114 protein-coding genes (2 of these 114 cut by a window edge) are annotated in these 115,343 nt (G+C 40.4%); 98 read left to right on the top strand and 16 right to left on the bottom strand.

From position 1 onward, the window contains the following. From N521_RS15250 to N521_RS19700, 51 genes are all read left to right on the top strand, one after another. Window positions 1–619, top strand: the 3' portion of a protein-coding gene (locus tag N521_RS15250; protein WP_035392044.1) for a glycoside hydrolase 5 family protein. It extends 512 nt beyond the left edge of the window; only the last 619 of its 1,131 coding nucleotides appear in the window; its start codon lies beyond the left edge, outside the window; its stop codon occupies window positions 617–619. A 241-nt stretch (window positions 620–860) separates the two neighbouring features. Continuing rightward, window positions 861–1,334 (top strand): ribosome maturation factor RimP, encoded by a 474-nt coding sequence (gene rimP / locus N521_RS15245; protein ID WP_008344744.1) that lies wholly within the window; start codon window positions 861–863, stop codon window positions 1,332–1,334. 32 nt (window positions 1,335–1,366) lie between these two features. Then, window positions 1,367–2,482, top strand: a complete 1,116-nt coding sequence (nusA, locus tag N521_RS15240) for a transcription termination factor NusA (protein ID WP_007499530.1) — start codon at window positions 1,367–1,369, stop codon at window positions 2,480–2,482. A 15-nt stretch (window positions 2,483–2,497) separates the two neighbouring features. Further along, on the top strand, window positions 2,498–2,782 hold the full coding sequence (rnpM, locus tag N521_RS15235; protein ID WP_008344742.1) for an RNase P modulator RnpM: 285 nt from the start codon (window positions 2,498–2,500) through the stop codon (window positions 2,780–2,782). Next, window positions 2,775–3,077, top strand: coding sequence for a YlxQ family RNA-binding protein (locus tag N521_RS15230; RefSeq protein ID WP_007499528.1), 303 nt, complete (start codon window positions 2,775–2,777; stop codon window positions 3,075–3,077). The genes rnpM and N521_RS15230 overlap by 8 nt, the downstream gene beginning before the upstream one ends. A gap of 19 nt (window positions 3,078–3,096) precedes the next feature. Next, entirely contained in the window at window positions 3,097–5,217 is a 2,121-nt protein-coding gene (gene infB, locus N521_RS15225; protein WP_007499526.1) for a translation initiation factor IF-2, read from the top strand. Next, window positions 5,214–5,492, top strand: a complete 279-nt coding sequence (locus N521_RS15220) for a DUF503 domain-containing protein (protein ID WP_017359071.1) — start codon at window positions 5,214–5,216, stop codon at window positions 5,490–5,492. The genes infB and N521_RS15220 overlap by 4 nt, the downstream gene beginning before the upstream one ends. Window positions 5,493–5,509: 17 nt before the next feature. Next, window positions 5,510–5,860 (top strand): 30S ribosome-binding factor RbfA, encoded by a 351-nt coding sequence (gene rbfA, locus N521_RS15215; protein ID WP_007499525.1) that lies wholly within the window; start codon window positions 5,510–5,512, stop codon window positions 5,858–5,860. A gap of 68 nt (window positions 5,861–5,928) precedes the next feature. Then, window positions 5,929–6,858 (top strand): tRNA pseudouridine(55) synthase TruB, encoded by a 930-nt coding sequence (truB, locus tag N521_RS15210; RefSeq protein WP_008344736.1) that lies wholly within the window; start codon window positions 5,929–5,931, stop codon window positions 6,856–6,858. An 18-nt stretch (window positions 6,859–6,876) separates the two neighbouring features. Next, window positions 6,877–7,827 (top strand): bifunctional riboflavin kinase/FAD synthetase, encoded by a 951-nt coding sequence (gene ribF / locus N521_RS15205; protein ID WP_035392042.1) that lies wholly within the window; start codon window positions 6,877–6,879, stop codon window positions 7,825–7,827. Window positions 7,828–7,982: 155 nt separating this feature from the next. Next, entirely contained in the window at window positions 7,983–8,252 is a 270-nt protein-coding gene (rpsO, locus tag N521_RS15200) for a 30S ribosomal protein S15 (protein ID WP_008354438.1), read from the top strand. Between the two features lie 183 nt (window positions 8,253–8,435). Then, window positions 8,436–10,553: a polyribonucleotide nucleotidyltransferase gene (gene pnp / locus N521_RS15195; RefSeq protein WP_007499522.1), complete on the top strand. Its 2,118-nt coding sequence runs from the start codon at window positions 8,436–8,438 to the stop codon at window positions 10,551–10,553. A gap of 125 nt (window positions 10,554–10,678) precedes the next feature. Further along, entirely contained in the window at window positions 10,679–11,632 is a 954-nt protein-coding gene (locus N521_RS15190; RefSeq protein WP_035392036.1) for a polysaccharide deacetylase family protein, read from the top strand. 33 nt (window positions 11,633–11,665) lie between these two features. Next, window positions 11,666–12,895, top strand: coding sequence for a M16 family metallopeptidase (locus tag N521_RS15185; RefSeq protein ID WP_017359067.1), 1,230 nt, complete (start codon window positions 11,666–11,668; stop codon window positions 12,893–12,895). Window positions 12,896–12,968: 73 nt separating this feature from the next. Continuing rightward, window positions 12,969–13,895: an aminoglycoside phosphotransferase family protein gene (locus tag N521_RS15180; protein ID WP_025207347.1), complete on the top strand. Its 927-nt coding sequence runs from the start codon at window positions 12,969–12,971 to the stop codon at window positions 13,893–13,895. Between the two features lie 62 nt (window positions 13,896–13,957). Next, complete coding sequence (locus N521_RS15175; RefSeq protein WP_008344726.1) at window positions 13,958–14,230, top strand: YlmC/YmxH family sporulation protein; 273 nt, start codon at window positions 13,958–13,960, stop codon at window positions 14,228–14,230. A gap of 123 nt (window positions 14,231–14,353) precedes the next feature. Beyond that, window positions 14,354–15,256 carry a dipicolinic acid synthetase subunit A gene (gene dpaA / locus N521_RS15170; protein ID WP_017359065.1) on the top strand — a complete coding sequence of 301 codons (903 nt, stop codon included), beginning with the start codon at window positions 14,354–14,356 and terminating at the stop codon, window positions 15,254–15,256. Further along, complete coding sequence (dpaB, locus tag N521_RS15165) at window positions 15,253–15,846, top strand: dipicolinate synthase subunit B (protein WP_008344723.1); 594 nt, start codon at window positions 15,253–15,255, stop codon at window positions 15,844–15,846. The genes dpaA and dpaB overlap by 4 nt, the downstream gene beginning before the upstream one ends. Before the next feature lie 139 nt (window positions 15,847–15,985). After that, window positions 15,986–17,005, top strand: coding sequence for an aspartate-semialdehyde dehydrogenase (gene asd, locus N521_RS15160; protein ID WP_008344721.1), 1,020 nt, complete (start codon window positions 15,986–15,988; stop codon window positions 17,003–17,005). A gap of 92 nt (window positions 17,006–17,097) precedes the next feature. Then, a complete protein-coding gene (gene dapG / locus N521_RS15155) occupies window positions 17,098–18,312 on the top strand; it encodes an aspartate kinase (RefSeq protein ID WP_025207348.1) in 1,215 nt (404 codons plus the stop codon). Between the two features lie 30 nt (window positions 18,313–18,342). Then, a complete protein-coding gene (gene dapA / locus N521_RS15150) occupies window positions 18,343–19,209 on the top strand; it encodes a 4-hydroxy-tetrahydrodipicolinate synthase (RefSeq protein ID WP_025207349.1) in 867 nt (288 codons plus the stop codon). Window positions 19,210–19,380: 171 nt separating this feature from the next. Continuing rightward, window positions 19,381–21,048: a ribonuclease J2 gene (rnjB, locus tag N521_RS15145; RefSeq protein WP_008344715.1), complete on the top strand. Its 1,668-nt coding sequence runs from the start codon at window positions 19,381–19,383 to the stop codon at window positions 21,046–21,048. 121 nt (window positions 21,049–21,169) lie between these two features. Next, window positions 21,170–21,898 (top strand): ClpP family protease, encoded by a 729-nt coding sequence (locus tag N521_RS15140; protein WP_008344713.1) that lies wholly within the window; start codon window positions 21,170–21,172, stop codon window positions 21,896–21,898. Continuing rightward, window positions 21,895–22,131: a YlzJ-like family protein gene (locus N521_RS15135; RefSeq protein WP_035392033.1), complete on the top strand. Its 237-nt coding sequence runs from the start codon at window positions 21,895–21,897 to the stop codon at window positions 22,129–22,131. The genes N521_RS15140 and N521_RS15135 overlap by 4 nt, the downstream gene beginning before the upstream one ends. Window positions 22,132–22,241: 110 nt before the next feature. Continuing rightward, entirely contained in the window at window positions 22,242–24,617 is a 2,376-nt protein-coding gene (locus N521_RS15130; protein ID WP_035392030.1) for an FtsK/SpoIIIE family DNA translocase, read from the top strand. A gap of 164 nt (window positions 24,618–24,781) precedes the next feature. After that, window positions 24,782–25,507, top strand: a complete 726-nt coding sequence (locus tag N521_RS15125) for a GntR family transcriptional regulator (RefSeq protein WP_035392028.1) — start codon at window positions 24,782–24,784, stop codon at window positions 25,505–25,507. A gap of 103 nt (window positions 25,508–25,610) precedes the next feature. After that, window positions 25,611–26,840 (top strand): bacillibactin exporter BcbE, encoded by a 1,230-nt coding sequence (locus N521_RS15120; RefSeq protein WP_227820623.1) that lies wholly within the window; start codon window positions 25,611–25,613, stop codon window positions 26,838–26,840. A 319-nt stretch (window positions 26,841–27,159) separates the two neighbouring features. After that, a complete protein-coding gene (locus N521_RS15115; RefSeq protein WP_035392025.1) occupies window positions 27,160–30,276 on the top strand; it encodes an MMPL family transporter in 3,117 nt (1,038 codons plus the stop codon). Window positions 30,277–30,421: 145 nt separating this feature from the next. Next, window positions 30,422–31,702 carry an EF-P 5-aminopentanol modification-associated protein YfmF gene (gene yfmF / locus N521_RS15110; protein ID WP_035392023.1) on the top strand — a complete coding sequence of 427 codons (1,281 nt, stop codon included), beginning with the start codon at window positions 30,422–30,424 and terminating at the stop codon, window positions 31,700–31,702. Continuing rightward, a complete protein-coding gene (yfmH, locus tag N521_RS15105; protein WP_035392021.1) occupies window positions 31,699–32,991 on the top strand; it encodes an EF-P 5-aminopentanol modification-associated protein YfmH in 1,293 nt (430 codons plus the stop codon). The genes yfmF and yfmH overlap by 4 nt, the downstream gene beginning before the upstream one ends. Window positions 32,992–33,142: 151 nt before the next feature. Further along, on the top strand, window positions 33,143–33,619 hold the full coding sequence (locus N521_RS15100) for a MarR family winged helix-turn-helix transcriptional regulator (protein ID WP_025207356.1): 477 nt from the start codon (window positions 33,143–33,145) through the stop codon (window positions 33,617–33,619). Continuing rightward, complete coding sequence (locus N521_RS15095; protein WP_035392018.1) at window positions 33,597–36,716, top strand: MMPL family transporter; 3,120 nt, start codon at window positions 33,597–33,599, stop codon at window positions 36,714–36,716. Before N521_RS15100 ends, N521_RS15095 begins: the two co-directional genes overlap by 23 nt. Before the next feature lie 29 nt (window positions 36,717–36,745). Beyond that, a complete protein-coding gene (ymfI, locus tag N521_RS15090; protein WP_035392015.1) occupies window positions 36,746–37,474 on the top strand; it encodes an elongation factor P 5-aminopentanone reductase in 729 nt (242 codons plus the stop codon). Between the two features lie 73 nt (window positions 37,475–37,547). Next, entirely contained in the window at window positions 37,548–37,805 is a 258-nt protein-coding gene (locus tag N521_RS15085) for a DUF3243 domain-containing protein (RefSeq protein ID WP_008344693.1), read from the top strand. A gap of 131 nt (window positions 37,806–37,936) precedes the next feature. Beyond that, window positions 37,937–38,728 (top strand): DUF3388 domain-containing protein, encoded by a 792-nt coding sequence (locus N521_RS15080; protein WP_003211480.1) that lies wholly within the window; start codon window positions 37,937–37,939, stop codon window positions 38,726–38,728. A 23-nt stretch (window positions 38,729–38,751) separates the two neighbouring features. Next, window positions 38,752–39,663: a helix-turn-helix domain-containing protein gene (locus N521_RS15075; protein ID WP_008344690.1), complete on the top strand. Its 912-nt coding sequence runs from the start codon at window positions 38,752–38,754 to the stop codon at window positions 39,661–39,663. A gap of 73 nt (window positions 39,664–39,736) precedes the next feature. Further along, complete coding sequence (pgsA, locus tag N521_RS15070) at window positions 39,737–40,318, top strand: CDP-diacylglycerol--glycerol-3-phosphate 3-phosphatidyltransferase (protein WP_008344688.1); 582 nt, start codon at window positions 39,737–39,739, stop codon at window positions 40,316–40,318. A 16-nt stretch (window positions 40,319–40,334) separates the two neighbouring features. Beyond that, on the top strand, window positions 40,335–41,585 hold the full coding sequence (locus N521_RS15065; RefSeq protein ID WP_007499480.1) for a competence/damage-inducible protein A: 1,251 nt from the start codon (window positions 40,335–40,337) through the stop codon (window positions 41,583–41,585). 177 nt (window positions 41,586–41,762) lie between these two features. Next, the gene (recA, locus tag N521_RS15060; RefSeq protein WP_007499478.1) at window positions 41,763–42,806 is read left to right on the top strand and encodes a recombinase RecA; all 1,044 of its coding nucleotides are present in this window, start codon (window positions 41,763–41,765) and stop codon (window positions 42,804–42,806) included. Between the two features lie 300 nt (window positions 42,807–43,106). After that, complete coding sequence (gene rny / locus N521_RS15055) at window positions 43,107–44,669, top strand: ribonuclease Y (RefSeq protein ID WP_003211958.1); 1,563 nt, start codon at window positions 43,107–43,109, stop codon at window positions 44,667–44,669. 89 nt (window positions 44,670–44,758) lie between these two features. Continuing rightward, window positions 44,759–45,553, top strand: a complete 795-nt coding sequence (locus tag N521_RS15050; RefSeq protein WP_008344680.1) for a TIGR00282 family metallophosphoesterase — start codon at window positions 44,759–44,761, stop codon at window positions 45,551–45,553. 202 nt (window positions 45,554–45,755) lie between these two features. Next, window positions 45,756–46,016: a stage V sporulation protein SpoVS gene (spoVS, locus tag N521_RS15045; protein ID WP_003211281.1), complete on the top strand. Its 261-nt coding sequence runs from the start codon at window positions 45,756–45,758 to the stop codon at window positions 46,014–46,016. 203 nt (window positions 46,017–46,219) lie between these two features. Beyond that, a complete protein-coding gene (locus N521_RS15040) occupies window positions 46,220–49,264 on the top strand; it encodes an efflux RND transporter permease subunit (RefSeq protein WP_035392011.1) in 3,045 nt (1,014 codons plus the stop codon). Window positions 49,265–49,440: 176 nt separating this feature from the next. After that, window positions 49,441–50,505: an L-threonine 3-dehydrogenase gene (tdh, locus tag N521_RS15035; RefSeq protein WP_017367275.1), complete on the top strand. Its 1,065-nt coding sequence runs from the start codon at window positions 49,441–49,443 to the stop codon at window positions 50,503–50,505. Next, a complete protein-coding gene (locus N521_RS15030; RefSeq protein ID WP_098680356.1) occupies window positions 50,502–51,683 on the top strand; it encodes a glycine C-acetyltransferase in 1,182 nt (393 codons plus the stop codon). The genes tdh and N521_RS15030 overlap by 4 nt, the downstream gene beginning before the upstream one ends. A gap of 157 nt (window positions 51,684–51,840) precedes the next feature. Continuing rightward, window positions 51,841–53,367, top strand: coding sequence for a tRNA (N6-isopentenyl adenosine(37)-C2)-methylthiotransferase MiaB (miaB, locus tag N521_RS15025; RefSeq protein ID WP_007499471.1), 1,527 nt, complete (start codon window positions 51,841–51,843; stop codon window positions 53,365–53,367). A gap of 1 nt (window position 53,368) precedes the next feature. After that, the gene (locus N521_RS15020) at window positions 53,369–53,803 is read left to right on the top strand and encodes a regulatory iron-sulfur-containing complex subunit RicA (RefSeq protein ID WP_008344661.1); all 435 of its coding nucleotides are present in this window, start codon (window positions 53,369–53,371) and stop codon (window positions 53,801–53,803) included. A gap of 248 nt (window positions 53,804–54,051) precedes the next feature. Beyond that, window positions 54,052–54,597: an outer spore coat protein CotE gene (gene cotE, locus N521_RS15015; protein ID WP_007499466.1), complete on the top strand. Its 546-nt coding sequence runs from the start codon at window positions 54,052–54,054 to the stop codon at window positions 54,595–54,597. Window positions 54,598–54,721: 124 nt separating this feature from the next. After that, on the top strand, window positions 54,722–57,298 hold the full coding sequence (gene mutS, locus N521_RS15010; RefSeq protein WP_035392008.1) for a DNA mismatch repair protein MutS: 2,577 nt from the start codon (window positions 54,722–54,724) through the stop codon (window positions 57,296–57,298). 22 nt (window positions 57,299–57,320) lie between these two features. After that, window positions 57,321–59,222: a DNA mismatch repair endonuclease MutL gene (gene mutL / locus N521_RS15005; protein WP_035392004.1), complete on the top strand. Its 1,902-nt coding sequence runs from the start codon at window positions 57,321–57,323 to the stop codon at window positions 59,220–59,222. 204 nt (window positions 59,223–59,426) lie between these two features. Beyond that, window positions 59,427–59,597 carry a hypothetical protein gene (locus tag N521_RS19700; protein ID WP_017359046.1) on the top strand — a complete coding sequence of 57 codons (171 nt, stop codon included), beginning with the start codon at window positions 59,427–59,429 and terminating at the stop codon, window positions 59,595–59,597. Between the two features lie 144 nt (window positions 59,598–59,741). Here the strand turns inward: N521_RS19700 and bslA are convergent, their stop codons facing one another. Beyond that, on the bottom strand, window positions 59,742–60,278 hold the full coding sequence (gene bslA / locus N521_RS15000; RefSeq protein ID WP_017359045.1) for a biofilm surface layer hydrophobin BslA: 537 nt from the start codon (window positions 60,276–60,278) through the stop codon (window positions 59,742–59,744). A gap of 125 nt (window positions 60,279–60,403) precedes the next feature. Then, window positions 60,404–60,805, bottom strand: a complete 402-nt coding sequence (locus tag N521_RS14995; protein WP_169476032.1) for a hypothetical protein — start codon at window positions 60,803–60,805, stop codon at window positions 60,404–60,406. 590 nt (window positions 60,806–61,395) lie between these two features. On the opposite strand from N521_RS14995, the gene N521_RS14985 reads away from it, so the two are divergent. The 3 genes from N521_RS14985 to N521_RS14975 all read left to right on the top strand — a co-directional run bounded on the left by N521_RS14985 (window position 61,396) and on the right by N521_RS14975 (window position 64,247). Then, window positions 61,396–61,869: a CarD family transcriptional regulator gene (locus N521_RS14985; RefSeq protein WP_007499456.1), complete on the top strand. Its 474-nt coding sequence runs from the start codon at window positions 61,396–61,398 to the stop codon at window positions 61,867–61,869. Between the two features lie 314 nt (window positions 61,870–62,183). Next, window positions 62,184–62,933, top strand: a complete 750-nt coding sequence (locus N521_RS14980) for a poly-gamma-glutamate hydrolase family protein (RefSeq protein WP_035391999.1) — start codon at window positions 62,184–62,186, stop codon at window positions 62,931–62,933. A 165-nt stretch (window positions 62,934–63,098) separates the two neighbouring features. Then, window positions 63,099–64,247, top strand: coding sequence for a Rap family tetratricopeptide repeat protein (locus tag N521_RS14975; protein ID WP_025207365.1), 1,149 nt, complete (start codon window positions 63,099–63,101; stop codon window positions 64,245–64,247). A gap of 89 nt (window positions 64,248–64,336) precedes the next feature. On the opposite strand, the gene N521_RS14970 is transcribed toward N521_RS14975, so the two are convergent. Continuing rightward, complete coding sequence (locus N521_RS14970; protein WP_017367283.1) at window positions 64,337–65,662, bottom strand: S8 family peptidase; 1,326 nt, start codon at window positions 65,660–65,662, stop codon at window positions 64,337–64,339. A gap of 584 nt (window positions 65,663–66,246) precedes the next feature. On the opposite strand from N521_RS14970, the gene N521_RS14965 reads away from it, so the two are divergent. Together N521_RS14965 and N521_RS14960 are read left to right on the top strand one after the other, a co-directional pair. Then, complete coding sequence (locus tag N521_RS14965; RefSeq protein ID WP_017359039.1) at window positions 66,247–66,981, top strand: poly-gamma-glutamate hydrolase family protein; 735 nt, start codon at window positions 66,247–66,249, stop codon at window positions 66,979–66,981. A 76-nt stretch (window positions 66,982–67,057) separates the two neighbouring features. Then, window positions 67,058–67,507: an OsmC family protein gene (locus tag N521_RS14960; protein WP_017359038.1), complete on the top strand. Its 450-nt coding sequence runs from the start codon at window positions 67,058–67,060 to the stop codon at window positions 67,505–67,507. A 46-nt stretch (window positions 67,508–67,553) separates the two neighbouring features. Here the strand turns inward: N521_RS14960 and erbB are convergent, their stop codons facing one another. The 4 genes from erbB to N521_RS14940 form a co-directional block, all read right to left on the bottom strand. Then, window positions 67,554–67,913, bottom strand: a complete 360-nt coding sequence (erbB, locus tag N521_RS14955; protein ID WP_035391995.1) for an SMR family multidrug efflux transporter EbrB — start codon at window positions 67,911–67,913, stop codon at window positions 67,554–67,556. Window positions 67,914–67,928: 15 nt separating this feature from the next. Next, on the bottom strand, window positions 67,929–68,246 hold the full coding sequence (gene erbA, locus N521_RS14950) for an SMR family multidrug efflux transporter EbrA (RefSeq protein ID WP_017367286.1): 318 nt from the start codon (window positions 68,244–68,246) through the stop codon (window positions 67,929–67,931). 2 nt (window positions 68,247–68,248) lie between these two features. Further along, entirely contained in the window at window positions 68,249–68,791 is a 543-nt protein-coding gene (locus N521_RS14945; protein WP_008344015.1) for a TetR/AcrR family transcriptional regulator, read from the bottom strand. A 112-nt stretch (window positions 68,792–68,903) separates the two neighbouring features. Then, window positions 68,904–69,167: a hypothetical protein gene (locus N521_RS14940; protein ID WP_017359036.1), complete on the bottom strand. Its 264-nt coding sequence runs from the start codon at window positions 69,165–69,167 to the stop codon at window positions 68,904–68,906. A 104-nt stretch (window positions 69,168–69,271) separates the two neighbouring features. On the opposite strand from N521_RS14940, the gene N521_RS14935 reads away from it, so the two are divergent. The 9 genes from N521_RS14935 (at window position 69,272) to N521_RS14895 (ending at window position 76,146) form a co-directional block, all read left to right on the top strand. After that, complete coding sequence (locus N521_RS14935) at window positions 69,272–69,673, top strand: YmaF family protein (protein WP_007499437.1); 402 nt, start codon at window positions 69,272–69,274, stop codon at window positions 69,671–69,673. 68 nt (window positions 69,674–69,741) lie between these two features. Continuing rightward, window positions 69,742–70,692, top strand: a complete 951-nt coding sequence (gene miaA, locus N521_RS14930) for a tRNA (adenosine(37)-N6)-dimethylallyltransferase MiaA (protein WP_035391992.1) — start codon at window positions 69,742–69,744, stop codon at window positions 70,690–70,692. 25 nt (window positions 70,693–70,717) lie between these two features. Then, window positions 70,718–70,939, top strand: a complete 222-nt coding sequence (hfq, locus tag N521_RS14925; protein ID WP_003211269.1) for an RNA chaperone Hfq — start codon at window positions 70,718–70,720, stop codon at window positions 70,937–70,939. A 162-nt stretch (window positions 70,940–71,101) separates the two neighbouring features. Further along, on the top strand, window positions 71,102–71,434 hold the full coding sequence (locus N521_RS14920; protein ID WP_035391989.1) for a YmzC family protein: 333 nt from the start codon (window positions 71,102–71,104) through the stop codon (window positions 71,432–71,434). 79 nt (window positions 71,435–71,513) lie between these two features. After that, the gene (locus N521_RS14915; protein WP_003212415.1) at window positions 71,514–71,726 is read left to right on the top strand and encodes a hypothetical protein; all 213 of its coding nucleotides are present in this window, start codon (window positions 71,514–71,516) and stop codon (window positions 71,724–71,726) included. A gap of 265 nt (window positions 71,727–71,991) precedes the next feature. Continuing rightward, window positions 71,992–72,384, top strand: coding sequence for a class Ib ribonucleoside-diphosphate reductase assembly flavoprotein NrdI (gene nrdI, locus N521_RS14910; protein WP_017359034.1), 393 nt, complete (start codon window positions 71,992–71,994; stop codon window positions 72,382–72,384). Further along, window positions 72,344–74,446 (top strand): class 1b ribonucleoside-diphosphate reductase subunit alpha, encoded by a 2,103-nt coding sequence (nrdE, locus tag N521_RS14905; protein WP_017359033.1) that lies wholly within the window; start codon window positions 72,344–72,346, stop codon window positions 74,444–74,446. The genes nrdI and nrdE overlap by 41 nt, the downstream gene beginning before the upstream one ends. 17 nt (window positions 74,447–74,463) lie before the next feature. Then, window positions 74,464–75,444 carry a class 1b ribonucleoside-diphosphate reductase subunit beta gene (gene nrdF / locus N521_RS14900; RefSeq protein WP_034324190.1) on the top strand — a complete coding sequence of 327 codons (981 nt, stop codon included), beginning with the start codon at window positions 74,464–74,466 and terminating at the stop codon, window positions 75,442–75,444. Between the two features lie 84 nt (window positions 75,445–75,528). Further along, the gene (locus N521_RS14895; RefSeq protein WP_007499431.1) at window positions 75,529–76,146 is read left to right on the top strand and encodes a hypothetical protein; all 618 of its coding nucleotides are present in this window, start codon (window positions 75,529–75,531) and stop codon (window positions 76,144–76,146) included. 55 nt (window positions 76,147–76,201) lie between these two features. Here the strand turns inward: N521_RS14895 and N521_RS14890 are convergent, their stop codons facing one another. Then, window positions 76,202–76,960 carry an N-acetylmuramoyl-L-alanine amidase gene (locus N521_RS14890; RefSeq protein ID WP_035391984.1) on the bottom strand — a complete coding sequence of 253 codons (759 nt, stop codon included), beginning with the start codon at window positions 76,958–76,960 and terminating at the stop codon, window positions 76,202–76,204. 320 nt (window positions 76,961–77,280) lie between these two features. Here N521_RS14890 and spoVK point away from each other — a divergent pair, with 320 nt between their 5' ends. The 5 genes from spoVK (at window position 77,281) to glnA (ending at window position 82,819) form a co-directional block, all read left to right on the top strand. Further along, a complete protein-coding gene (gene spoVK, locus N521_RS14885) occupies window positions 77,281–78,240 on the top strand; it encodes a stage V sporulation protein K (RefSeq protein ID WP_008344008.1) in 960 nt (319 codons plus the stop codon). A gap of 120 nt (window positions 78,241–78,360) precedes the next feature. Then, complete coding sequence (hflX, locus tag N521_RS14880; RefSeq protein WP_035391981.1) at window positions 78,361–79,623, top strand: GTPase HflX; 1,263 nt, start codon at window positions 78,361–78,363, stop codon at window positions 79,621–79,623. An 18-nt stretch (window positions 79,624–79,641) separates the two neighbouring features. After that, entirely contained in the window at window positions 79,642–80,922 is a 1,281-nt protein-coding gene (locus N521_RS14875; RefSeq protein ID WP_035391978.1) for a methionine gamma-lyase family protein, read from the top strand. Between the two features lie 91 nt (window positions 80,923–81,013). Continuing rightward, entirely contained in the window at window positions 81,014–81,424 is a 411-nt protein-coding gene (locus tag N521_RS14870; protein ID WP_007499423.1) for a MerR family transcriptional regulator, read from the top strand. Between the two features lie 60 nt (window positions 81,425–81,484). After that, a complete protein-coding gene (gene glnA, locus N521_RS14865; protein WP_007499421.1) occupies window positions 81,485–82,819 on the top strand; it encodes a type I glutamate--ammonia ligase in 1,335 nt (444 codons plus the stop codon). 101 nt (window positions 82,820–82,920) lie between these two features. Here glnA and N521_RS19395 read toward each other — a convergent pair whose 3' ends face one another. After that, window positions 82,921–83,181 (bottom strand): YesK family protein, encoded by a 261-nt coding sequence (locus N521_RS19395; protein WP_076821685.1) that lies wholly within the window; start codon window positions 83,179–83,181, stop codon window positions 82,921–82,923. 34 nt (window positions 83,182–83,215) lie between these two features. After that, window positions 83,216–83,635 carry a hypothetical protein gene (locus N521_RS14855; protein ID WP_008343966.1) on the bottom strand — a complete coding sequence of 140 codons (420 nt, stop codon included), beginning with the start codon at window positions 83,633–83,635 and terminating at the stop codon, window positions 83,216–83,218. A 191-nt stretch (window positions 83,636–83,826) separates the two neighbouring features. Between N521_RS14855 and N521_RS14850 the strand changes: the two genes are divergently transcribed. The 9 genes from N521_RS14850 (at window position 83,827) to N521_RS14815 (ending at window position 91,971) form a co-directional block, all read left to right on the top strand. Then, a complete protein-coding gene (locus N521_RS14850; protein ID WP_017359024.1) occupies window positions 83,827–84,666 on the top strand; it encodes an SMI1/KNR4 family protein in 840 nt (279 codons plus the stop codon). Between the two features lie 29 nt (window positions 84,667–84,695). Continuing rightward, window positions 84,696–85,133, top strand: a complete 438-nt coding sequence (locus N521_RS14845; protein ID WP_017359023.1) for an NUDIX hydrolase — start codon at window positions 84,696–84,698, stop codon at window positions 85,131–85,133. A 419-nt stretch (window positions 85,134–85,552) separates the two neighbouring features. Next, window positions 85,553–86,644 (top strand): Rap family tetratricopeptide repeat protein, encoded by a 1,092-nt coding sequence (locus tag N521_RS14840; protein WP_017359022.1) that lies wholly within the window; start codon window positions 85,553–85,555, stop codon window positions 86,642–86,644. Between the two features lie 2 nt (window positions 86,645–86,646). Beyond that, window positions 86,647–86,781: a hypothetical protein gene (locus N521_RS19920; protein ID WP_255201816.1), complete on the top strand. Its 135-nt coding sequence runs from the start codon at window positions 86,647–86,649 to the stop codon at window positions 86,779–86,781. A 524-nt stretch (window positions 86,782–87,305) separates the two neighbouring features. Beyond that, a complete protein-coding gene (locus N521_RS14835; protein ID WP_017357918.1) occupies window positions 87,306–87,494 on the top strand; it encodes a hypothetical protein in 189 nt (62 codons plus the stop codon). 104 nt (window positions 87,495–87,598) lie between these two features. After that, entirely contained in the window at window positions 87,599–87,934 is a 336-nt protein-coding gene (locus N521_RS14830; protein ID WP_008343962.1) for a hypothetical protein, read from the top strand. Between the two features lie 561 nt (window positions 87,935–88,495). After that, a complete protein-coding gene (locus N521_RS14825; RefSeq protein ID WP_008343961.1) occupies window positions 88,496–89,374 on the top strand; it encodes a hypothetical protein in 879 nt (292 codons plus the stop codon). A gap of 183 nt (window positions 89,375–89,557) precedes the next feature. Beyond that, window positions 89,558–91,483 carry a T7SS effector LXG polymorphic toxin gene (locus N521_RS14820; protein WP_035391974.1) on the top strand — a complete coding sequence of 642 codons (1,926 nt, stop codon included), beginning with the start codon at window positions 89,558–89,560 and terminating at the stop codon, window positions 91,481–91,483. A gap of 5 nt (window positions 91,484–91,488) precedes the next feature. Then, on the top strand, window positions 91,489–91,971 hold the full coding sequence (locus tag N521_RS14815; protein ID WP_008343959.1) for a TIGR01741 family protein: 483 nt from the start codon (window positions 91,489–91,491) through the stop codon (window positions 91,969–91,971). Between the two features lie 69 nt (window positions 91,972–92,040). Here the strand turns inward: N521_RS14815 and N521_RS14810 are convergent, their stop codons facing one another. Next, entirely contained in the window at window positions 92,041–92,502 is a 462-nt protein-coding gene (locus tag N521_RS14810; protein ID WP_035391971.1) for a macro domain-containing protein, read from the bottom strand. A gap of 165 nt (window positions 92,503–92,667) precedes the next feature. On the opposite strand from N521_RS14810, the gene N521_RS14805 reads away from it, so the two are divergent. After that, window positions 92,668–93,210: a GNAT family N-acetyltransferase gene (locus tag N521_RS14805; protein ID WP_035391969.1), complete on the top strand. Its 543-nt coding sequence runs from the start codon at window positions 92,668–92,670 to the stop codon at window positions 93,208–93,210. A gap of 140 nt (window positions 93,211–93,350) precedes the next feature. After that, window positions 93,351–93,932: an undecaprenyl-diphosphatase gene (locus N521_RS14800; RefSeq protein ID WP_035391967.1), complete on the top strand. Its 582-nt coding sequence runs from the start codon at window positions 93,351–93,353 to the stop codon at window positions 93,930–93,932. Between the two features lie 58 nt (window positions 93,933–93,990). Here the strand turns inward: N521_RS14800 and N521_RS14795 are convergent, their stop codons facing one another. Next, the gene (locus N521_RS14795; RefSeq protein ID WP_035391963.1) at window positions 93,991–94,362 is read right to left on the bottom strand and encodes an iron chaperone; all 372 of its coding nucleotides are present in this window, start codon (window positions 94,360–94,362) and stop codon (window positions 93,991–93,993) included. Window positions 94,363–94,746: 384 nt separating this feature from the next. Here N521_RS14795 and N521_RS14790 point away from each other — a divergent pair, with 384 nt between their 5' ends. The 5 genes from N521_RS14790 (at window position 94,747) to N521_RS14765 (ending at window position 99,122) form a co-directional block, all read left to right on the top strand. After that, a complete protein-coding gene (locus N521_RS14790) occupies window positions 94,747–95,400 on the top strand; it encodes a CotZ-related putative spore coat protein (protein WP_035392640.1) in 654 nt (217 codons plus the stop codon). 74 nt (window positions 95,401–95,474) lie between these two features. Next, window positions 95,475–95,819 (top strand): DUF3992 domain-containing protein, encoded by a 345-nt coding sequence (locus tag N521_RS14785; protein ID WP_008343952.1) that lies wholly within the window; start codon window positions 95,475–95,477, stop codon window positions 95,817–95,819. 44 nt (window positions 95,820–95,863) lie between these two features. Continuing rightward, entirely contained in the window at window positions 95,864–97,081 is a 1,218-nt protein-coding gene (locus tag N521_RS19390; RefSeq protein WP_197025617.1) for a BclA C-terminal domain-containing protein, read from the top strand. Window positions 97,082–97,325: 244 nt separating this feature from the next. Next, complete coding sequence (locus N521_RS14770) at window positions 97,326–98,438, top strand: response regulator aspartate phosphatase (protein ID WP_035391960.1); 1,113 nt, start codon at window positions 97,326–97,328, stop codon at window positions 98,436–98,438. A 462-nt stretch (window positions 98,439–98,900) separates the two neighbouring features. Further along, window positions 98,901–99,122 (top strand): hypothetical protein, encoded by a 222-nt coding sequence (locus N521_RS14765; protein ID WP_008343948.1) that lies wholly within the window; start codon window positions 98,901–98,903, stop codon window positions 99,120–99,122. 39 nt (window positions 99,123–99,161) lie between these two features. On the opposite strand, the gene N521_RS14760 is transcribed toward N521_RS14765, so the two are convergent. Together N521_RS14760 and N521_RS14755 are read right to left on the bottom strand one after the other, a co-directional pair. After that, the gene (locus tag N521_RS14760; RefSeq protein WP_008343947.1) at window positions 99,162–99,857 is read right to left on the bottom strand and encodes a YoaK family protein; all 696 of its coding nucleotides are present in this window, start codon (window positions 99,855–99,857) and stop codon (window positions 99,162–99,164) included. Window positions 99,858–99,891: 34 nt separating this feature from the next. Further along, complete coding sequence (locus tag N521_RS14755; RefSeq protein ID WP_035391957.1) at window positions 99,892–101,757, bottom strand: DNA ligase D; 1,866 nt, start codon at window positions 101,755–101,757, stop codon at window positions 99,892–99,894. Between the two features lie 115 nt (window positions 101,758–101,872). Here N521_RS14755 and ku point away from each other — a divergent pair, with 115 nt between their 5' ends. Further along, window positions 101,873–102,721: a non-homologous end joining protein Ku gene (ku, locus tag N521_RS14750; protein ID WP_035391954.1), complete on the top strand. Its 849-nt coding sequence runs from the start codon at window positions 101,873–101,875 to the stop codon at window positions 102,719–102,721. A 28-nt stretch (window positions 102,722–102,749) separates the two neighbouring features. Here the strand turns inward: ku and N521_RS14745 are convergent, their stop codons facing one another. Then, window positions 102,750–103,193, bottom strand: coding sequence for a DUF2188 domain-containing protein (locus N521_RS14745; protein WP_035391952.1), 444 nt, complete (start codon window positions 103,191–103,193; stop codon window positions 102,750–102,752). 159 nt (window positions 103,194–103,352) lie between these two features. Between N521_RS14745 and N521_RS14740 the strand changes: the two genes are divergently transcribed. The 8 genes from N521_RS14740 (at window position 103,353) to N521_RS14705 (ending at window position 111,463) form a co-directional block, all read left to right on the top strand. After that, window positions 103,353–103,826, top strand: a complete 474-nt coding sequence (locus tag N521_RS14740) for a VOC family protein (protein WP_008343944.1) — start codon at window positions 103,353–103,355, stop codon at window positions 103,824–103,826. 48 nt (window positions 103,827–103,874) lie between these two features. Next, complete coding sequence (locus N521_RS14735; RefSeq protein ID WP_008343943.1) at window positions 103,875–104,288, top strand: Rrf2 family transcriptional regulator; 414 nt, start codon at window positions 103,875–103,877, stop codon at window positions 104,286–104,288. 135 nt (window positions 104,289–104,423) lie between these two features. After that, entirely contained in the window at window positions 104,424–105,275 is an 852-nt protein-coding gene (locus tag N521_RS14730; protein WP_008343941.1) for an SDR family oxidoreductase, read from the top strand. Window positions 105,276–105,558: 283 nt separating this feature from the next. Then, entirely contained in the window at window positions 105,559–107,097 is a 1,539-nt protein-coding gene (locus tag N521_RS14725) for a M48 family metallopeptidase (RefSeq protein WP_223255620.1), read from the top strand. A gap of 245 nt (window positions 107,098–107,342) precedes the next feature. Then, on the top strand, window positions 107,343–108,059 hold the full coding sequence (locus N521_RS14720) for a (Fe-S)-binding protein (protein WP_035391950.1): 717 nt from the start codon (window positions 107,343–107,345) through the stop codon (window positions 108,057–108,059). A 21-nt stretch (window positions 108,060–108,080) separates the two neighbouring features. Further along, window positions 108,081–109,505, top strand: coding sequence for a LutB/LldF family L-lactate oxidation iron-sulfur protein (locus N521_RS14715; protein ID WP_008343938.1), 1,425 nt, complete (start codon window positions 108,081–108,083; stop codon window positions 109,503–109,505). Beyond that, window positions 109,502–110,224, top strand: a complete 723-nt coding sequence (locus N521_RS14710; protein WP_035391949.1) for a LutC/YkgG family protein — start codon at window positions 109,502–109,504, stop codon at window positions 110,222–110,224. The genes N521_RS14715 and N521_RS14710 overlap by 4 nt, the downstream gene beginning before the upstream one ends. 330 nt (window positions 110,225–110,554) lie before the next feature. Next, entirely contained in the window at window positions 110,555–111,463 is a 909-nt protein-coding gene (locus N521_RS14705; protein ID WP_035391948.1) for a DMT family transporter, read from the top strand. A 13-nt stretch (window positions 111,464–111,476) separates the two neighbouring features. Here N521_RS14705 and N521_RS14700 read toward each other — a convergent pair whose 3' ends face one another. Then, window positions 111,477–111,668, bottom strand: a complete 192-nt coding sequence (locus tag N521_RS14700) for a hypothetical protein (RefSeq protein WP_035391946.1) — start codon at window positions 111,666–111,668, stop codon at window positions 111,477–111,479. A 107-nt stretch (window positions 111,669–111,775) separates the two neighbouring features. Between N521_RS14700 and N521_RS14695 the strand changes: the two genes are divergently transcribed. From N521_RS14695 to N521_RS14685, 3 genes are all read left to right on the top strand, one after another. After that, the gene (locus N521_RS14695) at window positions 111,776–113,992 is read left to right on the top strand and encodes an RNA ligase (RefSeq protein ID WP_035391944.1); all 2,217 of its coding nucleotides are present in this window, start codon (window positions 111,776–111,778) and stop codon (window positions 113,990–113,992) included. A 64-nt stretch (window positions 113,993–114,056) separates the two neighbouring features. After that, a complete protein-coding gene (locus tag N521_RS14690; RefSeq protein ID WP_017359590.1) occupies window positions 114,057–114,767 on the top strand; it encodes a DUF421 domain-containing protein in 711 nt (236 codons plus the stop codon). 228 nt (window positions 114,768–114,995) lie between these two features. Then, window positions 114,996–115,343: the 5' portion of a TetR/AcrR family transcriptional regulator gene (locus N521_RS14685; RefSeq protein WP_017359589.1), read on the top strand. The gene runs 234 nt beyond the window's last position; the window shows 348 of its 582 coding nt (coding positions 1–348); it begins with the start codon at window positions 114,996–114,998; its stop codon lies off the right edge, out of view.

Raw genomic sequence — 115,343 nt, 5'->3', positions numbered from 1 at the left:
AGAGAGAACCAATACGTACTCAGGTGTTCAATATAAAGATGATCCTGCTATTATGACATGGGAGCTCGCCAATGAGCCGCGCGCTCAGTCAGACCCTTCGGGAAATATACTAGTAAACTGGGCAGATGAAATGAGTGCATGGATCAAATCAATTGACTCGAATCACCTTGTTGCAGTAGGAGACGAAGGGTTCTTTCGCATGACAGGTCATGACGATTGGTTTTACAATGGGGGAGAAGGTGTTGATTGGGATCGTTTGACTGCTCTCCCTCATATTGATTATGGAACCTATCATTTATACCCGGATCACTGGAATCAGTCTGCTGCATGGGGAGTGAAATGGATAAAAGATCATATCACCCGAGGAAACGCAATTGGCAAACCTGTTGTATTAGAAGAGTTTGGCTATCAAAATCAAGTAGCCCGTCCTGATGTATATAATAGCTGGCTGAAGACAATTGAACAGCTCGGAGGCGCAGGTAGCCAATTTTGGATTTTAACAAGCATTCAAGACGATGATTCCCTCTACCCGGATTATGACGGTTTTCGAGTTTTAAAGGAGAGCCGGGAGGCAGGAATCATTCGTGAACACGCCAAAAGAATGAATGAAAAGAACTGATGAAGAATGCCTGTTTATAAGGAACTTCATTTGCATAAAAAAATTGGATATGGTATAGTTTTTATGGAAATGCTAACGATTACCGAGACAAGAGTGGGGAAACCCGCTCTTTTGTATTGAACAGGCAATTTTTGTCTCGACATTATTCATCCGTTTTCTGCTCCCCCTGCTCACAATAAAGCAGGGTTTTTATGCAGAATGATTGATAAGAGCGTTTATCGAAAGCACAAGGAGGAAGAGAATGAGCAAAAAAGTAGTGGACATCGTAAGCGACATGGTACAGCCAATTTTAGATGGCTTACAGCTTGAACTCGTTGATGTTGAATTTGTCAAAGAGGGTCAAAACTGGTTCCTTCGCGTATTTATTGACTCTGACAAAGGCGTCGATATCGAGGAGTGTGCCAAAGTGAGCGAAGCCTTGAGCGAAAAGCTTGATGAGGCAGATCCAATTAGCCAAAACTACTTTCTTGAAGTGTCCTCTCCTGGAGCGGAGCGCCCATTAAAGAAAAAAGCTGATTTTGAAAAAGCACTTGGAAAAAATGTTTTCATGAAAACATACGAACCAATTGATGGTGAAAAGGCATTTGAAGGTGAGCTTACAAGCTTTGATGGTGAGATTGCAACAGTGACAGTGAAGATCAAGACAAGAAAGAAAGAGATCAATATTCCATACGAAAAAATTGCTAACGCAAGATTAGCAGTTTCGTTCAATTAACCTTTTCATTGATATAAGGGGGAACCATAAAAATGAGTAGTGAGTTGTTAGATGCCCTGACTGTTCTTGAGAAAGAGAAGGGCATTAGTAAAGAAATTATTATTGAAGCGATAGAAGCTGCACTCATTTCTGCATACAAGCGTAATTTTAATCAAGCACAAAATGTGCGTGTTGATTTAAACCGTGAAACGGGAACGATTCGCGTATTCGCAAGAAAAGATGTTGTAGATGAAGTGTATGATTCTCGCCTTGAAATCTCTGTAGATGATGCAGCAAATATCAACCCGAATTACATGGTTGGTGACGTGGTTGAAATTGAAGTCACACCAAAAGATTTCGGACGCATTGCAGCTCAGACAGCGAAACAAGTCGTGACGCAGCGAGTGAGAGAAGCAGAGCGAGGTGTGATTTACACTGAGTTTATCGATCGTGAGGAAGACATCATGACGGGAATCGTTCAGCGAATTGACAGTAAATTCATTTACGTGTCACTTGGCAAAATCGAAGCCCTTCTTCCGGTCAACGAACAAATGCCAAATGAGGACTACAAACCACATGACCGCATTAAAGTGTTCATTACGAAAGTAGAAAAAACAACAAAAGGACCACAAATTTATGTATCAAGAACACACCCAGGTCTTTTAAAGCGTTTATTTGAAATCGAAGTGCCAGAAATTTATGATGGTACTGTAGAGCTTAAATCTGTCGCTAGAGAAGCAGGGGACCGTTCTAAAATATCTGTTCGTACAGATGATCCTGATGTTGATCCAGTTGGTTCTTGTGTTGGACCTAAAGGTCAGCGTGTACAAGCAATTGTCAATGAGCTGAAAGGCGAAAAAATTGACATTGTTCATTGGTCGAATGACCCGGTTGAATTTGTTGCCAATGCGTTAAGTCCATCAAAAGTTCTTGATGTCATTGTAAATGAAGAAGATAAGGCGACAACTGTCATTGTCCCTGATTATCAGCTGTCATTAGCCATTGGTAAAAGAGGTCAAAATGCGCGTCTTGCAGCGAAATTAACGAGCTGGAAGATTGACATTAAAAGCGAAACAGATGCAAGAGAACTCGGTATTTTCCCAAGAACTGAAGACTCTGAATCTCTTTTCTTAGAGGCTGAACCAGTAGCTGAGGAATCTGACGAATAAGAGGTGATATAAAAGGTGAAAAGCCGAAAAAAAATCCCGCTTAGAAAATGCGTCGTGACGGGAGAAATGAAACCAAAGAAAGAACTGATTCGCGTTGTTCGTTCAAAAGAAGGTGAAGTGTCTGTTGACGCAACCGGAAAAATGAACGGGCGCGGCGCTTACCTTTCTCTCGATAAAGAAACCATTCTTGCGGCGAAGAACAAACGTAGTTTACAGCAGCAATTTCAGACACAGATTGACGAACACATTTTTGAAGAATTACTAGAACTAGCTGAAAAGGTGAAAAAACCTAATGACTGAATCTGAATGGTATCCTTTGCTTGGTCTAGCAAATCGAGCTCGTAAAGTCGTGTCAGGAGAAGATCTGGTGATCAAAGAAATTAGACATGCGCGTGCTAAGCTGGTTCTTCTTGCAGCAGATGCCTCATCCAACACAGAGAAAAAGGTATCTGACAAATGCAAATTTTACAATGTTCCGGTTAGAAAAGTTGAAGACCGTTCCGTTCTCGGACGTTCTATAGGGAAGGAAGCTCGCGTAGTTGTCGCTGTCACTGACCAAGGCTTCGCTAAGAAGCTCATAAGCTTGCTCGATTAATTTATTTGGGGGTGAACGAATGGCTAAAGTGAGAGTATATGAATACGCAAAAGCCATAGATGTTTCAAGTAAAGATATTATAGCAGCGCTTAAGGATATGAACGTGGAAGTGAACAACCACATGGCGACGCTTGAAGACGACACTGTGAAAAAGCTAGACGCTATCTATAAAAAAGCCAAAGCAAAAGAGACAGCTAACGAGAAACCCGCAGAACAAAAAAAACAATCATCTAACAAAAACAATGATAGAAAGAAGAATGACGTGCAGAATAATCAATTTAATAAAAACAAAAAAAACAACAACCAAAACAAAAACAAAAATAAACGCGGCGGCAACAACAAGGCGCAGCATCAGCAAGCAAGACCTGTGAAGCCGAAAAAAGAGCTTCCTGAAAAAATTGAATTTACAAATTCAATGACAGTCGGCCAGCTTGCTGACGAGCTTGGCAAAGAAACTGCTGAAATCATCAAAAAACTGATGATGCTTGGTGTCATGGCTACGATCAACCAAGAGCTCGATAAAGATACAGTCGAATTAATTGCTTCTGAATATGGTGTTCCAGTAGAAGAAGTCATCATTTTAGAAGAAACTGAACTTGAAAAGTATGAAGTTGAAGATAAAGAAGAAGATATGCAAGTACGCCCTCCAGTCGTAACGATCATGGGACACGTTGACCACGGGAAAACAACGCTTCTTGACAGCATTCGTAAAACGAAAGTTGTTGAAGGCGAAGCGGGTGGAATTACGCAGCATATTGGTGCATACCAAATTGAAGAAAACGGTAAGAAAATCACGTTCCTTGATACACCAGGACACGCAGCTTTCACTACGATGCGAGCACGCGGTGCTGAAGTAACAGATACGACGATCTTGGTCGTTGCAGCAGATGATGGTGTCATGCCGCAAACGATTGAAGCGATCAACCACGCAAAAGCGGCAGAGGTGCCAATCATTGTGGCTGTCAATAAAATTGACAAACCAACAGCGAACCCTGACCGCGTGATGCAGGAATTAACTGAGCATGGTCTTGTACCTGAGGCTTGGGGCGGCGAAACCATTTTCGTTCCTTTATCTGCAAAAACAGGCGAAGGCATTGACGAATTGATCGAAATGATCCTTCTTGTCAGCGAAGTAGCAGAACTAAAAGCCAACCCAAATCGTGCGGCAAAAGGAACTGTGATCGAGGCTGAGCTTGATAAAGGAAGAGGTTCTGTTGCAACCCTTCTCGTTCAAACTGGTACACTTCAAGTAGGTGACCCAATCGTTGTCGGAAATACATTTGGCCGTGTACGTGCAATGGTCAATGACATCGGACGCCGCGTGAAAACAGCAGGACCATCTACACCTGTTGAAATCACTGGTTTAAATGATGTACCGCATGCAGGGGATCAGTTCCTCGTATTCAAAGATGAAAAAACAGCTCGTCAAGTCGGTGAGGCGCGTGCATCTAAACAACTTGATGAACAACGTTCAGACAAAGCGAAATTATCTCTCGATGACCTATTTGAGCAAATCAAACAAGGTGATGTGAAAGATATCAACTTAATCGTAAAAGCAGACGTACAAGGTTCTGCTGAAGCACTGACGGCAGCTCTTCAAAAAATTGAAGTAGAAGGCGTAAAAGTGAAAATCATCCATACGGGTGTTGGAGCGATTACAGAATCTGATATCATTTTAGCAAGTGCTTCTAATGCGATTGTGATCGGATTTAACGTACGTCCTGATGGCAATGCGAAGAGCACAGCTGAAACAGAAAACGTAGATATCCGCTTACACCGCATCATCTACAAAGTCATCGATGAAATTGAAGCTGCGATGAAAGGGATGCTTGACCCTGAATATGAAGAAAAAGTCATCGGTCAAGTTGAAGTTCGTCAAACGTTTAAAGTATCAAAAATCGGTACAATTGCTGGTGGCTATGTCACTGAAGGTACCATTACTAGAGACAGTGGTATCCGCTTAATTCGTGATGGCGTCGTCATCTTTGAAGGTGAAGTCGACGTATTAAAACGATTCAAAGACGATGTGAAAGAAGTTTCACAAGGCTATGAATGTGGTATTACCATTAAGAAATACAATGATATCCGTGAAGGTGATGTCATGGAATCATTCGTTATGCAAGAAATCGAAAGAAAATGATCGGTTATACCGAGTGTGAGTGTATGATCTATGATGCATCCTCACTGAAGGAAAAACGTGCGGTTCTGCAGCGTATCATGACAAGAACGCGCCATAAATTCAATGTGACCATTGCTGAAATGGACTATCAGGATACATGGCAGCGTACTTCGATCGGAATCGCCGTCATTTCCTCCTCCCGGGTTCAAGTGGAAAAGGAACTTCAGCGTGTGTTAAGCTTTATTGATTCTTTTCCGGAAATTGAACGAACGATCACGAAAACTGAGTGGTTTTAATTAGAGGTGATAAGATCATGAGTATGAGAGCAACCCGTGTGGGTGAGCAAATGAAAAAAGAATTAGGCGACATCCTTGGCAGAAAGCTAAAAGATCCAAGAATCGGCTTTTTGACTGTAACGGATGTTGAAGTATCCGGTGATTTGCAAATTGCTAAAGTCTATATTTCTGTTCTTGGCGACGAGAAGAAAAGAGAGGAAACCTTAAAAGGCCTTGCAAAGGCGAAAGGGTATATCCGCTCTGAAATTGGCAATCGAATCAGACTTCGCAAAACACCAGAGCTTCACTTTGAATTCGATGAGTCTGTAGACTACGGTAACCGAATTGAAAGCCTGATTGCTGAACTAAACACAAAAGATCACGAATAAGACGTTGAAATAAGGATAGGCGATGATCGTCTGTCCTTTTTCATCGTTTATGAAAGGAGAGAACGCAGGTGCAAAACGGTGTTCTTTTATTACATAAAGAAAGAGGCATGACCTCTCACGACTGTGTGTTTAAAGTGAGAAAGATTTTACACACAAAAAAAGTGGGACATACAGGGACACTCGATCCAGAGGTTTCAGGTGTTCTGCCTATTTGTATTGGACGAGCGACAAAAATTGTGGAGTACTTAACAGATAAATCGAAAACGTATGATGCGGAAATCACCATTGGATTTTCTACAACGACAGAAGACCAAACAGGTGAAGTAGTAGAAGAAAAAAAGGTGCCGGTACCGATGTCAGAAGATGACATTGATGCTGCGTTGAAACAATTTGAAGGAACCATTGAACAGATCCCTCCGATGTTTTCTGCTGTGAAAATTGGCGGAAAAAAGCTCTATGAATATGCGAGGCAAGGCATTGAAATTGAACGTCCAAGCCGTGAAATTACCATTCATCGCATCGAGCGGACAACACCTGTCACATTTGAAAATGGTAAAGTATCATTTAGATTCACCGTACTGTGTTCAAAAGGCACATATGTGAGAACGTTAGCCGTCGATATCGGAAAAAAACTTGGGTTTCCAGCCCACATGTCTCACCTCATTCGCATAGGATCTGGTGACTTTACGTTAGATGAATGTATCACTCTTGATGAGTTGCGGGAGATCAGCGAGAAAGGAACGGTTGAGGAACATCTTGTGCCGATCGAGCGTGCGCTCAATCATTTGCCGAAATGGGAGATAAATGATACATTAGCAAGTAAAGTGGAAAACGGTGCAGTCCTACCTATGCCTGATGAATTTGCTCATTTTGCAGAGGAAGATCGTGTCGCTGTCTTTGCTCCTTCAGGCCGTTGTATGGCGATTTATATGAAACACCCGACCAAACAGAACCTGATGAAGCCGGCGAAGATTTTATCACAGGACAAGCAATCTTAAAGAAAAGGTGACCATCTCGTGAAGACTATACATATTTCACACCCACATACATTGAATCAAAAGGATCAAGTCCCGTCTGTGATGGCTTTAGGGTATTTTGACGGTGTTCACCTCGGACACCAAAAAGTGATTGATGCAGCGAAAAACATTGCGGAAAAAGAGGGTTTAGCTCTAGCTGTCATGACTTTTCATCCGCATCCATCACATGTTCTGCAAAAAGCACGTGAACCAAAAGACTTAATCACACCGCTTGAGGATAAGATTGATTTTATCGAACAATTAGGTGCTGACTACTTATACATTGTGCAATTCAGCGAAAGCTTTGCAGCACTGTCTCCTCAAGACTTTGTCGATCAATATTTGGACGAACTGAATGTGAAGCATGCAGTCGCTGGTTTCGATTTTACATTCGGCCGGTTTGGCGCAGGCACAATGGAAACGTTTGACGAATACGGGAAAGGGCGGATTGCTGCGACCATTGTACCTAAGCTTTCCAACCAAGACCGGAAAGTCAGCTCAACCCTTATACGTTCCGCATTGAAAAATGGAGACGTTGAATATGTGAGTGAGCTTTTAGGCAAACCGTATCAGCTGCGAGGCATTGTGATTCATGGAGATAAACGAGGACGCACGATTGGCTTCCCAACCGCCAATGTTGGTTTATCTGCTGAATACATCATCCCGCCAACAGGCGTATATGCAGTGAGAGCGGAAGTGAAAGGCAAGGTGTATGACGGTGTTTGTAACGTTGGCTACAAACCAACATTTTATGAAAAACGTCCTGATCAGCCTGCGATTGAAGTGAACCTTTTTGATTTTAACGAAGAAATTTATGGTGAACCGATTAAATTACAGTGGTACAAACGGATTCGCAGTGAACAAAAATTTAACGGTATTCAAGAATTAACGGCTCAAATTAGTCAAGATAAAGAAGAAGCGATTCAGTTTTTTCAAAATTATCTTCATTAAACAAAAAAATCGCAGAAAAACCGCTCTATCATTTGCAAAATCGGCATATTTTTAGTATGATAATTCCTGTAGCTTTAAAACCACTTACTTGGCAGGCCGACTTCACCGACGGTTGCGAGGTAGATGGGGCTAACATGATTTGGAGGTGAAACAGGATGGCTATTACTCAAGAGCGTAAAACTCAATTAATTAATGAGTTCAAAACACACGAATCTGATACTGGATCTCCAGAAGTTCAGATCGCTGTCCTAACAGAATCAATTAACAACTTGAACGAGCATTTACGTACTCATAAGAAAGATCACCACTCACGTCGCGGTCTTTTGAAAATGGTAGGTAGACGTCGTAATCTTCTTACGTATCTACGTAATAAAGACGTAACTCGTTACCGTGAGTTAATTAACAAACTAGGCTTACGTCGATAATCGTAAAAAGCGGGAGGATTCCCGCTTTTTTATCGTATAATCACTAATATTTTATGGTTAAAATGTTGAAAGAATGGCAAAAACCCTTCTACATACAGCTTTCACATTGATATGTGAAAATCATTTTGTTCATAATAAGAAATAACCTAAAAACTTTACGACAAGAGAGGAGTTTATCACAGAATGGGACAAGAGAAACAAGTCTTCACCATAGACTGGGCTGGACGTCAACTGACAGTTGAAACTGGCCAGCTTGCAAAGCAAGCAAACGGAGCGGTTCTCGTACGCTACGGAGATACGGCTGTGCTTAGCTCAGCAACAGCTTCTAAAGAACCAAAACCACTTGATTTTTTCCCGCTCACTGTAAACTACGAAGAAAGATTATATGCAGTTGGTAAAATTCCTGGTGGTTTCATTAAAAGAGAAGGCCGCCCAAGTGAAAAAGCAATCCTTGCGAGCCGCTTAATTGACAGACCGATCCGTCCACTATTTGCAGACGGATTTAGAAATGAAGTACAAGTCATTAGTATTGTCATGAGTGTGGATCAAGATTGTTCATCTGAAATGGCTGCAATGTTTGGCTCATCTTTAGCTTTATGTGTGTCTGACATTCCATTTGAGGGACCAATCGCTGGCGTGACAGTAGGACGAGTAGATGGAAAGCTCATCATCAACCCAAATGTTGAGCAGCTTGAACAAAGCGATATCAACCTTGTTGTAGCTGGAACAAAAGATGCAATCAACATGGTAGAAGCTGGTGCTGATGAAGTACCAGAAGAAACAATGCTTGAAGCCATCATGTACGGCCATCAAGAGATCAAACGCTTAATCGAATTCCAAGAAGAAATTGTAAAAGCTGTCGGTAAAGAAAAAATCGATATTCCTTTATATGAAGTCGATCAAGCATTAGCAGAGGAAGTAAAACAACTTGCTGAAGCGGATCTACTGAAAGCGATTCAAGTACATGAGAAGCATGCTCGTGAAGATGCCATCAGTGCTGTGAAAAAAGCTGTCGTTCAAAAATTTGAAGAAGAAGAGCGTGACGAAGCAACGATTAAACAAGCGAAGGATGTCTTAAACAAGCTTGTGAAAAACGAAGTTCGCCGCCTTATTACTGAAGAGAAGGTACGTCCAGATGGACGCGGCGTTGATCAAATCCGTCCACTTTCTTCAGAAGTAGGACTTCTTCCAAGAACGCACGGTTCAGGATTGTTTACAAGAGGCCAAACACAGGCACTCAGTATTTGTACATTAGGTGCACTTGGTGATGTACAGATTCTTGATGGTCTTGGTGTTGAAGAGTCTAAGCGATTCATGCACCATTATAACTTCCCACAATTCAGTGTTGGTGAGACCGGCCCAATGCGTGGTCCAGGCCGTCGTGAGATTGGACATGGTGCGCTAGGCGAACGTGCATTAGAGCCAGTCATTCCATCTGAAAAAGATTTCCCTTATACGGTTCGCCTTGTGTCTGAGGTGTTAGAATCAAACGGTTCTACTTCACAAGCAAGTATTTGTGCGAGCACACTTGCGATGATGGATGCAGGTGTTCCAATTAAAGCACCAGTTGCAGGGATTGCAATGGGACTTGTTAAATCTGGTGAATACTACACAGTGCTGACAGACATTCAAGGAATGGAAGATGCACTTGGAGATATGGACTTTAAAGTAGCAGGTACATCTAAAGGTGTAACAGCGCTTCAAATGGACATTAAAATCGATGGTCTATCAAAAGACATTTTAGAAGAAGCACTTCAACAAGCGAAAAAAGGAAGAATGGAAATTTTAGATAGCATGCTGTCAACGATTCCAGCTTCTAGAGGAGAATTGTCACGTTATGCACCAAAAATCTTAACGATGACAATCAATCCAGATAAAATTCGCGATGTCATTGGACCAAGCGGTAAACAAATCAATAAAATCATTGAAGATACCGGTGTGAAAATTGATATTGAACAAGACGGTACAATCTTTATCTCTTCTACTGAAGAAGACATGAACCAAAAAGCGAAGAAAATCATTGAAGATCTTGTCAGAGAAGTTGAAGTTGGCCAACTTTACTTAGGTAAAGTGAAACGAATTGAAAAATTCGGTGCCTTCCTTGAAATCTTCAGCGGCAAAGATGGACTTGTTCATATTTCTGAGCTTGCACTTGAACGTGTTGGCAAAGTAGAAGATGTCGTGAAGATTGGTGACGAACTACTCGTCAAAGTCACTGAGATCGATAAACAAGGCCGTGTAAACCTTTCTCGTAAAGCTGTTTTACGTGAAGAAAAGGAAAAAGAAGAAAAGCAGTCTTAATGAGAACAAATAAAATGTGTTAGAAGCCAGGTATCCGTGCCAGGCTTCTTTCTTTTCTTGCGCGTAACAATAGTTCTAGCTTGTTTCTCCCCATCATAATTTGTGGTAAAGGGGAGGGACAACCATTGAAAAAAACGATACCATTCTTTGTGTTTGTATTTTTACTGCTCGTGTCATATCAAACGATGAAGCAGCCGGCTGCTGTTACATATATGAATTCAATGAAAGAGCACGCCGAGGTAGCATCTGTTTCAAAAGATATTCTATATCAAGAGATCGAATCGAAGTCTTCTGACTATGAAGAGAAGCCGCAAAATGCTAAGATTGATAAAGTGTGGAAAAAGATGCCTGGTTTAAATGGACAGACAGTCGATATCGATGCTTCTTACGAAAAAATGAAAAAACAGGGCTCTTTCGATGAAAAGCTGCTTGTTTTTAAAGAAACAAAACCATCTGTCCATTTGCATGAACTTGGTGCTGAACCTATCTATAAGGGACATCCAGACAAAAAGATGAATGCATTCCTGATCAATGTAGCTTGGGGCGACGAGCATTTAACAAAGATGTTGAATACACTAGAAAAGCATCAAGTGAAGGCAACCTTTTTCTTAGAAGGCAAATGGGTGAAAAACAGTCCAGACCTTGCTAAAAAAATCGTGGCAGATGGTCATGAAATTGGAAATCATTCATACAATCACCCGGATATGCGCACACTGACAAGAGAACGAGCATTAGAGCAGATGATTAAAACAAATCGCCAAATTGAAGAATCCCTTGGGAAAAAACCGATATGGTTTGCGCCTCCAAGCGGCAGCTTTAAAGAAGAAACAGTAAAGCTTGCGAAAAAAGAAGGAATGGAAACCATTATGTGGACAGTAGACACGATCGACTGGCAAAAACCATCACCAGCTGTATTACAAAAACGAGTGCTTGGGAAAATTCACAATGGGGCGATGATATTAATGCATCCAACAGACGCAACAGCGAGAAGTCTTGACGCACTTATCACTCAAATCAAAGAAAGAGGATATGAATTAGGAACGGTTTCTGACCTTCTAAGTGAAAAAAGACATCCGTGATGCGATCTGTTTGTTGAATAGGAGGAGCAAAACTTGGTCAAAACGTATACATGCCAAAACGGAGTAAGAATTGTACTTGAAAACAATCCCACTGTAAGGTCTGTCGCAATTGGCGTCTGGATTGGAACAGGTTCTAGACATGAGACACCAGAAGTAAATGGGATCTCACACTTTTTAGAGCATATGTTCTTTAAAGGAACAAGGACGAGATCTGCACGTGATATCGCAGAATCCTTTGACCGCATTGGTGGTCAAGTGAATGCCTTTACGTCAAAAGAATATACTTGCTATTATGCAAAGGTACTTGATTCACATGCTGGGTATGCCCTCGATGTATTGAGTGACATGTTTTTCAACTCTGCTTTTGACGAAGAAGAACTGAAGAAAGAAAAAAATGTGGTCTATGAAGAAATTAAAATGTATGAAGATACTCCTGATGACATCGTTCATGATTTGTTAAGCAAAGCCATTTACGGTGATCATTCATTAGGTTATCCGATTTTAGGGACAGAGGAAACACTCTCTACTTTTAACGGTGATTCCCTTCGAAAATATATGGATGAATTCTATACGCCGGATCGCGTCGTCATCTCTGTTGCAGGGAACGTCGATGACACTTTCATTCGTGAGGTAGAAACATTATTTGGCTCGTATGAAGGAAAGGGGAAAAAGCAGCCTGTCGAAGCCCCGCAATTCCACTATGACAAACTGACACGCAAAAAGGAAACAGAACAGGCGCACCTTTGCATGGGCTTTAACGGACTTCCTGCTGGAGATCAGGGCATCTATGACTTAATCGTCTTAAATAATGTTCTAGGCGGTAGCATGAGCAGCCGGTTGTTCCAAGACGTAAGAGAAGATAAAGGACTTGCGTATTCTGTATTCAGCTATCATAGTTCATTTGCAGATAACGGAATGCTGACGATCTATGGTGGAACTGGAGCGAAGCAGCTGAACCTGCTATCTGAAACCATCTTACAAACATTAGACGTCTTAAAACGTGAGGGAATTACGCAGAAAGAACTTGAAAACTCTAAGGAGCAAATGAAAGGCAACCTCATGCTCAGTCTTGAAAGCACAAACAGCAAGATGAGCCGAAATGGTAAAAATGAATTACTCCTTGGCAAACATCGTACGCTTGATGAAATTATTGATGAAATCAATCGCGTCTCATTAGACGGCGTGAACAATTTATCGAAAAGAATCTTTACAGAAGATTATGCGCTCTCGCTTATTAGTCCGACGGGTGATCAGCCATCATAATGTAAACAACACGGCAGACTTCTCAAGAGGTCTGCCGTTTATTGTATACCAAGAAGAAAGGGGCCCTGCGTTCATGAAACACGAAAAACTGAAACAGCTATCTCCGCTTCTTAAACAAGCCATCTCTTTCCAGCCGATGACATCTGGATTTTCGGGAGACCGCACCTTTTTGGTCATAACGCCTAGTGAAAAGCTAGTACTCAAGCTATCAGACATTCAGAAATATTCCAGTTTGAAAAAGAAAGCGTCCATTCAGCAGAAGTTAAAAAATCGAGGCGTTATTTGTTCTGAAGTGATGGAGGTCGGAGTGAGTGCTGAACAAAACTGTACCTTTCGTATTTTTCCATTTATCGAAGGAGAGATTGCTAGAGCATCCATTCATCTGCTCACAGAAGAAGAGCAGTATGAAATCGGAAGGCGGGCAGGCAGAGACTTGAGTATCATGCATACATGCGATGCCCCTTTTTATGCAGCCCCTTGGGATAAGAAGGTATTAGCGAAACATGAACGGTATGTATATGCCTATCAATCAAGTGGAGTTGCCTTTTCCCATGATCAATTCGTATTAGATTTTATTCAGTCACATGCTGATGTAGTTAAAGAGAGACCAAACCAGTTCCAGCACGATGATTTTCATGTAGGGAATATCATCATACAACGTCATCAATATGCGGGTGTGATCGACTTTGATCAATCCGACTGGGGTGATCCGATTCATGACTTTTATAAACTGTCTTTATTCAGTCGAGAAAGCAGCATTCCATTTTCAGCCGGGCAATTGGATGCCTATTTAAGTACGCAGACAACACATGATTTTTGGCTTCTTTTTTCCATCTATACAGCCATGAGCTGTTTTTCTTCTATTGTTTGGACGTTATCCTATGACCCGGGGCATGTAAAAGACATGGTGAATCGAGTGGAGAGAATGCTGACAGACCATAAGCGTTTTACTCAACTGACGCCAGTTTGGTATACAGATTGGCTTGATTCGTGCGTGTAGAACGGGACGGTCTATTCACCCTCCGTGCTGCATATATGATATGGAAGGGGAGTGATGCGATTTTGAGGCTGAGTGAGCTGTCAGGAAAAGAGATCGTCGATATTAAAAGAGCGGAGCGGCTTGGCGTGCTTGGACAAACCGACCTTGAAATAAATGAACAGGACGGTCAAATTACAGCACTCATCATACCTTCCGTCAAATGGTTTGGCTTTCGAAAACAAGGAAATGACATCCGCGTTCCGTGGAATCACATTCAAAAAATAGGATCAGATATGATCATTCTCGATGTGCCTGAAGAACTTCAGCCGCACGGAGAAAAAGAGCACCCATCATAAAAGGGTGCTCTTTTTCTTTTCTCTCCCCGATTTGTTCACAGGCTGAATCCTCTCCTCATATGCTGAAAGGGAGATTCGGAAAATATTACAGACTTTTTTAAATAAAGAAGGTGAACGGTCAGTATGTTGAGCGGTTTAACGGTTGCGGTGATCGGGGGAGATGCTAGGCAGCTTGAAATCATTCGCAAGCTGTCACAGCAGCATGCCAAAGTGTTTTTGGTCGGATTTGATCAGCTGGATCATGGATTTATTGGTGCTGAAAAGCTGAAAATGTCAGAGCTTCCATTTGAGCAGGTAGACAGTATGATCCTTCCGGTATCAGGTGCTACAGACGAAGGGGTCGTTGCCACCGTTTTTTCAAATGAGAAGGTCGTGCTAGAAGCTAAATATTTAGAAAGAACCCCTGCACATTGTACCTTGTACTCAGGTATTTCTAATATGTACTTAGACAATATGGCAAAGCAGGTGAACCGGAAGCTTGTGAAGCTGTTTGAGCGAGATGATATTGCCATATATAATTCTATTCCAACAGTTGAAGGGATTATCATGATGGCTATTCAGCAAACGGACTATACGATTCATGGGTCACATGTCGCTGTTCTCGGGCTTGGTCGAACAGGGCTCACCATTGCCCGCACATTTCGGGCGCTAGGTGCGGAAGTGAAAGTTGGTGCTGCAGATACAGCCCATTTAGCGCGAGCCTTTGAGATGGGACTTGATCCATTTTCAATGGACCGTTTAAAAGATGAAGTAACGGATGTCGACATCATCATCAATACGATTCCAAGCTTAGTATTAGATTCATCTGTCATCGTTAGCATGACACCAAAGACACTCATTTTGGATATCGCCTCCCGCCCAGGTGGAACAGACTTTGACTTTGCACAAAAGCATGGAGTGAAGGCACTTCTTGCACCAGGACTTCCAGGGATTGTGGCACCAAAGACAGCCGGACAGATCATTGCAAAAGTGCTTTCTGGGCTCTTATGTGAACTTGCGGAGGAAAAAAGGGGGATGGAATCATGACAACACTAAAAGGGAAAAGAATCGGCTTTGGTTTAACAGGTTCTCACTGCACGTACGAAGCTGTTTTTCCGCAAATCGAATCACTCGTGAAAGAAGGGGCAGAAGTGCGTCCTGTCGTGTCGTATACGGTGCAAAATACGAATACGAGATTCGGAGAAGGAGCGGACTGGATTGAGCGGATTGAGAAGCTGACAGGATTTCAAGCGATTGACTCAATCGTCAAAGCAGAGCCACTCGGACCAAAACTTCCACTTGATTGTATGGTCATTGCGCCTTTAACAGGCAATTCAATGGCGAAATTTGCAAATGCACTGACAGACAGTCCAGTCTTAATGGCTGCTAAGGCGACCATTCGTAATCACCGCCCTGTCGTTTTAGGCATTTCCACCAATGATGCATTAGGTTTAAATGGTACAAATCTCATGAGACTCATGTCGACAAAGAACATTTTCTTTATTCCATTCGGCCAAGATGATCCATTCAAAAAACCGACTTCCATGGTAGCGCATATGGATCTACTGACGAAAACGGTAGAAGAGGCGCTCGAGCATAGACAAATTCAGCCCATTTTAATTGGAGCAAACGAATAATAGATTCACTAGAAAATCATGAAAGATTCAAAAAAGGTACTTCAAGCCTTGCTTTTCTATGGTAAAATAAAATGTAAAAAGTCATAGGATGGCCATCCGAAAGAAAAGAATCATGGATGGGTCGGAAGGAGTTTTACTGATGGGAAGAGGATTGCATGTAGCTGTAGTTGGAGCGACTGGAGCTGTCGGTCAACAAATGTTAAAAACACTAGCTGACAGAGATTTTGAAATGGATACACTTACCCTACTATCCTCAAAACGTTCTGCTGGAACAAAAGTGACATTCAGAGGTCAAGAGTATACCGTTCAAGAAGCAACACCTGAAAGCTTTGAAGGGGTCAATATTGCACTATTCAGTGCGGGAGGAAATGTTTCCAAAGCGCTAGCTCCTGAAGCAGTCAAACGAGGTGCAATTGTTGTCGATAATACAAGTGCTTTTCGTATGGACGAAAATACCCCTCTTGTCGTACCAGAGGTAAACGAAAAAGATTTGCATGACCATCAAGGGATCATTGCAAACCCTAACTGTTCAACGATTCAAATGGTGGCGGCGCTAGAACCGCTTCGTCAAGCGTATGGCATGAAAAAAGTCATTGTGTCTACTTACCAAGCAGTATCAGGTGCAGGACATGAAGCCATAGACGAACTGTACAGCCAGTCGCAAGCCATTTTAAATAAAGAAGATGTGAAACCAGAAGTCATGCCTTATCAAATTGCCTTTAATGCGATTCCGCAAATTGATAAATTCCAAGATAATGGCTATACATTTGAAGAAATGAAAATGATCAATGAAACGAAAAAAATCATGCATTTGCCAGAGCTAGAAGTAGCGGCAACATGTGTGAGACTGCCAATTGAAACGGGTCATTCAGAATCGGTTTACGTTGAACTTAAATCAAATGACGCAACGGTTGATGACATCAAGTCTATCCTAAAAGATGCACCAGGCATCACATTACAAGATGATCCGTCTCAGCAAATTTATCCAATGCCTGCAGATGCTGTTGGTAAAAACGACGTATTTGTCGGCCGCATTCGGAAGGATTTGGATCGTCCAAATGGCTTCCATATGTGGATTGTATCTGATAACCTGCTAAAAGGCGCTGCATGGAACTCCGTTCAAATTGCAGAAAGCTTACGAGCATTAAAATTAGTTTAACATTCAATGGATGATGAGGACGAATAGAAGAGAGTTAGGCATCTTTCGCCTGCTCTCTTCTGTTACGTCAGAATGAACTTGGAGTGAAAACAGTGAAAATAATTGTCCAAAAATTTGGCGGTACATCTGTCAAAGATGATCAAGGGAGAAAAAGGGCACTTGCACATATCTTATCTGCAAAAGAGAAAGGCTATAAATCGGTCGTTGTCGTGTCTGCGATGGGACGAAAAGGCGATCCTTATGCGACAGATACACTGCTAGGTCTGCTTTACGGCAGTGCGCAGCATATGACAAACCGAGAAAAAGATTTACTCGTGTCTTGCGGAGAAAATATTTCAGCTGTTGTTTTTTCAAGTATGCTGAATGAAAACGGGCTAAAGGCTGTTGCGATGACTGGATCACAGGCAGGCTTTGTGACGGATAAAGAACATACAAATGCGAAAATTATTGACATGAAGTGTGAACGTCTTGAGGCGGCACTTTCAGAGCATGATGTGGTTGTCGTAGCTGGATTCCAAGGCGCTGCAAAAAATGGAGACGTGACAACAATCGGACGAGGCGGCAGTGATACGTCAGCTGCTGCGTTAGGCGCTGCATTGCAGGCAGATTTCATCGATATTTTTACAGATGTAGAAGGGGTCATGACAGCAGATCCCCGTATCGTAGAAAATGCAAAACCACTGAGAGTCGTGACATACACAGAAATTTGTAACCTCGCATACCAAGGGGCAAAAGTCATTCACCCGAGAGCTGTTGAAATTGCCATGCAAGCAAAAGTACCAATGAGGGTCCGTTCAACATACTCTGATGATGAGGGCACACTCGTGACATCACACTACTCAGATAAAATGAGTCATGATGTGTACGACCGCCTGATTACGGGTATTGCACATGTCAATGATGTCACACAAATCAAAGTCCCAGCTAAAGAGGGACAGTACAGCGTACAAACAGAAGTCTTTAAAGCAATGGCAAATGCCCAAATCAGTGTCGATTTCTTCAACATTACACCGAGCGAAATCGTCTATACGGTGACAGGTGCAATGACTGAAAAAGCAACGGCGATCCTAAAAGATCTGGGCTATACGCCGATTGTCACGACAAACTGTGCAAAGGTATCAGCTGTTGGAGCAGGCATTATGGGTGTACCAGGTGTCACATCTAAAATTGTATCTGCACTATCTGAGCAAAATATTCCGATCTTACAGTCCGCTGACAGTCATACGACGATTTGGGTGTTAGTGAACGAAGAAAACATGAGAGCGGCTGTCAATGCCCTTCATGAAGTGTTTGAACTTTCAAGATAAATGTGATTGAATCATGATGAGGTGAAAAAAATGAATTTCGGAAATATCGCAACAGCTATGATTACACCTTTTGATAAAAAGGGCAACATTGATTTCCAAAAGCTATCAATTCTCATTGATTACTTGTTAAAAAACGGCAGTGACTCTTTAGTCGTTGCAGGGACAACAGGCGAATCGCCAACTTTATCGACTGAAGAAAAAGTCGCTCTTTTTCAGCAATCGGTGAAATTAGCAAATGGTCGTTGTAAAATCATTGCAGGAACAGGCAGTAATAACACAAATGCGTCTATTAAACTAACGAAAAAAGCAGAAGAAGCGGGCGTTGATGCAGTGATGCTTGTCGTACCTTACTACAACAAGCCATCACAGGAAGGCATGTATGCACACTTTAAAGCAATTGCCGAGTCTACATCTCTTCCTGTCATGCTTTACAATGTACCAGGAAGAACGGTTGCTTCATTAGCACCAGAAACAACGATTAAGCTTGCGCAAATACCGAACATTGTCGCAATCAAAGAAGCAAGCGGTGATCTAGATGCCATGACAAAAATCATTGCAGAGACACCAGAAGATTTTGACGTTTACTCTGGTGACGATAGCCTAACGCTTCCTGCGGTTGCGGTTGGTGCAAGAGGAGTCGTCTCTGTTGCTTCTCATATTGTAGGTCTTGATATGCAGCAAATGCTAAAAAGCTACGCTTCAGGACAAACAGCGAATGCGGCATTGATTCATCAAAAGCTGGTGCCGATCATGAACCAGCTGTTCTCAGCGCCAAATCCAACGCCTGTCAAAACAGCTCTTCAGCTGAAAGGATTAGATGTCGGATCTGTTCGACTCCCGCTTTTACCTTTATCAGAAGAAGAGAGACTGAATTTAAGCAGCGTATTAAACAGCTGATCAAAACAAAAAAATTCGTAAGCGGTCATTCTCAGATGTCCCTGAGTATGACCGTTTTTTATACATAAACACTTTCTTAAAATGTGACTTCATCTTGTTTTCTAAAATTAGATTCAGTTATAATAGCATTAAGCGATGATGGACGGGCTTGAGACTAGGAGGATAAGAATTTTGAAAAAGAAAAATACAGAGAACGTAAGAATTATTGCACTGGGAGGCGTTGGAGAAATCGGGAAAAACTTATATGTCATTGAGATTGATTCCGACATATATGTTGTAGATGCAGGACTCATGCATCCAGAAAACGAAATGCTAGGCATTGACGTGGTCATTCCTGATATCTCTTATTTAACAGAACGAGCTGATCGGGTGAAAGCAATTTTTCTTACCCACGGACATGATGAAGCAATCGGAGGCGTATTCCATTGCTTAAGCAAATTGTCTGTACCAGTTTACGGCACGAAGCTGACCCTTGCGTTACTTCGAGAAAAGTTAAAGCAATACGGCTTCAATCAAAAAGCTGATTTGCGAGAGGTTCATGCAAAGTCAGTCATTACATTTGAAACAACAAAGGTATCATTCTTTAGAACGAATCACAGTATTCCTGATTCAGTCGGAATCAGCTTCAAAACATCTCTTGGTTCAATCGTATGCACAGGTGATTTTAAATTTGATCAAACCCCAGCGCTTAACCAAGCCTGTGACATCGGAGAGATTGCGAAAATTGGAAACAATGGCGTTTTAGCACTTCTTTCAGACAGTGCAAATGCTGAAAAACCAGGCTATACACCTTCTGAGGCGCTCGTCCAAGACGAAATCTCAAATGCGATGTACAATGCTGAAAATCGTGTGATTGTGGCTGTATCTTCATCAAATATTAACCGTGTACAGCAGATCATTAATGCCACAAACCAAAATGGCCGTAAGCTTGCAGTAGCAGGAAAAAATATGATGACAACGCTTCAGCTTGCGATCAAACTTGGTTATGTGACAGCAGACGAAGAATTATTTGTTCCAGTCCAAGAAGTGAAAAAAATGGCGAAAAACAGTGTGGTCATTCTCACAGCAGGAAGCCACGGTGAGCCTCTCGCTGCTTTAACAAAAATGGCGAAACAAAATCACAAACAGCTTCATATTGAAAAAGATGACACGGTTGTGATTGCGTCTACACCTCTTCCGGGACAAGAACTCACCTATTCAAAAACGGTGGATTTCCTTACAAGAAGCGGAGCACAAGTGATTTTTGCTCAAAAACGAGTGCATGTATCTGGACATGGCTGTCAAGAAGAGTTAAAGCTCATGCTGAACTTACTGAAGCCAAAGTATTTAATTCCAGTAAACGGCGAATATCGCATGCAAAAAGCACATTCTCGTATTGCTGAAGAAGTGGGCATGAAACGAAGCGACATTTTCTTAATTGATAAAGGGGATGTTGTGGAATTTAGAGGTCAAAACGTCAAAATCGGTGAAAAAGTACATCAAGGGAACATTTTGATCGATGGTCTTGGTGTTGGTGATATTGGGAATATTGTCTTACGTGATAGACGCCTATTGTCTCAAGATGGCATCTTAATTGTGGTCATTACGCTCGATAAACAAAAGAAACAATTAATTTCTGGACCTGAGATCATCACAAGAGGATTTGTTTATGTAAGAGAATCCGAAGAGCTGATTGTGAAAGCAACAGAAATGGTCAAAGGGATTGTGAAAGAGCAAACGGAAAACTCAATTGTTGAATGGTCAACACTGAAACAATCCATGCGCGATGTACTAAATCAATTCCTATATGAAAAAACAAAACGCAAGCCAATGATCATTCCAATTATTATGGAAGTGTGATGAGAAAAGTCCAAAGAGCATAAGCTCTTTGGGCTTTTTTGATGTGACATGATGAATGCGGATGGAATGTGACGATCTTGTTCATAATAGGAGGAGAGTTTTTAGGAAAGGATGGAGACAAATGGACGAACAGAATGAACAGCAGCCTGAGCGAAAACCAGAAGAAAAAGATAGCATTATGAGCAAAATACAACAGCTTGGTGAAACAGCCGTCCCGCAGTTGTCACAAGATACAAACATACATTGCCTCACCATTATTGGACAAATTGAAGGGCACATGCAGCTGCCGCCACAAAATAAAACAACCAAATACGAACATGTCATTCCACAAATCGTAGCAGTTGAACAAAACCCAAAAATTGAAGGACTTCTAATCATTTTAAATACAGTCGGCGGCGATGTAGAAGCAGGACTAGCCATTGCGGAAATGCTCGCTTCTTTATCCAAACCGACTGTATCCATTGTGCTTGGCGGCGGCCACTCTATTGGGGTCCCAATCGCCGTATCGTGTGATTATTCATACATTGCCGAAACAGCAACAATGACCATTCACCCTGTACGCTTAACCGGTCTAGTCATCGGTGTTCCGCAAACCTTTGAATACTTAGATAAAATGCAGGAAAGAGTCATTAATTTTGTCACGAGTCACTCAAACATTACAGAAGAGAAATTTAAAGAGCTTATGTTCTCTAAAGGCAATCTAACAAGAGACATCGGGACAAATGTCGTTGGCCATGAGGCGGCTGAATACGGACTGATGCATGAAGTCGGCGGCGTTGGACAAGCGATTAAAAAGCTGAACGAGCTTATTGGAGAACGGGCTGCACAAAACGAGGGGCTGATCCAATGATTTTATATACACCTATGCCTTATGAAGCCATTTACGCTGAGGAACAAGGAGAACGCAAACTCCAGCAGGTATACATTCAGGGCGTGCCAGTGATGGTTGAAATGAAAGAAGATGAAGCGGAAATCGTTCAAGTAATGAGTACGAATCCAATGGACTTTTTGAATCAGGAGCTTGCACCAGGTAAGCGATTGAAGTTACATTTAGGCACCAATCAAACCGACTCATATGAATGATTCTATGCTATAATAAAGGGAAAACTTACAACAAGATGCAGCCAAAACCAGGCTGCTTTCTTTCTGATCTTTTCGTAGGTTATATTTTCTTTTGTAGTAAGGTGATGAGTATGGCGAAAAAGAGAAAACGTAAAACAAGAAAAAAACAAAATAAACAGCTAAAACTGAAATATGAACTAAATGGGTTAGTCTGTATTGCCATAGCGATCATTGCCATTTTACAGCTAGGTGTAGTTGGACAAACCTTTGTACATCTATTCCGATTCTTTGCAGGTGAATGGTTTATTCTCTGCCTTATCGGATTATTTCTTTTTGGTGTGACGATCTTTTGGAAAAAACAAATTCCTGATTTACTGACAAGAAGAAAAGCAGGTTTATACTGCATCATTGCGAGTATCTTGCTTTTGTCCCATGTGAAGCTTTTTCAGCATCTTTCAGCTGCAGGCGTGATAGGTTCTCAAAGTGTAATCAGAAATACGTTTGAGTTATTCTTAATGGATATGAAAGGTGAGACAGGCTCGCCCGATTTAGGAGGCGGTATGATCGGTGCTGTATTATTTGCGGCCTCCTATTTCTTGTTTGCACAAGCAGGGTCGCAAATCATGGCCATTGTGCTAATGCTGATCGGCATTGTGCTGATCACAAACCGCTCACTGCAAGAAATGGTCAAAAAAGTGACGCTGCCTGTATCACAATTTTTGGTGAAGCAGTGGAAAGCATTTATTGAAGATATGAAAGGCATAAGGCAGGCGAAAAAGAATGCACCTGCGCAAAAAACAAGTGAAAAGAAAAAACGTTCACGCTTGCAAGAAGAGGCCGAAGAAGATCATGATCATATCTTGATCGAGGAAGAAGAGCAGGCTTCTGACAATCGTCAGCCGATTATCTCAAGTTTTGCTGATCGAGATGACATGCTCACACCGCCGGTTCAAAAAGATCAGCCGGTCAATGAGCCAAATCCTCTTCAAGAAACTGTACAAGGCACTCCGTCTCATGATACAGGGGACGAACCGAAAGAAGCTCCGCCTATGACGTTTACGGAGCTTGAAAATAAGGATTATGAGCTGCCATCTCTTGATATTTTAGCTGAGCCGCAGCATTCAGGTCAGCAAACAGATAAGAAGAATATTTATGAAAATGCAAGAAAGCTTGAAAAGACCTTCCAAAGCTTTGGTGTAAAAGCAAAAGTGACACAAGTTCATTTAGGGCCGGCCGTCACAAAATATGAAGTATACCCTGATGTCGGCGTGAAGGTAAGTAAGATCGTCAACTTGAGTGATGATCTAGCCCTTGCATTAGCAGCAAAAGACATTCGAATTGAAGCGCCGATTCCTGGCAAATCCGCCATCGGAATTGAAGTTCCCAACGCAGAAATTGCGATGGTTTCTTTAAAAGAGGTTTTAGAATCGAAACAAAATGACCGCCCAAATGCCAAGCTACTCATCGGACTCGGCCGAAATATTTCTGGTGAAGCTGTGCTGGCTGAAATGAACAAAATGCCGCATTTACTTGTGGCTGGTTCGACAGGAAGCGGAAAGAGTGTATGTATCAATGGTATTATCACAAGCATTCTCATGAGAGCAAAACCTCATGAAGTAAAAATGATGATGATTGACCCGAAAATGGTTGAATTAAATGTTTATAACGGCATCCCGCATCTGTTGGCTCCAGTTGTGACCGATCCTAAAAAAGCCTCACAGGCACTTAAAAAAGTGGTTAGTGAAATGGAGCGCCGTTACGAATTGTTTTCTCATACGGGCACAAGAAATATTGAAGGGTACAATGATTACATTAAACGAATGAATCAATCAGAAGAGGCGAAGCAGCCAGAACTCCCTTATATTGTCGTCATTGTAGACGAGCTTGCTGATTTAATGATGGTTGCTTCCTCTGATGTAGAAGATTCCATTACAAGGCTTTCTCAAATGGCACGTGCTGCGGGGATTCATTTAATTATTGCTACACAAAGACCTTCTGTTGATGTCATTACAGGTGTCATTAAAGCCAATATTCCATCCCGCATTGCATTTAGCGTATCGTCACAAACCGATTCAAGGACCATTCTTGATATGGGAGGCGCAGAAAAATTGCTGGGCAGAGGGGATATGTTGTTCTTACCTGTCGGTGCGAACAAACCAGTTCGTGTACAAGGCGCCTTTTTATCAGATGAAGAAGTGGAACATGTCGTTGATCATGTCATCACGCAGCAAAAAGCACAATATCAAGAAGAAATGATCCCGAGTGAAGAAACGCAAGATCAGCTTGGGGCTGTGGACGACGACTTATATGATGAAGCAGTTGAACTGATCATTGGCATGCAGACGGCCTCTGTTTCTATGCTGCAAAGGAGGTTCCGCATCGGTTATACCCGTGCCGCACGTCTTATTGACGCAATGGAAGAGCGCGGGGTTGTCGGACCATATGAAGGCAGTAAACCGAGAGAAGTCCTCCTCTCAAAAGAACAACATGACGAGCTCTCTTCATAATTCGAAGAGAGCTTTCCTAACATGAAGTTAACGATATATTGATTATGTTAACTGGATGTCAGACTATTTATTTATTTGCAAAAACGTGATATAGTTATGTTCATCTTATCTCGGAATAGAGATTTCTCATCTTATCATTTGCATTGATTAGACGGAGGGAAAACATGTCGACCAAAACAGACAATCGCCATTTATATTTGAAAGTGATTGACCGTATTAAAGAAGATATTCAAACAGGTGTATATGCCGAAAAAGAAAAGCTCCCTTCTGAGTTTGAGCTCTCAAAGCTTTTAGGCGTGAGCAGAGCGACCCTTCGTGAAGCCCTTCGTATATTAGAAGAAGAGAAGTATTTAATTAGAAGGCATGGTGTGGGGACTTTCGTCAACTCAAGACCGCTTTTTTCTACTGGCATTGAACAGCTGACAAGTGTCACAAAAATGATTGAACAGGTCAATATGACGCCAGGTACGATCTTTTTGTCCTCACAAAAAGGGGAGCCGACAGAGAATGATGTCATTCGTTTTCAGTGTGATGAATCCGAGAAGGTTTTTTCAATGGAACGCGTTCGAACAGCAGATGGACAGCCAGTCGTCTATTGTTTAGATAAAATTCCGGTTAAACATCTTCCCGCTTCTTTTACTCATGAGGAAGAATCGCTTTTTGAGCTGTTTGGCAGAGAACCGCACACCGGAATTAAATATGCAGTGGCAGACATCGAACCGATTGGTTATCACGATCAGGCTTCACCGATACTAGAATGTGACCCAGAAACAGCGTTACTATTACTGAAACAAATGCACTATGATCAAGATGATCAGCCGGTCTTATACTCGCTCAATTATTTTCGAGCGGATAAATTCAGCTTCCATGTCATACGTAAACGATTTTAACAAAGCAGTCGCTTCCATAGGCGGTTGCTTTTTGTTTGCCCATACATAAAACCCGTGAAACATGCCACACTAATACGTAACAGTATATAGAATTGGGTGAATGATGTTGGGCGAGAAAACAGTCAGTAAAAAGAATATTATTGCATTATCATCAGTGCCTCTAATCATGACACTTGGGAACTCGATGCTAATCCCCGTATTACCAGAGATCGAAAAGAAACTCTCAATCACTTCCTTTCAAGTGTCACTCATTATTACGGTATACTCCGTTGTGGCGATTTTGTGTATTCCGATTGCCGGTTATTTATCTGACCGAATTGGGCGAAAAAAGGTGCTTTTGCCGTGCCTTTTAATCGCAGGACTTGGAGGAGCTGTGGCAGCTGTTGCCTCAACCATCATGAAAGAACCCTACATGTGGATTTTATTTGGCAGGGTCCTTCAAGGTGTTGGTTCAGCTGGGGCGGCACCTGTCGTTATGCCATTTATTGGCGATTTGTTTCATGATGATGAAGAGGTAAGTGCGGGACTTGGAGCCATTGAAACTTCTAATACAGCTGGAAAGGTACTAAGTCCTATTATTGGGGCACTTCTCGCTTCTTGGTTTTGGTTTGTACCGTTTTGGTTCATTCCATTCTTTTCAATCATCAGCTTTGTGATGGTACTGTTTATGGTTGAATCCGCAAAGAAAGAGGAAGATCCGCCTACATTTAAAGAGTTTTTAAAATCAACAAAGACGATTTTTAAGCATGAAGGACGCTGGCTTTATGCCATTTTTGCTATTGGCGGTTTTATTATGTTTCTTCTTTTTGGCGTGCTCTTTTATTTATCAGATAACCTAGAAGCAGCGTATCAAATAACGGGTGTCAAAAAAGGCTTGCTGCTAAGCATCCCGCTCCTTTTCTTATCAATCAGCTCGTACATTGCGGGGAAAACAATCGGAAAAGAAAAGGGGAAAATGAGGATATTTCTCATCGTTGGTATGGCTCTTTTATCACTTTCGTATATATTTTTATGGTGGAATCACAGTTTTTACGTGTTGTTTGTCTGCTTAAGTATTGGCGGCGTAGGGATTGGCATTGTGCTTCCAGCACTGGATGCGTTGATAACAGAAGGGATTGAAAAAGAGCAGTGCGGAACCATTACGTCATTTTATAGCAGCATGCGGTTTATCGGTGTTGCTTTAGGGCCTCCAATTTACGCATTTCTGATGGATAAAGGAGACGCCATCGTTTTTATTCTATCGACCATATGTAGTCTCATTTCATTATTTTTGGTCCTCTTTTTTATCCAGCCAGATGAAAAGGATGAAAGTGAACAATTGAAAACGGTTTAAACATAGAAAAAAGACGGTATTTTGCCATCTTTTTTCTTTTTTATAAATTGACATGTAAAATTTTGATAGTTAAACTAATGTATAGTAATATCTTTTAAATTATCCCAAATAGGAGGTGTTCAAAAACATTCATTTTCTGTCTTTGTTTTAAGGCAGAAATTGAGCTCGTGGCTGATGATGGATATGCGTTTCTTCAACACGAAAGGACAATTGAATAGGTCATCCTGCCATTAGCACGTTGAAGGAGACGAAGTCAGCACTTCAGACACGCTCAAAAACAGCAAATTGATTGATGAACTAGAAGGAGCTTGAAGCAGCTATGTTGCAAATAATTAAAGCAAGATGGATTGTATTAATGGTGTGGATGATAACAGCTGTGATTCTGTTTATTACTGCGCCCAATTTAGAGGAATTAACAAGAGAAAAAGGGCAGTTAAAGGTTCCAGAGGGGACACCAACAGCTGAGGCACTTCACTTATTGGATAAGCTTTCAGATCATAATGGGAAAAAAGATACTGGTGTGATTGTATTCTCCGAACAACATTTGTTCCCTGCAAAAGAGCAGGAATTAAAAAAGGCTTTAGCTGCACTCATGACACATGCCCCAGAACTCCACATTGACGGAATTACTTCGTATTTTCATGTAGAACGTGACATTCAAAAACAACTTTTATCAAAGGATAAAAGTACACTTCTTGTTCCATTCAAATTCGACCACTACGAAACAAAAGCTGTGAAGGTTAAAGAACGAATTGAGGAAGTTTTAAAGCCCTACAACGTCTCATATGAAATGACAGGTCAAAAATTTGTGGACTCAGATGTCATTAAAAGCTCTCAACAAGGTCTGAAGAAAACTGAACTTATTACGATGATTTTTATTTTCTTTATTTTAATAATTGTATTCAGATCGATACTGGCACCTGTTGTTCCGCTTATTACGATTGGCATTTCTTATGCTGTCAGCCGGTGTATTGTGGCTTTTCTCGTAGAATATACACCATTTCCTCTGTCTAATTTCACTCAGATTTTTATGGTAGCTATTATGTTCGGTATAGGAACGGATTATTGTATATTACTTTTAAGCCGTTTTAAAGAGGAGATTGGTCAGGGGCGTGATGTCAAAGAATCGATTATCATCACGTATCAATGTGCAGGGAAAACAGTCTTTTTCAGCGGCTTAGCTGTGTTAGTCGGCTTCTCAAGTATTGGTTTCGCAAAATTCCAATTGTACCAATCAGCCGTCAGCGTTGCCGTAGGCGTTGGCATTCTGCTCATTGCACTTGTCACAATCGTTCCCTTTTTTATGTCGGTTTTCGGAAAATCCCTTTTTTGGCCGTCTAAAAGAGAAAACATTCGTCATCCACAAAGTAAGATTTGGGAATGGGCTGGGCGCTTTTCATTTAAAAGACCGCTCATCAGCTTAGGGGTAGTTGCACTCATCACTGTTCCTCCAATTCTGATGTATGACGGCACTCTTTCTTATAATAGTTTAAATGAGATTGGGACAAAGTATGAGTCAGTGTCTGCATTTAATACGATATCTGAGCAATTTGGCTTTGGTGAAGCGCTGCCGCTGAATGTGCTTGTCGAAAGTGACAATGAGCTCGATAATCAAGAAAAGATTGTCATGATTGAAAAACTGACCCGTAAGTTAAGTGACATTGAGGAAGTAAAAGCGGTTCGCAGTGTCACTCGCCCAGTTGGAGACGGGTTAAGTCAGCTCTACGTTACCTCTCAAGCGAAAGAGCTGGGAGGAGAGCTTGGGAAAGGTCATGAGGGCATCGGGAAAATTACAGATGGCTTGACCGAAACAAACTTAGCACTTCTCAAACAAAAACCAAAAATTGAAGAATCCGCTAAAGGGATTGATCAATTGATTGATGGGACAAAAGCCATCAAAGGCGGGATCGGAGAAGTGAGGAAATCACTCATTTCTTTAGAGGATGGTGTGAGGCGCAGTAAAGAGGGCGTAGGAACCATTCGCACTGAAATCAAACAAGCGAAAAAAGAATTAGAGCAAGAATACCGCAGAAGTGAAACCATGATCCAAGATCTTGAACGAGTCGTAAGCACACTCGAAGGTCACGCAACATCAAATGAGCAACTGATGACAACGATTAAGAAAGTGAAACAATCCTATGAAAACGTATCATTTGAAGGACTTGAAAACCGGCTTCCAGAAATCAAAGATATGAATGAATATAAAGAAATCAAAAAAGTATTCAAAGACACAAAAGGAATGCTCGATCAAGCTGGAGAGCAAATGAGCGTCTATGAAGAGGAAGCGTCTGCCTTTAAACAAAAGATCAAGAAAGCAGATCAAGTCATTCAAACGTTCTCAAGCAAGCAAAAAGAAATCAAACAACAAGTAAAGGCGCTGATGACAGGTCTAGATCAAATTTATGATGGTCTTGATGAAACGAATAAAGGACAAAAACAGCTCATCAAAGAAATGCCTAAAATTGAAGATGGCGCAGATCAGCTGACTGATGGCCAAAAAGCCGTGAAAAAAGGGTTTAACCAGCTATCATCTAAACTCTCACTATTAACAGATGGATTAGATGAAAGTATTTCCGGACTTGAGCAAGTAAAAAGCGGCTTTACCGAGGCGGACAGCTATTTAAAACAACTTCAGGAAGCACCAGATGAAGAAGTAACGGGCTGGTTTATACCAGAAGAAGTACTGAAACGCCATGAATTTAAGAAAATATTTAATACGTATATGTCCCCAGATCGTAAATTAACAACCTTTGAAGTGATTTTAAATGTAAATCCATACAGCAATGAAGCAATGAAAGGTGTAGCAAAAATTGAAGAAACCCTTGATCAATATTTACCTGTAAGTGGTTTGAAAAACGCCAACTACGGTGTATCTGGTATCTCCAGTTTAAATGTTGACTTAAAAGAAACGTCAGACGGTGACTTTATCAGAACGGTTATTTTCATGTTAATTGGTATCTTTATTATTTTAGTTATATTATTAAGGTCAATCGTCATGCCGATATACTTAACACTGTCACTCATATTAACGTATTTTACATCCATTGGCTTAACAGAATGGATTTTCAAAACATTCTTTGGCTACGATGGTGTCAGCTGGGCTGTTCCATTTTTCAGCTTTGTGATCCTTGTGACCCTCGGCATTGATTATTCGATCTTCCTCATGGATCGTTTTAATGAATGGAAGGGAGAGCATGTTCAAGCATCCATGATATCAGCGATGAGAAATATGGGGTCGGTCATTATTTCAGCAGTTGCTATTTTAGCGGGTACTTTTGCTGCGATGCTGCCCTCGGGTGTATTATCATTAGTTGAAATTGCAACGGTCGTACTCATTGGACTTTTATTATATGCTTTTGTTGTTCTACCACTCTTTATCCCGGTCATGGTTCGCATCTTTGGAAAATGGAATTGGTGGCCGTTTAGAATGAAATAACAACTTGCGTCTCTGCTTTTAGCAGAGGCGTTTTTATTTCCTATCCTTTCCTCTGATTGATATAATGACTATTAAATGGCTGTTTCACGTATATATCAGCTATGTTCTAATACATAATAAATAGGATGAACAAAGGAGGTTTCTCATGACGTACTTACAAGAGAAGACATTTGATACACCTGGTCTTCATACTCATATTGTCAAAACAGAAAAATTTAAAACCGTGACGATCCTTTTTAAAATGCTTGCGCCTTTATCCAAAGATGACGTCACCATGCGTTCTCTTTTCCCGCATGTGCTTTTAAGAGGAACAGAAAAAATGCCGAAAACGGGAGAGCTTCGTGCTTATTTCGACGAGCTCTATGGGGCGACCGTTTCCGCAGACATGGCGAAAAAAGGTGAAAATCACATCATTACGTTCCGTCTAGAAATGGCGAATGAAAAATATTTAAAGGAACAAACCCCTTTACTAGAAAAAGGGATTGCCTTACTTTCTGAACTATTATTCCACCCGTACGTGGAAAACGGGGTATTTCATGAATTGTACGTTGAGCAAGAAAAACGAACATTGAAACAGCGCATTCAAGCCGTTTATGATGACAAAATGCGCTATTCAAACTTAAGACTTGTGCAGGAAATGTGTAAAGGTGAGCCATATGCACTGCACGTCAATGGTGAAATGGAAGACGTCGAAGCGATTACGTCAGAAGCGCTCTTTAAAGCATACGAGCATGCACTTCAGTCCAACCAGCTGGATCTCTATGTTGTGGGAGACGTTGATGAACAAGACATTAATCGAATGGTCTCGCAATACTTTAAAGCAAGTGAAAGAGAGCCGGTCAAACAAAATACCGAATCATCAAGATCACAAATAGAGACAAAAGAAGTCATTGATGAAGAGGACGTAAAACAAGGAAAGCTGAACATTGGCTTTCGCACACATACAACGATAGCGGATGAAGATTATCCGGCGCTGCATTTGTTTAATGGCATATTCGGCGGCTTCTCTCATTCAAAGCTATTTATCAATGTGCGGGAAAAAGCAAGTCTTGCGTACTATGCTGTTTCTAGACTTGAGAGCTTTAAAGGTTTGATGATGGTCATGTCAGGAATTGAAGTCGGCAACTATCAGCAGGCAGTAGACATCATCAAAGAACAATTTGATGCCATGCAAAAAGGCGATTTTTCTGATGAAGCAATTGAACAGACAAAGGCTGTCGTCAAAAACCAGTTGCTCGAAACAATTGATACGTCTTATGGAACAGCGGAATACTTATATCAGCATGCCGTCGTGCCAACAGGGGAGAGCCTCGATTCCTTTTTAGATGCGTTAGACAGAGTGACAAAAGAGGACATCATCAAAGTGGGTCAAAAAATCGAATGGGATACGACCTATTTTCTTAAAGGAACGGAGGGTGCTTCATGACAGTGAAAACAATTCAATTCGATCAGCTGCAAGAGACGGTGTATCACGAAAAAATGGACAGCGGACTAGACGTCTATGTGCTGCCAAAGCAAGGGTTTAACAAAACATATGCAACCTTCACAACAAAATATGGCTCTGTCGACAATGAATTTGTTCCGCTTGGCAAAGAAGACATGATCCGAGTGCCTGATGGAATTGCCCATTTCTTAGAGCATAAGCTGTTTGAAAAAGAAGATGGTGATGTGTTTCATACATTTAGTAAACAGGGAGCAGCCGCAAACGCATTTACGACGTTTACGAGAACGGCATACTTATTTTCAAGCACGGCCAATGTCGAACAGAATCTTGAAACACTCATTGATTTTGTGCAAGAGCCTTATTTTACTGAAAAAACGGTCGAAAAAGAAAAAGGCATCATTGGTCAAGAAATCAACATGTATGATGACAATCCAGATTGGCGTTTATTCTTTGGTCTGATCGAAAACCTCTATCAAGAGCACCCAGTGAGAATTGATATTGCTGGAACCGTTGAAAGCATTGCGCCAATTACGAAAGACCATTTATATGAATGCTACGAAACGTTCTATCACCCAAGTAATATGCTTCTTTTTGTAGTGGGTCCTGTTGATCCGGCGCAAATTTTAGACCAAGTAAGAGCGAATCAGGCAAAAAAACCATTTACCGATCAGCCGGATATTCAGCGGAAAGAGATCAATGAACCTGATCGTGTATACCGAAAAGAATACGAACTGAAAATGAATGTACAAGGCTCTAAATGTATGTTTGGATTGAAAACGAAAAACCCGCATAAAAAAGGAAAACAGCTCCTCAAACATGAGCTTGGCATGAATCTTATTTTAGAGACATTGTTTGGTAAAAGTTCTCTGCAATATGAGCGTATGTATGAAAAAGGCTTGATTGATGAGACATTCAGTTACGATTATACGGAAGAAGGCGGTTTTGGCTTCACTTCAGTTGGCGGAGACACAAATGACCCTGATCAACTCGCAGATGAATTAAAAGAAACGCTTCTTCAAGCAAAAAGCCTGATCACAGAAGAAAAGATTGAACTTGCTCGTAAGAAAAAAATTGGCAGCTTTTTAAAAGCGATGAACTCCCCGGAGTACATTGCCAATCAATTCACTCGATACGCATTCTTAGAAATGAGCTTATTTGATGTCGTGCCAGTACTGGAGCAAATCCAATTAACAGATATTCAGCAAATCTTAGACGAAGAAATTGATGAAGAACGAATGTCAGTTTTTAAAGTCGTACCGAAAACAAAATAAAACGAAAAAAGACAAACTCAACATATAAGAGTTTGTCTTTTTTGTGTCCAGCTAAAGAAAGCGCTTTATATGCGAAGATATTGATTGACAATTGTTTTGGGTATTAGTTAAACTCTTTAATAGTTAAACAGTTAAACTAAAGGAGCAGCATATGGTACAAAATAAAATTGCCCAGCTCATTCAGAGATATGCGGACGTCTATCTCATGATGGAGAAAAAAGTATCGAGTATGATCACTGAAAAGCTCGATAAAGAACTGACACTTGATCAGTATTACTCGCTTCGATACATCAATTTACACCCAGGATGTACATCAACAGACCTTGCCAGCGCATGTAATGTCAACAAAAGTGCTGTGACATCCATGACCAATCGTCTTTTTAATAAAGATTATATTTATCGTGAGCATGATCAAGCTGACCGAAGAAACGTTCATCTCTATGTGACGCCCGAAGGAAAAGACGTGGTCAGCCGAATGGAAAAGCAGCTTCAGGATCTTGTTCGGTCATATTTAGAAAAATTTGATGAAAAAGAAATCGAATCATTTATTCAAACATATGAAAAGATTTATCAAATTATCATCGAAGAGGAGGCACAACATAGTAATGAGAGCAATCATAAAGGGTAGATGGCTGATCACGATCCTTTGGGTCGTACTAGCGGCTGTATTATTAATCACCGCTCCTAATATGGCGCAATTAACAAAAGAAAAAGGGCAGATTTCTGTTCCTGATGGTTATCCTTCTTCCTATGCCGATCAATTATTAAAGAACATGTCTGAAAATGGGGATACGGAAAAATCGATCGTCATTGTCTTTCAAGGAAAGGATATCGTCAAAGAAAGAGAAGCCTCTTTAAAGAAAGCGATGGAGATTTTAGAAAAGGATCAAGATCTCCATGTTGAAGACATCACTTCTTATTTTGATGCAAACAAAGATATTAAAAAACAGATGCTCTCTAAAGATCAAACAACACTTCTTGTTCCAGTTACATACGACTCGAACAAAATCAAAGCATCCGATTTTAAAGAAAGAGTCAATGAAAAGCTTAAGAGCCTGAACCTGAAATTTGAAATGACAGGGCAGCCGCTAATCGACGATGATGTCATCACAAGCTCACAAGAAGGTCTGAAAAAAACGGAATTCATTACAATAGGATTTATTTTAATTGTTCTTGTGCTTGTCTTTAGATCCGCAGTGGCACCATTCGTTCCTTTAGTGGCCGTGGCGCTTTCCTATTTGGTCAGCCAATCCATTGTGGCTTACCTAGTAAAGTATGTTGATTTTCCGCTCTCGACCTTTACCCAAATTTTTATGGTCGCCATCATGTTTGGGATTGGAACCGACTACTGCATCTTATTGCTAAGCCGGTTTAAAGAAGAACTATCTCACGGAAAAGATAAGATTGAGGCGATTATTACAACATATAAGACGGCAGGTAAAACCGTTTTATTCAGCGGAATTGCTGTCCTCATTGGTTTTACGTGTATCGGTTTAGCCGAATTCCAACTGTATAAATCAGCTGTAGCCGTGGCGGTTGGTGTCGCCGTGTTAATTGTGGCACTGCTCACTGTCGTTCCATTCTTTATGGCGGTTTTAGGAAAAGTGTTATTTTGGCCGATCAAAGGCGATATTGCCCACCCGCAATCGAAAATGTGGGAAACAGCTGGTCGTTTTTCATTTAAGAAACCACTTCTCAGCTTGCTAATCGTTGCAATTATTACCCTTCCAGCGATTCTCATGTATAAAGGAACACTTTCATATAACAACCTAGACGAAATCGGCAATAAATACGAATCCGTCAATGCATTTAATACGATCTCTGACAAATTTGGACCAGGTGAAGCCCTTCCAGCAACAGTTGTCGTGAAATCATCCGATCTTTTAGACAATAACGAAGGTCTGATTGCTATTGAAAAACTTAGTCGTGCGATTGAACAAACAGATGGCGTGAGTAAAGTAAGAAGTGCGACACGCCCTGTTGGAAAAGGACTGAATGATCTGTACGTGAAATCTCAAGCCAAAGAGCTAAATAGCGGGCTTGATAAAAGTAACGAAGGGTTGAAAAAGATCCAAGATGCTCTTACAACCATGAGTAAATCCATCGAGGATCAAACACCACAAATTAAATCATCTGGAAAAGGCATTAACAAATTGATTACTGGAACCGAATCCGTAAAATCAGGTATTCAAAACGTCGAAAAAACGATGAGAGATCTGCAAAACGGAATTGATCAAAACAAAAAAGGCGTTTCTGAAATTAAAGAAAGAATAAAGGGTGCGAAAAAGGAATTAACAGATCAAGTCGCACAAGTGAATCAGCAAGTGGCACTGTATAAAAGCATTTCCAAAGAATTAAAAGCCGCATTGGCACAAGTCGATACGTCATCCTCTGCCGCAGCGGATGTGAAAGCTTTGATCAGTCAAGCGAATAAACAATTCAGTACACTTGAGCAGCAAATTCCGCAAGTGAAAGAAAATCAATCATATCAAGCCATCAAAGCTTCATATAAGGAACTTTCTACTACCTTGCAAGAAGGAGCCAAACAGGCTGACAGCTATGCAAAACAAGCAAAAGAAGCAAAAAAACAGCTTGAAGCAGCAGATGCTTTTATCGCAAAAGCTTCAGAGCAGCAAAAAGTGTTTACAAATCAAATTGATGAGCTGATTGCTGGCTTAGAAGCCATTGAAAACGGGCTAGATCAAACGTCTAAAGGCCAAGGGCAGTTAGCTGATGGTATGCCTAAACTTGCAAATGGAGCCGGCGACATCATTAATGGTCAAAAACAAATGAAAGAAAAAATTGGCGGCTTTGGTGACGATCTGACCAAGCTGACGGATGGTCTAAACAAAAGTGTCGACGGCCTTGAGAAAATTTCAAACGGCTTAATGGGTGCAGGAGACTACTTAGATGAACTGAAAAACGCGCCAGATCAAGACATGGCCGGTTGGTTTATTCCAAAAGATGTCCTGAAAAACAAAGCATTCAAGCAAGTGTTCGATTCCTATATGTCTGATGACCGCAAAATGACAAAGATTGACGTCATTTTAGAAGACAATCCTTATGGAAACGACGCCATGAAAACAATTAAACAAGTAGAAGCTTCGGTCAAACGTGCACTTCCTGAAACAAACCTAAAAGATGTTTCATTTGGCGTATCTGGTGTTTCAAGTATGAACGCTGATTTAAAACAGCTGTCAGACCAAGACTTCAATAAGACGGTTCTTTACATGATGATCGGTATTTTCTTAATACTAGTGATTCTCTTCCGTTCTCTCGTGATGCCGCTTTACTTAGTTGGATCGCTGATTTTAACGTACTTTACCGCCATTGGTGTAACAGAATTTATTTTCACCCATTTCTTCGGATATCCGGGCATCAACTGGGCTGTTCCATTCTTTGGCTTTGTCATCTTAATGGCGCTTGGAGTCGATTATTCGATTTTCTTAATGGAACGGTTCAATGAATACAAAACAAAAGACATCCAGTTTGCCATGACTGAATCAATGAAAAATATGGGATCTGTTATTATGTCTGCTGCCGTCATTTTGGCAGGAACATTTGCAGCGATGCTACCTTCAGGTGTATTGTCACTCTTACAAATTGCAACACTTGTTCTAACTGGACTTTTATTGTATGCACTCGTTGTGCTACCATTGTTCGTACCTGTGATGGTCAAATTGTTCGGATCAGCGAATTGGTTCCCATTTAAACGAAAAGAATAAGGATTCCATAAAGAAAGTAGGAACAAAGTATGAGTCGTTGGGCACTGATTACTGGTGCCAGTGGCGGAATTGGGCAGGCGACAGCCAAAAAGCTTGCCCAAGAAGGCTGCCATCTGATGCTCCATTATCATCAAAATGAACAAGCGGCTAATCGTCTTTCCGCCGATCTCAAAGAAACATATCAAGTAGAAACGTACGTCGTTCAAGCTGATTTAGCGAAAACAGGCGGAGCAGCAGAGCTTGTCAGCCGCCTGCCGCTTGATCCAGATATTCTTGTTTTAAATAGCGGAAAGAGTCATGTTGGTTTAGTGACAGATACTGGAAAAGAAGTTCTAGCCAGCATGGTGCAGCTTCATGTGACAAGTCCATATGAGCTTACCCAATCCATTTTGCCTGCCATGATTCAAAAAAAGTCAGGACATATTATTGCGGTTAGCTCAATATGGGGGGAAACGGGTGCCTCGTGTGAAGTACTGTACAGTATGGTCAAGGGTGCTCAAAATGCCTTCATTAAGGGGCTTGCCAAAGAGCTTGCCCCAAGTGGAATTAGAGCAAATGCAGTCTCACCAGGTGCGGTTCAGACTGATATGATGAAAAGCTTCACACAAGAAGACCTTGCGATGATGGAAGAGGAGATTCCACTAGGCCGTCTTGCCGCACCTGAAGAGATAGCCGATGCCATTTGGTTTCTTGCCTCCAAGCAGTCAAGTTATATCACAGGTCAAATTTTATCTGTCAATGGCGGCTGGTACTGTTAAAAAACGTGTATAATTCGTCTCTCCATGACAAAAGCTATGGCTGTAATTCATCTTTTCGAATGGAGGAATCGACATGTCTGTACTTGAGAGCTGGGACCATTGGAAAAACTTTTTAGGTGACCGTTTAAATCATGCACAGGATAAAGGTTTATCAGATGATACCATCAATAACCTTGCGTATGAAATTGGCGGATACCTGGCTAATGAAGTTGAAGCAAAGAATGAGCAAGAAAGAGTACTTTCTGACCTTTGGAGCGTTGCATCAGAAGATGAGCAGCGTGCCATTGCAAACATGATGGTCAAGCTAGTTGAAAATAATAGCTCGCACTAAACAAAAAGAGAGGTCGTTTGTGCCTCTCTTTTTATTTTAACCGTTTAGCAACATTGTGCTTTCTAAAAATGTGAAAATGCTTTATGATAAAGGAAGGTAAAAATTTGCCACAATGAAGGGGGTAATATCATTTGGCAAAGCTCGAATGGTATTTTGAATATGAGATACAGGTGAACCGTCCCGGACTTTTAGGAGACATTTCTTCTTTAATGGGGATGCTTTCAATTAATATTGTGACAATTAATGGTGTTGATGTATCAAGACGCGGCATGCTTCTTCGATGTGACCACACAGACCAAATTAAGCGGCTTGAATCAATTTTAAATACAATGGAAACGATAAAAGTAACGAAACTAAGACAGCCAAAACTTCGTGACCGTTTAGCTGTTCGTCATGGAAGATACATTCAGCGTGATGCGGATGACAAAAAGACGTTCCGTTTTGAAAGGGACGAGCTTGGTCTACTTGTCGATTTTATGGCTGAATTATTTAAAAAAGAAGGACATAAATTGATTGGAATTCGCGGAATGCCGCGGGTTGGAAAAACAGAATCAATTGTTGCTTCAAGTGTATGTGCAAGTAAGAGGTGGCTGTTTGTATCGTCGACTCTTTTGAAACAGACCATTCGCAGTCAGCTGATTGCAGATGAATACAGCCCAGATAACGTCTTTATTATTGATGGGATTGTGTCGACAAGAAGAGGTTCTGAAAAGCACTTGCAGCTTTTAAGAGAAATTATGAGACTGCCTGCTACAAAGGTGGTAGAGCATCCAGATATCTTTATTCAAAATTCAGAATATACAATGGATGATTTCGACTACATCATTGAATTGCGTAATAGTGCAGACGAAGAAATTACATACGAGCACGCAGAAGAACCACAAGTATTTGATCATTCTGGTTTTTCTGGCTTCGATTTTTAATATGGTAATGGTAGGTGTTTGTTTTGACTGAATTGGGAAAACGGCTCGTTGAGGCCAGAGAGGAAAAAGGGATGTCGCTGGAGGATTTGATGGCGGCTACCAAAATCCAAAAGCGCTATTTGCTAGCAATAGAACAAGGAAACTATGATATCATTCCAGGTAAATTTTACGTCAGAGCGTTTATTAAACAATATGCCGAAGCCGTTGGACTGAATCCTGAACAATTGTTCGAAGAGTTTCGTAAAGATGTACCAAGCACGTATAACGATGAAGTGTCTGATAAATTATCAAATATTAAACCGCAACGAGAGCTGCCAAAGCCTGCCTCAAAGGTACTGGAGCTGCTTCCGACGATTTTAATCATTGGAGGGATCCTTGTGGTGATCGCTATCATTTATGTGATCGTTCAAGCGGTTAATCATGATAGCGGACAAAAAAATAATCAGGCGGCTCCTCAGCAATCAGAATCAAAATACGAAGTGTCTAAGGATTCATCGCTTGCAAAGGATCAAAAGAAAAAGGAAAAAGCTTCGTCAGATGATCAAGAAAAATCATCTGAAAAAGACGATTCCTCAAAGGATTCATCTAAAGACGATGAAGATGTTTCTTTGAAGGCGACGAATACAGAGGGTTCTACGACAACGTATGAAGTATCAGGTGCAGAAGAGATGGAGCTAACCATTTCTGCCTCACAAGCTTCATGGCTTCGTGTGAGAGACGAATCTGGAAAAGTGCTGAAGATGGGTGAATTGAAAGATGGCGAATCGTTTAAAACAGACTTGACTGATCTTTCCCAAGTCGATATTCGCTTAGGAAATGCATCGGGAATCGATATTAAAGTCAATGACGAAACGCTGAAGTACGAATTAGACCCTAAAAACACCATGACACAAAACATTGTGATTGTGAATAAAGGAAAGGAAAAGTCATCTTAAGCAAGTAGATGACTTTTCTTTTGTTCCTACTATTATATACATAAAAAAATGCCTTATTGGAGGATTGGAATTCATGTTTAACTTACCGAATAAAATTACTCTTTCTAGGATCGCCTTGATTCCTGTGTTTATGTTGATTATGCTTGCTCCATTAGATTGGGGTGTTGCGCGCTTTGGTGACGTCAGCATCGAAGTCACTCACCTTGTTGGAGCGATCTTGTTTATTGTCGCTTCGACAACCGACTGGATTGATGGTTACTATGCACGTAAGCTCAATTTAGTCACAAACTTTGGTAAATTTTTAGATCCGCTTGCAGATAAATTGCTTGTTTCAGCGGCTTTAATTATACTTGTTCAATACAATCTCACACCGGCATGGATGGCAATTGTGATCATTAGCCGTGAATTTGCTGTAACAGGCCTAAGGCTTGTCTTAGCTGGAGGCGGTGAAGTGGTCGCAGCCAATATGCTTGGAAAAGTGAAGACGTGGGCGCAAATCATTGCGATTTCGGCACTTCTTTTGCATAACCTGCCGTTTGAACTTGTATCATTCCCATTTGGTGATCTTGCTATGTGGGTAGCGGTGTTCTTCACTGTTGTCTCAGGCTGGGATTACTTTGCGAAAAACTGGGAAGCCTTAAAGAATTCTAACTAAAAAGGACGTGTACGCTTTGAAGTCAGAGAGAAAAGCAGAAATTATTGCAGTCGGTTCCGAACTTTTGCTAGGGCAAATTACGAATACGAATGCACAATTCATCAGCAAACAACTAGCTGAAATTGGTGTGAATGTTTATTACCACACAGCAGTTGGTGACAATCCAGAGCGTTTAAAAAGGGCCATTCAAGTGGCACAGGAAAGATCGAATTTTATTATCTTCTCAGGGGGTCTTGGACCAACGAAAGATGATTTAACAAAAGAAACCATTGCGAGTACGCTCGGTAAAGAGCTTGTGCTAAATGAAGAAGCATTTGAGTCTATTCAAGAATACTTCCGTAAAACCGGACGTGATATGTCACCGAACAACCGTAAACAGGCGCTCGTTCTAGAGGGATCTGATGTGCTCGTAAACCGTTTCGGAATGGCACCTGGTATGTTTATACAAGAGGGAGATACGTTTTACATTCTGCTCCCTGGACCGCCAAGTGAATTGCATCCGATGTTTGAAAACGAAGCGAAGCCGCTTATTTCTGAAAAACTCGGCCTAAAGGAAAAAATCGTGTCTGTTGTCTTGCGTTTCTTTGGCATCGGTGAATCTCAGCTGGAAACAGATCTTGAAGATTTAATTGATGCACAGACCAATCCGACGATTGCACCGCTTGCAGCTGACGGGGAAGTGACGCTAAGGCTGACAGCCAAGCATGAGGATGAAAAAGAAACAGAGCGTCTGTTAAAAGAAACAGAAGCACAAATTTTAGAACGGGTCGGCGAGTACTTCTACGGATATGGTGATACATCTCTTGCCTTTGAAGCTTCAAAGGCCTTGCATGAACACGGGAAAACAGTAGCAGCAGCTGAAAGCCTGACTGGTGGTATGTTTTCAGAGTGGCTGACAGATCTCGAAGGGGCATCATCCATTTTAAACGGTAGTGTGGTTTGTTACACAAATCAAGTCAAGCAGCAAGTGCTGGGCTGCCGTGAAGAAACATTGTCTTCTCATGGTGCTGTCAGCAAAGAGTGTGCGTTAGAGCTCGCAGAAGGCGTTAGAAAACTGACGGGAAGCGATATCGGTATTAGCTTTACAGGTGTGGCAGGTCCTGAACCACACGAAGGACAGCCGGTTGGAAAAGTATTTATCGGGCTATCGACAAAAGATCAGACAGACGTGTTTGAATGGATGTTTACTGGCAGTCGATCAGGCATTCGCAAGCGTGCTGTGAAATATGGTTTGCACCACCTTCTCAAATTATTAAAAGAAAGTTAATTTTGTTTTTTATGAGGTTTACTCCTTTATAAAAGAGCGTTTTTTCTAATAGAAACAGCTCTTTTCTTAAATAATCTGCCAAGAAAAAATCGAATATGTGTTCGTTTTTTTCTTGGCAAATGACGTAAAACAAGGTATAGTATAGATAGTGGAATTGATAAAGGAGGAAACAATAGAATGAGTGATCGTCAAGCAGCCTTAGATATGGCTCTTAAACAAATAGAAAAACAGTTTGGTAAAGGCTCTATTATGAAACTAGGAGAGCAAACAGATACACGTATTTCAACAGTACCTAGTGGTTCGTTAGCACTTGATACTGCGCTTGGAATAGGTGGATACCCTCGCGGCCGTATTATTGAAGTATATGGTCCAGAGAGTTCTGGTAAAACGACAGTAGCACTTCATGCGATTGCTGAGGTTCAGCAGCAGGGAGGACAAGCTGCATTTATCGATGCGGAGCATGCGCTAGATCCAGTTTACGCTCAAAAATTAGGTGTCAACATTGATGAGTTGTTACTTTCTCAGCCGGATACAGGAGAACAAGCACTTGAAATTGCAGAAGCACTTGTTCGTAGTGGTGCAGTTGATATTGTTGTCATTGACTCAGTAGCTGCTCTTGTACCAAAAGCAGAGATCGAAGGAGACATGGGAGATTCACACGTTGGTCTTCAAGCACGTTTGATGTCTCAAGCACTTCGTAAACTATCTGGTGCTATCAACAAATCAAAAACAATTGCGATCTTTATTAACCAAATTCGTGAAAAAGTAGGGGTTATGTTTGGTAATCCTGAAACAACGCCTGGTGGACGTGCACTTAAGTTCTATTCATCTGTTCGTTTAGAAGTACGCCGTGCTGAACAGTTGAAACAAGGGAACGACATCATGGGGAACAAAACGAGAATTAAAGTTGTGAAAAACAAAGTGGCACCGCCATTCCGTATTGCCGAAGTAGACATTATGTACGGTGAAGGGATCTCGAAAGAGGGAGAAATCATCGACCTTGGAAGCGAACTAGATATCGTACAAAAGAGCGGGGCTTGGTATTCTTATCAAGAGGAACGTCTTGGACAAGGACGTGAAAATGCGAAGCAATTCCTAAAAGAGAATAAAGACATTCTTCTTATGATTCAAGAGCAGATCAGGGAGCACTACGGTTTGGATACAAACGGAGTGAAATCAACTGACGAAGAAGGACAAGAAGAATTGGAATTGAATGACTAAAAAGACGCTGAAAAGCGTCTTTTTTTTACAATTACATAACAGCTAGCGGGTCAAAAGTTCTGTCTTTGCTTGAAATAACGACTTACGCCTTAGTCTGACTAGCTTGACAAGTATTTCCGACACAATTACAATGGGAATGTATCACTTGTTTTTCTTAACATGATTGATAACTAATTTAAACTTGACAAGGGCAGTGAGGATCTCATTCCCTGTGAAGGCCCTGTATGTTGAGACACAAAACAATGTACATGCCGACACTTTATTTGTAAAACCAAGTTCATAGCAAGAGGAGGTGAAAATATGTCGCCTACGATGTTTACGATCATCTCCATTTTGCTGAGCCTAATCTGTTTAGTTGTTGGCTACTTTGTTCGTAAAACCATTGCAGAAGCAAAAATATCCGGCGCAAGAAACATGGCCGAACAAATTGTTGAGGATGCAAAGCGTGATGCGGAAGCATTGAAGAAAGAAGCACTCTTAGAAGCGAAAGATGAAATTCATTCGTTTCGTGTAGAGGCGGAGCAAGAAGTTCGTGAAAGACGTAATGAGCTTCAAAGACAAGAAAACCGTTTACTTCAAAAAGAGGAAAACCTTGATCGCAAGGACGAATCTTTAGATAAACGGGAGTCCCTGTTGGAGAAGAGAGATCATTCTCTGAATGAACGACAACAACATATTGAAGAGATGGAAAGCAAAGTGGATGATATGATTCGTTTGCAGAAAGCTGAGTTGGAGCGTATTTCTAGTCTAACTCGAGATGAAGCGAAACAAATCATTCTGGATCAAGTTGAAAATGAGCTTTCCCACGACATTGCAGTCATGACGAAAGAATCTGAAAACCGGGCGAAAGAAGAGGCTGATAAAAAAGCGAAAAACATTCTTTCACTTGCGTTACAGCGTTGTGCAGCTGATCATGTAGCTGAAACAACAGTATCTGTAGTCAATCTTCCAAATGATGAGATGAAAGGTCGTATTATCGGACGTGAGGGACGAAATATCCGTACGTTAGAAACGTTAACAGGTATTGACCTGATCATTGATGATACACCTGAAGCTGTCATCTTATCGGGCTTTGATCCGATAAGACGTGAAACAGCGAGGATAGCTCTGGACAAGCTAGTCCAGGATGGACGTATTCATCCTGCACGAATTGAAGAAATGGTGGAAAAATCACGCCGTGAAGTCGATGATTATATCCGCGAGATGGGTGAGCAAACGACATTTGAAGTCGGAGTTCACGGTTTGCATCCGGATCTCATCAAAATTCTCGGTCGCTTAAAATTCCGTACTAGTTATGGACAAAATGTCCTGAAGCATTCAATTGAGGTTGCACATCTTGCAGGTCTCATGGCTTCAGAGCTTGGAGAAGATGCAAAGCTTGCAAAACGAGCAGGTCTTCTGCATGACATTGGAAAAGCCATTGATCATGAAGTAGAAGGAAGCCACGTGGAAATTGGCGTTGAGCTTGCGACGAAATATAAAGAGCATCCTGTTGTCATCAACAGTATTGCATCTCACCATGGTGACCAAGAACCGACATCTATTATCGCTGTTCTTGTTGCGGCAGCCGATGCATTATCTGCAGCACGCCCTGGTGCAAGAAGTGAGACGCTTGAAAATTACATTCGGAGACTTGAGAAATTAGAAGACATCTCTGAATCTTATGAAGGTGTTGAAAAATCGTTTGCGATACAAGCTGGACGTGAAGTGCGTATTATGGTGAAGCCAGATTCAATTAATGATCTTGAAGCTCACCGTCTAGCAAGGGATATTCGTAAGCGGATTGAGGACGAGCTCGATTACCCTGGTCACATTAAAGTGACAGTTATTCGAGAAACTCGCGCAGTAGAGTATGCAAAATAGAGCGGTGCGCTTAGCGCCGCTTTATTTTTTTGTGTAAATATGCAACACTGATAAGAAGATCATTTTATAAGAGAAAGGGTTCAAAACGTATGAAAATATTATTTGTTGGAGATATCGTTGGTTCACCTGGCAGAGATACACTGAAAGAATACTTGCCAAAGCTAAAGAAAAAATATCAGCCACACTTTACGATTGTCAATGGAGAAAATGCGGCTCATGGGAAAGGTCTTACTGAAAAAATCTATCATGAGCTGCTTCAAGCTGGGGCTGATGTGCTCACGATGGGGAACCATACATGGGATAAAAGAGACATTTTCGATTTCATCGATGATGCACCCCATATTGTTCGTCCGGCAAACTTCCCGCAAGGTACACCAGGGAAAGGGCTCACTTTTATTAAAAAACAAGGTAAAGAACTAGCTGTCATCAACTTGCAAGGCCGCACATTTTTACCTCCGATTGACTGCCCATTTCAAAAAGTAGATGAGCTCATAGCAGAAGCTTCAAAACGTACACCGTTTATTTTTATTGACTTTCATGGTGAAGCCACAAGTGAAAAGCAAGCAATGGGTTGGTATACAGATGGTCGTGCATCATGTGTCGTTGGAACGCATACACATGTTCAAACAGCAGATAACCGCGTCTTGCCAAAAGGAACTGCTTATATTTCGGATGTTGGCATGACTGGTCCTTATGACGGTATTTTAGGTGTTGATCGGGAAACGATTATTAAACGATTTAAAACAAGCCTCCCTGTCCGTTTTGAAATTGCAGAAGGCCGCACGACATTAAGTGCAGTGATCGTAGAAATTGACGAATCGTCGAAAAAAGCTGTCAAAATTGATCGAATTTTGATAAATGATGACCATATTTTCTTTGAATAAATATTCACATATTTATTTCAGAAAAATATTAATCAGAAAGAAGGAATATGCGCCCTCTATCGTGAATATAGTAAAAATGGTAGGTAGCCTGCTATTTTTGAAAAACATTTTGGGGATGGATTTTCAAAAAAATAGCAACATCTAACAAAGATTGTTCTAATGAACACTCACTTATCCATTGTAAATTTAAGGGGGAGCAAAAATGGAAATTTTAAAAGTTTCAGCAAAGTCAAATCCAAATTCAGTAGCAGGAGCATTAGCCGGCGTTTTACGTGAACGCGGTGCAGCGGAAATACAGGCTATCGGCGCTGGAGCACTGAATCAGGCGGTCAAGGCTGTCGCCATTGCAAGGGGATTTGTTGCGCCTAGCGGAGTGGATTTGATATGCATTCCAGCCTTTACTGACATTCTTATCGATGGAGAAGAAAGAACAGCAATCAAACTGATTGTTGAACCACGATAATTCTAATTTTATTATTTTCAACCTGCTTACATCATGTAAGCAGGTTGTTTTTGTTTACCGCTATACATTTCTCATATAACATATTTCTTTCACAAAATAGATAGAAAATGACATATTAGAGCTTGCATTTTTTCACCATGATGATAAATTAAGATTAAGTTGAAAATACTTCATCAAAAATAAATATTTAAGTAGGTGAAATAATGATCGAAGCTTTTTTAAAAAGAGGAAAGCTTGTTTTTATTTTATTTTTTATCGTTCTCATTGCTGGAGGTTATTTGTTTACACAGCTTCCTAAACGAGAACTGCCAGAGTTTCAAGCAAATATTGTAACCATTTCGACTGTTTTCCCTGGTGCTGATGCAAAACAGGTAGAAAGTGATGTCACCAATAAGCTCGAGTCGGCCATTTCTGATATCAATGGTGTAGAGAAGACAAGCTCTGTTTCTGCTATTGGTTTCTCAAATATTGTGCTTGAAATTGATGATCAAGCCGATTTTCAAAAGGTGGCAAGTCAAATCAAGAGTGAAACCACAAATGCCGCCTCTTCTTTTCCAGATGGTGTGATGGAGTCAGATGTAAAGGATGAGTTTGGCAATGTGCCAGTTGGTTCTTATATGATTGTAGCAAGTAACTCATCTGATTTAGCAAAAAGTCAGAAATCGCTGCGTGCGTTAAAAGAAAAAGTGGAGGACATCAAAGGTGTTGATGGAGTTGTCATCAAAGGATTCAATGACAAACAAGCAATATTGAACTTGGATTCAAGTAAACTGGAGGATAACGGGTTAAACGTGACCGATGTCACAAATGCCATCAATCAAGAATTTGGCACATCCCCTCTAGGTGACGTCCAGGCAGATGGAGAAAAGGTCAAGCTGTCCATTGATGCCTATGATCGTTTAGATCAAATCAAAAAGATTGAGATTTTCTCAAAAACGAGCCGCAAGCCTGTTACAATCGGTCAGCTTGGTCGTTTAAAAGAAGTAGAAAAAGAGAAAAGTGATATCGTTTCATATAACGGAAAGCCAGCCTATTCATTTACAGTCAATATCAAGCCGGGACTGGATATTCCTAAAATGTATGACAAAGTCAGTGCGGTCATTGAAAAAGAGAAAGAGCTGCCAAATGGTGTGGATTGGATAGACTACTATTCACAAAAAAGTGAAGTAGATGCTATTTTTAACGATTTAATCAAAGAAGCGATCGTGGCCGTCATCGCCGTCATTGTCGTCACCACACTTGGTCTAACCATTGGTGGTGCGTTTATCGTTTCACTTGCGATTCCGCTATCCATAACGATCGGAACCATCCCGCTGCCGTTTTTACAAGTGGACCTTAATCAAATTTCAATTATTGGCTTTATCATTGCGCTAGGGATACTTGTAGATGACGCCATTGTCGTCAACGATAATATTTTGAGGCAGATGAAAAAATACGAAAGTCCGCTTAAAGGAACAATTGCAGGTGTAAAAGAAGTGGCTGGATCCATTTTGACGTCAACACTGGCTGTTGTCTTTGCCTTCTTGCCGCTTGTTTTCCTTTCTGGTGCGAACGGTTCATTTATTCGAGCGTTACCGTCTGTTCTAGTCACAACTGTACTTGCGTCAATGGTCATTTCATTGACACTTGTGCCAGTGTATCAATATACAGCAAACCGAAAAAGAAAGAACAAGAAGATTCAAAAAGAACCGGGTTTTTTAGGCAAACCATTAAAAAGATTAGCTGATTTTTATGCAGATCGAGTACTGACAAACATCGTGAAGCGACCACTTCTCATTGGATTAAGTGGTTTGCTCGTTGCCACACTTGCCTTTTTGCTTATTTTCGCCACACCATTTGAGTTTTTCCCTGCGGCGAATAAGAAAGAGGTTGTTGTCACTGTGACACTTCCGAGTGAAACAACCTTAGATAAAACAAATGACACATTAGAGAAAATAGAACAAGAGATCAAACAGCAAAAAGGCATTGAAGAGACGGCCATTTTTGCAGGCGGCGGTGTGCCGAACTTGTTTAATGAAAGTATCTCAAACGCAAGTGATCATACTGGTCAGATTGTTGTCAGAGTTGACAATAATCAGATGACAAGCAAAGCATTGATCGATCGTATGACAGAGCCATTGCGAAAGAAATTTAAAGATGCTGATATCTTTATGAAAACCATTGTTCAAGGTCCGCCAACTGGAGCGCCTGTGACCGTCACTGTTGCAGGAGAACAATTTTCAAAACTCGTTGATGTGAAAGAGAAGCTCACAAAAGAAATGAAAGAAAGCGGAGCGAGCCTGATCACAGACGATGTCAATCAACCGGTGAAAACCATTTCATTTGAATTGAATCGTGACCGAATGGCAGAGGATGGGCTCACTGCTCAGTTTGTCAGCAGACAGCTTGGCCTTGTTACAGAAGGAATTCCATTAGGCACCTTTAAACAAGGAACAGATGACATCGACCTCGTAGTGAAACAAGACATGAGCACACATCAAAACGGACTGAAGCTAAAAGACATCAAGGTGCCTGTGAGTCCAAATGAGGGTGGCATGCCTCAACTTGAGCCGCTTAGCCGATACGTAAAGGAAAAAGAAACAGAGCAGTATGAAAGCATTCCGCATGAAAACGGGATGCCGACGATCACGTTAAAGGCATATCCTGGCACATCAGATACGTTTAAAGACGATATGACAGAAGTCATAAATGAAGTTGGGAAAAGCGATGCAGCGAAGAATTTGACCATTTCTCAGGGCGGAGAAAATGAAGATCAAACCCAATTCTTTATTGAAATTAGTCTCTTATTTGGGGTAGTCCTGCTGCTCATTTATGTGACCATCGCTTTCCAGTTCAATTCACTCATGCTGCCGCTTTTAGTTCTTGGAACGGTTTACTTAGCGATATCCGGAGCCATTATTGGACTATTTGTCACTCAAACGCCGTTTAGCTTTATGGCCACAATGGGGATTGTCTCATTGGCAGGTATTGTTGTCCGAAATGCGGTCGTTTTGTTTGAATTTATTGAACAGCGGCGCAAGCAAGGTCTCGGTCAACAGGCAGCTGTGATTGAAGCGGGGAGAGCAAGGATTAGACCTATTTTGCTGACAGCATTTACAGCACTTGTCGCTCTTATGCCCGTTGCTTTAAGTAATGACCCACTCTTTAAGCCGCTAGCGATCTGCATCGTATCAGGTGTCTTTTTCTCAACGATTCTGACACTACTGATTGTGCCGGCTTTATATGTGGCCGTTTCAAAAAAACGCTGACAACTTAAAAGCAAATCTCCGAATAAAAGGAGATTTGCTTTTTTTTTAGAAAAATATCTGAAAAAATATGTGGAGTGTTCATTTGTCTTCTCCTGAAAGACATCGGTATTTACGTCTAAAATAAGACATGATAAGATCGGATTGGGAGAAGTTTTTTAACAAAGGGGTTGTACGTCATGTGTGGAACGATGAAAGCGATTGTTAAAAAAGAAAGCGCTTACGGAGCAACGATGATGCAAATGCCGATTCCAGAAATAAGTGATCATGAAGTGCTCATCCAGGTAAAGGCTACATCAATATGCGGAACGGATGTGCATATTTATAATTGGGATGATTGGGCGAAGCGGAGAGTCAAAGCACCGTACATTTTTGGTCATGAATTCACAGGGGAAGTTGTCAAAACGGGGAACCAAGTCTCTCGAGCAAAAGTAGGGGATTTTGTATCGGCTGAGACGCATATTGTCTGTAATCAGTGTTACATGTGTTTAACGGGTCAGCAGCATTTGTGCAGCGAAACGAAAATTTTAGGGGTCGACATTGATGGCTGTTTTGCTGAATATGTCAAAGTACCAGAACAAAATGTGTGGCATAATCCAGCTCAAATGCCAGTGGAACTTGCATCTATTCAAGAACCGCTTGGAAATGCTGTTCATACAGTTCTGCATACACCTGTTTCAGGAAAGTCAGTGGCGGTTTTTGGCTGCGGGCCCATTGGTTTAATGGCGATTGCGGTTGCAAAAGCCTCCGGGGCTGTCCAAGTGTTCGCTGTTGATAAAAATGAATACAGACTGGATCTTGCCCGTAAAATGGGTGCAGATCATATCGTGGATATCGGAAAAGATGATCCTGTTGCCATGATCAAGCAGCTCACGCGGATGGAAGGGGCAGACGTGATGTGTGAGATGTCAGGACATCCCGTTGCGATTAATCAAGCACTCGAAGCTTGTGCAAATGGAGGGAAAGTGAATATACTAAGTTTGCCAGAGCGGCCGGTAACCATTGACATTACGAATCAAATTGTTTTTAGGGGATTAACCGTGCAAGGGATCACGGGGAGAAAAATGTTTGAGACGTGGCGTCAAGTATCTGAACTTTTAAGAACGAATACCATTGATGTACAGCCGGTTATCACTCATACGCTGCCGTTTGAAGATTTTGAAAAGGGATTTGAACTCATGAGAAATGGTACGTGCGGGAAGGTCGTACTGATCATGCCATCATATCAAAGGGGGACGAAATGATGAAAGAATTTACGTATTTACAAGATGAATTGGACACAATGAAGCAGCAAGGCACCCATCAAACACTGAAAGAAATCGATTCCAAACAATCATCCACGGTGACATTAAATGAACAATCCGTCATACAACTCTCTTCAAATAACTACTTAGGTCTCACCTCACATCCAAGGCTGATGAAAGCGGCAAAAGAGGCGATTGATGAATTCGGTGCTGGAACAGGATCTGTACGAACCATTGCTGGAACGATGACAATGCATGAACGGCTTGAAAAAAAGCTCGCCGCTTTTAAAAAGACAGAGGCAGCCCTTGTATTCCAATCAGGCTTTACGACCAACCAAGGGGTCTTATCCAGCATTCTCACAAAAGATGATATTGTCATTTCAGATGAGCTGAACCATGCCTCAATCATCGATGGGATTCGCTTAACAAAAGCAGATAAAAAAGTATATGCTCATTCTAATATGGAAGAGCTTGAGAAAATTTTAAAGAAATCGATGAATTACCGCGTCCGTCTTATCGTGACAGATGGTGTGTTCTCAATGGATGGAGATATTGCACCGCTTCCTGAGATTGTAAGACTTGCAGAAACATATGATGCCTTTGTGATGGTAGACGATGCCCATGCGTCTGGAGTACTTGGTGAAAATGGGCGCGGAACAGTGAATCATTTTCAACTTGACGGCAGAGTGCATATTCAGGTTGGCACACTTAGTAAGGCAGTTGGTGTGTTAGGCGGTTACGTCGCTGGTTCTGCCGTTTTAATCGATTACTTAAAGCATAAAGCAAGACCGTTTTTATTCAGCACCTCACATCCGCCGGCTGTCACAAGAGCCTGTGAAGAAGCCATTGAAGTGCTGTTAGACGAACCGGAACGCATTGAAACACTTTGGGAGAACGCAGCCTATTTTAAAGAAAAAGTCATCAGTCTTGGATTTGAGGTGGCACCAACAGAAACGCCTATTATTCCAATGATGATTGGAGACGAGGCACTCACTTTCCGGTTTTCAAAAGCATTAATCGAGCGCGGCGTTTTCGCTCAAGGCATTGCTTTCCCAACTGTAGCGAAAGGAAAAGCGAGAATTAGAGCCATCATCACAGCAGAGCACACAAAAGAAGAGCTTGACCGTGCACTGACAATCATCGAAGAAGAAGCAAAAAAACTGAATATACTTGATTGAGAGAGCTGAGGCTCTCTTTTCTTTTGATCAAGAGTATTGATGACTGTCCAGATGATAGACATTTTTCATAGAAAAAACACATATGAATTTATTTTCATTTCACGACAAAATAGTCTATACTGTAGGGTGGAGCTTGGTTTGAAAGGAGTACAAATTCATGAATGAAGAGCAGAGAAAAGCGAGCGGACAAGTAAGTTCATCGGACAAAAAATCCGAGAAGGACTACAGCCAGTATTTTGAAGCTGTGTACATTCCGCCTTCCTTAAAAGATGCAAAAAAACGGGGTAAAGAAGAAGTCGAATACAATCAATTTCAAATTGACGAGCGTTTTCAAGGGTTAGGAAACGGCCGCAAGTTTTATATTCGCACATATGGCTGTCAAATGAATGAGCATGACACAGAAGTGATGGCTGGTATTTTTATGGCGCTTGGTTATGAACCAACAAATTCGACTGAAGATGCGAATGTCATCTTATTAAACACTTGTGCCATTCGTGAGAATGCAGAAAACAAAGTGTTTGGAGAGCTTGGTCATTTAAAAGCATTAAAGCGTGAAAAGCCAGATTTAATCTTAGGCGTCTGCGGATGCATGTCGCAAGAAGAATCGGTCGTTAACCGTATTTTAAAGAAACACCCATTTGTTGACTTGATTTTCGGTACCCACAACATTCACCGCCTGCCAGAGCTATTATCTGAATGCTACCTTTCAAAAGAAATGGTCATTGAGGTTTGGTCTAAAGAAGGCGATGTGATTGAAAATCTTCCGAGAGCCCGCCAAGGAAAAATTAAGGGCTGGGTGAATATTATGTACGGCTGTGATAAATTCTGTACATACTGTATCGTCCCTTACACGCGCGGTAAGGAAAGAAGCCGCCGTCCGGATGAAATTATTCAAGAGGTCAGACGCTTAGCAGCAGAAGGATATAAAGAAATTACCCTTCTTGGTCAAAACGTGAATGCGTATGGAAAAGATTTTGAAGACATGGAATATGGTCTTGGTCACCTAATGGATGAGCTGCGTAAAATCGATATTCCACGTATCCGTTTTACAACAAGCCACCCGCGTGACTTTGATGATCACTTAATTGAAGTGCTTGCCAAAGGCGGAAACCTTCTCGATCATATTCATTTGCCGGTTCAATCAGGAAGTTCTTCTGTGCTGAAACTCATGGCAAGAAAATACGACCGTGAACGTTACCTTGACCTAGTGCGCAAAATCAAAGAGGCAATGCCAAATGCTTCATTAACAACGGACATTATCGTTGGGTTCCCAAATGAAACAGATGAGCAGTTTGAAGAGACGCTTTCCCTCTATCGTGAGGTTGAGTTTGATGCGGCTTATACGTTCATTTACTCTCCAAGAGAAGGAACACCAGCAGCCAATATGAAAGACAACGTGCCAATGCGTGTCAAAAAAGAACGTCTGCAGCGCCTGAATGCACTCGTAAATGAAATTTCTGCGAAAAAAATGAAGGAATATGAAGGGCAGACTGTCGAAGTATTAGTAGAGGGTGAAAGTAAAAACAACCCTGAGATCCTAGCCGGATATACAAGTAAAAGCAAGCTTGTGAATTTTAAAGCACCAAAAGAAGCGATTGGCAACATCGTCAAAGTGAAAATCACACAAGCCAAAACTTGGTCTCTTGACGGAGAAATGGTTGGAGAAGCTATCGAGGTGAATTAAAATGACGCTTTATTCAAAGAAAGAGATTGTCGAGCGCGCAAGAGAGCTCGCGAAAATGATTTCTGAAACAGAAGAAGTTGATTTCTTCAAAAAAGCAGAAGCGCAAATCAATGAAAATACAAAAATTGCAGCGATCATTAATCAAATTAAGGCGCTTCAAAAGCAAGCTGTGAATTTAAAGCATTATGGCAAACATGAAGCCTTAAAACAAGTGGAAGAAAAAATTGATGCCCTGCAAGAAGAACTGGATGAGATCCCAGTGATTCAAGAATTCAAAGAATCACAAACAGAGGTTAATTCCCTGCTTCAGCTTGTAGCGCACACGATTTCTAATCAAGTAACGGATGAAATCATTCTTTCAACCGGCGGTGACCTCTTATTAGGAGAAACCGGTTCAAAAGTGAAAAACTCATCCCCAAGTTGCTCCATTAAATGAGAAAACCCCGCAGATGCGGGGTTTTTTGTTTTCTGATGTAAGAATTGCATACCTTCTTTCTCCTTCAGCTTCCATCAACCCCAATCTCTCACTCTCCAACTTTTCCAATTTTCAAGGCAAGTTTATGGGCGACCATGCATACACTGAAACAGAAATGAATTTAATTGAACATGAGACTCAAAATCGTGACACACTAGACGAATGCCCAGCATAAGATAAAACGATCAAGAACAAGGAGGCATGCCGGAATGTCTGAATACAGAGAAATTATTACAAAAGCGGTGGTTGCAAAAGGGAGGAAATTTACCCAAAGCACACACACCATTTCTCCATCGCAAAAACCAACCAGCATCCTAGGCGGTTGGATCATTAATCATAAGTATGATGCTGAAAAGGTCGGTAAAACAGTTGAGATTGAAGGTACATTTGATATTAACGTGTGGTATTCTTACGCAGACAACACGAAAACCGAAGTGGTCACAGAACGTGTAAAATATGTAGATATCATCAAACTGAGATATAAAGATAAAAACTTCCTTGATGATGAGCACGAAGTGATTGCGAAAGTCTTACAGCAGCCCAATTGCTTAGAAGTCACAATTTCTCCAAATGGCAATAAAATTGTCGTTCAAGCAGAGCGTGAATTCATTGCTGAAGTAGTAGGGGAAACCAAAATTGTTGTAGAAGTCAATTCAAGCTGGAAAGAAAAAGATGATCACGAATGGGAAGAAGAAGTGGATGAGGAATTAGAAGATATTCATCCAGAATTCCTCGCGGGTGATCCAGAAGAGTAATTGGTGACTAGGGCGCATATCCCCCTAGTTTTTTTGTGCCTTGATCTAAGGAAAAAAGGTGAATTTTTATGCTATAATGAAAGATGGTATGAATTCGAAAGTAATATAGTGAGGGATTAGAAATATGGCAAGTTATACGCCCATGATACAGCAATATTTAAAGATCAAGGCAGATTACCAAGATGCCTTTTTATTTTTTCGCTTAGGCGATTTTTATGAAATGTTTTTTGATGATGCAAAAGAAGCAGCACAAGAATTAGAAATTACGTTAACGAGCAGGGATGGCGGCACGATTCCAATGTGTGGTGTTCCATATCATTCTGCGTCTGCATACATAGAACAACTGATAGAAAAAGGCTATAAAGTCGCCATTTGTGAGCAGGTGGAAGACCCTAAAACGGCAAAAGGTGTGGTCAAAAGAGAGGTCGTTCAACTAATTACACCAGGTACGGTCATGGATGGCAAAGGACTGAATGAAAACGAAAATAACTTTATCGCGTCTGTTTCCAGCTTTCAAAATGGCTACGGTCTTGCGCTTTCCGATTTATCAACAGGTGAAAACATGGCGGCTTTCATTGAACGGTTAGATGAAGTTGTGTCTGAAATTTATTCTGTCGGTGCAAAAGAGATTGTGGTATCAAAGCAGCTCGATGAAGAAACGGTGAAAACCCTGAAGGAACGCTGCCAAGCGACCATCTCATACGAAGATAGCGCTGAATTAATAGATGAAGCTGAACGACTCGTTGCTCATCTTGACGAACATCTGAAAAGAGCATTTTTAACACTCTATGCATACTTAAGAAGAACGCAAAAAAGGAGTCTTGATCATCTTCAGCAAGTTCAAGTGTTTCAGCTTGAACAAACGATGAAAATTGATCTTTACTCAAAACGAAACCTTGAATTAACAGAAACCATCCGTTCAAAAAGCAAGAAGGGTTCTTTATTATGGCTATTAGATGAAACAAAAACGGCAATGGGCGGAAGACTGCTCAAGCAATGGATCGATCGTCCGCTCATCCGCCTTTCACAAATCAAAGAACGCCAGGAAATGGTGCAAATTCTGATGGAACATTTCTTTGAGCGAGAGGATCTGCGAGAACGTTTAAAGCAAGTGTATGATCTTGAACGTCTAGCAGGCCGTGTGGCATTTGGAAATGTGAATGCTCGTGATCTTATTCAATTGAAAGAATCTCTCAAGCAAGTGCCGGCTATTAAAGAGCTTGTCCATTCTCTCCCGGAGGAAATGGCGAAATCTAGAGCAAATGACATTGACCCATGCGGTGATTTACTTAATTTATTAGAAGATGCTCTTTATGAGAATCCGCCGATGACGTTAAAAGAAGGCAATTTGATTAAAGACGGCTACAATGCAAAATTAGATGAATATCGTGATGCGAGCCGAAACGGGAAAGACTGGATCGCTCGTCTTGAACAGCAAGAAAGAGAATATACAGGCATTCGATCGTTGAAAGTCGGCTTTAATAAAGTGTTTGGCTACTATATCGAAGTGACCCGTGCAAATACGCATTTATTAGAAGAAGGCCGTTATGAAAGAAAACAAACCCTTGCCAATGCAGAGCGGTATATTACACCTGAATTGAAAGAAAAAGAAGCCCTTATTCTTGAGGCGGAATCAAATATTAGTGAATTGGAATATGAACTATTTTCTGCGCTTCGGGAACAAGTAAAAGCCTATATTCCTAGATTACAGTTGCTCGCAAAACAAATGAGTGAGCTTGATGCGCTGCAATGCTTTGCCACTGTGAGTGAAAAACGGCGTTATGTTCGCCCTGAATTTTCATCAGATGAAGTGGAAGTCATTGATGGTCGTCATCCTGTTGTTGAAAAAGTGATGGATCATCAAGAGTATGTGCCGAATGACTGCCAAATGGGCAAAGGGAGACAAACCTTGCTCATTACTGGTCCGAATATGTCAGGGAAAAGCACATATATGAGACAAATGGCATTGATATCGATTCTTGCGCAAATTGGCTGTTTTGTGCCAGCATCAAAGGCAACCCTTCCGATTTTTGATCAAATCTTTACACGTATTGGGGCGGCAGATGATTTGATTTCTGGTCAAAGTACTTTTATGGTAGAGATGCTCGAAGCAAAAAATGCGATGGTACATGCGACAAAGAACAGCTTGATTTTATTTGATGAAATTGGACGCGGGACAAGCACTTATGATGGAATGGCTCTTGCACAGGCAATCATTGAATTTGTGCATGATCATATTGGTGCCAAAACCCTTTTCTCCACTCATTATCATGAACTGACGGTACTGGAATCCCAATTAAGCGAACTGAAAAATGTCCACGTGCGAGCTGAAGAGCATGAAGGAACAGTTGTTTTCTTACATCAAATCAAAGAAGGTGCAGCGGATAAAAGCTACGGCATCCATGTAGCGCAGCTTGCTGAACTGCCTGATGCGATCATTGATCGAGCCCAGACCATCTTAACGGAGCTTGAGAGCGGATCACATGAAGTGATTCCGCGCGTCTCTAAAGCCCCGAAAAAAGAAATGGCTGAGGAAAAACAGCAGCTTTCTTTCTTTGAAGTGGAAGAAAAACCGCAAACAAAACCTGTGCTGAAAAACAAAGATCAAGCAGTGATCGAAGAATTGAAGTCATTTAATTTAATGGATATGACACCGCTTGAAGCGATGACAAAGCTATATGAATTGCAAAAGAAATTATAATGTAAGGTGAGGTGAGCAAGAAATGGCAAAGATTATTCAGTTATCCGATGACCTATCAAATAAAATTGCAGCTGGTGAAGTGGTCGAACGCCCGGCTTCTGTTGTGAAGGAGCTCGTGGAAAATGCGATCGATGCTAGTAGTACTGTCATTGAAATCGATGTAGAAGAAGCAGGACTTTCTTCTATTAGAATTATTGATAATGGGGTGGGAATCGATGCTGAAGATTGTAAGCTCGCCTTTCAGCGTCATGCGACGAGTAAAATCAAAGATGAAAATGATCTGTTTCGTGTCAGGACGCTCGGTTTCAGGGGGGAGGCGCTGCCAAGTATTGCCTCTGTCTCTCACTTAGAAATGAAGACAAGTACCGGTGAAGGTGCTGGAACACACTTAGCTCTCCAAGGCGGGAAAATCATTTCGGAGAAAAAAACCTCTGGCCGTCGCGGCACCGAAATTGTGGTCACCAATTTATTTTATAATACGCCAGCCCGTCTAAAATACATGAAAACTGTTCATACGGAGCTTGGCAACATTTCTGATGTTGTGAACCGAATTGCACTTGCTCATCCAGAAGTGTCGATTCGTTTGCGACATCAAGGAAAAGTGCTGCTTCAAACAAATGGAAACGGAGATGTGCGGCATGTGCTTGCGGCCATTTATGGAACGGCAGTGGCCAAAAAAATGCTGCCACTACATGTACAATCACTTGATTTTGAAGTAAAAGGCTATATTTCCTTACCAGAAGTGACAAGGGCATCACGTAATTATATGTCTTCTGTTGTCAATGGCAGATACGTCAAGCATTTCCCGCTGGTAAAAGCCATTCATGAAGGATACCATACACTGCTTCCGATCGGACGCCATCCGATTACATTTATTGAGATGAAGATGGACCCCATTTTAGTCGATGTGAACGTACATCCTTCTAAACTTGAAGTCAGACTAAGTAAAGAGCAGGAACTTCATGAATTGATCAAACAAGGGATTAAGGACGTCTTTCAAAAGCAGCAGCTTATTCCAAGTGCTTCAGTGCCAAAAAAAGCACCAATGCCAGCAGTGAAAAATGAGCAGCAATCTTTATCTTTTGATTCTAAACAAACAATGAAAAGCCGAATGGAAACACCTGTTTCCTATGAGCTGGACTCGCTTGAATCGGCTGTATACGAGACCAGTCAGAACGACACATACGGGATGCGTGAACCGGAAAGTACGGAAGCGACTTTACCAGCATCGTCTGAAGAAAAGTTTGACCATGTATATGTAGAGGAATCTGCAGCTTCGCATGAACAACATGATGAAGTGATACTGGAAGACAGTGCAGCCCAGCATCAGGCTGAAAGTGAACGTGTCCCTGTGATGTATCCGATTGGACAAATGCACGGAACGTATATTTTGGCTCAAAATGAACGCGGTCTTTACATCATCGATCAGCACGCTGCCCAAGAGCGAATCAAGTATGAGTACTTTCGTGAAAAGGTAGGAGACATTGAACAGGAAGTGCAAGAAATGCTTGTTCCATTAACCTTTCACTACTCAAAAAACGATATGTTGATTATTGAAGAGCATATCGATATTTTAGCAAAAGTAGGGGTCTTCTTAGAGCCATTCGGATCAGGCAGCTATATCGTTCGATCGCATCCGCAGTGGTTTCCTAAAGGAGAAGAGGCTGAACTCATCGAAGAAATCATTCAGCAAGTACTTGATGAAAAGCGTGTGGATATCAAGAAACTGAGAGAAGAAGCGGCGATCATGATGAGCTGTAAAGGCTCGATTAAAGCAAATCGTCATTTGCGTCACGATGAAATCAAAGCCTTATTAGATGAACTCCGCCAAACACAAGACCCATTTACATGTCCGCATGGCCGGCCGATTATGATTCATCATTCCACTTATGAAATGGAAAAGATGTTTAAACGGGTGATGTAGCAGGATTTTAGCTGGTGGGTGAATCGGTTTGCCCACCAATTAATTTTTCAATCCGATAGTTTGGTTCGTGTTTTTGTGATGTGAAGATAAACACCCGCTGTCATGTTGTAAGGATAACCCCTTTCCTCAAATGGATAGGGGTTTTTGTTATTTGGTTATACGATTAGGTGAAGCGTGATATGATTTTAAAAAGGAGGGAATATGATGACATTCAAAAAAGCGTTCAATATAGGTTACTTTGTTTTGCTTTTATCTTTTTTTGTCGTATATTTTTTGCTTCCAGTCGATCAACTATTTACCGCAATGATGATTCTAACCTTACTATTTGGAGTATATCAATTTGTGATTTTTAAAAAACTAAAAGAGCAAAAATAACAATAAAAAACGCCATATTTGGGTTTGCCAACTAAATGATGACAGTCCATAATGAGATATGGTGTAACAATTATATAAAATGCAGTAAGCACAGTGGCAAGAGATGTAATAAATGAGAAAAAGCGCTCTAAGAGCGCTTTTTGTTTAGCATCCGCAAGGATTTGGCGGTGTGACGACAACTGGCCGTTTATTAATATCAATCGTATCCTCTGCATAAAATGTGGAACCAATGCTGATCGCACGATTTTCTGCGCGGAACGTATATGTACCTGCAGCAGGAAGTACTTTATGAGAAAGTTGTAATGTATATTGGGAACTTCCGAATAAATCGAAACGAGCTGGAATGCGAACAGTTTTTCCATTGTTCAAAATGTAACTGTCTTTTAAAGCTTTTCCGTTGATAATATCCTTTGTTGTGGCTTGAAAACCTGCTGGTAAAGTAAATTCAACTGCACCAATACTAAGAACAGAATTTGGACGGTAAGTCAGGTCAATGTCAGAAAAAGACCATTCTTGTTTACTTGCTCCTGTGATTTTTGCATAAAGGGCAGCTGGCCTTGCATTCGTTGAAGCTTTGCCTTCCTCTGTTTTAGCCCCTTCAGCTGATGCGGCTAGCGGTACTGAGAGTGCCATGACCAATGTCAGCATCCCCATCATAATGATTGTCCATGTTTTCTTCATTTCTTCCTTCCCCCTTGGTTGATTATAGGTAAATAATAGATGATTACATCCATTATTTACCTATAAGGTTACCATATTCCTATATGTCATTAAATGGTATTTTATACCCTTATTTTGCTTGTTTTTTAGTAATAACGGGGTAGGAATGCATTTGGTTGGTTCATTCCGTAAGCATTTCCTGTCATATGATGATTTGCCGGCATCATCATTTGCATATCATGATAGCCGTATGGCTGGTGGGGAGCCATACCATAACCGCCGTAGTGACCGAAGTGATGGTGATCGTTCATCTGTACATTTGAATAGGGATCATACTGCTTCGTAAAAGGAGAATAGGCTGAATGATGATGCGGGTGGTGTCCGCTATAAGCATCTTTTTTACCGGTATGATAATGATTTGGCATATTCATAGGGTCATGCATGTTTGGTGCGATCATATGCTCATGATTGGCTGTATACACATTTTCAAACGTGTGATAGGGATTTCCTTGATGGTAATGGTTGGTTTGGTTATTCATATTGTTCATTTTGTATCTCATCCTTTTTTTCAGGTTGCCATATCTTATGAACTGCACCTGTTTCATGAGCCTATCCATATGAAAGAAAAGAACGACATGTAACAAAAAAACCGGCTTTTCAGCCGGGAAAACAAAAAGCAGGTGTAGCGTCAAACACTAAAATGAGAAGCTATGTCTTTTTCTGCGACGCTTCTTACATCTGCTGCAGACACTTTTAGGAAAATAATGGGGATCGTAGCTTCTTGAAGTATCCCAAAAATCGCTCTCAAACCAATCATCTTTTTTATGATAAAACTTCTTTTTTTCACACGGATCCATATGGTGATGATCGTCATGCTTTTTATAGCATTTTGAGTGGGAATGTTTGCTCTTGCATTTGCACATTGTCATCCCTCCTAAATGTGACTCAATGCTAGTATATGCAAGAAAGGTGTACGAGGACTGGATGGTGGCGCTCCTTTTGTAAAAAAAGGCTAATTCTTTAAAAACTCAAATAAAAAGAATTGACTAGTGCTAAATTAACATGATAAAATATAAATTTTTATCCTCTGCTTAAATGTGTTATAATGATATTGTGAATACTTTCGGAGGTGGCGGATTTGTTTCAAATAGGTGATAAAATTGTTTATCCAATGCATGGAGCCGGTGTGATTGAAGGAATGGAAGAAAAAGAGATTTTAGGTAAGACGCAGGAATATTTTCTGATTCAAATGCCGAATATGCAGATGATGGTCCCAAAAGGCAGAATCAATCAACTAGGTATACGTCCGGTAGCTGATCAAGCTACGCTGAAAGTTGTGATGAACAATTTTGCAGAAGAAACAAACGACGACACGCTTACTTGGAAGCAAAGATATGATGAAAATCTGAAAAAGCTAAAAACAGGTTCGATTGAAGATGGCGCAGACGTTGTCAAAGATCTGATGAGACGTAATCAGAAAAAAGCCTTAAATTCTAGTGAAAAGAAGATGCTTGAAGATGCACGGGGCATGTTAGTGAGCGAAATTTCACTTGCACAAGGCATGTCGCAAGATGAAGTGCTGACAGCATTAGAGAATGAATTAAGAGTTTAATGCTGGATATACAGAGACTGGCTGTAAACAGAAGGAGATATTCCTTTTGTTTACAGCTTTTTTATTTGAAAAAAGATGAAAATTCCCAATTTTGTAGGTGTTTTTGACTAAAACTAAAATGAGGTCATAGGATTTAGTTTTTACTTGCACATGAACCGTTTGAAAGAAGCCGAAAATACCTAGGGCAACATAAAAAAACAGGTAAGTTCTCCTGATTCATGAAAAGGAGCCGGACATTCTTTGAATTCTTTTAGCGATTGATAGTAAAATAATGCGATAAGATGACATCGAAGAGAATGAAAAGGAGCGGTGAAATGAAAAGACTACTCATAAGTGGATTCATCTTTCTCATCCTGTGTGCTCTTTTAATGGTGAAATGCAGCCATTCTATCCAAGAAAATAAAGAGCAAAAACAACATCATGAAGAAGTAGAAAAGTATAAGAAAGAGCGAAAAAAAGGGGATCAATATGAAAGTTTTAAACAGCTTATACGGCATGAAAGAGACGGCTATGAGATAGAGTTTCATGAAAAAGGGGGAAGTGACTTACTTGTCTTTTCTCCTCACGGCGGCGAAATTGAACCAGGAACAAGTGAAATTGTAGAAGCATTTGAAAAGAAGTACTCTACGTATTTATTTGAAGGGACAAAACAAGACAACAATCGTGACTTGCATATCACTAGTACAAAATTCGATGAACCGATTTTGGTTCAAATGATTAAAACATATCCCTTTTCTATATCTATCCACGGCTATAAAAGTGATAGAAGACATACACTTGTGGGCGGGACAAACGAAAAAATGCAAGATGCGGTTGTGCGAGAACTAAAAGACCGGGGCTTCTCCGCAGAGCTCGTGCAAAAAGGCCAGCGCCTCTCTGGAACGGATCCAAACAACATTAATAATCAAAATGCAAGTGGCGAAAGTGTCCAATTAGAAATTAGTACGGCGCAGAGAAAAGCCTTTTTTGACAACTTTGATACGAGAAAAGGAAAGAAAAAAGCATTTAGTCGCTATGTCAGTGGTTTAAAAGAAGTGCTTAGAGAATTCGACCCTTCTTCGTAGAAAAAAGGTTTTGATGGGCAAAAGTACTCTCTTTAAACTTGGTAAAAAAGATAGAAATGTGCAAAATCAACATAAAATATGAAATAAATGACAATTTGCCTTAAAATCATAAATTATGTAAAATAATAGTTATCAGTTTGATATGATAGAATGGGGCTGAAGTGGATGGCACACAAAATACCATCTTCCGAAGTAGGTGTAAAAATCAATCAATGGTACACACATATTTGCAAATTTGAAGTTGATCAGGCAAACGATATGAAGCGCCTTGTTGAAGAAGACATTCATGAGATGGAAGAAGATCAAGATTTATTACTCTATTATTCTCTCATGGATTTTCGCCATCAAATGATGCTTCAGCACTTAACGCCAGTCCATGCAGGGAATGAATCGCTTCAAGCGGTTGCATTTCCAAAAGATATTGAAGAGGCAGAAGATGAGATGACGGGTTTATTGGGTTATTACTTTCATTTTTTTCATGGAATGTATGCATTTACCCAGCACCGGTATATCGAAGCCATTTCCTATTATAAGCATGCGGAACATCAGCTGATCTTAGTGACAGATGAGATCGAAAAAGCGGAATTTTATTATAAAATTGCTGAAGTATACTATCATATGAAACAAACCTATTTTTCTATGCATTATGCGAAAAAAGCGAGAGACATCTATAAGAAACATCAGCTTTATGGAAAAAGAAGCATTCAATGCGATTTTGTGATGGCAGGTAATTGGATTGATGTAAGTCAGCATCAAAAAGCGCTCCCGTATTTAGAAAAAGCTTTAAAAGTGTGTGAAGCAATGGAAAGAAAAGAATGCACATCTTATTTTAAGGCGATGGCCCTCAATAACTTAGGAACTTGTCATTATAGTATGGGAACCTATCATACAGCGACGGTCTTCTTTGAACAAGCCATTTCACTTTATCAAAAAGATCAAGCTGCAACGATGATCAAATCATTGTTTTCACTGGCTCTTACTTGTTTTAAACTCGAAGATATGGAGCGAGCGAGTGAGGCTATAAAGGAAGGCATGAATCAGGCATCTATATTGGGAGATGAAATTTATCAATTGAAATTCCAATTTTTACAGGCACTCTATATAGAAACAGACAGCTCTGAACAATTGAGATCAGCCCTTTTGGGACTACGAAACAAAAAAATGTTTGCTGATTTAGAGGAATTGGCACTTGATGCGGCTAATTATTATAAGGAACGCGACATGTACAAGGAATCTTCCACTTTTTTTGAAATTGTGATCGAAGCGCGTACGCACATTCAAAAAGGAGATGAGATGTATGAGAACGAAGCATAACATGTCAGCTGCTCAAGTAGAAGAAAGACTTCACACATAAAAACAGACAAAACAACACCCTTTACGAAAAACGTAAAGGGCTTTTTTATTTATTCTTGGATGGCTTTTTCTGCGTCGATGGCACCTGCTCCGTAAATCATTGGGTCCTCTCCAGACCACTTGCTTGTATTTTCTTTTAATAAGGCTTTGACTTCATCAGGTGTTAAATCTGGTGAATGCTCTAATAATAGTGCGCAGATACCGGCACAAATGGGTGTCGCCATCGAAGTGCCAGATAACGTCGTATAATCATCATCGACTCTACTTGATTTATCTAGTTTATCTAGGAATGATCTTGGTGATCTAAGAGAGACGATATTGACTCCTGGTGCGAGGAGGTCGGGCTTTGTTTCACCATAGACCGTTGGACCTCTGCTCGAAAATGGTGCCACGACATCGTCACTTGATTCTGGCGTATTTCGATCATCATAGGCTCCGACCGTAATGACTTTTTGACTCACGGCAGGGCTTGCGATTGTTTGACTGTTAGGACCGGAGTTCCCAGCAGCAACGCATACAACAATCCCTTGATCCCAAGCTGCATTGACAGCGCGCACCATCGGATCGTCTTGTTCGTCATCATAACGCTGCGCATCGCCGCCTAGCGACATACTGATAATGTGAATTGGGTCATCAGGATGGTCTTCGTTGAACTGTATGCACCATTCAACACCTTCTATAATAGTAGAAAGTGATCCAGCGCCTTGTTTATTTAACACTTTTACCCCAATGATATTGGCTTTTGGAGCGGGTCCTTTGTATAAGCCGTCTGAGGCAGCTCCGTCTCCAGCCACATCCCCAGCGCAATGCGTTCCATGACCGTTATCATCGTAAGGTTTCGTTTTTTGTTTGACTAAATCTACAAAGTCGCGAATTCTTCCATCTAAGTCCTCATGTGGGTATATGCCTGTGTCAACGACCGCTACCGTAATGCCTTCACCGGTTAAGGTTGTGCCATTTCGAACGACTTCATCCGCATGACTTGATTGTGTCGCCACATCCAGCAGTGCATGTACCTGTCTGTCTAAATATATTTTGCGAATATGCTCCCCATTTGCTAAGAGTTCCTCTAAAGCAGCAGGGGTAAGATCAGCTGCGCAGCAGTTAATATGTGAAAAATGTTTTTTGATGTTTGTTTTTCTGCTTTTTTTCATTAGCTGCTTTGTGCTTTGAATACCTGCTTCGACTGCATCTTCTTTAAATTCAATGATGACCCGAAGCTTCTTGCTCTTCTTTAACCTTCCTTCAAAAAAACGATGAAGAAAACAAGGCGTCCACTTAAAAGGCTTATAGAGGTGAAGGACGGTCTCTCTTAAAGGCTGATCCAATTTACTAGCATGTGTTCTGACCATTTGTACCATGGAAAATCCAAACATGTGATGCCCTCCATTCTAGCTATCCATTCTCGTACACTCTTACGTTATGAACATGACAGCATCTTTGTTCGGATTCTTGTCCCTTCTTTTGTTCATATTGGCGGCTGACTCATTCCCTTTAAAAAGAAAAGCGCTTACATTTTGTAAAATAATAGAAAAAGGTGGAAATCATATTAAAACTGCCGATGATAGGTGGGAGAGTTCTTCTTAGAGAACCAGTAAAACAGAGGATTCTGCAGAAAAAAGGGGGGTTCTAGACAGGGTCAATGCTCATACAAATGTGATTCATTCCAGATGAAAAAAATCAAATTCGCATAAAAAAAAGACGAATTAAAGAAAACAGACTGGGTAGGACTAGGTCATTTTAAACATAACTTCATTTGTTTGTCATACTATTCTAACTCTGTTTTCAATCAGGAAAGGCGTTTCTGTGTATATAAATGCAATTATCTTATTTTTGAGGAATCTCATGATCTAGAGTGTTATGATCAAATTTGAAGAGAAAATGTGGAAAAAATGAAAAGAAATGATGATTCAATATTAATCATAGAAACGGCTTAGAAATCTGTTAAAGGAGAACGGGAATGAAGAAGTTTTTTGCTTTGCTTCTCCTGCTTGTCATCGGATGGGGCGTCTATTATACCATGCAAGCACAGGAACATGATGAGCCAGTGTCATCAGGTGGAGAAGACGAAAGCGGTTCAAATGATATGTATCGCAATTTTAAAGAACTGGAAGAGAATGAATCAACAGATCATTATCAAATCACATCCAATCCAGTGCCCGGCAGCCGTCTTCTAGTGATGTCGCCTCATGGCGGGAGAATCGAAGGCGGCGTTAGTGAGATTGTCCATTTTTTTGATAACGATTTTTCTACGTACTTATTTGAAGGTTTTAGAGAAAATGCATCAGAACTTCATATTACAAGTACAAACTTCGATGAACCAATCGGAGTCGCACAGGCAAAAGCACATGATTATGTATTAGCTGTTCATGGATATAAAGGGGAGCCGGGAATTGACCACACCCTTGTTGGCGGAACAGACTATGACCGTGCTGAAAAAATTGTGAACTCATTAGAGCGCAACGGTTTTTCTGCTGAACTTGCAGTTGCACACGCAACCCTAAGCGGAACGAGCAATCATAATATTAATAATCTTACAAAAACAGGGCAAAGTGTACAGCTTGAGATTAGTAGAAGTCAACGGGAAGCGTTATTTGACAGTTTCGATTTTCGGTATCGATCGAGTACAAAAAACGAGACGTTCTACCGGTATGTCAGGGCGATTCGCACGGTGCTGGATGAAGAATATACGTAAGGATGGTGCACATCTTAAGACAGCAAGGTGAATTCTTGTTACACTATAAAAAGTGATAACAAAAGGAGAGACAGATATGGCGCGTCATCATTTTCATCTTCAGGCAAGCTGGCCTGGTCTGCGTAACGATGTGGGGACAATCGAATGTGCACAGTTAAAGACGGAGATTTCCATTCCAAAAGAAATGGATGGACCGGGTATTGGAACAAATCCAGATGAGATGCTCCTAGGTGCAGCGGCCACATGTTATATCATTACACTTGCAGCCATGATGGAGCGGAGTCAATTAGAGAAAGAGGATCTATCGATGAGCTCTGAGGCAGTTGTCGATGTGACAAACGGTGTGTTTACATATGAGAAAATCATTCACCGTCCTGTCATCATTCTCAAAGAGTCTGCTACTGCACAGGACATAGAACGAGCTCGTAAGCTTGCACATAAAGCTGAAAGCTCATGTATGATCTCTAGAGCTGTGCAAGGGAATGTCCATATTTCCTTAGAAGAAACCATCAAAGCTGGTTATTAAGATAAAAAAGTCATTTTCTCTTGATTAATGGAGAAAATGACTTTTTTTATGACGTCCATTCGGTTTGATCGAATGGTTCTTTCTTTTGTTTTTTGGATTGATTTAAGACAATGACGCCGCATATGACAAGTGCAAGACCAATGAATCCTTTCATATGAATGGTTTCGTTAAATAGCACGAGGCCCACTAGAGCAGTAAGTGCTGTACCGACCCCAGACCAAGTGGCATATGCAGATGACAGCTCAATTGTTTTGATTGCCAAACTGAGAAAGGTAAAGGCGCATCCAAATCCGATCAGGACCCCCATACTCGGCAGCACCTGTGTAAAACCTTGTGAAAGCTTCAGCATCGTACTGCCAAAAACCTCTGTCAAAATGGCTCCTGTTAAATAAAGCATCCCTTTCATATCACTTCACATCCTTTAAGACATATTTAATAGTACGACCCCTGAAACAAGCATTGCCATTCCAATAAGTGCTTGACGGTTCAAGGTTTCTTTGAAAAAGAGCACGCCAAAAAAAGCCGTGAGGACGGTACCTACCCCAGACCATGTGGCGTAAGACATGCTAAGTGGAATGATATTTAGGGTCAATGACAGCATGTAAAAAGCAAGTGTATAGCCAGCGACAACGACAGCGCTAGGTTTAAAGCGTGTGAAACCATTTGATAGTTTCAGCATCGCTGCCCCAATCGCTTCTGAAAAAATGGCGATAGCCAAAAAAAGATATCCGAGGATCATCATCATCCCTCCTCTAAAATGTGTAAAATCCGATGAAGTAAAAGGGTTTTTTCCTCTCGATTCAATGGTTCAAGCTGAAACATTTCTGAAAACCATATGCCATCACAGGCAAGACGGATCAATTGGCTAAGTGCAGGGTCATTGATTTCCTCGGCTGCTTTTTCTTTAAATTCCGCATAAAAATGACGCCAAGGATTTAATAACGCTTCATCAAATGACATGGTTGCCAGCATACTTGTACATAGCTGTGTGGTGTTTTGTCTATCAAGATCATTTAATGTGGCCAATATATAGGCACGTACATAGGGCGCCTTTTCGTTTTTGTATGTTTCCTGATACGTGTCAAGCTGCTGACGAAAAGAGGCAACCGCATGCTCATTCATTTGCTGGATCAGGTCTTCTTTGCTTGAAAAATGATACAGTAGCCCAGCTTTGGTCATATTTGCATGTTCTGCCACCTGCTGAAGGGTGAGCTGACTCAATCCTTCTTTTAGAATGGTGTGAGCTGCTGCCTCAAAAATTTGTTCTTTTTTCGTTTTAGACATAAAAAAAACACCTACTTTACTGAACGGTCGGTAAAGTAAATGTTAACCTATGAAAAACAAATGTGTCAATCGATTCATTTTATAAGAGGATGTTTTCACTAAATCGTCATATTTAATAATAAGGGTATGGTCCATATGGCGGGTATGGCGGCGGATAAGGATAACCATAGCCATATCCTGGAGCAAGAAGCGACCCAGCTAAAAGCCCTCCAGCAAAACCACCTAAAAATGGCGGTCCAAAAAATCCAGGTCTCCCATAGCCAAAACCAGGGCGCCCAAAACCAAACCCAGGTCTTCCAAAACCAAATCCAGGGCGTCCAAATCCAAAAGGTCTTCTCATCTCATCTTGAACAAACGGTGCGTCAAAATAATTCATAAAAAAAGACTCCTTTCACATAAAATCACTGTAACTGACATCAGTGTATTCGAGTGGCCCACTTGTGTTTGGGTGAATGCCTAAAATAAGGAGGAATGTAAAAAATGGGCCTGTATCCGTCTGATTGGGCTAAATGTCCACCTCATGCACATGCTTATAAAGCGCGAACGGATGTAACCGAAGAACATTATCATTTAATAGAAGGTATTTCTCAGCCTGTGAATGGAAGCAGTACCGACAGACATACTCATTATTACCGGGGGATCACGTCATTTGAAAGAGGGCATTTCCATAGATATTATGGCGTCACTGGACCTGCTATCCCAAGAGTGGACGGGACGCACTATCATGAAATTGAGGAAGTCACGTTTTCTGCCTATACCGATTCTGTCCCGATTCCATACGGGGGAGTCGTTTACAGTCCAGATGAAGAAAGGCCAACGCATAAGCACCGTTTAAAAGGAAAGACATATGAAGTGGTCGGGAATGAACCACTTGGCTGGTGACGGGAGGATATAGGAGAGAAAGAGAAGTTATGCTATACTGTAGGCAGTTTGTAAAAGAGAGTGATGTTATGAAAAAACAACCAGTGATTGTATTAGTAGGTCCGACGGCTGTCGGAAAAACAAAGCTGAGCATTGATATAGCGAAAGCATTTAATGGAGAAATTATCAGCGGGGATTCCATGCAGATCTATAAAGGGATGGATATTGGCACAGCGAAAATCACCCCTGAAGAAATGAATGGCGTTCCGCACCATTTAATCGATATTAAACAACCGGATGAATCGTTTTCTACAGCTGAATTTCAGCAGCTTGTCCGCTTAAAAATCAAAGAGATTGCTGCGAGAGGGAAAACGCCCATGATTGTTGGTGGAACTGGGCTATATATTCAGTCTGTTTTATATGATTACACGTTTACTGATGAGAAAAGTGATCCTGCTTTTAGAGAAGAGATGACGCTGTTTAAGCAGCAGCATGGACCGATCAAGCTGTATGAAAAGCTAAAAGAAGCCGATCCTGACGCTGCAAAAGCGATTCATCCGAATAACGTCCGCCGCGTGATCAGGGCGCTTGAAATCATCCTTACAACAGGTCAGAAAATGTCTGATATGCAAAACGGGCATCAAGAAGTTCCTCTGTATGACACTGCCTTCATTGGGCTGAAAATGGACCGAGAGCTTTTGTACGAGCGCATTCATCAAAGAATTGATATGATGTTAGATGAAGGCTTAATTGAAGAAGTGAGCGCACTTTATCAATCTGGTTTGAAAGATTGTCAGTCTGTTCAAGCGATTGGTTATAAAGAGTTGTATGCCTATTTTCAAGGCAACTGCTCACTTGATGAAGCCATCCAGCAATTAAAACAAAATTCCCGAAGATATGCGAAGCGTCAGTTTACGTGGTTCCGTAATAAAATGGATGTCACCTGGTTTGATATGACACCACCTTGCCACTTTTCGGACAAAAAAGAGGAAATTTTCGCATATATAGCAGGAAAGCTTGGACTTAAAGCGAAACTGTAGTTATCAGAATCAAGGAGGACGAAACATGAAACCGATTAATATTCAGGACCAATTTTTGAATCAGATCCGCAAAGACAATACATTTGTCACAGTATTTTTACTGAATGGCTTTCAGCTTCGCGGTCAAGTAAAGGGATTTGACAATTTCACGGTGCTGCTTGAGACAGAAGGGAAGCAGCAGCTTATTTATAAACATGCGATTTCAACATTTGCACCTCAAAAAAATGTAAATCTTGAATTAGAATAAACACCCGTTTTCACCAATAGCCCCATGCAGCTGCGAATAAACCGGCCGAAACCCGCTACGTTTTTTGTCAGTGCAGAGGGGCTATTTTGCATGCCATGAAACTTTTCTGTCCAAGTTGCGTATAAATCCTTATTGGACATTTAAAAGGGTGAGGGGATTTATATGGAAAATGCAGAGCTTGAATTAAGAAGGATTAGAGTGATCCTTCTTTTGATTGGAATCGTTGTCTTATTTGGATCATGTGCCATCTCGAACATCGAAACGAGACAAGAAAGTTGGCATAACCATTCTAGTGAGCATGATGGGAGCCATGTTGATGGTCTTTTACCATCATCTGTTGCGCTAAAAAATAATCACATTGCTGTTGTGAAAGATGATGAAGTACATGTATACCGGTTTGATGAAAAAGAAGGAGAGCTGACGCTCATTACGACAAAGTACATAGATGAATGGGATGAAGATGATGGTGATAGTGAAGACTTTGATGAAGAGTAAGCACGTAAATTTACAAATGAATGTGAAGTCGCTACACTATAAACATGCATCAGACATCTAGACAGAAAAGGATGAGTTCATGACACACAAAATTAAAATTAATCATTGGGAACAAACTTGTGAAGATGACTCCTGTTTCGAATATGGAACAAGCGTTTCTGTAAACGGGAAAGAGTTAGTAAGAGAAGCCTCGATCGTCTCTGCGCTTGAAGCGGTGCTGAAAGAATTAGGTGTTGAAGTGGAAATAACAGAAGTGTCAGAAGATTTACAGTGCGATGCCTACAAAAAATAAAACAAAAAGTCTAGTCTACTAAGCGATTTTTTTTCGTGTTATGATAGATTTCGGTTTCAGTTGAATAGGGAGTAGGGCAGTCTATTTTTAGAACCTGCTCTGCTCTATTTATTTGAACGTACGAGTTCGGCTATGAATGTTCGGCCGGGTTGGTTGATTTTTTTCGTTTCGAGCATCTATATGTTGTGTTTTGAAAAAACATAGTATACTATATATAGTGAATAGCGGAATGATCAACAATACTAAAAACTAGGTCGTGATGGAATTGATTCAAATCGTATTTGATTCAAAAACAGGAAATGTTCAACGCTTTTTGGACAAGACCCCTTTTACAGACAAACGAAAATTGACTGGAGAAGAGTTTTTGGATACGCCGTTTATTCTCGTCACCTTTACGACAGGATTTGGACAAGTCCCTGGTACCACTCAGTCATTTTTAGAGAAAAATGCGCACCTTTTACTAGGTGTAGCGGTGAGTGGGAACAAAGTGTGGGGAGATAACTTTGCCAAAAGCGCCGATACGATTTCTAAACAATATCAAGTTCCTATTTTGCACACCTTTGAACTAAGCGGAACAAAAAGGGATGTTGAATTGTTTACACAGGAGGTAGAAAGAATTGTCACAAAATCAGGTTCCAAAGTGGATACAATTAAATAACGAGATTATGATTCAAAAAGAAGGAAAGTTTCAGTTCGACAAGGACAAAGAAGCTGTACATAGTTATTTCGTAGATTATATTAATCAAAACACGGTCTTCTTTCATAATCTAGAAGAGAAGATTGATTACTTAATAGAAAACGACTACTATGAGGAAGAATTTTTAAGACAATATAGCATGTCAGATATTAAAGAAGTATTTGAAGCTGCATATGCCAAGAAATTTAGATTCCCATCATTTATGAGTGCGTTTAAGTTTTACAATGACTATGCACTGAAAACAAATGACAAAAAGAAAATCCTTGAACGCTATGAAGACCGCATTTCAGTTGTGGCTCTTTTCTTTGCGGGTGGAGACAAAAAGAAAGCACTTGAGTTTGTGGAACTGATGATCAACCAAGAGTATCAGCCAAGTACACCAACATTCTTAAACGCAGGCCGGAAAAGACGTGGTGAGCTGGTGAGCTGCTTCTTGCTTGAAGTGAATGACTCATTAAATGATATTTCAAGAGCCATTGATATTTCCATGCAGCTGTCTAAATTAGGCGGCGGCGTCAGCTTGAACCTTTCAAAGCTTCGTGCGAAAGGTGAAGCAATCAAAGATGTTGAAAATGCGACCAAAGGTGTCGTAGGCGTCATGAAACTTCTTGATAATGCATTCCGATATGCAGATCAAATGGGACAAAGACAAGGTTCAGGAAGTGCGTACCTGAATATTTTCCACAGAGATATTAATGATTTCTTAGATACGAAAAAGATCTCTGCGGATGAAGATGTTCGTGTGAAAACACTTTCGATCGGTGTCGTCATCCCAGATAAATTTATCGAGCTTGCTAGAGAAGATAAAACAGCTTACACATTCTATCCTCATACAGTTTATAAAGCTTATGGACAGCATCTTGATGAGATGGATATGGAAGAAATGTATGACGAGCTTGTAGAAAACCCGAAAGTCAAAAAAGAAAAAGTCAATCCGAGAAAACTTCTTGAAAAATTAGCTGTTCTGCGCTCAGAATCAGGCTATCCATATATCATGTTCCAAGATAATGTGAACAGAGAGCACGCTCTGAACCATATTTCACGTGTGAAATTCTCAAACCTTTGCTCAGAAGTACTTCAAGCTTCAGAAGTCTCTTCTTACACGGACTATGATCAAGATGATGAGATCGGACTTGATATTTCTTGTAACCTTGGTTCTTTAAATATCATGAACGTGATGAAAAACAAATCCATTGAAAAAACAGTCAAGCTTGCAACGGACTCACTCACACTTGTGTCTGAAACAACAGATATCCGCAATGCACCAGCTGTTAGAAAAGCGAACAAAGCGATGAAGTCAATTGGACTTGGTGCGATGAACCTTCACGGGTATTTAGCTCAAAACCAAATCGCTTATGAAAGTGAAGAAGCAAGAGATTTCGCTAATACGTTCTTTATGATGGTGAACTATTACTCCATTAAGCGTTCAAGTGAGCTTGCAAAAGAAAAAGGGGAAACATTCCATCGTTATGAGGGCTCTGGTTATGCAACAGGTGAGTACTTCAATAAATACGTAGAAAATGATTTCACTCCAAAAACAGAAAAAGCGGCTGCGCTATTTGAAGGCATGCACATTCCAACAAAAGAAGATTGGGCAGCACTCAAAGACTTTGTAGCGGAAAATGGCATGTACCATAGCTATCGATTATGTATTGCGCCAACAGGTTCTATTTCGTATGTTCAATCGGCAACAGCTTCTGTAATGCCAATTATGGAACGTATCGAAGAAAGAACATACGGAAACAGCAAAACGTATTATCCAATGCCAGGACTTTCAGCACAAAACTGGTTCTTCTATAAAGAAGCATACGATATGGACATGTTTAAAGTAGTCGATATGATCGCAACCATTCAGCAGCACGTCGATCAAGGAATTAGCTTTACATTATTCCTAAAAGATACGATGACAACGCGTGACTTAAACCGCATCGATCTTTATGCACACCATAAAGGCATTAAGACACTTTATTATGCAAGAACGAAGGATACAGGGCAGGAAGGCTGTCTTTCTTGTGTTGTTTGATTAAAGGAGAGTTTAACGTGACAAAAATTTATGATGCAGCCAACTGGTCAAAACACGAAGATGATTTTACACAAATGTTTTACAACCAAAACGTCAAGCAATTCTGGCTTCCAGAAGAGATTTCCTTAAACGGGGATCTCTTAACATGGAAATATTTAGGTGAAAAAGAGCGAGATACGTACATGAAGGTACTGGCTGGACTGACGTTACTTGATACAGAACAAGGAAATACAGGAATGCCGATAGTGGCTGAACATGTGGACGGTCATCAGCGTAAAGCCGTGTTAAACTTTATGGCCATGATGGAAAATGCCGTGCATGCAAAATCATACTCAAATATCTTCATGACGCTTGCACCGACTGAAACGATTAGTGAAGTATTTGAATGGGTCAAGAAAAATAAATTCTTGCAAAAGAAAGCAGATATGATTGTAGGTCTGTACCGTTCCATTCAAAAGGATGACCCGATTTCCTTATTTAAAGCAATGGTTGCTTCAGTGTATTTAGAAAGCTTTCTATTCTATAGCGGCTTTTACTACCCGCTATATTTCTACGGTCAAGGAAAGCTCATGCAAAGTGGTGAAATCATTAACTTGATTTTGCGCGATGAAGCGATTCACGGTGTGTATGTTGGATTGTTAGCACAAGAAATTTACAACAAACAAACACCTGACGTGCAAAAAGAGCTTTATGATTTCTCTATCGATCTGCTTAATGAGCTTTATGAAAATGAACTTCATTACACTGAGGATATTTATGACCAAGTCAATTTATCGCATGATGTGAAAAAGTTCATTCGTTACAATGCCAATAAAGCGTTAATGAACCTTGGATTTGCCCCTTACTTTGAAGAAGAAGAGATCAACCCAATTGTATTGAACGGACTCAATACAAAAACAAAGTCACATGACTTCTTCTCAATGAAAGGGAACGGCTACAAAAAGGCAACAGTTGAGCCGTTAAAAGATGACGACTTCTTCTTTGGAGATGAATCATAATTAAAACGCAAAAGTCAAAACGCACCACTCGTTTTGGCTTTTTGCCATTTCTAACAATGTGTTACATACTGGAGGTTACCGAACATGGGAAAAATGGACGAAATGATTTTAGTTGCACCGCGCGCACGCGTGTTCCAAAACGAAACACTTGCGTTTAATGGTGTGAATAGTGAAGAGAAAACAATCAGCACCATTATGAAAGAAATCGAAGAGCACTTCGAGCAAATGCGAAGAGGCGATGCAGAAGAAAATCCTGACTTTAAGCAGCCAATTCCATATGTTGTCATTAAGCGTGAGGACGAAGTGTATGTATATGAAAGACTTCAAGGTGGGGGAGAGACGCGCTTACATCATAAGTTATCTCTTGGCTTTGGGGGTCATATGAATTTCATTGAAGGAAAAAAATTTGCTGAGATTCTAAAAGAAAATACCGATCGTGAACTGGACGAGGAACTTTCGATTCAAGAAGAAGACAAACTTGAGATGAAAACCCTTGGACTCATTAATGATGATGACAATAGTGTCGGCCGTGTGCACATCGGACTGTTATCAGCCCTTGAATTATCGCCGGGTGCTCATGTAGAAGTAAAAGAAACAGATCAAATCTCAGGCAAATGGATGAAAGTAACAGATTTGAAAAAGCCTGAGTACTTCGATCGTCTTGAAACATGGTCTCAATTTGTCGTGAACATTTTAGCATAATTGGATAGACAACAAACCGGCTCTAGAGATGACTTGAGCCGGTTTGTTTTTTAGATTATTGAAAAACGAATGCGTCGTGACCGGCCTGCTTTAATCGAGCGACGAGGTCATCTGCATTTTGCTTTGAACGGAAAGCGCCAGCTTGGACTCGGTACATGCCGCTATCTAGTACGACCAGTGCTTCAAATCCTTTGGATCTGAGTGTAGCTGCTAGTTCATCCGCATTGGCTTTGACCTTGAAAGCCCCTGCTTGCACTTTATATAGGTTACTTGCTTTTTTTTTCAATTGAAAGGCTTTTTCTAATCCAGTGGCATGAGCACGAGCGATCCCTTGAAGGAAAGTAGCGTTACGGAGCTTATTTGCATCAGCTATCGTATCGATGAAACCGTTTTCAGTTAAAATGGCAGACATAGAAGTTTCCCGAAGAACGTGGAAGTTCGCTGTTTTCTTGCCACGGTCGGCAAAATCAACGGAGCGGACAATCTCATCATGAAGAGCATTGCGATACGTGGTGGTTGGTGCTGAAACGCCAGGATACACATAACTTTCAAAACCTGTGCCTCCGCCAGCATTAATATGAATAGACACGAAATAGTCAGCTCCCCAACTGTTTGCCGCATTCGTACGCTGGGATAACGTGACGGATTGGTCAATTGAACGACTTAAGCGGACGGAAACCCCATCATATTCATTAATCAACATATCTCTCAGAAAAAGCGCAATTTGCAGTGTGATATTTTTCTCCAAAAGTCCATTAGCAGCAGCTCCAGAATCTGTTCCTCCGTGGCCAGGATCAATAAAAATTTTCACCATCTATTCATCACCTCGTCTTTATTTTATGAGGAAATAGAAAAATTGCCTGTACAAAATGCGGAAATCATTGAGACTCTTTTCTGCACAATTTGTGATGAAAAAGCGCCATTTTTCTAAGAAAAAACAAATTGTTGGTTTGTCCGCCCGAAATGGATGAATACAATGGAAATAGCACATCATTTCCTGGGAAACCGCACAATCCCCTACAATAACCGGTATCTCGGGTCATTTTGACAGTAAACCGATGCTAGTGCGGGCGATTGTCACGATTACAGCTCCACCCGAATAGATTAAAGAGAGAAGAGCGAGAGGTGAATACGTTGGAGCGAGCTGTCACATATAAAAATAACGGCCAAATCAACATTATACTTAATGGACAGAAGCAAGTATTGGTTGATGCAGATTCAGAGGCAGAATACTTAGAGGCCTTGCAAAAAAATGAGGCCAAACACAGCATCTTACGAGAAATAGAACGAGAAATGAACAGCCTTGTCGGGATGGATGAAATGAAACGAAACATAAAAGAAATTTATGCTTGGATTTTTGTGAATCAAAAAAGACAAGAACAAGGATTAAAGGTAGGAAAACAAGCGCTTCATATGATGTTTAAAGGAAATCCCGGCACAGGGAAAACAACGGTTGCACGGCTTGTCGGGAAGCTTTTCTTTGAAATGAATGTTCTTTCAAAGGGGCACTTAATTGAAGCAGAACGAGGAGATCTGGTTGGAGAGTACATTGGACATACAGCTCAAAAAACAAGAGATTTGATTAAAAAATCACTAGGCGGCATTTTGTTCATCGATGAAGCCTATTCTCTTGCCCGCGGAGGAGAGAAAGATTTTGGGAAAGAAGCGATTGATACCCTTGTAAAACATATGGAGGATAAGCAGCATGAATTCATCCTCATCTTAGCTGGATACTCCAAGGAAATGGATCATTTTCTTTCTCTAAATCCTGGTCTGCAATCGAGATTTCCGATCAATATCAACTTCCCTGATTATACGGTCGATCAGCTGATGGATATTGCAAAACGAATGATGGCCGATCGGGAATATGTCTTTACCCAAGAGGCAGAATGGAAACTGCGAGACTATTTAATGCACATCAAGAGCACAACGAGTCCTGCCAAATTCAGCAACGGCCGTTTTGTGCGAAACACCATTGAAAAAGCGATTCGAACTCAGGCGATGAGGCTGCTTCTTGTGGATCATTATGATAAAAAAGATTTACTTACGATTAAAAGCCATGATCTGCAAATGAAAGAGGATACGCCTTCTTGAAATGGCGTATCCTTTTTGTAAAGAGACAAGAAATTAAACCTTCCGAATGGTGGTATACGTGTGGTGTGTTTGGTATGATGGTACTACTGAAACTTAAGTACAGAAAGGAAACAACTGACGTTGAATGAACATGAAATGATCGAAAAAGCGATCCTTGTCGGCTGTCAACTGCCGCATATAACGGATGAACGCTTTCAATATTCTATGGAAGAATTAGCTTCCTTAACCAAAACAGCTGGCGGTGAAGCTGTCAGCATCATGACGCAAAAAAGAAATAGACAAGACAGCGTAACTTACATCGGGAAAGGGAAAGTGGAAGAGCTTGAAGTGCTTTGCGACGAGTTAGACTGTGACGTTATTATTTTTAACGACGAGCTTTCGCCTAGCCAGTTAAAAGCTTTGGCGACTGCCTTAGATGTGAAAATCATTGACCGTACGCAATTGATTCTAGACATCTTTGCCAAAAGAGCTCGTACAAGAGAGGGGAAGCTGCAAATAGAGCTTGCCCAGCTTCAGTATGCCTTGCCGAGACTGAGTGGACAAGGGATCAGCCTTTCAAGACAAGGCGGCGGAATTGGCGCAAGAGGTCCAGGTGAAACAAAACTTGAAACAGACAGACGTCATATTCGAAACCGCATACACGAAATTCACGGACAACTGTCTGCAGTCAAAGAACATCGCACGAGATACCGGGAACGACGGAAGAAAAATGGCGTATTCCAAATCGCTATTGTCGGGTACACAAATGCCGGGAAATCTACATTGTTTAACCAGTTAACAGAAGCGGATAGCCATGAAGAAGATTTGCTGTTTGCTACACTTGACCCAATGACGCGTAAAATGACACTTGAATCTGGCTACAGTGTACTGATTTCCGATACAGTTGGTTTTATTCAAGACCTTCCAACCACACTGATTGCAGCATTTCGTTCCACTCTTGAAGAAGTAAAAGAAGCAGACTATTTGCTTCATGTGATCGATTCTTCGAATGAGGATTATGAAGGGCATGAACGAACGGTTCATAAGCTTTTAGAGGAATTAGAAGCTGACCGTATTCCGATGCTGACTGTCTATAACAAAAAAGACCAAATCCGGCCGGATTTTATCCCTTCCTCAAAGCAGCGCCACATTTTAATCAGTGCTAGGCGCGAGGAAGATGTGAAGCGGTTAAAAGCGGATATCATGGCTGAACTGAAAAAAGATTTTTTAAAGCCATATCATGTAAGAATTCCGGCATATGAAGGAAAACTCATATCTGCCTTAAAGTCAGAAACCTTGGTGGAATCACTGGAATTCCAAAAGGAAGCAGAGCTTTATGACATCACTGGATTTAGTGGTGAAGAGCAAACCATATTAGGACAAATCAAGAAGTATATGTTGTAGGAAAGGAATTAAATCACGATGTTTCACACTTTAAAACATGGCACCATTTTAGAAAAAATAGCAGCAGAAGCAGAACAAGACATTTCACAAATACATCAGCAAATTGATCGAAAGAGCGAACAAAATGAGTGGCGGGTTCTTGAAAGCTACCGAAAACATAAAGTCAGCGACTCTCATTTTAACCCGACAACTGGTTATGGCTACGATGATATGGGAAGAGACACGTTAGAAAAGATCTATGCGGATGTATTTGGAGGGGAAAGCGGTCTTGTACGCCCGCAGATCATTTCTGGAACACATGCCATTTCCATCGCCTTATTCGGTGTGCTAAGACCTGGTGATGAATTGATTTACATGACGGGGAAACCCTACGATACCCTAGAAGAGATTGTCGGGATTCGCGGCAAAGAAGGGACAGGCTCATTAAAAGATTTTCAGATCGATTACAAAGCCATTGATTTGCGTCAAGATGGATCTGTCGATTTCGACAAAGTCAAAGAATCTATTTCCCAAAAAACAAAAGTCATCGGGATTCAGCGTTCTAAAGGCTATGCGTCAAGACCATCCTTTACAATAGAAGAAATTGAACAAATGATTTCATTTGTGAAAGACATCAATGAGGACATCATTGTGTTTGTTGACAACTGCTATGGTGAATTTACTGAATTACAAGAGCCGTGTCATGTGGGCGCAGACCTTATGGCAGGTTCGCTTATTAAAAACCCAGGCGGCGGCCTTGCCAAAACGGGTGGCTACATCGTCGGAAAAGAAAAATGGGTAGAAGCTTGCTCTTATCGAATGACATCTCCAGGCATCGGCAGTGAAGCGGGTGCATCGCTGTATGCGCTTCAGGAAATGTATCAAGGATTTTTCTTAGCACCGCATGTTGTTGCACAAAGTTTAAAAGGTGCCGTGTTTACAGCGCGTTTTCTTGAAAAACTCGGGTTCCAAACAAACCCGTCGTGGAATGCGAAAAGAACCGACTTGATTCAATCTGTAGAATTTGGAGACCCTAAAAAAATGATTGCATTTTGTCAGGCGATTCAATATGCATCACCGATTAACAGTCATGTCACACCGCATACAAGCTATATGCCGGGATACGAGGACGATGTGATTATGGCAGCGGGCACATTTGTCCAAGGAGCCAGCATTGAATTATCAGCTGATGGTCCGATTAGACCGCCTTACACAGCCTATGTTCAGGGCGGTCTCACGTATGCCCATGTGAAAAATGCCATTTGCAGTGCTGTAGATGCCTTACTAGAGCAAGGTTTTATTGAAGTGCCTGCTCGATAAAAAAATCCATGTTAATATTCCTAACATTTCGTTGACACATAATATAACATGACATATAATAAATTTAAGCAAAGAGGAGGAGACAGTTGAGATGAGTGATAACATTCGCCGCTCAATGCCTTTATTCCCAATTGGGATTGTCATGCAGCTAACAGAATTATCTGCAAGACAAATTCGCTATTATGAGGAAAATGGTTTAGTATTTCCAGCTAGAAGTGATGGGAATCGCCGATTATTTTCTTTCCATGATGTTGATAAATTACTAGAAATCAAAAACCTCATCGAACAAGGTGTAAACATGGCAGGAATCAAAAAACTTTTTGCCAAAGCTGAGGCAGAAAATCCATCGTCTGAAACAAAGACAGAAGAGAAAACCACAGCGAAGCACAACTTGACAGATGATGAACTCAGGAAGCTACTGAAGAAGGAACTCATTCAGGCTGGACGTTTCCAACAAGGAACGACCTTTAGGCAGGGGGATATGTCAAGGTTCTTCCGTTAACCAATTAGCAAAAGCATTGCTATACACATTTTACCTTTTGTAGGGGAGGAGTTTTACGAAATGGCAAAGTACACAAGAGAAGATATCGTAAAATTAGTAAATGAGGAAAACGTAAAGTACATCCGTCTGCAATTTACAGACATTCTCGGAACAATTAAAAATGTTGAGATTCCTGTGAGCCAGTTAGAAAAAGCTCTCGATAACAAATGTATGTTTGATGGTTCATCTATTGAAGGGTTTGTACGTATCGAAGAATCAGATATGTACCTATATCCAGATCTAAACACGTTTGTTATTTTCCCTTGGACAGCAGAAAAAGGTAAAGTGGCACGCTTTATTTGTGACATTTATAAGCCAGACGGAACACCATTTGATGGAGACCCTCGTAACAACTTAAAGCGTATCTTAAAGGAAATGGAAGAACTAGGATTTAGTGATTTCAACCTTGGACCTGAGCCAGAATTCTTCTTATTTAAATTAGACGAAAAAGGCGAGCCAACGCTCGAACTAAACGATAAAGGTGGATACTTTGACCTTGCACCAACAGATTTAGGTGAAAACTGCCGCCGTGACATCGTGCTTGAGCTTGAAGAAATGGGCTTTGAAATTGAAGCGTCTCACCACGAAGTAGCACCTGGACAGCATGAAATTGACTTCAAATATGCAGGCGCTATCCGTTCTTGTGATGACATTCAAACGTTCAAACTCGTTGTTAAAACAATTGCGAGAAAGCACGGACTTCATGCGACATTCATGCCAAAACCATTGTTCGGTGTAAACGGATCTGGTATGCACTGTAACCTATCATTATTTAAAAATGGTAAAAACGCATTCTTTGATGAGAAAGCAGACTTACAATTAAGCGAGACGGCTAGACACTTTATCGCAGGTATTGTGAAGCACGCAACAAGTTTCACAGCGGTCACAAACCCAACGGTGAACTCTTACAAACGTCTTGTACCTGGTTATGAAGCACCTTGCTACGTAGCATGGAGTGCACAAAACCGCAGCCCATTGATTCGTATTCCAGCATCACGCGGCATTAGCACACGTGTAGAAGTACGCAGTGTAGACCCATCTGCAAACCCATACCTTGCACTAAGTGTATTACTTGCAGCAGGTCTAGACGGAATCAAAAACAAACTAGACGCACCAGCGCCAATCGACAGAAACATCTATGTCATGGACAAAGAAGAGCGCCTTGAAAACGGCATCGCTGACTTACCTGCAACACTTGCAGAAGCACTTGAGCTGCTCAAGTCAAACGAAGTCATGATCAACGCACTAGGCGATCACTTATTCGAGCACTTCATCGAATCAAAAGAAATCGAATGGGATATGTTCCGCACCCAAGTACACCCATGGGAACGCGATCAGTATATGTCTCAGTATTAATCAAGAAACCCCTTGGAGCCATTAGCTTCAGGGGTTTTTTATTTTAATTAGTATATTTTTATAATCGAAAGAGCCACTTCTTATGCAGAAGTGGCTATATGTTATTTACTACTAGAATAACTCAAGATGGCATTTATAATTAAAGTAATCACAGATGCAATCAGTAAAGATATACTGATTGCACCCAATCCTAAACCTTCCCAACTTCCTACGAAAAAACTTATTAATAATAAGATAATACTTATGATGATGAGAATCGATGGTATTCCATACTGTAAAGGAGCATTCTTTCTTTTAAAGATAACAGAAACAACAAGTATAACGATCGTAAGGATAACTGTTAGCAGCCAAAATGATGACATTTATTGACCTTCCTTCTTTTAAAAATATATGAAATTATTTTATTTCCTCATCCATTACTTTCTTATACTTTTCAAATTCAGAATCTTTCATTTCTCCGTTCATTTGTAATAGAAAATTCCCTTTTGAATGGGTGTGAGAGAAGAACATAGATCCAGCATTGCCTAACTCATCATAATAGGATTTCGCCTGCTGTAAATCAGTTTCATTTCCAAATTTAAAAATCCTTCCACCAGCATTTTCACCTAAGGAAGGAATAAGAATTCTTTTTCCTTCTTCTCTTATATTTCCAAACTCTTTTTGTTTAAGATCAGATGGTTTTTCTGCTTCAAGCCCAGCACTTTTAAAAGCTTCAATAATATTGGCTGTCGTGAGCTGTTTTTCATTTGATGCTGCGCTACTGCAGGCTGTTAGCATCATTAAACAAATAAAAATGAATATAGATAATTTCTTCATATTGGATCCTCCTGATTTTTAGGTGCAAAGGAAATTTTACATGAAGTACCTTCTTTTTACTATCGTTTCGACAAAAATAGACAACGTGAATGACTAAGTAACTAATATTCTTCTTTTATTTTGCCTAAATTGTTAAATATACTCAGCAAGATGGTATACTTATGTGCATATTTTACTAGGAGGCATTCATCTTGAAATCATTTTGGGAAATAGACGAGGAAGGTTACTATACGTTAAAAAAGGTCAACGAAGCAGAAATAGCTAAGGCTGAAAAGAAACTTGGTATCACTTTGCCAGATACATATAAAAAGCTCATATTAGAACAGAATGGTGGTTATACCATTCATAATGCTTTTCCAACCACTCACTCTAATTCATGGGCCGAGGATCATATTCAATTTAATCACCTGCTGGGAATTGCTGAAGATGAAGGAATTATGGATAGTGCCTATTTGATAAAAGAGTGGGAGCTGCCAGAAGGGCTTGTCTTAATTAACGGGGATGGTCACACTTGGGTAGCGATGGATTATCGAAAAACGAAAGAGAATCCTGCCATTCATTATTTTGATGTTGAGATGGAAGAAGACTTTAAGTTAGCTGATTCCTTTGATGAATTCATTGAGGGGCTTTATACAGCTGAGTATACTGTTGATGAGGAAGCAGCAGCGGCTGAATATGAACTTTCTGAAGATCATTTAAGTAAAGAAGAACTCGAAGCTATATTTGAATTGGACGTGCTTGATGAAGGTAATCTGTATAAAATTCAATATTACCCGATGGTTGATTTGAACGAAAATGAATGGTTTTTTAAAAAGATGCAATATCACATTGAAAAAACAAAAGATGAAGATGATCTTTATCAAGTAGCTGATACGATTATTAACATTCTCTTATTGAATCCAAATATGCCAATTAATAATAATATTAAAGAGCTGGTGCAACAAATATCCGATTTCTTACAAAGTAATGAAGATCCACTTGTAGTAAATGTAGGCGAACTTATTCTTAGTCAGTTCGAGAGTATTATTTAAGGTGAATTTTAAGAAAAAGAGGTTAAGCAATGAGAGCACCGTATCAAGTATTGATATTTCCTTATATAGAAACTGAAAATTCCATTCTATATGCTATTTTTCATCGAAGCGATTATGGTTATTGGCAAGGAATAGCTGGTGGTGGGGAAGATGGTGAGGCTCCTATTGAAGCAGCAAAACGGGAAGCGTTTGAAGAGGCTGGTATTATAAGAGAATGTCCATATATAACACTCGATTCTGTGTCTTCACTACCCGTAGAGGATGTAGTTGGTGAATTTCTTTGGGGAAAAGATGTTTATGTGATAAAAGAATTTTCTTTTGGCGTTAAAGTTTCTACAAAAAATATTAAATTATCTAAAGAACACGTTGATTATAAATGGGTGTGTTTTGAGGAAGCGGTAACTCTTTTAAAATGGGATAGTAACAAAACAGCTTTGTGGGAACTAAATAAAAGGCTATCAAAATAATTGAAATGTTGTTAACAAAGCCAATAGTAGAACGAGAATTAAACGGAAGAAACTTTGCTACACCTCTAAAGCAAAGCTCTTTTGCTTCTTCAATCAATTCAGGTTCCTCCTTACATAGTGAAATATGAAGTATCCTATCAAGTTCTTCTTTAGGCGCATTCCCAATAAAACATTTAAATAACCCTGTGTTCATCTAAGTCCTTCTTTTTATTTAAGTAAATCAAAAATCTACACTTTACTTTATTTTATTTTTGAAAAACTTCTAAATAGCGAATGAGAACAAAAGTTTGATTAACGGTTTGGATTTCATGTATTTTGCGGGATACCGAAAACTTTTAAAATAAGCACCTTGTCTTTACATATGTTGTAAATGTCATGTTAAAATTATACAAAGGAAATGATAGCAAGGGGGTAATGGAATGTCGAATTTGATTGCTTCTGTAGATGTAGCAAACACTCTCAACAAATGGTATTTACATATTAAAAAGAGGGAAGTTTCACAAGCAGTAGAGTTGAGGGATGAGATTCAAGATATGTTAGACGAAATGGAAGAAAATCAAGATGTTTTACTCTATTTCAATATTCTTGATTACAGGTTTAAGGTACTGATGGAAGATTTAGTGGGGCAACCAACAATAACAGAAAGTGAAAGAGTCAAAACAGATGACATGCTAAGGTTTTACTTTTATCTTTTTAAAGGTATGTATGAGAGTGCAAAGAATAACTATTCAGAAGCTCTAGTCCTATTCAGAGTAGCTGAGAGACAACTGGACAAGGTACATGATGAAATTGAAAAGGCCGAATTCCATTATAAAATTGGTACACTCTACTATTTCAATAAGGTCACGCTCCTTTCTCACCATCATCTACAAACAGCAAAGGACATCTACAAGGGTCATGAAGGCTACAGCATACAGACCATAAACTGTAATATGTTGTTGGCACTGAATTTGATTGATGATGGTAGACTAGACAAAGCTGAAAAAATGCTTTTGGATTGTGTTGAGAGACTAATTGAAAAGAATGATAAGAGATTGTTAGCGTTAGCTTATTATGATCTAGGATTTCTAAAAATTCAGGATGACCACCATATAGAAGCAATTGAATATTTCAACAAAGCAATTTCCGCAGATGATCTAAAACAGTCAGCTCCCGTTTCATACTTACAATGTGCGTATGAATTTGCAAGATCAAGCTATAAATCAAATCAGTTGGATCAGGCAATAAGTTGGGTTGCTGAGGGGAAAGCCTTTTCTAAAGAACAGCAGAACACAAACTTTATTTTGAAATTCAATATCCTTGAGAAATGTTATACAACACCACAGGAAAGCTCTGAGGATATTAAGAAAGAACTAGGACTTTTGGAAGAAAGAAAAGCATATGTTGATATAGAGGCTTTAGCTCCTGATGTTGCCTCCATTTATAAGAAGTTAAATCTTTATGAAGAAAGTAACTATTTCTTGGAATTGGCTTTAAAATCTTGTACGCTTATAGGAAAGGAGGTCATATGATCATGAAAAAAGTAATGATGATGATTACTACTGCTTTGCTATTAGGTACAATTCTTGGAATGCCTGTTGTACAACAAACTCAGTCAGATGTTAAAGATGAGATAGTGTTACTTTCCTCAAGAGGTGCAGGATCATAAAAGGGATAGGGTTTTAATTCATCACTGCGAAGTATAATTGTTTAAAAAATGATAAAGTGGATTAAAGTGTCAGGCTCCTTATGGTATAAAAGAATATGCCATAATGGAGTCTTTTTTATATTAGATGCTCCATTTACTTTGATGGCAGCGTATAGAGATACTAAAAAACAAATGAATTTATTAAGCTTTTTGAAGAGGAAACTTTTAATGTCAGTTAGAGAAAATATGGGTATTACCCAATTTCACTGTATATATTTATGTGAGAGCTGTATAAAGTATGGGATTCTGAAAAGCTGAAAAAATGTATGAAGAATTTCAAGATGTTTTTATGAAGAAAGAGAAGAAAACAATTTGAGGTAAAAACAAATATAGTACATACTTTCAATTTTGTTACTTAAATCCTAAATATGGAACTGACTGTAGAATGTTGAAACTGATTGTTTTATAATTTCACGGTAACATAACTTTCTCTGGATTGTAATTAAAAGTATAAAACGTAAGTGAAAGTATATCGGAGGATTTGGATGATAAAAAAAGAAGTTTTTCAAATAATTTTGTTTACAGTCCTTTTAGCAATTTTTCTTTATCAAGGTGTACAAAGAGATTTTCCTTTTGAATATCTGATTACCTTAGTTGTGTGCTATGTTGCTGTAATAGTTTATAGAATTATAAAAGTAATGAAATATAAAAAGGAGCAAAGTACAGTTAAGTAGTTTGAGCTATTTTTGTTTGCGGTGTCCGCAATCACTATTGGGATCAGACGTTTGAGGTCATGGCTCTTTGGCATGTTGACATTTAACTTCGGAGGTGCTTTTATATGTCTATTCAAGTGAACGATGATGATGTTTTAGAGATGTGTAATATATATGCTCAAGAAACTCATCACAGAGAAGCATTGATTTTAGGAAACAGGAAGGGTCTATTGGAATTAAAAAATGCGATAGATCAGGCTTTAAAAACTGGTAGTGCTGTTGCAAATTTATACCCATCTGATTTTGAAGGGTATGAAACTTGTATTGCTCTAGTGGATGATGAAAAGCAGTTTGAGAAATTAATTACTCCTTATGTAGAGGAATATACACAAGATGATGATGCGATTGATCCAATTGATATTATTAAAGACTACGATTCCAAAAAAGAAAAACTCTTATAATAGGGTTTTTCTTTTTTTAGTGGAGTATAGTTTCACCTTTTTTAGCTTTGTGTTTACTTGGAGTAAGGGATGGAGAAAGTTATGTAGGTGTGAAAATAAATAAATGGTAAACAGAATATTACAGGGTGGCATTACAACCCCAAGTGATTTGAGATGCAAAAAATTAATAAGTGTCTTAATGATTGCTATCATAATTTGATGAAGTTGTGATGGAGTTTGAACGTGAAAGTAATCTATGTGAGTACTGCCTACCGAAGTGTAGACTATAAGAGCAACTTTGCTAAATCATTTTTGAAAGGTCTTAAAAAATATGATATCGTTGAGAAAAAATTGTTGGGGGGATGTAAATGAAACGCACATTATATATGTTGTTAGGAGCCATCATTTTAACTTATTTTACTTTGATTTTACCTTTTTCAAAAATATACAACAGTGGACTGTTTGAAGTATTGTCTTTTTGGTTAATTCTAATCTTTGTATTTTCTTATAATAATAAAAACCATACTTGAGATATTTACGATTTTTTCTTTATATGGTAGTGTGTGGGCGGAGGTGTTTGGGATGAAAATCAGGTTCATACTCATTTTACTAGCTTTCGTATTCTCATTGACAATGTTTGGGGGTATTTCAAGTGCAAAAAGTAAGGAAACTAAAGATAATACAAGCCAAGAACATTCAGTCAAACTTGAAGTTGTCAAGTCTACTACATATTATAATTCACTAGATGGAGAACGAATTGAATATAATTCTGAGAATGAAAAGCGGATTGCAAAAACAAAATTAGAGGACATAAAGAAGTATAAAAAGCTCACAGGAAAAAGTATTTCATACGAAGATGTAGGGTTGAAAGATAATGGTGATTTAGGAGAATCTGATAAAATACATACCTTATCATCTTTACCGCCAACCGATCCGGCAACAAATAGCAAACTGCTTATTTCTCAACAAGTTTTTTATAAAGGTACATCTGGAACTAATTATAAATATCAATATCATTCTTATGCCGAATGGTTTAAAAAGCCTGTTAACCATAAAAAAGATGCGTTTGCAGTAGCTTGGGATACATCTGCAGTCCCTTTATCAGGTACTTTTGAGGGGTATTGGCAGCAACAAAAGGCCGTTGCTGATGGTAAAGGTGGCCTCACACATGTAACAGAAGATAAACAACTATCAGCTGATACAGACTCATACAAAAATTATGGTCATGGAGTTATTCTTTCACCTGGCTATGGAGATACTCAATTTATAACAATGGATAGAGATGTACTTGTTCCAAAGTCTAAAAAAGGAGATCCTGCAAATATTATCACAAAATATCATCACACTTATGCAACAATAAATGGTATTTCCATTAGTGTTGGCCCAGCTTCAATAAGTTTTAGTGATAGTTGGGGAGATGATTTAGTTACAGAATATAGCTTTGTATATGGAGATAGATAAGAGAAGAGGGAAGCCCTTCTCTTTATTAGGATTCCTTATTAATTCCTATTGATAACAGCATCTCATTCAATGAGTATGTTCAAATTCTTCAAAATTGGTTAAAAAACGATAAAGTGGATTAAAGTGTCAGGCTCCTTATGGTATTCTAGTAAAAGAATATGCCATAAAAGGAGTCTTTTTTATATGAAAATATTAGATGCTCCATCTTTACTATCAGCTGTAGAACAGAGATCAAAGGCCTATCATGAGCTTCAAGAAGAAATGAAACTTGTGAAAAAAGCATTAAAAAGTGTGTCGGGCTTAGGTGATGAATTTACTGGAAAAGGTGCAGACAATATCAAATCTTTTTATGAGGATCTTGCGCTGTACACAGACACATATCTTGATTTTATCGATATGCAGAAAGCTTTTTTAGATGGGGTGAAAGGAAAGCTTGATGATGAATCATTAGGCGGGAGTACTTTTATTGATGATCACTTTTTAGACACTCAATTGAAACAAGGGATTCAGAACAATAAAGATATGGTCAAAGAACAAAAAGAGGCACTTTCCACTATTTTTGATGATATTAGTGATTTAATTGAATTACATACTTTTTCAAGTAAAGAGGTCAATGAACATTTAGACGATGCGAACAAAAAAAGAAAAGAGACCATTGAAGTTTTACATCAAATAGACAATGATTTAAAAACGGAATACGCAAAGTCAGAAGCGGTTGAGAACCACCTCAACACTTTTTATGCAAAGATGATGGCTGCTACTGGAAAAGGAAAGAATGCGCAGCCAATGTATTATGATGCAAAAGCATTTCATGAGACAGACGTGTACAAGAACCATGATCAAATTGATGCTCAAGTAAAAGCCTATTTAAAGGTGAAAAACGAAGAAAAAGAAAAACGAAGAATCAAAGAATTGAAAGAAAAGCTCAATGATCCTTCGTGTCTATCAGAAGCGAAATACTTTGAGATTGTAGACGAGATCGGATATGAGAATCTCACATATGATCAAAAAATGTATTACAGCCAGCTTCTCCAAATCAAAGCTCAGGAAGAGGCCTCGGAGGTATTTATTGATAGTGTCAAAGGTGCTGCAGTTGGTCTATATGATGTGGCAAAAGATACAGTAGTTGGCATCTACGATCTTGTGACAGATCCTGGAGGTGCCGTTGAATCTGTCGTAACGGCTGTTTCTCATCCAATTGAAACGTCGAAAGCGATTGGAAAATCTATTTCTGATTCATTCCAAAAAGAGGTCATTGAAGGTGATGCCTACTCGAGATCACACTGGTTCGCCTATGCGACTGGTTCTCTAGCAGAAATTGTCTTTGGGTCTAAAGGGGCAGGAGCCATCACAAAAACAGGGACAACAGCGGCCAAAACAACAGTGAAGAAAGGCCTTGAACAAGGAGCAAAATCATTAGATAGAGTCTCTATTCCTGGTCTATTGCCATATTCACCAAAGTTTCAAATGGCTGGTGGACCGAAGCTCCCGTACAATGTATTTGATGGAGAAAATCTCAAAAATAAACTCCTCTCCATGGCAAAGCGTCTAGACAACAACTCAGGATACGGTACCTCTCAGACAGGCAGAAGATTACCAGCACCTAAATCACCACCGACCGTTGTCAGTTACGGAGAGCACTATGTGCGATGGAAACGCAAAAAGGTATTAAAACCGAATGTCGTTTATTCAACAAAGCAAGGTTACACCTACACAACAGATCACTATGGCCGCATTGTCAAAGTCGAAGCAAGTGATTTAAAATATGGAGAGATGAAAAGAAACCAATATGCTCAATCCAATTCAGGAAAGCCGGATCGATTACTGGATGATGATGGAGGGCATTTAATTGCATCTATTTTTAAAGGGTCTGGGGATATTGATAACCTACTTCCGATGAATTCCCAGATTAATCGTAGTGGCGGGAAATGGTATAACATGGAGCAGGAATGGTTGGCTGCACTCAAAGAGATTCCACCTAAACATGTAGAGGTAAGTATTGAGCCTATTTATCAAGGTGATTTGCTAAGACCTGATAGTTTTTTTGTGGAATATAAAGTAGGAAAAAGTTATGTTCAAGAATTTATCAAGAATCAACCTGGAGGTTAAAGATAATGGAATCAATAGAACACTATTATAAAAAGATAGCAGAATCAATTAATGAATTAATACCATATGATTGGGATAAAGTTTGGATGTATGCAGAAATCCTTGATGATTCGGCTGGAATTACATTTTGTTTCAACGAGACTAATAGTGAAGAGTATGTTTATGGACATGAAATTCCACTTAAATATAATGTAAGTAAGTCAACATACATTCATTTATTATACGAACTAAGTAAAACTTTTGAAGAATTGAAAAAAGCATATATACAAAATGATTTAGGTGCTTGGACAACAGCTACCCTACAATTAGATAAAACAGGGAAATTCTCGATTGATTATGGCTATGAAGATATTTTATCTATAGGGCTTTATGGTATCCAGAGAAGAGCCGTATGGGAGTATAAAACGTTCGGGTTTTTACCAGAAGACGAGAAAGATAAAGAAGCTGTGCTAAATTATTTGAAAAATAAAGAAGAAAATAGCAAATAGCAAATGACCCTCCAAATGAATGAAGGAGGGTTTTTGTAATATTTGTTTCATAAGAATTTCCCATTTTACCTATTTAAACCGATAAACCGTCACTTCACACTCACCAAGGACCTCTTCTATCATCTCTCGAACAACCGTCCAATCGCCACCTGCCAAGCCGCAGCCGATCCCATAAGGAATGGCGATAGAATGAAGGAGGTTCTCTTCATTTGGATTTGTCACTGTCTGTTTTAGATGTTCAAAGCAGCTGCGTAATGCGTCGTCATCTGTTTGTTTTGTTTTTCTTCCGTATCCAACTTGAGCGAATAAGTTGGCAATGGTTTTTCCGTCGTTTGTTGTGATGAGCTGGACGGAGCTTAATAAGTCATCTCCTTGTTCTGCACATAAACGTTTATAGTCTTTATACACATTTGGGTATTTGCTTTTGATTTGCTTTGCTAATCCTGCTCCCATGACACCCTTACAATTCACTTGGTGACAGATGATATCTTCATCTGCGTCTAAAATATTGCCTTCTATCGTTTTGATCATTTCAAGTCATCCCTTTTCAATAAAATGCAAACTTATGTTCTATTATATCAGTTTTGGTGACATTATGTTTAAAAAAATGGATACGTTCATACGATCAAATTGGCAAAAACAGTCCATGACATCTAAAATAGTGAAAGATAAAGAAAAAGTAGTAAGGAGAGTCTTATGGATAAAATAGAAACAAATCGGTTAATTCTTAGACCATTTCGTGATGAAGATGCACCCGGAATGCTTGCATACTTGTCTCAACCAAGAGTGAATTGTTTTCTGGATGATCAAATCTCTACATTAGAAGAAGCGGTAGCTAAGGTGCAAAAAAGAAAAGCAGATCACTCTTATATGGCGGTTTGTTTAAAAGAAAGTCAGTTGATTATCGGTGAACTGTTTTATCTAAAAGATGAGCCGGATACGTATTCGATTGGCTGGAATTTTCATGCGTCATATGAAGGGAATGGATATGCCCGTGAAAGTGCAGAAGCTCTCTTGTCGTATCTATTTGTCAATCAAGGAGCAAGGCGCTTATATGCATATGTAGAGGATGACAATGATCGATCTCAAACATTATGCGAACGTTTAGGTATGAGGAAAGAAGGCTTCTTTCTTGAGTTTGTTTCATTTACTACAAATGAGGATGGCACACCTAAATATGAAAATACCTATCAATATGCTTTGCTGAAAAAAGAATGGGAGCAGTTTCATTCTAAATAGTGCTTTGTTTCTTGGTATCCGGATGACAATGAAGTGACAAAAATGTGAGATGATCCCTTTATTTTGTTCGCTCGATCGATGTCACGGTCTTCTTTTTTCATTTATCCTTTTCCTAAACGAAGCAAAAGGAATGAAATGAGATGCAGGAGTTTAATGAACGGGTATTTCGGTCGATTAATCAACTTAGTATGAATCACGATGTCTTAAATCCAGTTCTTATTGGATTGGCTGAATATTCAGTGATGTTCATTGCGATCATGTTTTTGATCATGTGGTTTCAAAATCGGAGCAGAAGAAACAGATGCATGATGATATCTGCTGGGTTGACCTTTATCTTGGCAGAGATGCTAGGGAAAGTCGCTGGGCTCTTTTATTCCAATCAGCAGCCCTTTGCAGAATTGAATCAAGTCAACCTTTTAATCGAAAAGGAAGTGAACAACTCTTTTCCGAGTGATCACACCATTTTTATTTTTTCCATTTGTATGGTCTTTTGGCTTTTCCACAAGCGTCATATTTATTGGCTTTTCATTGCCTGCGCTGTAGGATTTTCAAGGATTTGGGTAGGTGTTCATTATCCATTTGATGTGTTGGCAGGTGCTGTGATCGCCTGTTTAACGGCGGTAACGGTTGTTTATTTGCCGCTATTCCAAAAGGGCGTTAATGTACTTCTGTCGTGCTTTGAATGGGTGGAGCAGAAATGGGCCGGAGAGAGAACCAAATAAAATGTAAGTCTCACGAAAAAACACCCCAATCTGTTATGAAATCAGATCGGGGTGTTTATTATTTTCGCCAAAATGTGGAACAATCTGCTTTGTCTTCAATGTTAAATTCAATGATTTTTTTAAGTAGAGGATAGTCAATCGGTAAGCTTTCCTTCATCCGAAACATCTTTTTTCCATGGTCATAACCAGCTTGTACAATATCTGGTGAAAAGTGTTCAATTCCTTTACCTTCTGGTGCGACAGAAATGTGATGTTTTGCGACGCTAAATCCGATAATAAATGTGCCATGATCTGTGAACATGGGCTGATTCCAAGCAATTTTTGGCTCTAATTGAGGGAATGTGTCTGAAATCCATTGTAAGATGTCTTGCGTGCGCTGTTTCAGCTCTGGATTACCGATATTGCTTACATATTCTTCAAAAATCTGCATTGTTTTCATCCTCCATATTCATCAAGCCTCAGACGGGATTCGAACCCGCACTCCTTTCGTAAGCATAGGCTAGGGGGCAACACGCTTCCCTACGGAATTTCACCGACAGGAGTTTCACCTGTCTCAGCTCATTTGCTTTTCGGTGCTTCTGAAACCCTTGCCTTGCGACCCGCTAGCTACAATTGTTTTACGGCGCTCTTCCCTTCTAGAGCTACTGAGGCACGGAAGTTCTTGTTCATATTATATAGAGAAACTTGAAAAATGAAAAGCTATGCTCATCATCTAATCCAATCGCACAAAATAGTCAAAGGCACATATGATAAAAGACCATATAGTTATGTATACAGCATGGAATTGGGCTGATTGAAAGTGACAAACCTGTTGATGAGTAAACTAAAAGAGATAAACAATCAAACAAAATTAGAAGGCTTTACTCACAAACGTTCGATGAGTTCTCCCTTTTTGCTCACCATGGAAGATGGGGAACCTTTTTACTCATGGGTGTTTTTTGAAAGAAGTGTGTTTAAGACTTGCTATTTTTCTTTGAGCTCTATCAATGAAAAGCAGAATTGTGTGCTGTTGGAACTTCTTGTACCGTGCTGCAATAGATCAACATGCTGTCAAAAAGTTTTGTATCGATCCAGTTCGAAAATTCTTGTAGATCTTTCTTTTTTATGTGGAATGATTGAAGTAGAGCTTCCTGTATATGATGCGCTTATTTTAAAGAATATAGAATCTCACCACATCTTTCTTTGTTTTTCCACAACGCCCAGTTCGGTGGAAGTATGGCGGAATGGAACAAAATTTCTCAATACGGCAACTGTTGTGTTGCATCATCAAGATCATCAGGATGTACCAGTCGCAATTAGGATTCAAACTGGTACATTTTGTTATGATCTTCTTGTCCAAAAAGGAGAAAGTCGTGCGATTACTGTGAAAGATGTGAAATTTATCTTGAAATCTCCATCAACTGAAAGTGTGCAAGCACGATTAGACATGCAAATCAACATGGTGCAAAGAAGAAAAATAAAGCTTTGAAGCTGTGATAATCGCACAATCTTCAAAGGTCAATGGATCATAGTCTATCAAGACTAGGTTGAAGGAGGGTTAAAATGGCTATTTTAGGCGGATGTAGTAATGAACAAGCGGGCTTTGTAAATGATGCAGTATGCTTCACACTTGATTTAGCAGCAGCAGCTGATGCAGTTGTCGTCTGGACAGATGGAACACCTTATGTCATAAACGGAACCATCATGGTGGAAAACAATGGGATTGTGGCTGTAGCACCTACCGTGGCTTTAGAGGTAAACGGTACAGCTGTTCCTGATTTCACGGTACCGCCAGGAGAGAGTCGATCCATTACGCTCAGTGATCTGAACTCGATTGGGATTTTAGCTACTGGTGGAACCTCGACTGGAAGTATTGTCGTTTCGTTTTCTCTCAATTATCAGTATTAGTGTGTGTGTCTTGAAGATTCCACAGTTTGAAAGTAGTGTGAGACATGTGCGCCCAACTTAATATGTGTGGAGGAATAACCGGTCCAACGGGAGCCACGGGTTCAACGGGAGTAACTGGCCCGACTGGAGCCACGGGTTCAACGGGAGTAACTGGCCCGACTGGAGCCACGGGTTCAACGGGAGTAACTGGCCCGACTGGAGCCACGGGTTCAACGGGAGTAACTGGCCCAACGGGAGCCACGGGTTCAACGGGAGTAACTGGCCCAACGGGAGCCACGGGTTCAACGGGAGTAACTGGCCCAACGGGAGCCACGGGTTCAACGGGAATAACTGGTCCAACAGGAATAACCGGCTCAACGGGAGTAACCGGTCCAACCGGCCCGACTGGAGCCACGGGTTCAACGGGAATAACTGGTCCAACAGGAATAACCGGCTCAACGGGAGTAACTGGCCCAACCGGAGCCACGGGTTCAACGGGAGTAACTGGCCCAACGGGAGTCACGGGTTCAACAGGAGTAACTGGCCCAACTGGTGCAACGGGCTCAACAGGAGTAACTGGTCCAACGGGAGCCACGGGTCCAACAGGAATAACCGGCTCAACGGGAGCCACGGGTCCAACAGGAATAACCGGCTCAACGGGAGCCACGGGTTCAACAGGAGTAACCGGCCCAACCGGAGCCACGGGTTCAACAGGAGTAACCGGCCCGACTGGAGCCACGGGTTCAACGGGAGTAACTGGCCCAACGGGAGCCACGGGTTCAACGGGAATAACTGGTCCAACGGGAGCCACGGGCCCAACGGGAGTAACTGGTCCAACCGGAGCCACAGGTGACACAGGTCCAACCGGTACTAGTTTAACAACTAACTCGATGTACGCATCCAATACGTCGGGAAGTACGGTGCTGGTTGTTTTGGGCGGAACGGCAGTGACGCTGCCTAATAACCAAAGTTTAGATGGATTTACCGTAAGTGGTGGTAATACGGTGTTTACTGTACCTGTTTCAGGACGATATTTCATCACGTATCAAGTAAATACAAACGCTGCACTTCTGGCAGGAACAAGAGTAATTAACAACGGAACCCCCATAGCAGGGTCTATTTTAACACCTGCTTTATCTACATCTACCTACAATGTATCTCTCATTACAACACTTGCAGCAGGGAATCAAATTTCTCTTCAAATATTCGGTTTAGTCGCAACCGTAGTATTACTTGGCGGGGGATCTGTTGGAGCGGCATTAACCATTATCAGATTGGAATAAATCCAAAAAGCCCAATAAGGGCTTTTTTTCAATTCAACCGTGTCCTTTAATAGAAAAAAGACGGATTTTTTAGTGTATGCATCATTGACTAGGAGAAAGAAACGCAATAACAAAGGAATCGGTTATTGAAGATTCAAGTGATTCATATTAAAATGATGTCAAATGGACGAATTAGCAATTGCTAATAGAAGTTCCATATTTAGTGAAATCATGTGGTGTAGCTGAAGGTGATTGGGGGTGTAGAATGAGCAAAGTTCCTGTGGCGGAATTGGCATCACTATTAAATGACTGGAACATGGAAATCAAAAAAGATCATGCAGATGAGGCAGAACGGCTATTTGCTAAAGCGAAACAAGCAGTAGAGGAAATTGATGATGCTGACATCCTCATGTATTATTCTCTTCTTGAGAAAAGGCATCATATTCTGATGTACAATTTAAGAGGGCAAAAAGGCAATGTTTCAACGAAAAGTAAAGAAGGCCATTATGGGAAAAAAGATGATGATTTGTCTAATCGCCTTGCTTACTATTTTGATTTTTATGAGGGTGTGTATGAACAGCATCAGGGGAATTATGAGGTTGCATTACAGATGTATCAAAGTGCGGAAAAGCTCTTAGATAAAATTCCAAGTGAAATCGAACGCGCTGATTTCGATTTTAAGGTCGCGTGGCTTTACTATCGCCTGAGTCATATCATGCTTTCATTAAGTTATATTCGCAGGGCTCTACACGTCTATAAACGTCACAAGCACTATGAAAGAAGAACTGCACTTTCATATTCTCTTATTGCAGCCAACCTTACAGAGATTGGCAGGTACGAAGAAGCGCTTGAGAATTATCGTTTGGCGGAAGAGGTGTTGACGAGCGAACAGGATGATTTTATGCTGGCTCAGCACCATCATAATGTCGCCATTTTATATTCATTTTGGAATAAACCGAAAGAATCTATACGACATCTTGAAAAAGCATTGTCTCATCAAGAGTATTATGATTCAGATTTCTTTTTCCATTCTACGTATCTGATCAGCCGGGAACTCTGTGTGATTGGTGAAAAGCAGCGTGCAAGTCAGTATATAGATGCTGCATATGCCCGAATGAAAGAAGCTTCTCATGAAGTGTTTCAGCTCAAAATAGGCATCGTACATGATCTTTACTTAACGAATGTGCCACAAAGATTTCAGCAAATTAATGAGAAATTAAGAAAGTTAGAAGAAAAGAATGAATATCATGAAGTGAAAGAGCTTTCTCACTTTGCTGCAAAGTATTGTGAAAAGCAAGCACTTTATGAGCAGTCTGTTTTTTACTTGAATAAAAGTTTAGAAGCGGATTTACATATGAAAAGAATGGGGTTGATATAAGATGAAAACAGGATTAAAAGTATTATTCGTTGTGGGTTTAGCGGTCGCTGCGGCTGTTTTAACTGAAAATGTAGCGGGTTCTTTCGAAGTAGCAGAAAAAATCATTGGTGGTTAATCACCCAATCATATCTCGCCCTTGTTGATGATCATCAGCAAGGGTTTTTTATATGGGTGAAAATAGGCTCTTCTTATTAAACGCTGCAAGAACGTTTAATAAGAAGAATTCGCAACAAAGGGGGTGTGCAAATTTGTTACCTGCTCCATTATTCTAAATAAACATAGGGCAGAGCAACAAGTTAAAAAGGTCACCTTTCTTTGCTTAATTTAATTTTTTGCAGGACTTTTCATTCAAATTTCATCAAATTGGTCTATAGTACATAGAAATTGTTACAAAAGAGGGAACACCGCTCCATTTGTCACGCATATGATGAGATGAAGTGTAAGTTGAAGGCAGGTGATTGTATGGATCCACGGGTGTATGGAGGCTTTCATGGCGGCGGTTTTAGCGGAGGTGCAGTGGGACCTCATATTGGCTTTGGCGGGTATTATGTGAGCCCTGGCGTGTTCTCGGGCTTAGGAGGTTACCCTGGATATGGAGGGTTCGGGACGTTTTCTGGATATTCTCCATATGGCTCCACATTCATTATGGGGCGTCCTCCTGGTTTTTATGTAAGAAGTTATTAATGTTTCATCACAGTGATTGAAATAGCCATCTAAGATTGGCTATTTCAATTGGTGAAAGTGCTTAAATGTAGCTGTGATCACAATAACCCCTAGGATGCAAATAGGCAGCCAAATGATGATAAACGGATCGTAAGCATCTGTATACGCAGCTAAAGCAGCACCTAGGCAGTAAAAGACAATAGAACCGATTCGCAGCAAGCTCACATGCTGAATAGGGGCTTTTCTTTTTTCCCGATTTGATAAGCGTTGCGCCAAATCTTCAAATAAGTTAGCAAGTGTACTCGTTAAAACTGTTGTAGAAATGCCAGCGACATTTAATTTGCGTGCGGCCGCCGTTTGCATGCCCATCGCCATACTTAAAAGGATAATCAGCATAAAATAAGCACCTTGCGTATAAGGAAAAATGGTCATAAGAGCAAATAGAAGCAAGATGATGACTTCTATGATAAAGATGCGTGTAACGGCTTTTGGCCAAAATGTTTTTTCTTGTTTTCCACCTATGACAACAGCTAGTAAAACACCTAGAACAAATCCGCTAAGTGCCGTGATGGAATGAAGAGCGGTTAACTGCAATGAACTGCCTGCTGCAATGCCAAGCAGTACAATATTTCCCGTCATATTTGCTGTAAACACATGCCCCAGGCTTAAATAGCCAATAACATCCACTATTCCTGCGGTAAGACATAAGAACATCAGTGCAATGTTTCGTATTGAGTGTGCGGTCAAAATGGTCATCCCTTTCTTCCTCTCTAATGAATAAGTGTAACGCTTAATGACCGCGTGTGTCCATTTTATGAGCTGGTAATATGTCCTGCAGCTGATATAAAACTTGTCGAAAAGAATCATCATTCACATGGTGCCTCATTTTCCGGAATGGATCGCCTTTTTCCTTTAGACGTTTTATAACAGCCGGCATCGTAAATAAAGAAGGGTGACATTCTTCGCTATTTAATTCTTCCCATTCAATCGGTGTTGCAACAAGTCCGAGCTCGTTTCCTCTCGGGGAATACGGGGCGATGATTGTTTTTCCAGCATCATGTTGAAGGTAGTCTAAATATAAACGGTTGCCGCGGTTTTTCTTTAGACGCTCTAGCGTAAACAGCTCGGGTGCTTGTTCGCATAAAAATTGGCAGATGAACGCAGTGAATTGTCTAGTTTGTTCATATGTGAAGGCATTTTTCTTCAATGGGATATAAACTTGCAGCCCTTTCCCACCACTTGTTTTAATAAATGCGGTGAGAAAGAGTCCATCTAAAATGGCCTTGATTCGTTTGGCTGCTTCTATTGCTAGGTGAAACTCTTTAACAGAAGGCGGATCTAAATCAAATACAATTTCTACAGGCCGATCTGTATCTCTCGTTTCAAAAGGAATATGAAATTCCATCGCCAGCTGGTTACCAAGCCAAAGCAACGTGTCAGGATCATTACAGATTGTGTAAGAAATATCGTTCGCTTGATCTGTCTCAACAAAATCAGGCGCATAATCGGGCGTTGCCTTTTGATAAAAAGATTCTCCACCAGTGCCATGAGGAAAGCGTATTAACGTAAGACGTCTTTCACGTAAAAAGGGTAATAAAAAGGGAGCGGCTTGCCTCAAATAAAGTAAGTAATCTGCCTTTGTGATATGAAGGGCAGGTACAACCGGTTTCTCTGGGTGGGTGACGTCAATCATAGCTGGGAGCGGATAAAGCTGTTTGAGCATGTGTTGAAAGGTACACGTTGCTGGATCTGCATCGAATAAAAACGAAAAGAACCGGGGCTCTCGTAAGGCTGATCCATCAAAAGAAATACAGGCGATCTTTGCGACAATGGATGGTGGGATTTCATAATGTGATGCTCCAGTCATTTGACCTTTGGTTAGAAATAAGGTGCGCAGGGTTTGTTCTTCTTCTTTAGAAAAACCATGCTTAAATTGGACAACCTCTAAGAGATTCGTTTCTTGATAAAGACATCCTTGAAAATAGCCATTGTCTTTATCAAAACGAGTCACGATGACAGATACATACCGCCAATTTTTGATTTTGAGCCATTCTTTCGAGCGGGTATGTTCCTGCCATTTACTCATCTTCTTTTTAGCAACTAATCCTTCCGCTAAATAGGTCAGCATGATTTTTTTCATGTCATCAGGGCTGGTATCGGTTTGGATGATTTGAAGAAGAGAGGGGTGATTCAGCTGAACGGAGGGAGGAAGATTTGCAGCTTGGAACACCTCATGCAGCTCAGCTTTTCTTTCAATCAGCGGTAAATCAACGAGGGATTTCCCTTTGCATCTCAATAGATCAAATGCAATCAAATGACATGGAAACCGCTTAGCCTGGCGTTGAATGGTTTCTGTGTTTTTCAGGCGGCTTCTTTGCTGAACCTTTGTAAAGTCGCTTTCTTGTTCACTCAGTAAAAAGACCAATTCTCCATCTAGGGTCAGCGGTAAAAAAGGTGCAAGCTGCTTTGTTAGTTGCTGGCACTGATCAATGACTTCAGGAAATTGTTTGTTTAATCGTTTTCCCGCTCTGCTCTCTAAATGGATGGCGTCTTTTTCCCATATAAGAATGGCCCTAAAGCCGTCATATTTTAATTCATACAGCCAGTCTGCTCCAGCAGGAATATCATGTGCAGACGTTAAACGCATCGGTTTCATTGTGTTTTTCACTTCCTTACATCATGTGTTCTTATGGTGGGATGAAATTTTCATAAACATACATAACTCTGATGAAAACATTACATAGTAAGAAGAAAAGAACGGAGGCGTTACGATGCATACAGTATGGAAGGGCGGCATTAGCTTCGGACTGGTGAATATTCCAGTCAAGCTGTTTACCGCTACAGAAAACAAAGATATTAAATTAAGACAGCTTCATAAAGAATGCCATACGCCGATTAACTACAAAAAGGTTTGTGCTAACTGCGGCGAGGAGGTAGCGCCAGAGCAAATTGTAAAAGCGTACGAGTATGCCAAAAATAAATTCATTGAATTGGATGAGGAAGAACTCGAAAGGCTGAGAAAAGAAAATGAAGAAAAAGCCGTCGAAATTATTGATTTTGTGAAGATAGAAGAAATCGACCCCATCTATTATGAAAGAAGTTATTTTCTATCTCCAGATACCGGCGGAGCAAAGGCTTATTCATTATTAAGAAAAGCGTTGCAAGAATCAGGGAAAATCGGTGTAGCCAAGATCATGATTCGCTCAAAGGAGCAATTAGCGATTGTTAGGTGCTACGAACATATTTTACTAATGGAAACCATTCATTTCCCTGACGAAATTAGACAAGTATCAGATGTCCCGAATATCCCGCAAGAGGAAAACATCGTGAAGAAAGAATTAGATACGGCACTCCTTTTAATTGAGCAGCTGACCACCACATTCGATCCAGCCGCTTATCGCGATGAATACAGAGAGCAGCTGATGAATGTCATTGGAGACAAAATTTCTGGAGAACATACCGTTCAACCAGAAACGACAGGTAAAAAAGAGGCTTCATCCAATGTCACTGATTTGATGGCCGCTTTGCAGGCTTCTATCGATCGATCAAAACCAGAAAAAACGAAAAAAGCAGCACCTAAGAAAAGAAAAGCACCCGCTAAAAAAGAAAAGAATGCATAAAGAAAAGACCGCTCGCCAAAGGGCGGTCTTATTTTGGCTTCACTACATCCTGAATCGTCCCGTCTGATCGGTGGATGACAACTGCTGTTCCTTTTTTAGATGAAATCTCTTTCGCGCGGTCGATGGCTTCCTGTTTCGTTTCTTTTACCTCACTTGCACGCTTCGCTTTTTCAGTTTGAACCGCCCAGCCTTCATCATGTTTCACGACATGCTGCGCATGATCCATGAGCTCAGGTCGTGCAGAGCTGCTTTTCTTAGAAGGAGTCACAGAACCATGAGAGTGAAAGTCCTCCATTTCTTTTTCCGTCGCATTCTTTTTCCACTCTTTCGCTTGATTGATCGCAATTGGAATCGCTCTACCTTCTTCATAGCCTTCCTGCACCATTTTGTTGGCAATCTCAAGTGCTTTTTTTCGAATGACTTTGTCTAGTGATTGGAATGAAGCTGGATAATCTTCCATTGTCCAAGGCATATTGAACGCTCCTTTCTTTTATTTGAACACCTTCCCCCATATGCAATGGATCAAACATTTAACCATCTCAATCCAATGGCTTGGTTGAAATACATCGTTTTGCTGAGGAAGAATGTTTTCAATTCCTGCACAATAGAAGATAGTAAAGGAGTGATTGAAATGATGATGAAAGGCTTGTATGAAGCACATTTACCTGTGAGTGATTTGAAGGCATCCATTTCTTTTTTTGAAAAATTGGAATTAACACTTGCTCATGAAAATGAACGAGTGGCCTTTTTATGGATTGAGAAAGGAAAGAGCTGGCTCGGCCTTTGGAAGGTTGATATGTCCACTGTTCCATATCATCCAGCGACGCGACATGTGGCCTTCCAAATAGAAACATCCAACATTGAGCAGATCAAAGAATGGCTGATAGAAAAAGGGATCAGCATTCATCCGATGTTTGGTTATTCGGAAGAGCAGCAGCCTTTAGTTCTTGATAATCCGCCACAATTTCATGCCGCGATTTACTTTCTTGACCCAGATGGCAATTTGCTTGAATGCATAGCACCGCTTGAAATTGATGCAGGAGAACATCATGAGATGATGACATTTGAAGATTGGGAAAGAAAGAAACATCCGTTTATTGATTGACAAATGCATTCATTGTAACTATATTGATTACAACGGTGGTGAAGGAATGTGAAACAAATTAGCAGCAGGTATACCATTGCTGTTCATATCTTGTCATTTATTGCGGGTGTTTCAAAAGAGTGCACAGGGGATTTTATTGCAGAAAGTGTCAATTCAAATCCAGTCATTATCAGAAAAATGATGGCTATGCTCAAAAAGGCGGATCTCATTGAGATTCGCCGAGGAGTTGGCGGTGCTTCCTTAAAAAGGCCGGCAGAGGACATTACTCTACTAGATGTGTACCGGGCTGTGGATGTAAGCGCAGATGAAGAGTTATTTAACTTTCATCAACCAGTCATTGCATGTCCAATTGGTCAAGCCATGGATACGAGACTGCGGCAAGAACTTAAAGAAGCACAGTCCGCACTTGAGCATCACCTTAAACAAGTGACAATTAAGCAATTATTAATCGAGGCGGAGTAGAAAAAGCTCATACATAGAGCTTTTTTTACCCCTTTGTTGTAACCATTTTGATTATAACGAATGATCTGATGCAAGAAACCAGCTGCTTCATACATGAAACATCACCGTTGAACGAAAAATGAGGAGGTCAAATCAATGACATTATTAGTGACAGGTGCAACAGGACAACTTGGATCGCTCGTCGTCAAACATTTGCTCGCAAAAGTACCAGCTGAACAATTGGCGGTCAGTGTTCGAGATCCGCAAAAAGCAGTCCATCTAAAGGAAGCTGGGGTGGATGTGCGCAAGGGAGACTTCACACAGCCGGATACACTTCAATCAGCGTTTCAAGGGATTGATCGCCTTTTGATCATTTCGTCTGGGGATGGAGACCGCGTGAAGCAGCATATCAATGCCATCCAAGCAGCGAAAGCAGCGAATGTGTCATTTATTGCTTATACAAGTGTTGTCAATGCAAGAGAAAGTCAGCTTAACCTAGCACATGACCATGCAAAAACAGAAGAAGCGATTTTGGCCTCTGGCATACCTCATGTTTTTCTAAGAAACAATTGGTATGTGGAAAATGAAAAAGATACGATTCTGGCATCAGTGAACGGAGCGCCGTTTATCAGCCCAATTGGTGAAGGTAAAGTCGGCTGGGCAACAAGAAATGACTATGCAGAAGCAGCAGCAAATGCGTTAACACTGCCGGCACATGATCAGGAAATCTATGAATTGTCAGGACCGCTTCGCACACACACTGAACTTGCACAAATGGTCAGCAAAGTGAGCGGGAAAGAAATCAAAGTAGAGCACATGGATGTAGATACATTTGGAGAATTTTTAGCGTCAAATGGTGTACCGAAAGAAGCTGTTCCATTTGTCAAAGCGATGCAAAGCGGAATTCGCGATGGGGCATTAGCAGTCGAAAGCCATGATTTCGAAAAACTATTAGGCCGTTCTTTAACACCTATTGAAGATAGAATACGAGAAATGATGTCAAACTAAACAATTAAAAACGCCCTGTAAAAGGGCGTTTTTTCTATCCTTGTTGATCCGTTATTTTGAAAATATAGGTGTAATGTCCATTTTGTCGTACATATTCTTGTATGTAGATGTTAGAATTTTATGAGATGATTCCAACAAATGAATGACGCTTACTTTATTATGAAATACATTATTCAAGATATTCATTTTGTTTTAATCCTATTAAATAGCAGGATGTGATGACATGTTACGCAAAGCCTTTCTCTCTTATTTGACTGCCAGTATGATCACAATCATCGTCATTATGATTGAACTCGGTTTTCGTTCAGCCGTTGTTTCACCATTTGTTTTACTTGATTCGAACAAAGAAAGCAACCCAAAAGTATTCGTCGCTCATTCGCTATATCAGGGTGACGTTTTATTAACCTATCAAGACGGTTCTTTCAATGGCCCTTCAGAAGCATCCCTTCAATTAAGTGGAAAGAACATAAATCTCACACAGATCCCATCTGCGAATGGAATCAGTATGATTGAAACAGACAAAATAATGAATGATAAGGCATTGGTTTTTCTAAGAAAAGGTTTTGTACCTATCCATGATGATACGATCATGATGGAACAGGTAACGCAAAATCCCTTCTTTTCTACATACAATCTAACGAATCTAACAGAAACAACTAAGATCAACACAAACTTTAAGCATAGCATTACATTTGTTACATTCATGACTTTAATGGGAATTCTTTTGCCCGCTTTGTTATTTTTCCTTTTTAACCTTCACGAATCGATGAAAAACCTATTCACATTATTCATTCCCTTTGTTCTAGCCATTTTTCTTCCCTTGGGATTAAATTATTATTTCTTAATGGGATACGTGCTATCTGTTACAGGATCTTATGTGTTGAGTATGATTCTCTCTATACTTGTGCCTAGTTTCCTGTCAGTCTTATTGACAGCTTATTCATTTGAGTATGTGACAAAAGATTCTTCTGATGTAGTAGGAGAAAATGAAGACACTTTAGGGAATTCATTCTTCCTGAACGTTAGGGAGCAAGCCGTTTTATTTGGTGCTATCACATTATCCTTGATATATTTCGGCTCTTATTTAGTCATGCCTTTGGCGTTTCAAGCGAAGGTTATGGATCATCTTTTTCTATTTTGTGCTTGGTATTTCGCCCTAGTCATCTTATTTATTATGGGTTACTCATTCATTCAAAAAATGATAAATAAGTATGAAATCTTACGGACGGACGAATTCATAAATATTTGCAAAGATATTGAGCATAAAACGAACCAAAAGGTAAATATATGGGTGAAAAAAGACTCACAACATGATGTGAATGCCTGGATATATTCATTTCAACTTCCATTTAGAAGAAAAGTCAATCTATATGTGACGGAAGGGTTATTAGATAAGTTTGATAGAGAGGAAATTCGTGCGATCTTATTCCACGAAATGGGACATGTAAAATTAAAACATGCGCATTTCACCATTTACCTCACTGTGATTGTCACCTTACTTATGGGAATCAGTATGTACTATGCCAGACAGGTGATGCTTGCCAATGGTTGGTGGCAATATATTTTGTTGTTCCCAGCAGGGTTATTGATCATGATATTTATGACGGAGTGGTTGCCAAAGAAAATGAGTCGCTTATTTGAGATTCAGGCGGATCGCTTTGCTGTTCACCATCTTGAGAATCAAACTCTATATCTCAATACTTTGATAAAATTAAGTCATTTGATTGAAGAAGATGGAGATGACGGAAGAAAATCTGAATGGCGTGAAAGTCATCCTTCTTTTGAAAAACGAATTCATCACATAAAGAAAATCATGAAGTGAAGGCGGTTTGTGTGAAAGACGACACTTCCTTCGGTAGTATGAAGAAATAAAAACATGAATGTTCTCAAACGCCCTGTAAAAAGGGCGTTTTTTCATGTATCACACAAGCATGATGTCCAAATTTTAGACAAATCCGTTCGTTGAAATTTCAGAAATTTGGGATTAAAATGAAATGAAGGTCCATTATTCAGTCATCAGATGACCGGACATAAATCAAGGTGCAGCAAAAGAAAGGAAGTTCGCCGATGAGAGTCAGTTTATTTGTCACCTGTATCATTGACACGATGCAGCCACATGTAGGAAAGGCGACTGTTGAGGTGTTAGAGCGGCTTGGTGTTGAAGTGGAATTACCTGAAGCACAAGTGTGCTGCGGGCAGCCCGCCTTTAACAGCGGCTATACAAAAGAAACAATCAAAGCGGCCAAAAATATGATGAAAGCCTTTGAATCAGCTGAATATGTCGTCACACCATCAGGTTCTTGTAAGGCCATGTTTTTAGAATATCCGCACCTTTTTAAAGAAGACCGAGCGTGGTTCGCCCGTGCTCAGGCACTTGCTGAGAAAACATATGAATTAACGGAATTTATTGTTGATATATTACATGTAACAGATGTAGGTGCGAGTTTGAAAGGAAAAGCCACCTATCATACCTCCTGCCATATGACGAGACTGCTTAGAATTAAGGAAGCGCCTCTCACACTGTTGTCAAATGTCAAAGATTTGGTGATGGAACCATTGCCTCGCGCTGAAAATTGCTGCGGATTTGGAGGAGCTTTTTCAATCAAAATGACACCCATTTCTGAGCAGATGGTCGATGAAAAAGTACAAAGCATAGAGGAGACAGGCGCTGAATATATCATTGGTGCTGATTGTGGATGTCTGCTCAATATCGGAGGAAGACTGAATCGTCTTCATAAGCCAGTTAAAGTGATGCATATCGCAGAAGTGTTGAATAGCCGCTGAAGCTAAGAGGGGGAACGGCACATGAGTATGAAAATTGGAGAGAAGGCTTTTAAAGAGCGGATCGGCGAAGGATTAGAAGACGCTGTGATGAGAGGAGCTGTTTCTTCGGCACAGGAGCGTCTGTATAAAAGGCGGATGACTGCAAGTGAAGAGCTTGGAAACTGGGAAAGGTGGCGTGAACTTGGAGAGGACATCAGGCAGCATACACTGGCCCATCTTGATGACTATTTATATCAATTAAGTGAGAGCGTGAGTAGACGTGGAGGTCATGTGTTTTTTGCAAAAACAAAGGAAGAGGCATCAGCGTACATTCAAGATGTAGCACAAAAAAAAGCAGCAAAAAAGATCGTGAAATCAAAATCAATGGTCACAGAAGAAATTGAAATGAATCAAGCGCTAGAAGAGATTGGCTGCGAGGTAGTTGAAAGCGATCTTGGAGAATATATTCTTCAAGTTGATGACCATGAACCACCTTCACATATCGTGGCACCAGCCCTTCATATGACGAAAGAACAAATACGGGAAGTTTTTCACGAAAAGCTTGGATATGATATGTCAGAGACTCCTGAAGAAATGACCAAATTTGTAAGAGCTTTGTTACGAGAAAAATTTCTTGAAGCAGATATTGGTGTGACGGGCTGTAACTTTGCTGTGGCTGACACAGGATCGATTTGTCTTGTGACGAATGAAGGGAATGCGGATCTTGTCACGTCTATTCCAAAGACACATATCGCAGTCATGGGGATGGAGCGGCTTGTACCAACGATGGAGGAGCTCGATGTCCTTGTCGGTCTATTGTGCAGAAGCGCAGTCGGTCAAAAGTTAACAAGCTATATCTCTGTCGTGGGACCAAAAGGAGAAGGAGAGGTCGATGGACCAGAAGAGTTTCATTTGGTCATTGTGGATAACGGACGGTCAAATATATTAGGGACGGAATTTCAGCCAGTTTTGCAATGTATTCGGTGTGCAGCCTGTATCAATGTGTGCCCCGTTTATCGGCATGTTGGCGGTCATTCGTACGGATCAATTTACCCGGGTCCGATTGGTGCTGTTCTTTCGCCGCTACTTGGAGGATATGACGACTACCAAGAGCTTCCTTTCGCCTCAAGTTTGTGCGCAGCCTGTACAGATGCTTGTCCAGTGAAAATTCCACTTCACGAATTATTAATCAAACATCGACAAGTCATCGTTGAAAAAGAGGGGAGAGCGCCTAAAGCGGAAATGATGGCAATGAAAATGTTCGGAATGGGCGCATCCACTCCTAGAATGTATCGATTTGGAACAAAAGCAGCCCCTGTGCTCTTGAAACGTATGGCTTCAAACGGACAGATTTCAAAAGGTGCGGGTCCTTTAAAGAATTGGACAGAAATTCGTGACCTCCCAGCGCCAAGCAAAGAAAGGTTTCGGGATTGGTTTAAAAAGAAACAAAAGGAGGAGCGACAATGAAAGGAACCATTTCTCATCGGGATCCATTTTTAGCACATATCCAGCAACAATTAGGCAAAAGCTCCTCCAAGCCTGCATCTATTCGGCGTCCGGTTTGGAAGCATCGAGTCAATTGGGAAACAAATGAAGGTCTGTCGAAAGAAGAATTGGTAGAGCAATTGAAGGTGCAATGTCAGCAAATTCATACGAAAGTGGTAGAAACAACGCCAAAAGAAGCACCCTCAACGTTACGATTATTGATGAAAGAGTATGGAGAAGGTCCTGTGATGACTTCGAGCGATAGACGTTTTGCACAATATGAATGTCATCCTATGTTTCAAGCCTTGCGGAAAGAAGGAATCTCAGTCACTAGCTGGAATGCAGATACATTAAGAGAAGAAAATATAAGGCGGGCAGAACAAGCGAAATATGCAGTGGTATTCAGCGATTACACACTTGCAGAATCCGGAACCGTTGTTCTTTCCTCCCATCAAGGTCAAGGGAGAGCACTTCATTTTTTACCGATGATGTATATCGTATGTATTGAAAAAAGCACAATTGTCCCGCGGATGATTCATGCTGTTTCAGCTCTTCATCGCCTAGTAGAAGAAGGAGAGCAGACGAAAGGCGCCATTCATTTTATATCAGGTCCAAGTAATTCTGCCGATATTGAAATGAATTTAGTCGTTGGTGTTCATGGGCCGGTGCGGGCTGTGTATGTATTAATAGATGATGAATGAGGGCTTTCGTGAAGAAAGCTTCAGCGTGTAGGCAAACCCTCGCATTCGGTGTCAGTCCTGCGCTTCGGTGCTCACGAATGTTAAATTCGCTCCGCGCCGATGCTCATCCTTCCTAGGACTGCAAAGGTTTTCTATCACGCTGAAAAGAAGACAAAGGGCTAAAATCAAGTTCATTTTAGCCCTTTGTCAACAATCTGGGGCTTTCGTGAAGAAAGCTTTTTTTATGTAAACATTCTTAAAATTCATCTTGCCTCTAGGCGAATGGTCATAGTAAGATGACGTCATACAAGATGAGAAGCTCATCTACTGCTGATGTAAAGGAAGCTGCTAATGGAAATGAAGACAAATGCTCCAAAGAAGTCGATTGCGGTGCCGCTTGTGATCTCCATCATTGCGATTTCGTTTTCGGCCATTATTGTGAAGTGGTCAAGTGCGCCTGCTGCTATTTTAAGTATGTATCGAATGATATTTGCGGCGGTTTTGATGCTTCCGTTTATTCTGCCGCGTCAAAAAGAGTTTGTCTCGTTAAAGCGGAGAGACTGGTTTTTCTTATGTATGTCAGGTTTCTTTTTAGGGCTCCATTTTGTTTTGTGGTTCGGCTCATTGAAGCTCACCACAGTGGCGAGCTCTACAATCATCATTGCACTTCAGCCGATGGTGTCATTATTAGGCGGATTTCTCATTTTTCGTGAACAAACAACGAAGTCAGCCATTTTCACAATGTGTGCGGCGATTGTTGGTGCGCTCATGATCGGATGGGGGGATATCGGACATAGCCAAGACGCCATTATAGGAGACATTTTATCCTTTTTCAGTGTAATCGCTGTTGTTTGTTATTTATTAATCGGTCAACAAGCTGTGAGAAAGATATCTCATTGGATTTATAGTTTTTGTGTATTTGGTTTTGCCGGCCTTTTTTTAATTTTATTTAACCTTATACAGCAAACGCCTTTTGTAGGCTATTCGGGTAAAGAATGGGGGATTTTTTTACTGCTCGCCATTATCCCTACCATGTCCCATGTCATTAACAACTGGCTGTTAACCTATGTGAATGCGACAACTATTTCAATGAGTATTCTAGGAGAACCTGTTGGGGCAACGATACTCGCTGTTTTACTGCTTGGAGAGAAAGTCACGCTGCTGCAAATGTTCGGTGGTCTTCTTGTCCTTTTAGGTGTCTTTTTCTTTTTGATGCAGCAGCGACAAGGGATCGTGATGAAAACAAAAAAATCCGGTTAACTCCCGGATTTTTTTACTCTTTTAAATGATTTTTTTCAATTACTTTGTTTAATCTAGCCTCGACTTTCTTCAATTCCACTTGTTTTCTTCTTATCATTCGAATCGCGATGACAACGATGGTCACGATCAATGCAATGAATAGAAGAGAAAATACTTGAAATACGATATCCCCAATGTTGAATGCAGTATTCGCTTCATTAGGCATGTGTAACCCTCCTTATATCTATATATTACCATAATCAATAAAAGATTGAGATTTATCCATAATTTATCTATAATAGGTAAAATATCACTCATTAAAGGAGAACCATTATGAGAACTTTAGTCCTTTTACGAGGTCTCCCAGGTGCAGGTAAATCAACTTGGATCAAAGAACAAGGCTTAGAACCATATACATTATCAGCGGATCAGATCCGTCTGTTAACCCAGCCTCCGCAGTTATCAGTCAATGGGAAACCGGAAATTTCAAGCAAACATGATCATAAAGTCTGGTCTTTATTATTTGAACTCCTCACAGCCCGAATGGAACGAGGAGACTTTACTGTCATTGATGCAACACATGTCACAAGTAAGTCCATTTCGCAGTATAAATCATTAGCTACTTCATACCGCTATAGAGTGTATGTCGTCGATTTTACGCAAGTGCCTCTTGAAACAGCCCTGCTGCAAAATCGCGGTCGAGAGCCGCACAAAGTAGTGAAGGAATCTGTGTTATATCAAATGAATGAACGGTTAAAGACAGAGAAGGTGCCTTCATGGGTAACCGTTTTGACGCCTGAGGAATATCCAGTCATTATGACGTATCAGCCCAGGTCTTTTGATCAGTATGAAGCCATTCACGTCTTCGGTGATATTCACGGCTGTTACACAGCTCTAAATACTTATTTGCAAGGAGACTTGAAAGAAAACGAGCTTTATATCTTTGCAGGTGATTTGCTTGATAGAGGAATAGAAAACAAGGAAGTTTTAGAATGGATGCTGGCACATAGAGAATGCCGCAATGTGATCGTCATTGAAGGAAATCATGATCAGCATCTTTACAAATATGCACATGAAGAAAAAGTGAGAAGTAATATGTTTAACCGTCATACTGCGCCTGAAATTGCGGAAGCAGGTTTTGACCTAAAAGAATTAAGGAAGTTTGTCAGAACATTTCATCAGCTCACCTATTTTACGTATCATGGTCAGACATTTCTTGTCACCCATGGTGGGCTTGCCCATTTGCCAGAAGAGCTTCTGCATGTCTCAACGCAGCAGCTTATTCACGGAGTAGGTGAATATTCAGATGACATTGACCACTTATTTGTGCAAAATACTTCTGGATTAGATATCATTCAAATTCACGGTCATCGCAATTTATATAGACTGCCTATTCAAGCGGCGGAAAGATCTTATAATCTCGAAGGTCAGGTTGAATTTGGCGGACAGCTACGTGTGTTAAAAATCACAGCAAGCGGGATTGAGACACATGAAATTGACAATCCTGTCTATAGAGCTTCTGAAAACAAGCAACCGGTCTTTGTTCAGCCCAATGTGACGCTGGATGATTTTTTAGCCCATTTAGATCAGCATGAATATGTACAGGAATTAAAGCTGCCACACGATATTTCATCTTTTAATTTCACCAAAAAAGCATTTAGTGAAAGACAATGGGATGAAATAAATGTCAAAGCAAGAGGGTTGTTTATCAATATGACTTCAAAGCAGATTGTGTCTAGAAGTTATAATAAGTTCTTTAATATTGATGAACGTCCTGAAACAAGAATGCAGCATTTAGTGAATCATCTTCAATTTCCTGTGACGGTCTATGATAAAGCAAATGGATACTTAGGCACGGTTGGGTTTAACGACATAAAAGATGAACTGGTGTTTACGTCCAAATCGTATACGTCACATGTGAAGCAAAATCAGCATGCTGCTTGGGTCGAAGAGCTATTTTATGCGACCTTTGACGATGTGCAGGTCGATTACATCAAATCATACGTACGCGACAACCATGTATCCCTTGTATTTGAAGTCATTTTGCCAGAGAAAGACCCGCATATTATCACATATGATCATGATCAACTCATTTTACTTGATATCGTGAAGCGTCAGCTGAGCTATGAAAAAGAACCATTTGCTGAAGTGAAAAGGCTCAGTGAACAGCTTGGCATGCGGTGCAAACAGCAAGTGGCAGTGTTTCATGATTGGACCTCTTTCTACAAATGGTATCAATCTGTATCACATGATGACACAATCAAAGAAGAAGGTTATGTCATTGAGGATAACAGCGGCTTTATGACCAAGTTAAAGCTTCCTTATTATCAATTTTGGAAGCAAATGCGATCCATTAAACAGCGGGTTGCAGATAAGCGCTCCACCCAAAAATATATGCAGGCTTTGCAAACAGCAGAGCAAGCAAGATTTTATACATGGCTACTCGAGCAAGATCCAGTAAACGTGAGAAACAGCTCAATCATTGAGCTGCGTTCACAATTTGAGCAAACAGAAGCGGCCCATTTGAATAATGACGGAATAAATGCATAGTCTAACAAAGAGTCTTTTCTAAAGAAAAGGCTTTTTTTCATGAAATCGAAAGGTGGAAGCTGAAATGCCAGATCACATTGAAGTCATTCTTCGAACCATATTTGCTTTTGCTATTTTATTCGGCGGTGCCCGTCTTCTTGGAAAGCAAACCATTGCACAAATGAATATTTTTGATTTCATTGCGGCGATCAGTCTAGGTTCAATTGCGGCGAACTTGGCGTTTAATACTACGCTTCCGCTTCATCACACAACCATTTCTTTTGTGACACTTGTGATCATTATTTATGTGATTTCTTTACTTGCTTTAAGAAGCCGGAAGGTGAGAGGTTTTATGGCCGGTAAACCAACGCTTGTGATTCAAAATGGCAAAATCCTTGAAGAGAATATGAAAGGAATGAGGTATACACTTGATTATTTAAATCAACAGCTCAGAGAAAAGAATGTGTTTGACATTAGTGAAGTTGAATTTGCAATGATTGAAACAGATGGGCATATGTCAGTGAAAAAATACCCTTCATTTGATTATGTCACGCGAAAAGATCTTAACCTGTGGATGCAGGCAGAGCGTTACATGCCCATTGAAGTCATTATGGACGGAAAGCTCATTTTGAAAAACCTTCATGAAAACCAATTAACGGAGCAGTGGATCTATGAAGAAATTCAAAAAAGGCAGCTGTCTTTAAAAGACATTGTTTATGCGGTTCGTTCAAGTAATGGCAGTTTATATATTGATACATATGACGATCACATCCATTCTCCAATTGACCAAGAATGAACATATAGTTCAGACGACACCCGCGCGTCACAGAACTGCCAATATTTATAAGTCGTTTGGATGTCATCTATCTAGGTATCATTTCTCAATTATTATTATTTTCAGAAAATGTAGTGACGGAGAAAAATAAGTATGTTTAAGTATAAATAGAAGAATTTAAAATATTAATATAATATACATCAAGCGGAATGAACATTCATTCCTGATAAAACGAAAGGAGAGGATGAAATGCCCGCAGCAACTACTGATAAACAGGAGCAGATTATGAAGGCTTCTCTGGACTTATTTATTGAACGGGGTTTTGACGGTACAACGATGCCGATGATTTCGAAAAGAGCCAATGTTGGAGCAGGAACCATTTATCGTTATTTTGATAGTAAAGAGGCTCTTGTGAACATTTTATACCAGCGAAGCCTGACTGCATTTATCGACAAGGTGAATACAAACAGTCCAGACCCTAAAGCAAGCATTAGGGCTTATTTCAAACATGTCTTTTATTGCTTAGTGCTCTTTACAAAAGAGAATCCAAGTGGTCTGTACTTCTTAGAAATTGACAAACGCTCACACTATTTAGAT

This window comes from Bacillus sp. UNC125MFCrub1.1 (assembly GCF_000701305.1).
Taxonomy (GTDB): domain Bacteria; phylum Bacillota; class Bacilli; order Bacillales; family Bacillaceae; genus Bacillus; species Bacillus altitudinis.
The sequence above is the reverse complement of the archived record's forward strand: the minus strand, read 5'-3'. Positions and strand labels throughout refer to the sequence as shown.

What these genes read in the sequence shown, in the direction of transcription:
- rimP (WP_008344744.1), top strand. Translation starts at nt 861, where the DNA reads ATGAGCAAAAAAGTAGTGGACATCGTAAGCGACATGGTACAGCCAATT.
- nusA (WP_007499530.1), top strand. Translation starts at nt 1,367, where the DNA reads ATGAGTAGTGAGTTGTTAGATGCCCTGACTGTTCTTGAGAAAGAGAAG.
- N521_RS15230 (WP_007499528.1), top strand. Translation starts at nt 2,775, where the DNA reads ATGACTGAATCTGAATGGTATCCTTTGCTTGGTCTAGCAAATCGAGCT.
- infB (WP_007499526.1), top strand. Translation starts at nt 3,097, where the DNA reads ATGGCTAAAGTGAGAGTATATGAATACGCAAAAGCCATAGATGTTTCA.
- N521_RS15220 (WP_017359071.1), top strand. Translation starts at nt 5,214, where the DNA reads ATGATCGGTTATACCGAGTGTGAGTGTATGATCTATGATGCATCCTCA.
- rbfA (WP_007499525.1), top strand. Translation starts at nt 5,510, where the DNA reads ATGAGTATGAGAGCAACCCGTGTGGGTGAGCAAATGAAAAAAGAATTA.
- rpsO (WP_008354438.1), top strand. Translation starts at nt 7,983, where the DNA reads ATGGCTATTACTCAAGAGCGTAAAACTCAATTAATTAATGAGTTCAAA.
- pnp (WP_007499522.1), top strand. Translation starts at nt 8,436, where the DNA reads ATGGGACAAGAGAAACAAGTCTTCACCATAGACTGGGCTGGACGTCAA.
- N521_RS15180 (WP_025207347.1), top strand. Translation starts at nt 12,969, where the DNA reads ATGAAACACGAAAAACTGAAACAGCTATCTCCGCTTCTTAAACAAGCC.
- dpaA (WP_017359065.1), top strand. Translation starts at nt 14,354, where the DNA reads ATGTTGAGCGGTTTAACGGTTGCGGTGATCGGGGGAGATGCTAGGCAG.
- dpaB (WP_008344723.1), top strand. Translation starts at nt 15,253, where the DNA reads ATGACAACACTAAAAGGGAAAAGAATCGGCTTTGGTTTAACAGGTTCT.
- asd (WP_008344721.1), top strand. Translation starts at nt 15,986, where the DNA reads ATGGGAAGAGGATTGCATGTAGCTGTAGTTGGAGCGACTGGAGCTGTC.
- dapA (WP_025207349.1), top strand. Translation starts at nt 18,343, where the DNA reads ATGAATTTCGGAAATATCGCAACAGCTATGATTACACCTTTTGATAAA.
- N521_RS15140 (WP_008344713.1), top strand. Translation starts at nt 21,170, where the DNA reads ATGGACGAACAGAATGAACAGCAGCCTGAGCGAAAACCAGAAGAAAAA.
- N521_RS15135 (WP_035392033.1), top strand. Translation starts at nt 21,895, where the DNA reads ATGATTTTATATACACCTATGCCTTATGAAGCCATTTACGCTGAGGAA.
- N521_RS15130 (WP_035392030.1), top strand. Translation starts at nt 22,242, where the DNA reads ATGGCGAAAAAGAGAAAACGTAAAACAAGAAAAAAACAAAATAAACAG.
- N521_RS15125 (WP_035392028.1), top strand. Translation starts at nt 24,782, where the DNA reads ATGTCGACCAAAACAGACAATCGCCATTTATATTTGAAAGTGATTGAC.
- N521_RS15120 (WP_227820623.1), top strand. Translation starts at nt 25,611, where the DNA reads ATGTTGGGCGAGAAAACAGTCAGTAAAAAGAATATTATTGCATTATCA.
- N521_RS15115 (WP_035392025.1), top strand. Translation starts at nt 27,160, where the DNA reads ATGTTGCAAATAATTAAAGCAAGATGGATTGTATTAATGGTGTGGATG.
- yfmF (WP_035392023.1), top strand. Translation starts at nt 30,422, where the DNA reads ATGACGTACTTACAAGAGAAGACATTTGATACACCTGGTCTTCATACT.
- yfmH (WP_035392021.1), top strand. Translation starts at nt 31,699, where the DNA reads ATGACAGTGAAAACAATTCAATTCGATCAGCTGCAAGAGACGGTGTAT.
- N521_RS15100 (WP_025207356.1), top strand. Translation starts at nt 33,143, where the DNA reads ATGGTACAAAATAAAATTGCCCAGCTCATTCAGAGATATGCGGACGTC.
- N521_RS15095 (WP_035392018.1), top strand. Translation starts at nt 33,597, where the DNA reads ATGAGAGCAATCATAAAGGGTAGATGGCTGATCACGATCCTTTGGGTC.
- ymfI (WP_035392015.1), top strand. Translation starts at nt 36,746, where the DNA reads ATGAGTCGTTGGGCACTGATTACTGGTGCCAGTGGCGGAATTGGGCAG.
- N521_RS15085 (WP_008344693.1), top strand. Translation starts at nt 37,548, where the DNA reads ATGTCTGTACTTGAGAGCTGGGACCATTGGAAAAACTTTTTAGGTGAC.
- pgsA (WP_008344688.1), top strand. Translation starts at nt 39,737, where the DNA reads ATGTTTAACTTACCGAATAAAATTACTCTTTCTAGGATCGCCTTGATT.
- recA (WP_007499478.1), top strand. Translation starts at nt 41,763, where the DNA reads ATGAGTGATCGTCAAGCAGCCTTAGATATGGCTCTTAAACAAATAGAA.
- rny (WP_003211958.1), top strand. Translation starts at nt 43,107, where the DNA reads ATGTCGCCTACGATGTTTACGATCATCTCCATTTTGCTGAGCCTAATC.
- N521_RS15050 (WP_008344680.1), top strand. Translation starts at nt 44,759, where the DNA reads ATGAAAATATTATTTGTTGGAGATATCGTTGGTTCACCTGGCAGAGAT.
- spoVS (WP_003211281.1), top strand. Translation starts at nt 45,756, where the DNA reads ATGGAAATTTTAAAAGTTTCAGCAAAGTCAAATCCAAATTCAGTAGCA.
- N521_RS15040 (WP_035392011.1), top strand. Translation starts at nt 46,220, where the DNA reads ATGATCGAAGCTTTTTTAAAAAGAGGAAAGCTTGTTTTTATTTTATTT.
- tdh (WP_017367275.1), top strand. Translation starts at nt 49,441, where the DNA reads ATGTGTGGAACGATGAAAGCGATTGTTAAAAAAGAAAGCGCTTACGGA.
- N521_RS15030 (WP_098680356.1), top strand. Translation starts at nt 50,502, where the DNA reads ATGATGAAAGAATTTACGTATTTACAAGATGAATTGGACACAATGAAG.
- miaB (WP_007499471.1), top strand. Translation starts at nt 51,841, where the DNA reads ATGAATGAAGAGCAGAGAAAAGCGAGCGGACAAGTAAGTTCATCGGAC.
- N521_RS15020 (WP_008344661.1), top strand. Translation starts at nt 53,369, where the DNA reads ATGACGCTTTATTCAAAGAAAGAGATTGTCGAGCGCGCAAGAGAGCTC.
- cotE (WP_007499466.1), top strand. Translation starts at nt 54,052, where the DNA reads ATGTCTGAATACAGAGAAATTATTACAAAAGCGGTGGTTGCAAAAGGG.
- mutS (WP_035392008.1), top strand. Translation starts at nt 54,722, where the DNA reads ATGGCAAGTTATACGCCCATGATACAGCAATATTTAAAGATCAAGGCA.
- mutL (WP_035392004.1), top strand. Translation starts at nt 57,321, where the DNA reads ATGGCAAAGATTATTCAGTTATCCGATGACCTATCAAATAAAATTGCA.
- N521_RS19700 (WP_017359046.1), top strand. Translation starts at nt 59,427, where the DNA reads ATGACATTCAAAAAAGCGTTCAATATAGGTTACTTTGTTTTGCTTTTA.
- bslA (WP_017359045.1), bottom strand. Translation starts at nt 60,278, where the DNA reads ATGAAGAAAACATGGACAATCATTATGATGGGGATGCTGACATTGGTC.
- N521_RS14995 (WP_169476032.1), bottom strand. Translation starts at nt 60,805, where the DNA reads ATGAACAATATGAATAACCAAACCAACCATTACCATCAAGGAAATCCC.
- N521_RS14980 (WP_035391999.1), top strand. Translation starts at nt 62,184, where the DNA reads ATGAAAAGACTACTCATAAGTGGATTCATCTTTCTCATCCTGTGTGCT.
- N521_RS14975 (WP_025207365.1), top strand. Translation starts at nt 63,099, where the DNA reads ATGGCACACAAAATACCATCTTCCGAAGTAGGTGTAAAAATCAATCAA.
- N521_RS14970 (WP_017367283.1), bottom strand. Translation starts at nt 65,662, where the DNA reads ATGTTTGGATTTTCCATGGTACAAATGGTCAGAACACATGCTAGTAAA.
- N521_RS14965 (WP_017359039.1), top strand. Translation starts at nt 66,247, where the DNA reads ATGAAGAAGTTTTTTGCTTTGCTTCTCCTGCTTGTCATCGGATGGGGC.
- N521_RS14960 (WP_017359038.1), top strand. Translation starts at nt 67,058, where the DNA reads ATGGCGCGTCATCATTTTCATCTTCAGGCAAGCTGGCCTGGTCTGCGT.
- erbB (WP_035391995.1), bottom strand. Translation starts at nt 67,913, where the DNA reads ATGAAAGGGATGCTTTATTTAACAGGAGCCATTTTGACAGAGGTTTTT.
- erbA (WP_017367286.1), bottom strand. Translation starts at nt 68,246, where the DNA reads ATGATCCTCGGATATCTTTTTTTGGCTATCGCCATTTTTTCAGAAGCG.
- N521_RS14945 (WP_008344015.1), bottom strand. Translation starts at nt 68,791, where the DNA reads ATGTCTAAAACGAAAAAAGAACAAATTTTTGAGGCAGCAGCTCACACC.
- N521_RS14940 (WP_017359036.1), bottom strand. Translation starts at nt 69,167, where the DNA reads ATGAATTATTTTGACGCACCGTTTGTTCAAGATGAGATGAGAAGACCT.
- N521_RS14935 (WP_007499437.1), top strand. Translation starts at nt 69,272, where the DNA reads ATGGGCCTGTATCCGTCTGATTGGGCTAAATGTCCACCTCATGCACAT.
- miaA (WP_035391992.1), top strand. Translation starts at nt 69,742, where the DNA reads ATGAAAAAACAACCAGTGATTGTATTAGTAGGTCCGACGGCTGTCGGA.
- hfq (WP_003211269.1), top strand. Translation starts at nt 70,718, where the DNA reads ATGAAACCGATTAATATTCAGGACCAATTTTTGAATCAGATCCGCAAA.
- N521_RS14920 (WP_035391989.1), top strand. Translation starts at nt 71,102, where the DNA reads ATGGAAAATGCAGAGCTTGAATTAAGAAGGATTAGAGTGATCCTTCTT.
- N521_RS14915 (WP_003212415.1), top strand. Translation starts at nt 71,514, where the DNA reads ATGACACACAAAATTAAAATTAATCATTGGGAACAAACTTGTGAAGAT.
- N521_RS14895 (WP_007499431.1), top strand. Translation starts at nt 75,529, where the DNA reads ATGGGAAAAATGGACGAAATGATTTTAGTTGCACCGCGCGCACGCGTG.
- N521_RS14890 (WP_035391984.1), bottom strand. Translation starts at nt 76,960, where the DNA reads ATGGTGAAAATTTTTATTGATCCTGGCCACGGAGGAACAGATTCTGGA.
- N521_RS14875 (WP_035391978.1), top strand. Translation starts at nt 79,642, where the DNA reads ATGTTTCACACTTTAAAACATGGCACCATTTTAGAAAAAATAGCAGCA.
- N521_RS14870 (WP_007499423.1), top strand. Translation starts at nt 81,014, where the DNA reads ATGAGTGATAACATTCGCCGCTCAATGCCTTTATTCCCAATTGGGATT.
- glnA (WP_007499421.1), top strand. Translation starts at nt 81,485, where the DNA reads ATGGCAAAGTACACAAGAGAAGATATCGTAAAATTAGTAAATGAGGAA.
- N521_RS19395 (WP_076821685.1), bottom strand. Translation starts at nt 83,181, where the DNA reads ATGTCATCATTTTGGCTGCTAACAGTTATCCTTACGATCGTTATACTT.
- N521_RS14855 (WP_008343966.1), bottom strand. Translation starts at nt 83,635, where the DNA reads ATGAAGAAATTATCTATATTCATTTTTATTTGTTTAATGATGCTAACA.
- N521_RS14845 (WP_017359023.1), top strand. Translation starts at nt 84,696, where the DNA reads ATGAGAGCACCGTATCAAGTATTGATATTTCCTTATATAGAAACTGAA.
- N521_RS14840 (WP_017359022.1), top strand. Translation starts at nt 85,553, where the DNA reads ATGTCGAATTTGATTGCTTCTGTAGATGTAGCAAACACTCTCAACAAA.
- N521_RS19920 (WP_255201816.1), top strand. Translation starts at nt 86,647, where the DNA reads ATGAAAAAAGTAATGATGATGATTACTACTGCTTTGCTATTAGGTACA.
- N521_RS14835 (WP_017357918.1), top strand. Translation starts at nt 87,306, where the DNA reads ATGATAAAAAAAGAAGTTTTTCAAATAATTTTGTTTACAGTCCTTTTA.
- N521_RS14830 (WP_008343962.1), top strand. Translation starts at nt 87,599, where the DNA reads ATGTCTATTCAAGTGAACGATGATGATGTTTTAGAGATGTGTAATATA.
- N521_RS14825 (WP_008343961.1), top strand. Translation starts at nt 88,496, where the DNA reads ATGAAAATCAGGTTCATACTCATTTTACTAGCTTTCGTATTCTCATTG.
- N521_RS14820 (WP_035391974.1), top strand. Translation starts at nt 89,558, where the DNA reads ATGAAAATATTAGATGCTCCATCTTTACTATCAGCTGTAGAACAGAGA.
- N521_RS14815 (WP_008343959.1), top strand. Translation starts at nt 91,489, where the DNA reads ATGGAATCAATAGAACACTATTATAAAAAGATAGCAGAATCAATTAAT.
- N521_RS14810 (WP_035391971.1), bottom strand. Translation starts at nt 92,502, where the DNA reads ATGATCAAAACGATAGAAGGCAATATTTTAGACGCAGATGAAGATATC.
- N521_RS14805 (WP_035391969.1), top strand. Translation starts at nt 92,668, where the DNA reads ATGGATAAAATAGAAACAAATCGGTTAATTCTTAGACCATTTCGTGAT.
- N521_RS14800 (WP_035391967.1), top strand. Translation starts at nt 93,351, where the DNA reads ATGCAGGAGTTTAATGAACGGGTATTTCGGTCGATTAATCAACTTAGT.
- N521_RS14795 (WP_035391963.1), bottom strand. Translation starts at nt 94,362, where the DNA reads ATGCAGATTTTTGAAGAATATGTAAGCAATATCGGTAATCCAGAGCTG.
- N521_RS14790 (WP_035392640.1), top strand. Translation starts at nt 94,747, where the DNA reads ATGAGTAAACTAAAAGAGATAAACAATCAAACAAAATTAGAAGGCTTT.
- N521_RS14785 (WP_008343952.1), top strand. Translation starts at nt 95,475, where the DNA reads ATGGCTATTTTAGGCGGATGTAGTAATGAACAAGCGGGCTTTGTAAAT.
- N521_RS19390 (WP_197025617.1), top strand. Translation starts at nt 95,864, where the DNA reads ATGTGCGCCCAACTTAATATGTGTGGAGGAATAACCGGTCCAACGGGA.
- N521_RS14770 (WP_035391960.1), top strand. Translation starts at nt 97,326, where the DNA reads ATGAGCAAAGTTCCTGTGGCGGAATTGGCATCACTATTAAATGACTGG.
- N521_RS14765 (WP_008343948.1), top strand. Translation starts at nt 98,901, where the DNA reads ATGGATCCACGGGTGTATGGAGGCTTTCATGGCGGCGGTTTTAGCGGA.
- N521_RS14760 (WP_008343947.1), bottom strand. Translation starts at nt 99,857, where the DNA reads ATGACCATTTTGACCGCACACTCAATACGAAACATTGCACTGATGTTC.
- N521_RS14755 (WP_035391957.1), bottom strand. Translation starts at nt 101,757, where the DNA reads ATGAAACCGATGCGTTTAACGTCTGCACATGATATTCCTGCTGGAGCA.
- ku (WP_035391954.1), top strand. Translation starts at nt 101,873, where the DNA reads ATGCATACAGTATGGAAGGGCGGCATTAGCTTCGGACTGGTGAATATT.
- N521_RS14745 (WP_035391952.1), bottom strand. Translation starts at nt 103,193, where the DNA reads ATGCCTTGGACAATGGAAGATTATCCAGCTTCATTCCAATCACTAGAC.
- N521_RS14740 (WP_008343944.1), top strand. Translation starts at nt 103,353, where the DNA reads ATGATGATGAAAGGCTTGTATGAAGCACATTTACCTGTGAGTGATTTG.
- N521_RS14730 (WP_008343941.1), top strand. Translation starts at nt 104,424, where the DNA reads ATGACATTATTAGTGACAGGTGCAACAGGACAACTTGGATCGCTCGTC.
- N521_RS14725 (WP_223255620.1), top strand. Translation starts at nt 105,559, where the DNA reads ATGATTGAACTCGGTTTTCGTTCAGCCGTTGTTTCACCATTTGTTTTA.
- N521_RS14720 (WP_035391950.1), top strand. Translation starts at nt 107,343, where the DNA reads ATGAGAGTCAGTTTATTTGTCACCTGTATCATTGACACGATGCAGCCA.
- N521_RS14715 (WP_008343938.1), top strand. Translation starts at nt 108,081, where the DNA reads ATGAGTATGAAAATTGGAGAGAAGGCTTTTAAAGAGCGGATCGGCGAA.
- N521_RS14710 (WP_035391949.1), top strand. Translation starts at nt 109,502, where the DNA reads ATGAAAGGAACCATTTCTCATCGGGATCCATTTTTAGCACATATCCAG.
- N521_RS14705 (WP_035391948.1), top strand. Translation starts at nt 110,555, where the DNA reads ATGGAAATGAAGACAAATGCTCCAAAGAAGTCGATTGCGGTGCCGCTT.
- N521_RS14700 (WP_035391946.1), bottom strand. Translation starts at nt 111,668, where the DNA reads ATGCCTAATGAAGCGAATACTGCATTCAACATTGGGGATATCGTATTT.
- N521_RS14695 (WP_035391944.1), top strand. Translation starts at nt 111,776, where the DNA reads ATGAGAACTTTAGTCCTTTTACGAGGTCTCCCAGGTGCAGGTAAATCA.
- N521_RS14690 (WP_017359590.1), top strand. Translation starts at nt 114,057, where the DNA reads ATGCCAGATCACATTGAAGTCATTCTTCGAACCATATTTGCTTTTGCT.